The sequence below is a fragment of the Microbacterium sp. SA156 genome, assembly GCF_049065455.1.
GTDB classification, from domain to species: domain Bacteria; phylum Actinomycetota; class Actinomycetes; order Actinomycetales; family Microbacteriaceae; genus Microbacterium; species Microbacterium barkeri.
Window position 1 is genome coordinate 55442 of the sequence record NZ_JBAKGU010000006.1, and the last position, 114608, is coordinate 170049.

Genomic DNA, 114608 nt, shown 5'->3' on the forward strand with positions numbered 1-114608 from the left:
GGCCGATCGTCGTGCTGGACACCGGATGGGCGGAGCGCTTCGGGTCGGCGGACGCGACCGCGCATCCGCACCTCGACCCGGCGGCGGCCGCCTGGCTCGTCGCGCACGGCATGCGCGTGCTCGCGGTCGACCTGCTGAGCCCCGACCCGACGGGCGGGGAGGGCTTCCCCGTGCACGAGATCGTGCTCGGCGCCGACGCGCTCATCGTCGAGAACCTGCGCGGCCTGGCGGGCCTCGAGCGGCATCCGCGGATCGGCGTCTTCCCCCTCGCGATCGATGCCGATGGAGCGCCGGCGCGCGTCGTCGCCCTCTGATCTCCCCGCGGTTCCAGTGTACGGCCGGGGTGGGGGCTTGCCGCAAGGCCCCCGGTACGGGGCAGAATCGTCTCCTTCCCTCCGGCCGGCACCCGCGCGCAGCGGGTGTCCGCCGTGCCGTCGCGATTGTCGGAGCCGCCCGCATGACCACCGCCCTCAGCCCGTTCGCCCTTCCCGACAGCCGCGCCGCCAAGGCCGACGCCGCGCTCATCGCACGCGACGAGGCGCAGTTCGCCGCGATCGCCGCGAGCCTCGCTCGCCAGATCGCCGACGCATCCGACCGCCTCGAGGCGCAGCGCCGCGCGCCGGCCGGCCAGGGGCAGAAGGCCCTCGACCGCGACCTCGAGATCCACCGCCTGACGGCCCGCCTGCGCCTGCTGCGGCGCTTCGGCCTCGATCTCTGCCTCGGCCGCATGGTGCCCGCCGAGGGCGGCGACCCCGTCTACATCGGCCGCATCGGCCTCTCCGATGCCGATGGCGAGCCGCTCCTCGTCGACTGGAGGGCGCGCGCGGCCGAGCCCTTCTTCGGCGCGACGCACGCCGATCCGATGGGGCTGAGCAGCCGACGGCGCTACCGGTGGAGCGGCGGCCGCATCGTGGACTACTGGGACGAGGTGTTCACGGCCGACGCCCTCGAGAGCGGCGCGGCGCTCGACGACCAGTCCGCCTTCATCGCGAGTCTCGGCGCGAGCCGCTCTCCGCACATGCGCGATGTGCTCGCGACCATCCAGGCCGATCAGGACGCGATCATCCGCGCGCCCTCGGCCGGCGCGCTCGTCGTCGACGGCGGCCCGGGAACGGGCAAGACGGTCGTCGCGCTCCATCGCGCGGCGTACCTGCTGCACGCCGAGCCGCGGATGGCACGCGGTGGCGGCGGCGTGCTCGTCGTCGGGCCGTCGCGCGCGTATCTCGACTACGTGTCGGATGTGCTGCCGAGTCTCGGAGAGGAGGGCGTGCGCGTGTGCACGGTCGACGACCTCGTCGTCGAGGGCGCCATCGCCCGCGCGGAACCCGACCCTCGGGTCGCGTCTCTCAAGGCGGACGGGCGGATGGTGCAGGCGATCGAGCCGGCCGTGCGCCTCTACGAGGAGCCGCCCGTCGACGAGGTGCTCGTCGAGACGCCATGGACGGACGTCGTCGTGACGGCGGATGACTGGGCCGACGCGTTCGCGTCTCCCGAGCCGGGGACGCCGCACAACGAGGCGCGCGACCAGGTCTGGGAGACGCTGCTCGAGCTCATCGCCGACCGGCACGACGACGAGGAGGCGCCGGCGGACCTCCTGCGCCGCGCGCTCGCGCAGGACAGGGACCTCGCGACGGCCTTCACGCGCGCGTGGCCGCGGCTCGAGGCAGCGGATCTCGTGAGCGACCTGTGGACCGTGCCGGCGTACCTGCGGCGCTGCGCGCCGTGGCTCGCGGACGACGAGGTGCGGCTGCTGACGCGGGCGGATGGCGCGGCGTGGACGAGCGCGGATCTCCCGCTTCTCGATGCAGCCCGGATGCGACTGGGCGATCCCGGGACGGCGCGCCGCGCGCGGGAGCGCGAGGCGGCGCTGTCCGCGCAGCGGGCCTACCGGGAGGACATCGCCGACTATCTCATCGCGAACGACGACAGCGAGATGGGCGTCGCGATGATCCTGCGCGGGGACGACGCGCGGGAGAGCCTCGTCGACGAGGCGGGCGTTCCGGCGCCCGAGCCCGACGCGCTGATCGGGCCCTTCGCCCACATCGTCGTCGACGAGGCGCAGGAGCTCACCGACGCGCAGTGGCAGATGCTGCTGCGCCGCTGTCCCTCCCGCAGCCTGACGGTCGTCGGCGACCGAGCGCAGGCACGGCACGGCTTCCTCGGCTCGTGGGAGGAGCGGCTCGCGCGCGCGGGTCTGCGCGACGTGCGCGTCGCCTCGCTCACGGTCAACTACCGGACGCCGTCGGAGATCATGGCGGTCGCCGAGCCGGTCATCCGCGCCGCCCTGCCCGACGCGAACGTCCCGGTGTCCGTACGCAGCTCGGGCATCCCCGTGCGGAGGGCGCGGGCGGGTGAGCGCGACGCGATTCTCGAGCGGTGGCTCGCCGAGCACGTCGAGGGCACGGCATGCGTGATCGGTGACCCGGACTTCCGCCCGCACGGGCGCGTCCGCTCGGCGACGCCGGAGGACGCGAAGGGGCTCGAGTTCGACCTCGTGCTCCTCGCCGGCGCAGACGCGCCGGGCGGCGGGATCGAGGCCGCGGTCGACCGCTACGTCGCGATGACGCGTGCGACGCGCGAGCTCGTCCTCCTCGATGCGGAGCCGGGGGAGACGGATGTCCGACGACCTCGCTAGCGTGTGGGTCATGTCCGCTCTCGATGCGCTCCGCGGCCGCCTCTCCGGCTCCCTCCGCCTGCCCGACGACGCCGCCTTCGACGAGGCGCGCCGACCGTGGAATCTCTCCGTCGAGCAGCGGCCCGCGGCGGTCGCTGAGCCGGCCGGTGTCGACGACCTCGTCGCCCTCGTCGCCTTCGCGCGCGAGGAGGGCGTCGTGCTCGCCGTCCAGCCGTGCGGGCACGGCGCGGCCTCGGATCTCGAGGGCGCCGTGCTCGTTCGACCCCGCGCCTTCGATGCGCTCGAGATCGACCAGGAGGCCCGCATCGCGCGCATCGGCGCCGGCGTCGCCTGGGGCGCGGTCATCGACGCCCTCGACGGCACGGGACTGGTCGCGCCCGCCGGCACGAGCCGCGTCGTGAGCGCGACGGGCTACACCCTCGGCGGGGGACACTCGTGGTTCAGCCGATCGGCGGGCCTCGGGTCCGACGCGCTGCGCGCGGCCTGGATCGTCCGACCCGACGGGACGCACGAGCGTGTGGATGACGCGAGCGACCCCGAGACCATGTGGGCGCTGCGCGGCGCGGGCGGCATCGCGGGGATCGTGACCGAGATCGAGATCGACCTCGTCGCGGCCCCCGTGCTCGTGGGCGGCAGCATCGTCTTCGACTCGGCGCACTCGGCCGACGCGCTGCGAGCCGTGCGCGACCTCGCCGCGGTCGCCCCGCCGTCGCTCAATCTCTTCGCGACGTCGATGCGCATGCCCGACGTCCCTCAGCTGCCCGAGGCGATCAGGGCGCGCAGCTTCCTCACGGTCGATGTCCTCGCGATCGACGAGGCCGCGGCGGAGTTCCTCGAGCCGATCCGCGCGGCGGCCCCCGTCGAGCGCGAGGACTTCGGTCACACGACACCGGCGCTCATGGCCTCCCGATCGGCGGAGCCCACCGATCCCACGCCCACACGCGGTGTGTCCTCGGCACTGCGGTCTCTCGACGACGCCCTGCTCGACGACCTCCTCACGTTCCGCGCGCTTCCCGAGCAGGCGCCCCTCGTCGGACTCGGGCTCCGCATGCTCGGCGGCGCACTCGACTCGCCACGGCGCGAGGGGTTCGCGTCGCTGTCCGACGCCGCGTGGCTCGTGCACGGGCTCGCCCCGGTCGCGCCCGGTGCGCCGCGCGAGCCGGGTGACGCGAGCCTCGCTGGCCTGCGCGAGATCCTCGGTCGCGCGGACGAGGCGCCGCTCGTGCCGACGTTCCTCGCGCCCGAGGAGACGCTCGAGCGCGCGGGGACCCGCGCCGATCTCGATCGACTCCGCGCCATCCGCCAGCTGGTCGATCCCGACGCCGTCCTGCACGAGGGGCGCCTGCCGCGATGACGGCGGCCGGGCGGACCAAGGAGCGCGCCGGATGACGACGCGCCTGGTTCTGCTCGCCGACACCCATGTGCCTGCGCGCGCCCGGCGGCTGCCGGATGACGTGTGGCGCGCGATCGACGCCGCCGACGTGGTCGTGCACGCGGGCGACTGGGTCGACGTCGAGACGCTCGACGCTCTCGAGATGCGCTCCCGGCGCCTCATCGGCGTGCACGGCAACAACGACGGGCCCGCGCTGCGTGCGCGTCTGCCCGAGCTCGCACGGGTGCGCATCGAGGGCATCGACCTCGCCGTGATCCACGAGACAGGGGCGGCCCGAGGTCGCGAGGAGCGTGTCGACGGTCTGCTGGCCGAGGAGCGGCCCGACGTGCTCGTCTTCGGGCACAGCCACATCCCCTGGGACTCGACGACGCCCGCGGGCACCCGGCTGCTGAACCCGGGCTCGCCCACCGACCGTCGACGCCAGCCCGCGTGCACGCTCATGACGTGTGCCATCGACGGCGACGTGCTCCGCGACGTCGCGCTCGTGCCGGTCGTCCGCAGCTGACGACGCCGAACGGCCCGGCCGCGCGAACGCAGCCGGGCCGTCGGGGATCTCGCGTCAGCTCGAGCGGTGCGCGCGGTAGTACGCGAGCAGCGCCTTCGTCGACGGGTCCTGCGCCTCGAGCGCGGCCTCGTCGCCCTCGATGGCGGGCGCGATCTGGAGGGCGAGCTGCTTGCCGAGCTCGACGCCCCACTGGTCGAAGGAGTTGATGCCCCACACGACGCCCTGCGTGAACACGATGTGCTCGTACAGCGCGATCAGCTGGCCGAGCACCGCCGGCGTGAGCGCGGGAGCGAAGATCGACGTCGTCGGGCGGTTGCCCGCGAACGTGCGCGCCGCGACGAGCGGACCCGTCGTGCCCTCGGCCTCCACCTCATCCGCGGTCTTGCCGAACGCGAGCGCCTTCGTCTGCGCGAGGAAGTTCGCGAGGAACAGCCCGTGCACGTCCCGGCCGCCGTCCTGGAGGGGGTATGCGGGGTTCGCGAACGCGATGAAGTCGGCGGGGATGAGCCGCGTGCCCTGGTGGATCAGCTGGTAGAACGCATGCTGGCCGTTCGTGCCCGGCTCGCCCCAGAACACCTCGCCCGTGTCGGTCGTCACCGGCGTGCCGTCCCAGCGCACCGACTTGCCGTTGGACTCCATGGTGAGCTGCTGGAGGTAGGCCGCGAAGCGGTGCAGCTGCTGCGCGTAGGGGAGCACCGCGTGCGACTGGGCGCCGAGGAAGTTCGTGTACCAGACGTTGAGGAGCCCCATGAGCACGGGCACGTTGCGCGCGAGCGGCGTCGTGCGCACGTGCTCGTCCACCGCGTGGAATCCCTCGAGCAGCTCGCGGAAGACCGCCGGTCCGAGCACGATCGCGAGCGACGTGCCGATCGCCGAGTCCACCGAGTAGCGGCCGCCGACCCAGTCCCAGAACCCGAAGGCGTTCTCGGGGTCGATGCCGAAGTCGGCGACCTTGTCGAGAGCCGTCGACACGGCGACGAAGTGGTGCGCGACGGCGTCGGTGCGCGCCGCGTCGTCGTCAGCGATCGCGCCCTTGCCGGCGAGCTGCGACCACAGCCAGTCGCGTGCGAGGCGCGCGTTCGTGAGCGTCTCGAGCGTCGTGAACGTCTTCGACGCGACGATGAAAAGGGTCGTCTCGGCATCGAGGTCGGCGACCTTCTGCGCGAGGTCCGTGGGGTCGATGTTCGAGATGAAGCGCGCCTCGATGCCCGCGTCCGCGTAGGGCTTGAGCGCCTCGTACACCATCACCGGCCCGAGGTCGGATCCGCCGATGCCGATGTTCACGACGTGCGTCACGCGCTTGCCGGTGACGCCCCGCCAGTCGCCGCCGCGCACGCGCTCCGCGAAGGCGGAGACCTTGGCCAGCACGGCGTGCACGTCGGCGTCGACATCCTGCCCGTCGACCGTGAGCGCGGGCGTCGCGCCGGCCGGGCGACGCAGCGCCGTGTGCAGGACCGCGCGGTCCTCGGTCGTGTTGATGTGCGTGCCCTCGAGCATCGCCGCGAAGCGCTCGGCGACGCCGGTCTGCTCGGCGAGTCGCACGAGCGAGGCGAGGATGTCGTCGGTCACGAGGTTCTTCGAGAGGTCCACGTGGAGGTCGGCGAGCGGAAGGCTGAGACGCTCGGCCCGATCGGGGTCGGCGGCGAACCAGCCGCGCAGGTCGGGGGAGAAGCTCGCGCGGTGCGCCTCGAGCTCCGCCCAGGCCGAGGTGGACGTGGGGTCGACGGGAGCGGTCATGCTGCAACCGTACCGAGTGCCGCCCTCACGCGCCCACCGGGCGTCATGTGAGGGCAGGCTCCGCGTGTCAAGCCCGTGCCGCGGTCAGGGGCTGCGTCTAGCGTGAGCACCAGGCACCGAGAGCCGGAGGCGACCATGTCGATCAACGTCCGCGAGATCCGCTGCACCCCCGAGGAGATCTTCCGCGTCCTCGGCGACGGATGGCTCTACCCGGTCTGGGTCGTGGGGGCGTCGCGCATGCGCAAGGTCGACGACGACTGGCCGCGCCCCGGCGCCGAGCTCCACCACTCGGTGGGCAGCTGGCCGCTGCTCCTCGACGACACGACCGAGTGCGTCGAATGGGATCCGCCGCGCCGGATGGTGCTGCAGGCGCGCGGATGGCCGATCGGCGAGGCGCGCGTGACGATCGAGGTCAAGCCGCGCGGCGCCGGATCGCTCGTGAGGATCTCGGAGGCGGCCGTCGAGGGTCCCGGGTCGCTCGTTCCCCGGTTCCTCGTCGATCCGCCGCTGCATGCGCGCAACGCCGAGACGCTGCGGCGTCTGGCGTTCCTCGCCGAGGGACACGCGGCCCGCGACCGCGCGGCGGGCTCCTGAGCGTCAGTCCGTCGGCTCGCCCGATGCGACGCGCTCTCGCGGCATCGCGATCGCGGCCACGAGCATGAGCGCCGCCGTGACGGCGACGCCGACGAAGACCCAGGTGGAGGCCGCGACGATCGTGTCGTAGTCGTGCTCGCCCTCGCCTGCGGCGATGATGCCGTTCGCGACGGCGCCGAAGATCGCGACGCCGACGGCGGATCCCACCGAGCGGGAGAAGGCGTTGAGTCCCGTGACGACGCCGCGCTCGCCCCACCCGACCGACGCCTGCGCGGCGATCACGGTCGGCGCGGCCGTCCAGCCGAGGCCGAAGCCGACGACGAACGCGGTGAGGGCGACGAGGAACGGGTTGGGCCAGGGCGCGACGGCCACGAGCCCGGCAGCACCCGCGAGCGAGATCGCCGCGCCGATCACGGTCGTCGTGCGGAAGCCCCAGCGCAGGTACAGGCGCCCCGAGTTCGACGCCGCGAGCGGCCATCCGAGCGTGAGCGCGGCCACCGCGAGCCCCGAGAGGAGCGGCACGGTGCCGATCGAGTTCTCGAGGTAGGTGGGCGCGAAGCTCGTGATGCCCGTCAGCAGCGCGCCGACCGCCAGCGCCACGAGGGTGGTCGTGAGGATGAGCCGGCGCCCGAGCAGCGACAGGTCGATGATCGGCTCGGCTGCGCGCCGCTCGACGATGGCGAACGCGACGAGCGCGGCCCCGGCGATCGAGAAGGCCGCGATGCTCTGCGGAGCCGTCCATGCCCAGGCGCTGCCGCCCTCGAGCACCGCGAGGATGAGCGCCGACATCCCGATGGTGAGGAGCACGGCTCCCGCGTAGTCGATGCGGTGGCGGCGCCGCTCGACCTGCTCGTGATATGCGCGCACGAGCATCCAGCCCGCGGCGATGCAGAGCGGGATGTTGATGAGGAAGATGCCGCGCCACGACGCGAACTGCGAGAAGAGCCCGCCGAGCGCGGGGCCGAGCACCGACGAGACCGCCCAGACGCTCGCGATGTAGCCCTGCACCTTCGCGCGCTCCTCGACCGTGTAGATGTCGCCGACGATGGTCATCGCCATGGGCGTCGCCGCGCCCGCGCCGAGACCCTGGACGAGGCGGAAGAGGATGAGCGACGTCATGCTCCAGGCCACGCCGCACAGAAGGGAGCCGAGGAGGAACAGCCCGATGCCGACGAGGATGATCGGCTTGCGCCCGATCGTGTCCGAGAGCTTCGAGTAGATCGGGACGCTCACGGCCTGCGCGAGCAGGTAGACCGAGAACAGCCAGGGGAACTGATCGAACTGCCCGAGATCGGCCACGACGCTCGGGACGGCCGTCGCGAGGATGGTCGCGTCGATCGCGATGAGCCCGGTCGCCAGCATGAGAGCCCCGAGCACAGGCCCGCGCTCGGATCGAAGGCCGACGGTCCTGCTGCGACTGCTCGTGGTGCTCACCTCACAACCAAGTCGCGGGGCGCCCCGGGCATTCCCGTTCAGGCGAGACGACGGACGAGGGTCCAGACGTTCCCGTGGTCGACACGGTGATCGAGCACGTCGAGCGCGTCTCGGGCGAGCGCGAGACCGCGCCCCGATTCCGCTTCCGGGTCGGGCATCGACGCGTCCGCCCACGCGATGTCGACCGGCCACGCGGTGTCGCGGATGATCGCCGTGAGCGCGGTCCGCCCCACCTCCAGGTCGGCCGTGACACGGACCTCCGTGTCGTCGGGGGAGTGCGTCACGACGTTGGTCGCGATCTCGGACACCGCGAGCCCGAAGAGCACCCGGTCCGCGTCGGCGACGACGGCCCGGGACCAGATGCTCTCCAGCGCGTCCAGCACGGCGTCGACGAAGGCGATCTCCGCGCGTCCCTCGACACGTGCACGCAGGACGGGCTCGTCACCGTCCATCGAACGCGGTCTCCGGCGACGCGTGCTCGCGCAGCACGCGATCGAGGTTCGTCAGGCGCATCACCGTCCGCACGGCATCCGGGACGGCGGCGATGCGCAGGTCCCCGCCAGCCACGCGCGCGGCCTTGAGGCCGCCGATGAGGGCGCCGAGGCCCGACGAGTCCACGAACTCGGTGCCGCCGAGGTCCACGACGATCCGCGTGCGGCCGGCCTCGACGAGATCCTTCACCGCGTCGCGCAGGCGCGGTGCGCCCGAGGCGGTCAGGCGTCCGTCGATCGTGATGACGGAGAACCCGTCGCGGTGAGTGCTCGTGAGGTTCATGCGGTTGCCTCTCTGTCGGCGGCCGCCGGCCCTCGATAGAGGGCGGCCTGGATGATCACGCTGAGGACGACGATGTCGTAGGCGACCCAGAGGGTGTTCACGAGGGTCCCCGTGCCGTCCGCCGTTCCGACCGCGACGCGGACGACGCCGATCGCGAGCGACGCGACGAGCACCGCCATCGCGGTGAGCTGCGGCCAGATCTCGCGCCAGGGCACTCCTCCGGGTGCTCGCCCGTCCTTCCTGGTCACCGCGAAGCCGAGGGGGCGGCCCAGCACCACATTGGCGAAGGCCGTCCAGCACGCCCGGATCCAGACCGGGAAGAGCGCGAGCGAGTACTGCTGCCCGCGCCACGTGCGCACGCCCTTGGCGACGACGAGGAAGAGCAGCTGGTTCACCGCGAAGGCGGGGAGGAAGCGCGCGAAGAAGTCCACGGACCACGCTGTGACCGGCATGACGCCGAAGACGAGGTAGAACACGGGAGCGGCGAGGTACACGATCGCGGCGAAGCCCGACAGGTACGTCCACATCGTCGCGAAGTACATGAGCCGCTGGCCGGCGGAGAGCCCGCGCTTCACGAGCGGGTTGTCGCGCAGCATGACCTGCAGCGTGCCCTGCGCCCACCGCAGGCGCTGCGTGAGCATCGTGCGGAGATCCTCCGGGGCGAGTCCGCGGGCGAGGATCTCGTGGTGGTAGACGCTGCGCCACCCGAGGGCGTGCAGCTGCATCGCGGTGGCCATGTCCTCGGTGACCGAGATCGTCGCGAGCGGCAGGAGCGGCTGGGCCTCACCCGGCCGGTCCACGCGCAGCGCGTCGAGCAGCGATCGGACGGCCTCGATCGCGCCGAGCGGGGAGAGGTCGCGGGTCGCCAGCTCGTCGAGCGCGACCTCGTCGACGACCATGACGTCGAGCTGCGCGTCGTGCGCGATGGGCAGCTCGCCGATCTCCTCGAGGTCGGCGCGGATGGCGGCGAGGTCGTTCTCGACGAGACGCCGCCCTGCGTCGTCGACCAGCGCACGCACGCGGTACGTCGTCTCGGCCACCGGCTCGCCAGCGGCGATCTCGGAGCGCGCGGCGGCGACCTCGGCGCGCAGGGCCATCAGCTCCTCGCGGAGCGCTCCGTCGGCGCGCTTCGCCTCGCGCGCGAGCAGCGACTCCGACGCGCGGAGCGCGCGCTGCGTCGATTCGGCGAGGTCGCGCACGTAGCCGACGATGCCGAGCTGCATGAGTGCCTCGCGGCGCAGCACCGCGTTCGACCCGCAGAAGAACGCGGCGTTCCAGCCGTCCTTGCCCTGCTGGATCGGGCCGTAGAACAGCGGCGCCTGGCTCCCGAGCGGGTCGGCCTCGTCGACGTTCGAGAACCACTGCGGCGTCTGGACGAGCGCGACCTGCGGGTCGTCGGCGAAGTAGCCGAGCGTGCGGTGGAGGATCAGGGGATCCGGCACCTGGTCGGCGTCGAGGATGAGCAGGAACTCGCCGTCGGTCTGGAACAGGGCGTTGTTGAGGTTCCCCGCCTTGGCGTGGCGCGGTTTGCCGTCCCAGTCGTCCGAGCGCCGGATGTAGCCGATCCCGGCCTCGGCGGCGGCGAGCTCGAGATCCGCGCGTGCACCGTCGTCGAGGATCCAGGTCGAGTGCGGATAGGCGATCCGCTTCGCGGCCCGTGCGGTGCCCATCACGAGGTCGAGCGGCTCGTCGTACGTCGTGATGAGCACGTCGACCGTGCCCTGCGGCTCCGAGCGCGGGCCGGGGCGGTCTCGTGCGCGCCACATCGTGAGGCAGAAGAGGATCGTGTCGATGAGGCTGTACGTCTCCGCGAGCACGAGCGGCACGGCGATCCACCACGCCGACCAGTTGACGGACTCGAGCCAGCGCCAGGCGACGTAGTTCACGCCGAGGATCACCGACAGGACGGCGAGGATGCGGATCGCTGCGAAGCGCGCGCTCATCTGCGGACCATCCCGTCGTCGCTCGTGCCCATCCGCGCCATCCTATGGCCGCGGTGGATCCACGCGGTCGGCGTTGACATCCGCCCTGCCGGCCGGTACGCCGATCAGGCGCGTGGGCGCGACAGGACGGCGTTCGCGACCGCCGCGATGAGGACGAGGGCGGCCGCCGCGATCGGCAGCAGGAGCGCAGCCGACGTGCCGAACCTCTCGGACACGGACCCGGTGAGGGCCGAGGCCATCGCCTGCCCGACGACGACGGCCGAGCCGACCATCGTCATGACCGTGGCAGAGCGGCCCTCGGGGCTGCGGGCCGCGGCGAGGCTGTACTGCGTCACGAGGGTCGGCCCGATGCCGATGCCGATGACCGCGAGCGAGCACGCCATGGCCGCAGGGCTGGCGGCGAGCAGGAGCGAGAGGGAGCCCGCGAGGAGCACCGAGGCGAACGCGATCCATCGTGCGGCGAGCGAGAACCGGGCCGGAAGATATGCGATGCCGAGCGCGAACAGGGCCGAGCCGATGCCCATCACGCCGTACATGAGCCCCGCCTCGTCGGCGCGGCCCCGGTCGGCCATGAACGAGGTCAGGGAGGTGAGCATCGAGCCGAAGAAGAGGCCCACGCCGAGCGTGCCTCCCACGACCACGAGGACGCGCGGCCGGAAGAGATCGCGCACGTCGGAGGAGGGTGCCGCTCCGTCCTCGCGACCGGGCGCGACCAGGCGTCCCGTGGGATGCAGTGCGAAGGCGCCGACGAAGACCGCGGTCAGCACGGCGGCGCCGACGAGCGGCGCCCACGGCGCGATCGCCGCAGCGAGCAGGCCCACGATGAAGGGGCCGATCACGAAGACGGTCTCGTCGGCCGCGGACTCGTACGCCATCGTCGACGAGAGGGTGCGCGGTGCGCGCTCGGGGGCGACCCGGCGTCGGATCAGGGTCACGAGCCGGGCGCGCGAGAGCGGCGCGACCTGGGGAGCCGTCGCGCCGATCCCGAAGGCCGCCGCGAGCACGAGTCCGTCGGGGGTGTCGCCGTAGACGACCGCGGCGAACAGCGCGAGCGCCACCGCGTTCGCCGACGCGAGCACGAGGAGCACGCGGCGCTGCCCGAACGCATCGGCGGCGGCGCCGAGCAGCGCGCCGAAGCACGCCGTGCCGAGGCCGACGGCCGCGGACGTGAGCCCGCCGAGCGCGAGCGAGCCCCGGACGGACACGACCGCCGTGAGCACGCCGACCACCATCATGGCGAACGGCAGCCGCGCCACGAGCGCGATGAGGAAGTAGGGGAGTCCTGCGATGCGCAGCAGGCTGCGGCTCTCTCGGACGTCGCTGATCGTCATGGGCACCTCCGGTTCGCGGGGTTCGGGTGCCGCCGCTGTCCGCCGGAGTCTCCGGCGGCCGGTAGATGCACTGCTCTCGGACGACGAGCGTCCGACAGAGGAGACTCTACCGAGCCGACCTCGGCGTCAGCTGACCACGTCGTCGGAGGCGATCTCGCTCCACACCGTCATCATGTGCGACCGCGAGTGCCGTTCGGCGGCGTCCCGGTCGCCCTCGGCGATCGCGCGGGCGGTGAGCAGATGATCCTCGAGCGTGCCCTCGGCGGGGATGCCCGGAGTGAGGCCGAGCTTCGCGCGTCCGCTCAGGACCTCGTGGACGGGCGTCTCGAGCGCCGTGAGGAGCGGGTTCCCGGAGGCCGCGAGGAGCGTGCCGTGGAAGGCGAGGTCGGCCGCGAGGTACTCCTCCGAGTCGCCCTTGCCGGTCTGCCCGAGCGTGTTGAGCCGCTCGGCGAGCCGCAGGAGCTCGGCGCGCTGAGCCGAGGTCGCCCGGGCGGCGGCGAGGCGCGCGGCCATGGGCTCGACCGTGACGCGCAGCTCCATGAGGGCCTCGAGCTGCTGCTGGCGGAAGCGGCCGCGCAGGTTCCACTGGATGAGGTGCGGATCGAAGGCGTCCCACTGCTCGCGGGGGAGGACCGTGATGCCGACCTTGCGGCGGGACGCGACCATGCGGATGCTCTCGAGCACGCGCACCGCCTCGCGGACGACCGTGCGGGAGGCGCCGTAGTCGCGCTCCAGCTGGGCGAGCGTGAAGACGGCTCCCGGCTGGGGGTCGCCCGACGCGATCCGGCTCCCGAGATCGTCGAGCACATCGCCGTGGACTCCGATGGCCATGTCGCTCCCTTGCTCGCGGTTACGTAGTATCTTATCCGTTGTTTAAGTAGTACCTTTGATGCACGGCACGCGACAGTGCGCGCCCTCGATTTCAATGGAGAAACCATGGAAGACTGGACCCAGACGATGGGCACCGGGCCTCTGCTCGGCATCGCGGCCGTCGCCGTCGCGCTCATCCTCTTCCTCGTGATCAAGGTGAGGCTGCACGCCTTCCTCGTCCTCATCGTCGTCTCGCTGCTCACCGCGATCGCGACCGGCCTGCCGCTGAACGCGCTCGTCAACGAGGTGCTCGTGTCGAGCTTCGGCGGGACGCTCGGCTCCGTCGCCCTGCTCATCGGGCTCGGCGCGATCATCGGCCGCCTCATCGAGTCGTCGGGCGGAGCCCGCGTCATCGCGGAGAAGATGGTCGCCATCTTCGGCGAGAAGCGCGCCGCCTTCGCACTCGGCCTCACCTCGCTCATCCTCGGCTTCCCGATCTTCTTCGACGCGGGCCTCATCGTCATGCTGCCGATCATCTTCGCGGTCGCGCGCCGCATCGGCGGCCGGAACCTCCTGCTCTACGGCTTCAGCGGAGCCGCGGCCTTCTCGGTCATGCACGTCTTCCTGCCCCCGCACCCGGGGCCTGTCGCCGCATCGGACTTCTTCGGCGCGAACCTCGGCGTGGTCATGCTGCTCGGCCTCGTCATCGCGTTCCCGGCCTGGTACCTCTCGGGCTACCTGTGGGGCAAGTTCGTCAACTCGCGCTACCCGATGATCGTGCCCGAGCTCTTCGGCGCGCAGGACGACGACCAGCCGGCCAACCCGCCGAAGGCGAGCACGGTCATCATGATCCTCCTGCTCCCGCTCGTGCTCATCTTCCTCAACACCGGCCTCAGCACCCTGTCGACCGCGGGCGTCGTCGACGGCGACGCCGCGTGGGTCCAGGCGCTCATCCTCATCGGCACGTCGCCGGTCGCCCTCCTCATCACGGCGCTCGTCGCCCTGCTCGTCCTCGGCAAGTTCCGCGGCGAGAACGGGTCGGCGCTCGAGAAGCTCGTCGAGGGCACGCTCGGCACGGTGGCCTCCGTGATCCTCATCACGGGCGCCGGCGGCATGTTCGGCGGCGTCCTGCGCGCATCCGGCATCGGCGACGCCCTCTCCGGCACCCTCGCCGACCTCGGCATGCCCGTGATCTTCGCCGCGTACGTCATCGCCGTCGCGCTGCGCGTCGCGCAGGGCTCGGCGACGGTCGCCCTCGTCACGACCGCGGGCCTTCTCGCGCCGGCCGTCACATCGGGCGGCTACAGCGTCATCGACACGGCCGCCATCACGCTCGCCGCGGCGGCGGGCTCGGTGTTCGCCAGCCACGTGAACGACTCGGGCTTCTGGCTGGTCGGCCGGCTCATGGGCATGGACGTCAAGACCACCCTCAAGACCTGGACCGTGCAGCAGGCGATCGAGTCGGTCGTCGGCTTCGCGATCGTGCTCATCGTCTTCGCGATCTTCTGAGCATGGCGGGGATCTTCGACATCACGGGCCGGCTCGCGCTCGTCACCGGCTCCTCTCGCGGTCTCGGCGCGTCTCTCGCCCTCGCGCTCGCGGAGGCGGGGGCCGAGGTCGTCCTGCACGGACGCGACGCCGCGGCGCTCGCGTCCGCGCAGGACGCGATCGCCGAGGCGACCGGCCGCCGACCGCACGCGGCGACGTTCGACGTCACCGACGCCGAGGCCGTCGAGCGCGGCGTGGCCGACATCGTCGCCGCGCACGGCGTTCCCGACATCCTCGTGAACAACGCGGGCGTGCAGCGGCGCGCTCCGTTCACCGAGTTCGCGGTCGCAGACTGGGATGCCGTCGTGAGCGCGAACCTCTCGAGCGTGTTCTACGTGTCGCGGTTCGTCACCCCGGGGATGGCCGAGCGCCGCTCCGGCAAGGTGATCAACATCGGATCGGTCCAGTCGCAGCTGGCACGGCAGACGATCGCGCCGTACTCGGCATCGAAGGGCGGCGTCGCGATGCTCACGAAGGGGATGGCCGCCGACCTCGCACGCTACGACGTGCAGGTCAACGCGATCTCGCCCGGGTACTTCGCGACCGAGATGAACCGGGCCCTCGTCGAGGACGAGGCGTTCAACTCCTGGCTCGTGAACCGGACGCCCGCGCAGCGCTGGGGGGACTTCCGCGAGCTGTGGGGCACGCTGCTCTACCTCGCGTCCGATGCGTCGAGCTTCGTCTCGGGGCAGAACATCTTCGTCGACGGCGGCATGACCGCCGTCGTGTGAGCGAGAGGGAGAAGAGCATGCGCGCCGCATTCATCGACGGCAAGGAGCGGATCGAGGTCCGCGAGGCCCCGACGCCCGAGCCGGGGGAGGGCGAGGTGCGGATCCGCGTCGACAGCGTCGGCATCTGCGGCTCCGACCTGCACTACTACTTCGAGGGCGCGAACGGCGAGTACGTGGTGCGGGAGCCCCTCGTCCCGGGGCACGAGCTGTCCGGACGGGTCGATCTCGACCCGTCGGGCCGGCTCGCCCCCGGGACGCCGGTGACGGTCCATCCCGCGCGCTTCGGGACCCCGGAGCGCGGCATCGAGGACGACCCGCACCTGTGGCCGGGCGGGTCGTACCTCGGCAGCGCGTCTACGTGGCCGCACACCCAGGGCGGCATGAGCGAGCAGCTCGTCGTGCGGGCCGACATGATCCGCGTCCTGCCCGACGCGCTGCCCGTGCGCCGCGCCGTGCTCGCCGAGCCGCTGGGCGTCGCGCTGCATGCCGCCACCCGGGCCGGCGACCTCGCCGGCGCCCGGGTGCTCGTGTCGGGTGCCGGGCCGATCGGCCTGCTCGCGGTCGCCGCGGCCCGCGCACGGGGTGCCGCGCACATCACCGTCAGCGACGTGCTCGAGGCCCCGCTCGCGCGGGCCGAGGAACTCGGGGCCGACGCGCTCGTTCGCGTGGGCACCGAGGAGCTCCCGCAGAGCGCGTTCGACGTCGTCTTCGAGTGCTCGGGGGCGCCCGTCGCGATCTCGTCGGCCGGCACGGCGGTGCGCCGCAAGGGCGTCGTCGTGCAGGTCGGGATGGTCCCGAACGAGCCGCGGCCGGTGAACCTCGCGCCGTACATCTCGAAGGAGGTGCACCTCGTGGGCACCTTCCGGTTCCATGACGAGATCGACGAGGCCGTCGCGCTGCTGGCGGCCGACCCCGGCATCGAGAGGGTCGTCACGCACGCGCTTCCGCTCGCCGAGGTCGCCGAGGCCTTCCGGATCGCGCGCGATGCGCAGGTTTCCGGCAAGGTGGTCGTGACGCTGCAGAGCGACGCTGGCTGACGAGGAGGTCGGAGCATGACGAACCCGCGCGACATCGTGATCGGCGTCGACATGGGGACGACCGCCACGAAGGCGGTCGCCTACACGGTCGACGGCGAGCTCGTCGCCTCGGCATCGCAGGGCTACCCGCTCGAGGAGCCGCATCCCGGTCACGCCGTGCAGGACCCCGAGCTCATCCTGGGCGCGGTCTACGCATCGGTGCGCGAAGTCGTCGCCGAGATCGGCGCGGAGCGCGTCGCGGGGCTGTCGTTCTCGTCGGCGATGCACTCGCTGCTGGCGCTCGACGCGCAGCTGCAGCCGATCACGCCCGTCGTCACGTGGGCCGACACGCGCGCGGCGGTGCAGGCGGAGCGGCTGCGCGCGTCCGCGAGCGGGCTCGCCCTCCATCGGCGCACGGGAACGCCCATCCACCCCATGTCGCCGCTCACCAAGCTCATCTGGTTCCGCGAGCAGGAGCCTCGGATCCGCCAGCAGGCGGCCATCTGGGCGGGGATCAAGGACTGGGCGCTGCTGCGGATGTGCGGTGCGCTCGTCATCGACCACTCGCTCGCGTCGTGCTCGGGGCTCATGGACATCCACCGCCTCGACTGGGACGAGGAGGCGCTCTCGCTCGCGGGCATCCGCGCCGAGCAGCTCCCCGAGCTCGTCCCGACGACCACGGTGCTCGACGCGCTCACGGAGGAGGGGGCGTCCGCCACGGGCCTCCCGCTCGCGACCCCCGTGGTCGTCGGCGCCGGAGACGGCCCCCTCGCCAATCTCGGCGTGGGAGCTGTGCGGCCCGGGGTCGCGGCCTGCTCGATCGGCACGAGCGGGGCGCTGCGCGTCGCCGTCCGCCGACCCGCGGTCGATCCGCGCGGCGGCGTCTTCTGCTACGCCCTCACGGAGGATCGCTGGGTCATCGGCGGGGCGATCAACAACGGCGGCGTGACCCTCGAGTGGGTGCGATCCGAGATCGCCGCCGGCCACGAGCTGTCCACGGCAGAGCTGCTCGATGCGGCGGCGACCGTGCCGGCCGGCTCGGGCGGCCTGATCATGCTGCCCTACCTCCTCAGCGAGCGCGCACCGCACTGGAGCAGCATCGCGCGCGGCGCCTACATCGGGCTCACCCGCGCACATCGCACGGAGCACCTCGTGCGCGCGGCGGTCGAGGGCGTCGCCCTGCAGCTGGCCCTCGTCCTGCAGTCGATGCGCGCGGCCGACCTCGAGGTCGAGGAGATCCGCGCGACGGGCGGCGTCATGAAGCACCCGCTGTGGCAGCAGACCCTCGCCGACGCGTTCGGCGCGCCGGTCGGCCTGCTCGAGGGGCAGGAGGGCTCCGGCTACGGCGCGGCCCTCCTCGGCATGCAGGCGCTCGGGCTCATCGAGTCGATCGACGTCGCGGCCGAGCGCCTGCCCGTGCACGAGACCATCCGCCCGCACCCCGGCGACGCCGCCGTCTACGGAGCGCTCCTGCCCGTCTTCGACGAGCTGTACGACGCCCTCCTGCCGACGTACACGCGGCTTCGGCGGCTCGCGCCCTCGCTTCCGATCGCGTTCTGAGGCGGATGGCCGGGGAGCGTCCCCGGGTGCTTCCGGCCGTTCACCTCGGCGTCGCCGCGCAGCCGCATGCGCGACACCGTCGTGCTCGCGCGGTTCGGTTCGCTGGCGGCATGAAGCGAATCCTCTCCCGGAGGCCCCAGCGCCTGGCCGCGGTCGCCGCGGCGGCCGCCGTGGCTGTCTCCCTCGTCCCCGCTCCGGCCCTGGCCGCGAACGAGAAGGGCGGCGCGCCCGTCGCCGAGCCCACGCTCGTCGCGCGCGCGACCCTCTCCGCCGACCACCTCGAGGAGGGGCCGCCGTCGGGCGCCCTCGCGACCCCCGCGAACGGCCGCACGGGCCCGTGGGAGGGCCAGGTCATCCCCGGGTTCTCCGCCATGATCGACAACGGCGACGGCACGTTCTGGGCTCAGCCCGACAACGGGTTCGGCTCCAAGGGGAACTCCGCCGACTTCCTCCTGCGCAGCTACCTCGTCCGTCCCGACTGGGAGACGGCGGAGGGCGGCTCCGGCGAGATCGCTGTCGAGCGGTTCATCTCGTACAACGACCGCGACAACCTCCTGGACTTCCCGATCGTGAACGAGGGCACGGAGGAGCGGCTGCTCACGGGCGCCGACTTCGACATCGAGTCGGTCGTGCGCGCGAAGGACGGCACGTTCTGGGTCGGCGAGGAGTTCGGGCCGTTCCTGCTCCACTTCGACGCGGAGGGCACGCTCCTCGAGAAGCCCTACGCGCTCGAGGGCGCGAAGTCGCCGCAGAACCCCTACCTCTCGGCCGGAGAGACGCCGCGCGTGCGCTCGAGCCGCGGCTTCGAGGCGCTCGCGATCTCGACGAACGGCCACTACCTGTACCCCGTGGTCGAGGGCGCGTACGCCGACGACGCCGACCAGCGTCGCCGGGAGATCCTGGAGTTCGACATCCGCGCCGGCGCGTACACGGGGCGCACCTGGAGCTACCAGGCCGACCAGGAGGCCAACGTCATCGGCGACGCCTTCGCCGTCCGCGGCGGCGATCTGCTGCTCGTCGAGCGCGACGACTTCGAGGGCGAGCAGGCCGTGACCAAGCGCGTGTACCGCGTCGCCCTGGACAGCGTGGACGACGACGGATACGTCGAGAAGACCCTCGCGCTCGACGCGCTGCGCATCGCGAACCCGAGCGGGATCGGCGCGGGCGACGGCTACGGGACGGGCGAGGTCTTCTCCCTCCCCGTCCAGTCGTTCGAGACGGTCGTGCAACTGCGCGGCGGCGACCTTCTCATCGGGAACGACAACAACTACCCCGGCAACGACGCGCGCGTGCCGGGCACGCCCGACGACACCGAGTTCGCGGTCGTGTCGTTCGAGAAGATGCGCCCGCAGGTCTCGGCGGTCGACGTCATCGGCCACCGCGGCGCGAGCGGGTACCGTCCCGAGCACACGCTCGCGGCGTACGAGACGGCCATCCTGCAGTGCGCCGACTACATCGAGCCGGATGTCGTGTCGACGAAGGACGGCGTCCTCGTGGCCCGGCATGAGAACGAGATCGGCGGGACGACCGACGTCGCCGCCCATCCGGAGTTCGCCGATCGCCGGACGACGAAGATCATCGACGGCGTGAGCGTGACGGGCTGGTTCACGGAGGACTTCACGCTCGCCGAGCTGCGCACGCTGCGCGCCAAGGAGCGCGTCCCGCACGTCCGCCCCGGCAGCGCGGCCTACGACGGGCTGTACCTGATCCCCACCCTCGACGAGGTGATCGACCTCGCCCGCCACTCCACGACGTGCGACGGGGAGCCCGTCGGGATCGCGCCCGAGACGAAGCACCCCACCTACTTCGACGGGATCGGCCTCTCACTCGAGGAGCCGCTGGTCGCGGCGCTCGAGGCCGACGGGATGAATCGCGCGGACGCGCCCGTCGTCATCCAGAGCTTCGAGACCGGCAACCTGCGTCATCTCGACGCGATGACGGATGTCCGGATCGCCCAGCTCGCGAACTCGTCGGGCGCACCGTTCGACCTGCGCGCCGCGGGCGACCCGCGCACGTACGCCGACCTCGTCACGCCCGAGGGGCTCGCGGAGATCGCGACGTACGCCGACATCCTCGGCGCCGAGAAGTCGGTCGTCATCCCGCGCGCGGCCGACGGCACGCTCGCCGAGCCGACCGCGGTCGTCGCCGACGCGCACGCCGCCGGACTCGAGGTGCACGGGTGGACGTTCCGGCTCGAGAACCAGTTCCTGCCCGCCGAGTTCCGGTCGAGCGCCGACCCGAATGCGGCCGGCGATCTCGCCGGGGAGCTGCGCGCGTTCGTCGATGCCGGCCTCGACGGCGTCTTCAGCGACCATCCCGACGTCGCCGTCGCGGCCGTGGCCGACGCGCGCTGACCGGCTGGCGCCATCCGCTCGGCCGCCGCGTGACACGCGGCGTCATCCGCCCGGCTCCCCTCTTCGCGCGGGGAGCCGGGCAGCATACCATGTCGGGATGTCCTCCGGGAAGAAGAAGAGCAAGCGGGTCAAGCCGAAGAAGTCCTGCTGCAAGTCGAAGCCACGCTGCAAGCGGTGCCCCATCCGCCTGCTCGCCGAGGGCAGACTGGACCCAGCGGACGCGAAGAAGATCTTCGCGAAGGACCGCAACCGCAAGCAGGCGAAGAAGGCCAAGCTCGCACTCCCCGAGGGCTGAGGAGGCGAGTCGGCCGCAGGACACAGGGGGAAGCATGGCACTCGAGCGGATCGCGATCGTCTGGAACCCGTCGAAGACCGAGCGCGAGGTGCTCGAGACCGGGCTCGCCGCCGCGCTCGGCGATGACGAGCGGGAGATCTCGTGGTGGGAGACCACGCTCGAGGATCCCGGTCAGAAGGCGACGGAGGATGCGCTCGAGTGGGGCGCCGACGTGATCGTCGCGGCGGGCGGCGACGGCACGGTGCGCGCGGTCGCTGAGCGCCTCGCGGAGCCGGGCGCGGGCGCGGAGCTCGCGATCGTGCCCCTGGGAACCGGCAACCTGCTCGCGCGCAACCTCGACATCCCGCTCAACAACCCGCAGGCGGCGTTCGCTCGCGCGCTCGCCGACGAAGCGCGCGTGATCGACATCGGATGGATCGAGACGGCCGTCGACGGGGCGCCCACTCGACAGGCCTTCGCCGTCATGGCCGGCTTCGGCATCGACGCCCACATGATCGTGGAGACCGACGACGACCTCAAGAGCAAGGTCGGATGGCTCGCCTACGTGGAATCCCTCGGGCGCGCGGTCAACGCGAGCGAGGTCATCGAGCTGCGGATCGCGGTCGACGGGGGAGAGGCCGTGACGGCGGCGGGCCACACCCTGATGGTCGGCAACTGCGGCATGCTGCAGGGCGGCATCACGCTCCTGCCCGACGCGGATCCGTCGGACGGCGAGCTCGACCTGCTGCTGCTGAGCGCGGAGGGCATCGCCGGCTGGCTGGACACCCTGCGCTCGTTCGTGTGGGACAACGGCATCCGCCGTCTCATGGGTGCGACCGACCGCGCCGAGAGCGGCGACACGGCGGCCCACGCGCGGGCGACGTCGGTCGCGGTCGAGCTGCCGGAGCCGCGTGTGCTCGAGGTCGACGGCGACGACCTCGGCGAGGTGACGCAGTTCACGGTCGAGATCCAGCCCGGCGCGCTGCGCGTGCGCTGACGGCGGGCGGTGCGCGTCCTCTGCAGCTTCGTCGGCGGCGCGGGGCATCTTCTCCCGCAGCTGCCGCTCCTGCGCGCCTTCGCGGCCGCGGGTGGCGAACTCACCCTCGTCGGGCGGGTCTCCGCAACCCGCGCCGCCCCCGACGGCGTCTTCGAGAAGGTGGTCTCCACCCAGGACCGACGCGCGCGCAGGGCGACCGAGATCGCGCCGCTCGGCCGCGTCGACAGGGATGCGGAGATCGCTGTCGTCGCGGACCATTTCGCGGGCGCCGCGGCACGTCGATCGGCCGAACGCGTCGCACCGCTTCTGCCGGGCACCGATCTGCTCGTCTGCGACGAACTCGACTTCGGTGCGATGGCGGCGGCACAGGGCGCGGGGATCCCCGTGGTCGTCGTGGCCGTGCTGGCGTCCGGTGCGCTCGTGCGCGGCGACCGTATCCGGGCGCAGCTCGATGCGCTCGGCGGAGCGCTGGGACTGTCCGATGCCATCCGATGGCAGGGTGATGCCTTCGTCGTGCCGTTCGCTCCTTCGCTGCGCGACCCCGGGCATCCCGCCCCGCCGCACACGCTCTGGCTGAGCCCCGATGCCGGCGCATCGCCCGACCCCGACGGATCCGTGGTCGCGACGCTGGGGACCGAGTTCAACACCGAGTGCGGCGATCTGTTCGAGCGCATCCTGGCGGCGCTCGCCGATCTCGGCCGACCGAGCGTGCTTGCGATCGGCAGCGACCTCGATCCCGCGCGCTTCGGTCCGCAGCCCGGCCATGTGCAGGTGCGGCGGTATGTCGACCTTCCCGCGCTCGCTGCGCGCGCGAGCGCGGTGATCCATCACGGCGGCAGCGGCATGCTCGTCGCAAGCGTGCTGGGCGGCGCGCCGCAGGTGGTTCTCCCGATGGGCGCTGACCAGCCCTTCAACGCCGACCGGGTCTCCGCGCTGGGGCTCGGAACGGTGCTCGACGTGCACAGCGCGACTCCGTCCGCCATCCGTGACAGCGCGGCGACGCTTCTCGCCGACAGCGATGCCCGGATGCGGGTCGGAGCCGTCCGCGAGGAGCTCCTCGGCCTGCCCTCGCCGGCCGACGTCGCCGAGGAGATCCTGCGCGGCCTGCTCTGAGCCTCCGAGCCGGGCCCGCCGCGTCGGCGGCTATGCCTGCGGCAGGCGGATGGTCCCGGTCGCGGAGTGCTCGGTCGGCATGCGATCGCGCTGGTAGGTGATCGAGTCGTAGCCGTGCGGGGCGGGGTTGCCGTCCTCGCCGAGGTTCACGAAGACGATCTTCTCGATCGTGAGGATCGTCCGCCGCGTGATCATGTTGCGCACGACAGCGCGCATCGTGAGCGACGTGCGGCCGAAGTGCGTCGCGATGAGGCCCATCTCGATGAGATCGCCCTGCACAGCCGACGCCTCGAAGTTGATCTCCGAGATGAACTTGGTCACGACGCGGTAGTTGCCGAGCTGGATGATCGCGTAGATCGCGGCTTCCTCGTCGATCCACTTGAGCAGGCTCCCGCCGAACAGGGTGCCGTTCGCGTTGAGGTCCTCGGGGCGGACCCACTTGCGCGTGTGGAAGTTCATGCGGCCGTCGTCTGCGGAAGTGCTCATCGCGGCCAGCCTACGCGCGGGGCCGCTCCGCGGCGACGGCTCCGCGCCGTGAAAGCATGGACCGGTGAACAGCGCCAACCTCAGCCGTGAAGCAGCGGCCGCGCGATCCGCGGCCATCACCGTCCACGCCATCCGCGTCGAGCTCGATCTCACGGGAGCACCCGATCCGCAGCGCAGCGGCTTCCCGACGACGAGCGTCCTCGAGTTCGACGCGACGGCCGAGGAGACGTGGATCGACTTCATCGGAGAGGCCGTCGAGTCCGTCGAGGTGAACGGCGTCGCGCACGATGTCGAGTGGGATGGCGCGCGCATCCGCGTCTCGGGCCTCGCCGACCGCAACACCGTGCGCATCGCGGCACGCGGCGCGTACAGCCGATCGGGCGAGGGCCTGCACCGGTTCGTCGACCCCGTCGACGGCGAGACCTATCTGTACACGCAGTACGAGCCCGCCGACTCCCGCCGGGTGATGGCCTGCTTCGAGCAGCCCGACATGAAGGCGCGGTACACGTTCCGCGTCTCCGCGCCGAGCGGATGGCACGTGCTCTCGAATCAGAGCGCGGTCGCGTCGGAGGAGGCGGATGGCGCGCAGCACATCGAGTTCGCGCCGACTCTGCCGATCTCGAGCTACATCACGTCGGTCGCCGCGGGCCCGTACCACCGCGTCGACGGCGTCTGGCGCCGCGACGAGCAGAAGGTCGCTCTCGGCGTCCTCTGCCGCGCGTCGCTCGCGGAGCACCTCGACGCGGACGAGGTGCTCGAGATCACGCGCCAGGGCCTCGACTTCTTCACGGACGCGTTCGCGTTCCCTTACCCGTGGGGCAAGTACGACCAGGTGTTCGTTCCCGAGTACAACCTCGGGGCGATGGAGAATCCCGGTCTCGTGACCTTCACGGAGGCCTACGTGTACCGCGGCGCGTCGACGACGGCGCAGCACGAGGCGCGCGCCAACACGATCCTCCACGAGATGGCGCACATGTGGTTCGGCGATCTCGTCACGATGCGCTGGTGGGACGACCTCTGGCTCAAGGAGTCCTTCGCCGACTACATGGGCTCGCACGCGGCCGCCGCGGCGACCCGGTTCACAGACGCCTGGGTGACGTTCGCGAATCGACGCAAGGCGTGGGCGTATCAGCAGGACCAGCTGCCGACGACTCATCCGATCGTCGCCGACATCCCCGATCTCGAGGCAGCCAAGCTCAACTTCGACGGGATCACCTACGCGAAGGGCGCATCGGTCCTCAAGCAGCTCGTCGCGTTCGTCGGCGAGGAGGCGTTCTTCGAGGGGTCCCGACGCTACTTCGCCGCGCACGCGTACGGGAACACGACCCTCGAGGATCTGCTCGCGCAGCTCGAGGCCGTGTCCGGCCGCGACGTCCGCGCGTGGTCGCGCGCGTGGCTCGAGACGACCGGCATGTCGACGATCTCGGTCGAGCGCGGGCAGGGCCTCACCGTCGTGCAGACCGATCCGCGTCCGCACCGGCTCTCGCTCGGCCTGTACGCGCTCGACGCGGGCCGCCTCGTCCGCCGCGCATCGCTCGACCTCGACATCCGCGCGGAGCGCACGACCGTGGATCTCCCGGTCGCCCCCGACGTCGATCTGATCCTCCCGAACGACGGCGACCGCACATACGCCAAGGTCCGCCTCGACGCGCGCTCGCTCGACGCCGTGCACGAGGCGCTCTCGACTATCGACGATGCGCTCGCGCGCGGGCTCGTGTGGTCGGCGCTCTGGAACGCGGCCCGCGACGGGGAGCTCCCCACGGGGCGGTACCTCGAGATCGTCCGGCGTCACGCACCGGCCGAGTCGAACGTCGCGCTGCTCGGCGGCGTGCTCGCGAACTCCGCCTACGCGGTCGGGCACTACACGCCGGAGTCGTCGCGCGCGGCCGAGCGTGCGGCATGGCTCGAGACGACGTGGCAGGGGATGACCGCGGCGGCACCGGGGTCGGACGGCCAGCTCGCCTGGGCGCGTGCGGTCGCGTCGGCGGCGGCCTTCCACGACGGGCGCGCCGCCGACCTCCGTGCGATCCTCGCGGGCGAGCGGCCAGCGCCGGATGGTCTCGCTCTCGACCCCGACCTCCGCTGGGCGTGGCTCGCGGCGCTCGCCGCAACCGGGCATGCGACGACTGCCGACGCCGACGCCGAGCTCGCGCGCGACGACACCGCGAGCGGCCGGACGGAGCACCTCCGGGTGCTCGCGTCGCGCCCGGACGCCGCGGTCCGCCGGGACGCGTGGAACGCCGCGTGGGAGGACCGGACGCTCACGAACGACCATCTCTCGGCGACCATCTCGGGCTTCCGTGCCGGCGGCCGGCGCGACCTCGTGGCCGAGTTCGACGGCGCCTACTTCGCGCGGATCCGCGCCGCGTGGGAGGAGCGCAGCATCGAGATCGCGGGGCGCCTCGTGCGCGGGCTGTTCCCCGAGGCCGATTCGCTCGATCGCGTCGACGCGTGGCTCGCCGCGAACGGCGACGCCCCGGCCGCACTGCGCCGGATCGTCATCGAGGAGCGCGACCACCTCGCGCGCGCCCTGCGGGTCCGCGGGGCTCAGCCGGCCTGATCGCCGTCGTCCGCCTCGCGGCCGAGCATGCGCGCGTGCAGGGCGCGGATCTCGGCCGCGAGCTCGGGCGCTGGGCCGGCGACGCGGACGCCGGGCGCGACCGCCGTGATCGGCAGCGCGGCGACAGGGCCAGGGGCGACGCCCCACGCGCGATGCCACGCGCCCAGCTGCTCGGTGCTCGACGCGTACACGATGCGCCCGAGTCCGACCCACGCGTGCGCAGCGGCGCACATCGGGCAGTGCTCACCCGAGGTGTACACGGTGCACGTCCGCCGCTCGGCGGGCGACAGGTGCGCGGCTGCCCAGCGTGCGATCTCGAACTCCGGGTGGCGGGTGGCGTCGCCGTCCTTCACGCGGTTGCGGTCCTCGAAGCGCACGAGGCCCTCGGCGTCGACGAGGACGGAGCCGAACGGCTCATCCCCGTCGTCGAGGGCCTCGCGCGCGAGGTCGACGCAGCGGCGCAGGTGCGCCAGATCGGTGTCGCTCAGGGTGGTGCTCATGTCGCGACGATAGCGCGGCCCTGGCCTCAGATCCGGACGAGCATCTTCCCGGTGTTCGCGCCGCGCATCATGTCGAGGAACGCGTCGACCGCGTGGTCGATGCCGTCGACGATCGTCTCGTCGTAGGCGATGCGTCCCTCCGCGAGCCAGCCGCCCATCCGCTCCTGGAACTCCGGCGCCGCCGACAGATGCTTGCCGACCGTGAAGCCCTCGAGGCGCAGACCGCGCGTGACGAGGTTCGACAGGTTGTCGGGGCCCGGCACGGGGCCGTCGGCGTTGTACGTGGCGATCGCCCCGCACAGGGCCGCGCGGCCGCCGTCGTTGAAGGCGTCGAGGGCGGCCTCGAGGTGGTCGCCGCCCACGTTGTCGAAGTAGACGTCGATGCCCTCGGGCGCGACGTCGGCCAGCTGCTGACGGATGGGGGCGACCTTGTAGTCCACCGCCGCGTCGTAGCCGTACTTCTCGGTGATCAGGGCGACCTTCTCGGGCGAGCCCGCCGAGCCGATCACGCGCTTCGCGCCGAGGAGCCGCGCGATCTGGCCCGCGGCCGTGCCCACGGCTCCGGCCGCGCCCGAGATGAAGACCGTGTCGCCCTCCTTCATCTCCGCGATGCGGGTGAGCCCGACGTACGCCGTGAGCCCGGTCATCCCGAGGATGTGGAGCCGCAGCGAGAGGGGCACGCCGGGCAGGTCGGGGACGACTCGGAACGCCGACGCGTCAGCCTGCGCGATGTCGCGCCATCCGAGCTGGTGCACGACGACGCTGCCCACCGGCACGTCGTCCGACGCCGACGCCACGACCCGTCCGACCGCTCCGCCCTCCATGGTCTCGCCGAGCGCGTACGGCGCGACGTAGCTGCGCGCGTCGTTCATGCGCCCGCGCATGTACGGGTCCACGGAGACGAACGCGTTCTCCACACGGACCTCCCCGGGAGCGAGGTCGCCGTAGGTCACCTGGACCGTGCGGAAGTCCTCGTGGGTCGGCCAGCCCTGAGGGCGGGACACGAGCTGGATCTGAGTGCTGACGGCGGATGGCATGGGCCGGGTTCTCTCCTTCGCTGCGGTTTCGCGGGGTGCGTCGATCACAGGGCGAGGCCGATCGCGAGCGCGATCACAGACAGGGCAGGGACCAGGCCCTGCTTCAGCGCGGCCGCGGCCTTGTCGGGGCTCGAGATCAGGAGCACGAGGCTCGCGGCCAGCATCGAGCCCACTCCGGTGAAGACGAGGGTCGCCCCGACGACGGCCGCGCCCGTGGCGAACAGCACGACGCCGAGTGCCGCGACGATCGCGAGGAACAGGTTGTAGAAGCCCTGGTTGAAGGCGAGCTCCCTCTGCGCCTCGGCCGCCTCGCGCGTCTGGCCGAACGTCCTGAGGGCGCGCGGGCTTGTCCAGGCGATCGACTCGAGGAAGAAGATGTAGACGTGGACGAGTGCCGCGACGGCGGCGAGCACGAGACCTGCGACGATCATGATCGACCTTTCTGTAATGACCGTTACAATATAGTCCGGGGAACGGGTGACGGGAGCGGACATGGGGCGGATTCCGAGCTTCGACCGCGCGGAGGTCGTGCGCGCGGCGCGCGGCGTGTTCTGGCACGAGGGCTATGAGGGCGCGTCGGTGCCGGCGCTCGAGGAGGCGACGGGGCTGCGGCGGTCGAGCCTCTATCACGCGTTCGGATCCAAGCGCGGTCTCTTCGACGCCGCCGTCGAGAGCTACCTCGACGAGGTCGTGCGCCCGCGCCTGCGGCCGCTGCAGGGCGCGGACGTGGCGGTGACCGCGGCACGCGACTACCTCGTGGGCCTGCGCGATGCGCTCGCGCGGGCGCGCACGCTCCCGGCCACGAGCGGGTGCCTCCTCATCAACGCCGCGTCGGCGCCGATCGGCGACGACCACGCGGTCGCCGAGACGGTCGCGGCCTACCGTGCCGAGCTGCGCGACGCGCTCGCCGCAGGCGTCGCGGCACGGCATCCGGAGCGGTCGGAGGGCGAGCGGCTGCGACTCGCGGAAGCGCTCACGGGGCTCGTCGTCGCGGCGCTCGCCACCGTGCGGGTCGACGCGCAGGCGGCGGCGCGCACGCTCGACACCGCGGTCGACCTGCTGGAGGGCTGAGCTCCGCGGGATCAGCGCGCGTCCGCGGCGTCGCGGTACGCGACGGCGTACCGGATGTGGGTCACGCCCGTGCCCTCGACGACCTGGAGCTGCGTGAGCTCGATGTCCCGGCGGGCGATCCCGTCGAGGTACCGCGTGCCGGCGTGCAGCAGCACGGGCGCGAGGTCGATGCGGATCTCCTCGAGGACGCCGCGGTCGAGGCACTGGCGCACGATGTCGGCGCCCGCGACGTTGATGTCGCCGTCGCCGGCGAGCTCGCGCGCGATCCGCAGTCCCTCGTCGAGGTCGCCGACGAAGGTGAAGGGCGCGTCCGGCACGGGCGGCCAGCCTTCCGGAGGCGGTCGATGCGTGACCACGACGGTCGGCGAGTCGCCGGGCGGCCTCCCGCCCCAGCCCCGCGCGTCGTCGAAGATCCCGCGTCCGGCCACGAACGCGCCCTCGGTGTCGTTCTGCCGCCAGTAGTCGGCGCTCGCCTGCGACATGTGGAACACGAGGCCGTAGCCGCGCAGCGGCACCTCGACGTCGCCGTTCTCGTACCAGTCGAAGAGCGCGCCGACCCGGCCGTGCTCGTCGGCGATGAATCCGTCGAGAGACGTCGTGAAGCTCGAGAACACCACTCCCATGCGCCTGCCTCCTCGGGGCCGCCTGCGACTGACGCTAGGCACCCGCGGCGGCGCCGTCAACGCCGGTCGTCGTGTCAGCGCCGTTCATGTCGCGTTCACGGCCGGGGAGAACGATCGAGCGTCACCGTTCCCCGAACCGAGGAGAGACCTTGCTGCCCCGACTGCTCACCGTCACCGCGATCGGCACGGCCGCCGTGCTCGTCGGCGCCTCCGCCGCGCAGGCGCGCCCTCACCACGACGAGCCCGATGAGCTCACGGCCGTGCTCGAGACCCCCGCGCTGTGGGACGAGGACGACGCCGACGCCGATGACCCCGCGATCTGGATCGACGAGGACGACCCAGAGGACAGCGTGGTCATCGCGACCGCGAAGGAGGCCGGCATCTACGTGTACGAGCTCGACGGCGAGGAGCTCCAGCACATCGCCCCGAAGCCGGCACCCGGCGACGACCACGCGCCCGGCCGCTACAACAACGTCGACATCGTCGAGGACTTCGAGCTCGACGGCGACGAGGTCGACCTCGCGGTCGCGTCCGACAAGGGCATGGACGACTTGGGCATCTTCGTCATCGACGACGGCGAGCTGACCGAGGTCACCGACCCCGACGCCGGCTGGATCTTCAGCGCCTCTCAGGAGGAGATCGACGGCGAGCACACCGCGTACGGCCTCACGACGTGGCAGGACGACGACGGCGCGTACGCGCTCGTCAGCCGCAACTCCGAGACGGAGGTGGCCCTCCTCGAGCTGAAGGCGCGCGAGGACGGCACCGTCGGGTGGGAGCGCATCCGCGAGCTCGCCCTGCCGGCCGCGTTCACGCTGCCCGACGGCTCCACCTGGACGACGTGCGACGACCCCGGCGAGTACGCGCAGGTCGAGGGGATGGTCGTGGATGAGCGGACAGGGACGGCCTACCTCGGCCAGGAGCTCGTGGGCATCTGGAAGGTCGATGCCGACCTCACCGGAGAGCCCGAGCTCGTCGACACCGCGGTCGAGTTCGGCCAGCCCGCCGTGTACGACCGGGAGACCGACGAGTGCGTCGCGGGGGAGAACCCCGGCTTCGGCGGCGATGCGCTGCGCACCGACATCGAGGGGCTCACGATCTACCGCACGAAGGGGAAGAAGGGCTACCTCCTCGCCTCGAGCCAGGGCGACGACACCTTCGCCGTCTACGAGCTGCAGGGCGGGAACGACTACGTCGGCTCCTTCGCGATCGGCGACGGCGCGGTCGACGGCACGCAGCACAGCGACGCGGCGCGGACGCGGTGAGCGCGAGCCTGCCCGGGTTCGACGGGGGACTGCTCGTCGTGCAGGACGGCGACAACACGCCGGAGGGCTCCGACGAGGCGAGCACGAACTTCAAGTTCCTCGCCTGGGAGGACGTCGCGGAGCGCAGCGGCCTCGACCTCGACGTCGCACGTCGGTGACGGGTCGGAGGGGAGCCTCCGGCGGGGCGGCTCCCCTCCGCGACCGAGACGGGATACATCGCGAGGATGACCGGATGGGGCCGCCCGGCGGACGACGCAGCGGGAGGCCATCCGATGTCATGGAGGCATGCACACTCCAGACCCTCGACCCGATGCCTCCGCCCATGCCCCGTCCGCCCCGCTGCTCAGCGGACGCGGCCTGACGAAGGCCTACGGGCCGACCTACGCGCTCGCGGGCGTCGACATCGACGTGCGCCCGGGCGAGGCCGTCGCGATCATGGGCGCCTCGGGGTCGGGCAAGACCACCCTGCTGCACGTGCTCGCGGGCATCATCACCCCCGATGCCGGGACGGTGACGCTCCAGACACGCACGGGCGCCAGGCTCGTGAACGACCTGCGCGAGTCCGAGCGCTCGAAGCTGCGTCGAGAGGAGCTCGGCTTCGTGTTCCAGCAGGGCCTCCTCCTGCCTGAGCTCACGGCCGTCGAGAACGTCGCGCTCCCGCTCATGCTCGCCGGCCATCCGCGGGAGGCGGCGCAGGCGCACGCCGGGCAGTGGCTCGCGGCGCTGGGCCTCGCCGGCATGGAGGACCGTCGCATCGGCCAGCTCTCCGGCGGCCAGGCCCAGCGCGTCGCGATCGCGCGCTCCCAGGCGACCGGAGCGCGCGTCGTGTTCGCCGACGAGCCGACCGGCGCGCTCGACTCGGCCACGTCGGCCGACGTGATGACCGCCCTGCTCGACGCGACCCTGCGTCAGGGGCACGCGCTCGTCGTGGTCACGCACGATCCGCAGGTCGCGGCGCGCTGCACGCGGACCATCCGCCTGAGCGACGGACGGATCGTCCAGGGCGAGCGGACGACGGCGGTGGCGCGATGACCGCGCTGGCGGCCGAGCGCACGGCGCCTCCCGCGCCGCTCGGGCAGGGGAGCGGCCGTGCTCCGGTGCTGCGCCTGACCTGGCACCTCTCGCGACCGAGCGCGCAGAGCGCGGCCGCGCTCGCGCTGCCCGCCGTCGCGTTCGCCGTGACGACCGCTCTCCTCCTCACCGTGCTCGGGGGTGTGCTCATGTTCTGGGCCTGGCCGGTCGACGACGCCGGCATCGTCCCGCTCTACCAGGTGCTGAGCATCGTGGCGCTCGCGATCCTCGCGGTGCCGCTCATGGCTCTCGGCGGCGCTGCTGCCCGGCTCTCGGCGCGCCGTCGCGACGACCGGCTCGCGACGCTCCGCCTCCTCGGGGCGACGCCCCGCCTCGTCACGATCATGACCGTGCTCGAGTCGACGGCGGTCGCCGTGGCCGGGGCGCTCGTCGGCATCGTGCTCTACCTCGGGCTCATGCCGTTCGTCGGCCTCATCCCGTTCCTCGGACGGCCGATCGGCGCGGCATCGCTCTGGGTCGGACCCGGGCCGCTTCTCGGCGTCGTCGCCGCGGTCGGCGCGGTCGCCGCCCTCAGCGCGGGGCTCGGGCTGCGCCGCGTCAACATCTCGCCGCTGGGTGTGCGGACGAGGCAGGAGGCGCCGCGGCTGCACTGGCTGCGGGCGGTCATCGCCGTCGCGGTCGTCGCGGGTGCGTATGCGGTGCTCAGCGCCCTGGGCGCGCTGCCGGGATACGCCGCCGTCGTCATCGCGGTCGGCGGCTGCTTCGCCGCGGGCGTGGGGGTGCTCGGGCTCATCGGGCCGTGGGCGATCGGCGTGCACGCGCGGCTCCGCGTGAAGCGCGCGACGACCCCCGAGCGGCTCATCGCGGCGCGCGCCGTCCTCGAATCCCCCAAGGCCGCATGGCGGCAGGTCGGCGGGATGGCCATGACGACGTTCGTCGCGGTGGTCGGCGGCTCGGGCATGGCCTTCGCAGAAGCGGCCCCGGCAGGCGAGGGAGCGGAGGCCTACCTCATGGTCGACGTGCGCACGGGCATCCTCATCACGCTCGTCGTCTCGTTCCTCATGGTCGCGTGCTCGGTGGGCGTCAATCAGGCGGCGGCCATCCTCGACCGGCGCGGGCTCTACGTCGCGCTCGATCGCATCGGCATGCCGCGGGCGACGATGGAGGCCGCGCGCACGCGCGCGACGATGGGTCCGCTGCTCTTCACGGTCATCGTCTCGGCGCTCGCCGGGGGCGCGCTCGTCTTCCCGCTCCTCGGCATGTCGCTCATCCTCGCGCCCATCTCGATCCTCGTCATGGTCGCGTGCTTCGCGCTCGGCATCCTGCTCGTGTGGCTCGCCCTGCGCGCGACCCGCCCCGTGCTCACCCGCGTGCTGCGGGACCCCGAGCGGACCGAGTAGCCGTCAGCCGCGCGCCGCGATGAGCGCTGCCGCCTCGTCGACGTCGTCCACGAGGTGCACGTGCCCCGCCATGGACCGCCCCTCCGCGAGAGCGCGCAGGAGCGGCCAGGCGGGGTACGTCTCCGTCCAGTGCCGCCGGCCGACGAGCACCATCTCGCCCACCGTCTCCGGTGTTGCGTAGTAGTTCTCGCACGCGTCCTGGAAGATCTCCTGCACAGTTCCGCCGGCGCCGGGCAGGAAGACGATGCCGCGGTCGCACAGCTGCAGGAGGATCGACTCGCGCAGCGCGTTCCGGAAGTACTTCGCGATGGCCGTCGCGAAGAGGTTCGGCGGCTCGTGCCCGTAGTGCCAGGTGGGCACGCCGAGCGTGTCGACGGGCGACGCGAGGTCGGCGAGGACGGCGCGCGCCGATGAGGCCCATCTGTCGACCGACGGATGGAAGGACGGATGCACGGCGAGGGTCGCGAGCGCCGCATCGAGCGCGTCCTCGGGGAGATCGGCGAAGCGCGCGCCCAGATTCGCGGCCTCCATCGCGCCGGGACCCCCTCCGGTCGCGACGACGAGGCGCCCGTCGGGGCGCTGCGCCGCGAGGAGGCGCCCCAGGCGCGCGGCGTCGCGGTAGTCGGGCTCGCCGCGCCGGAGGGCGTGGCCGCCCATCACGCCGACGAGGTGCCGCCCCGCGACCCAGCGCTCGAGCGCCGCGTCGACCCCCGCGTCGTGCAGCACGCGGGCGAGGACGGCGTCGGGGTCGCGCGCTTCCTGCGACCAGGCGTACGCGCGTCCGTCGAGGGATGCGCCCCACGCCGGCGCGTCGTAGAGCTCGTCGGCCGTGTAGAGCGCGTCGCGATGAGGGTCGACGGGGGCGAAGGCGACGTCGGGGAGCACGAGCGCGCCCCGACCGGCGTGGAGCTCGGCGTCCCCCGGGGCGAGCGCGCATCCCGCGAAGGTCGCGCGCGACGTGTCGCAGTCCGCGAGCTGCCCGGACCGCTCGCGGAGGTCGAGGCCGAGCAGGCGCCATCCGCGCAGGCTCCGCGCGCCCTGCGCGAGCCGGGCGTCGAACTCGGCCAGGGACTCCACCACGACGATCCGCCCGCGCCTGTGCCTCATCCGTCCGAGGTTAGCGCGGTGCCGTGCAGCGTCAGGCCGGGCGGGGCCACCATGCGGGAAGGTGCTGGAAGATCGCGCGCGTGTACGACTCCTCGTCGGCGTCGTCGCTCGTCGCCCAGCGCAGGGCGGCGCCCACGAACCCGCCTGCGACATACGCGGCAGCGACCGCGTCGTCGAAGACCACATCGAAGCCGCGTTCGCGGAACCGCGACAGCGCCGTGGCGCAGCGCTCGTCGAAGAGGGCCTGCAGCCGTCGGCGGAAGTCGAGGGAGAACTCCGAGGCGAGGAGCGCGCGCAGGGCGGGGCGCTCCTCGGTGATGCCGCGCAGGACGGCCGTGGTCGCCTCCTCGTACCGCGCGGCGAGGTCGTCGAGCGAGTCTCCCGGCTGCACGGAGATCTCGGCGGCGGCGTCGAGCCAGCTCGCGTGCATGTCGGACGCGACGTCGCCCACGTTCGTGTAGTGCCCGTAGAACGTCGTCCGGTGCACACCGGCCGCGCGGCACAGCTCGGCGACGCCGATGTCGGTCAGTGCCTCGCGCGTGAGCAGGTCGTGCAGCGCCTCCTGCAGCCGCCTGCGGCTGCGCAGCGCTCGGGGGTCCTCCGCCATCCCTCCAGTGTGCCCGATCGCGGCATCCCGCACATCCCACCCTGCAAGCGCTTGCGCGGAAGGGGCTGAGTTGGCGGTGACGCTTCATGTTTCTCGCTGCAAGCGCTTGCAGAATCGCCGCCGGGGTTGCTACCTTCGGCGGGACGCCTGGCGTCATCACCCGAGCACCCCCGGAGAAGACGTGTCGAAGACGACCGCTGCGCGACGTCGCGCGCTTGCCCTCATGACCATCCCCGCCCTCGCGCTCTCGGGCACGGTCGGCTCCGCCGTGTCCGCGAGCGCCGCCGATCGGTCGCCTGCGCTCGTGGGCAGCCTGCAGAGCGAGCTCGGCTGCGCCGACGACTGGCTGCCCGACTGCTCGGAGACCGAGCTCGCGCCGACCGACGTCGAGGGCGTGTACGCCGCCGAATTCGAGGTGCCGGCGGGCAGCTACCACTACAAGGTCGCGCTGAACGACACATGGGACGAGGCGTACGGGCTCGACGGGGGAGCCGACGACATCCCGCTCGCCGTCGCGGGGCCTGCGACGCTGCGGTTCGTCTTCGACGACAACCTCAAGCGCGTCGGCGTCGAGGTCGTGGATCTCACGGGCGGGTACACCGCGGAGGACGACGCGCTCGTCGCGGCGCCCGTGCGGCAGCCCGGCTCCGACGAGCGGTTCTACTTCGTGATGACCGACCGGTTCGCCAATGGCGACCCCGCGAACGACACGGGCGGCATCGAGGGCGACCGGCTCGCGCACGGCTTCGATCCGACCGACCGCGGGTTCTACCAGGGCGGCGACATCGCGGGCCTGCGCGACAGCCTCGACTACATCGAGGGTCTGGGCACGACGGCGATCTGGCTGACGCCGAGCTTCGCCAACAAGCCCGTGCAGGGCGAGGGCGCGAATGCGAGCGCCGGGTACCACGGGTACTGGGTCACCGACTTCACCCGCATCGATCCGCACCTCGGCACGAACGCCGAGCTCGAGGCGCTCATCGCGGACGCCCACGCGCGCGGCATCAAGGTGTACTTCGACATCATCACGAACCACACCGCCGACGTCATCGACTACGCCGAGGGCCAGTACGGGTACATCGACCAGGCGACGAGCCCGTATCGCGACGCGGACGGCAGCGCCTTCGATCCGGCGGACTACTCCGGAACGGGATCGTTCCCGGCTCTCGACGCGGAGACCTCGTTCCCGTACACGCCCGTGACGAGCGACCCCGAGGCCAAGACTCCCGCGTGGCTCAACGACCCGACGCTGTACCACAACCGCGGCAACTCGACCTGGTCGGGGGAGTCGGTGACCTACGGCGACTTCGACGGCCTCGACGACCTCATGACCGAGCACCCGACCGTCGTGAACGGCTTCGTCGAGGTGTACCGCGACTGGGTCGACCTCGGCATCGACGGCTTCCGCATCGACACCGTCAAGCACGTCGACTTCCCGTTCTGGGAGACCTGGACGAAGGAGGTCCTCGACTACGCGCACGCGCAGGGCAAGGACGACTTCTTCATGTTCGGCGAGGTCTACGACGCCGACCCGGTCAAGCTCGCGCCGTACGTGCGCGACACCGACATGAACTCGGTCCTCGACTTCGCCTTCCAGTCCTCGGCGGCGGGCTTCGCGGCGGGCAACTCCGCGAAGGGCCTCCAGGGCCTCTTCGACGGCGACGACCGCTACACGACGCCCGACTCGTCGGCGACGGCGCTCCCGACGTTCCTCGGGAACCACGACATGGGGCGCATCGGCTACCTCCTCCAGAACACGGGCGAGGCCCTCGAACGGGATGAGCTCGCACACGAGCTGCTGTTCCTCACGCGCGGGCAGCCGGTCGTCTACTACGGCGACGAGCAGGGCTTCGCGGGCACGGGCGGCGACAAGGGCGCACGCCAGACGCTCTTCGCCTCGCAGGTCGCGGAGTACGTCGAGCAGCCCCTCGTGACGGGGGAGACCGCGGGATCGGTCGACCGCTACGACACGTCGGCGCCGCTCTACACGCACATCGCCGAGCTCGCCGCGCTGCGCGAGGCGCACCCCGCGCTGTCGACCGGCGCCCAGATCGAGCTCTACGCCGAGAACGGCGCGGGCGTGTACGCCTTCTCGCGCGTCGATCGCGATGAGAAGGTCGAGTACGTCGTCGCCCTCAACAACGCCGAAGAGGCGCGCACGGTCGAGCTCACCACGCTCACCTCGGATGTGTCCTACGCTCCCGTGTACGGCGCGGACGCGCCCATCGCGAGCGACGCGTCCGGCACCGCAGCGGTCACCGTCCCCGCACTCGGCGCGGTCGTCTACCGCGCCGACGCCACGGTGTCGGCGGGCGACGCCGCGCCCGCCGTGCAGATCGCGGCCCCGACACCCGGCGCAGGCCTCGAGGGCCTCGCACCGGTCTCGGCGGAGGTCGAGGGCGACGGATGGATCGAGACGAGCTTCTCGTGGCGCACCGTCGGAGAGGATGCCTGGCACGCGCTCGGCACCGCCGAGGACACCGAGCCGCGCGTGTTCCACGACGTCTCGGAGCTGCCAGCGGGAACGCTCGTCGAGTACCGCGCCGTGGTGACCGATGCCGCGGGCAACCGCTCGGCGGCCTCGACCTACGCATCGGCCGGCAATGCGGTCGACCTCGTCGAGAGGGAGGAGCCGGAGACGCCGATCGAGCTCGTCACGGTGCCTGGAAGCCACAACTCCGAGCTCGGCTGCGCGGGGGACTGGGACCCGGCGTGCGAGGCGGCGAAGCTCGAGCTGCAGGCGGGCGGTGTCTACGCCGGCACGTTCGACCTGCCCGCGGGCGACTACGAGTACAAGGTGGCGCTGAACGGCAGCTGGACCGTGAACTACGGCCAGGGCGGCGTTCAGGACGGCGCGAACTTCTCGTTCTCGCACGACGGCGGCCCGATCACGTTCCTCTTCGACCCGCGCTCGAACGTGGTGCAGTCGACGGCGGAGGGCCCCATCGTGACGGTGCCAGGGAGCTTCCAGAGCGAGCTCGGGTGCGCGGGCGACTGGGCCCCCGACTGCCTCGGCTCACTGCTCTCCGACGGCGATCGCGACGGGGTGTACGAGCTCACGACCGACGCCATCCCCGACGGCGGCTACGAGGCCAAGGTCGCGCACGGGCGCAGCTGGGACGAGAACTACGGCGTCGACGGCGTGCGCGACGGAGCGAACTACTCCTTCAGCGTGGCCGACGGCACGCCCGTGACCTTCCGCTACTCGATCGCCGACCACCGGCTCGAGATCGCCGCCGCCGAGCCGCCGCTCGCCGGGACGGGGGAGCAGCGCGCGCACTGGATCGATGAGGAGACGCTCGTCTGGCCCGCCGACCTCGGGCAGCCCGACGGGGCGTCGTATGAGCTCTACGCCTCGCCAAACGCGAGCCTCGAGCTCGTCGACGGCGCCGTCGAAGGCGCCGACCCCATCGCTCTGACGGTCGTCGACGGCGGCCTCACCGAGGAGCAGCGCGAGCGCTTCCCGGCGCTCGCGGACGGGATCGCGCTCCGGGTCGAAGGGCAGGACGCCGCGGACCTCGCGCGCGGCGAGCTGGCCGTCGCGCAGCGCGGCGGAGACGGCGTCATCACGGGCTACACCGGCGTCCAGATCCCCGGGCTGCTCGACGCGCTCTACGCGGACGCGCTCGAGCGGGTCGAGCTCGGCGTCACGTTCCAGGGGAGCAAGCCGACCTTCCGCCTGTGGGCCCCCACGGCGCAGTCGGCGACCCTGCTGACGTGGGACGAGGGCGCCGACGGCGATCCGCTCCGCCACGAGGCGCGCTACGACGAGGCCTCCGGAGTGTGGGAGGTCCGCGGGAAGAAGGATCTCAAGGGCGATGAGTTCGCCTGGGAGGTGACCGTCTTCGCGCCGACGACGGGCGCCATCGAGACGAACGTCGTCACGGACCCGTACTCCGTCGCGCTCACGCCGAACTCCGAGCGCTCGGTCGCGATCGATCTCGACGACAGGGCCTGGCAGCCGAAGCAGTGGACGAAGGCGAAGGCGCCCGAGGTCGAGCAGGACGTGGACCGTGCGATCTACGAGCTGCACATCCGCGACTTCTCGATCACGGATGAGTCCGTGCCCGCGGAGGAGCGGGGCACGTACCGCGCGTTCACGCGGGACAGCGACGGCACGCGGCAGCTGCGTCAGCTCGCCGACGCCGGCATCACGACCGTGCACCTCCTGCCGTCCTTCGACATCGCCACGATCGAGGAGGACCGGGCCGCGCAGCTCGAGCCCGACTGCGACCTCGCCTCCATGGGGCCGGCGTCGCCCGACCAGCAGGAGTGCGTGTCGGCGGTCGCCGCTCAGGACGGCTTCAACTGGGGGTACGACCCGTACCACTACTCGGTGCCCGAGGGCTCCTACGCGGTCGACGCCCACGGAGGGGCTCGCGTCGCGGAGTTCCGCTCGATGGTGGGAGCGCTGCACGGCATGGGGCTCGAGGTGGTGCTCGACGAGGTGTTCAACCACACCGCGGAGTCCGGTCAGGGGGAGCGCTCGGTGCTCGACCGCGTCGTGCCCGGCTACTACCACCGCCTCGACGCCGCGGGAGATGTGGAGACGTCGACGTGCTGCCAGAACGTCGCGACCGAGCACGCCGCGGCGCAGAAGCTCATGGTCGACTCGGTGGTGACCTGGGCGCGGGACTACCACGTCGACGGATTCCGCTTCGACCTCATGGGCCACCACTCCGTCGAGAACATGACCGCCATCCGCGCGGCGCTCGACGAGCTCACCCTGCGCCGCGACGGCGTCGACGGATCGTCCATCTACCTCTACGGCGAGGGCTGGGACTTCGGCGAGGTCGCGGGGAACCGGCTCTTCACCCAGGCGAAGCAGGGCCAGCTCGGCGGCACCGGGATCGGCACGTTCAACGACCGGCTCCGCGACGCCGTGCACGGCGGCAGCCCGGTCGACGGATCGTCGACGTTCCGCCAGGGCTTCGGCACGGGCCTCGGCACCGACCCGAACGGCGACCCGATCAACGGCACCGACGAGCAGGCGCTCGCAGACCTCGGCCACGAGACCGACCTCGTGAAGCTCGGCCTCGCGGGCAACCTCCGCGACTACGAGCTGCTCACGTCGGACGGCGAGATCCGCCGGGGCGACGAGATCGACTATCGCGGCGCGCCCGCCGGCTACGCCGACGAGCCATCCGAGGTCGTGAACTACGTCGATGCGCACGACAACGAGACACTCTACGACCTCTCGGTGTTCAAGCTCCCGGCCGACACCCCGATGGCCGAGCGCGTGCGCATGAACACGCTGTCCCTCGCGACCGCCACGCTGTCGCAGGCGGTGTCGTTCTGGCACGCGGGCACCGAACTGCTCCGCTCGAAGTCGCTCGACCGCAACAGCTACGACTCGGGCGACTGGTTCAACCGGATCGACTGGTCGGGGCAGGAGTCCACCTTCGGGTCGGGTCTGCCTCCCGAGGCCGACAACGGCGGCAAGTGGAGCATCATGGCGCCCCTCCTCGAGGACCCTGCGCTGAAGCCGACGGCCGACGACATCGCGACGGCCGAGGCCGCGGCGCTCGACCTGCTCGAGGTGCGCTCGGAGGTGGGCCTGCTCACGCTCGGCTCGTCGGAGCTCATCCACGAGAAGGTGTCGTTCCCCGCGACCGACGCGCCGGGCACGATCGCGATGTGGATCGACGATCTGCGCGGCGCCGACGCCGACCCCGAGCTCGACGGCGCGCTCGTGTTCTTCAACGCCTCGGATGAGCCGGTCACGCAATCGCTCGCGGGGCTCGAGGGACGCGCCCTTGCGCTCACGCCCGCGCAGGCCGACGGCTCCGACCCGGTCGTCCAGGAGACCTCCTGGAGCGCGGACACGGCGACCATCGAGATCCCGGCGCGGACGGTCGCGGTGCTCGTCGACTGAGCTCGGACCACGCGGGAGAGGAGGGCGCGATGCGCCCCTCCTCTCCCGCGTTTCCTAGGATGGATCGAGTCCCTCGACCCCGAAGGCCTCATCTCCCATGCGCACCACCCCTCGGCGCCCGCTCGGCGTGCTCGCGGACGTCCCGCCCGCCGGCTGGGCCGTGGTCGCGCTCGGGGTCCTGAGAGCGGTCGCCCTCACGGGGGCCGCGCTCGCCGCGGGCGCGGGCGTCGACGCGCTCCTCCAGGGCGCGAGCGCCGCCCCCGCACTCGGCATCGCGCTCGCCGCCACGGCGGCCGCGGCGCTTCTCGCAGGAGTCGAGGCGCTCCTTCCTCCGCTCGCGCAGGCCGGTGAGGAGCGCGCCTGGCGTCGCGCCGTCGTCGCGGCGCAGCTGACGGCGCCGCTCGATGACGGCACGCCGTCGGGCGACCGCGTCGCGCGCGCGACCGACGACGTCGAGCGGGCCGCGCACTACCGCAGCGTCTTCCTCGGGCCGCTCATCGCCGCGTTCACCGTGCCCGTGGTCGTGATCGTCGCGATCGCGGTGCTCGTCTCGACCGGCATCGCGCTGCCGATCGCGGTCTGCGCGGCGGCGATCCCGCCCGTGATCGCCTGGTTCCTGTCGCGCTTCCGCGCGGGGTCCGGCCGCTTCCGAATGATCTCCGCGCGTCTGGCCGCGTCCTTCCTCGAGACGCTGCGCGCTCTCGGCACGATCCGCCTGCTGGGTGCCGAGGGGCAGCGCCGCGCGCAGCTCGCCGCCCAGGCCGAGAGGATGCGCGTGGAGGCCATGCGCCTTCTCCGGCGCAATCAGGTCGTGCTGCTCGTCACCGATGCGATCTTCGGGGTCGTGATGCTGTCGCTCGTCGGCGCGCTCGCGGTGTCCGGCGTCGCGGACGGCTCCGTCTCGCCGGGGGCCGCATTCGCCCTGCTCCTCCTGACCGTGCCTCTGCGCGAGCCGGTCGACCGCCTCGGCCGCTCGTTCTACGTCGGGCTCGCCGGACGCGCCGCGGCCGAGCGCGTGCGCGCCGCCATCGCGTCCGCTCCGTCGCCCGCATCCGCAACGCCGGCCGTCGCGCCGGGCGGCCGCATCCGCGGAGACGGCATCCGCGTCGATCGAGGCGGCGTCCGTGTGGTCGACGAGGTCGATCTCGAGCTCGCCCCCGGGCTCACCGCGATCGTCGGACCCTCGGGATCCGGCAAGTCGTCGCTGGCGCTCGCGGTCGCCGGGCTCCTGCCCGCGACGGGACTGCGCATCGACGGGCGCGAGGCGTCCGCCGAGGCCCTCCGCGCGGCGGTCGCCTACGTCCCGCAGCGCAGCGTGCTGCTGACCGGCACGGTGCGCGACAACCTCCTTCTGGCCGCGCCCGGCGCGTCCGACGACGACCTGGTCGCGGCGCTCCGCGCCGCAGGTCTCGCGGCACCGGAGGCCGAGCTGCCGGCCGGACTCGAGACGAGGGTCGGCGAGGGCGCGCGAGGCGTCTCGGGCGGTCAGGCGCAGCGCATCGCGATCGCGCGTGCCCTGCTCGGCGGCCGGGGTGCGCTCGTCGCCGACGAGCCGACGGCGAGCCTCGACCGCGACACGGCCGACCGGGTCCTCGCGACGCTCCGAGACCTCGCGCGCACACGCGCCGTCCTCCTCGTCACACACCGTCTGCCCGAGGCGCACGCCGCCGATCGCGTCGTGGTGATCGAGGGCGGAAGAGCCACCGCCGCGGGCGCTCCTGCCGAGCTCGCGCTGTCGAGCGGCTACCTCGCGGCCGCCACCTCGGCGGAGGAGGCATCGTGATCGCACGGCTCGCTCGCATCGCCGCACCGGCCTGGCCCTGGCTGCTCGCGTCCCTGCTCGCGCGGCTCGCGGGGCTCGCCGCGGGCGTCGCGCTGCTCGCCGTGCCGGCAGGGGCCATCGTGTCCGTCGCCGCAGGCGCCTCCGTCGACATCCTGCCGCTGGTCGTCCTGCTCGTGGCCCTCGCCGTCGCGAAGGGCGGGCTGCGGTATCTCGAGCAGTTCCTCGGCCATCGTGCCGCGTTCGATCTCATCGCCGACATGCGGCTGCGGTTCTACGACGCGGTCGTCCCGCTCGCGCCCGCCGAGATCGCGGAGGGGTCGGGCGAGCTCACCTCGATCGCCGCACGCGACATCGACCGCGTCGAGGTCTTCTTCGCGCACACCCTCGTTCCGGCGCTCGCGGCGGTCATCGTGCCCGGCGGTCTGGTCGCGGCGGGCTTCGCGGTCGGACCGGCCGAGGGAGCTGTCGTCCTCGCGGCCTTCATCATCGGAGGAGTGCTCGCGCCGCTCGTGGGCCGCGCGCGCGGAGCCTCCGCAGCGCGCGGGCTCCTCGTCGAACGCGCCGCGATCGCCCAGCACGTCGCGGAGGACGCGGCCGCCGCGGTCGAGATCCGGACCCTCGGCGCCGAGGAGCGGCGCCTCGCCGCTCTCGATGCGCTCGGGGCGCGAGTCGGGGCGCACCTGCGAGCGGAGGGGCGCGCGCTCGGCGCACGGACGGCGATCGGCGCCGCCTGGCCGTTCGCGGCCGTCATCGCCCTGCTCGCGCTCGCGGGCGGCGAGCCGGCGGCGCACGTCGTGCTCGCGGCCGCGGTCGTGGGCGCGGCGCCCGCCATCACCGCGGTCGAGGCGTTCGCGCGCAGCCTCCCGCTCGCGCTCGCGGCGGCCCGGCGCTACCTCGACGTGCTCGATCGCAGCCCGCGCGTCGCCGACCCCGAGCGACCCGTGAGGCTGCCGGACGGCCCGCTCGACGTCCGGGGCGAGAACGTGAGCGCGGCATATTCGGAGGCCGCTCTTCCGGTCCTCGATGCACTGTCGTTCGCAGTGCCGGCGGGCGGGAGCCTCGCCGTCGTGGGGCCGAGCGGAAGCGGCAAGTCCACGCTCGCGTCGCTCCTCGTCCGGGCACGGGATCCCCGATCGGGGCGCATCCTGCTGGGCGGCGTGGATCTCCGCGACATCGCGCTCTCCGAGCTGCGTGCCGCGGTCGCGCTCGTCGAGCAGCGGGTCGTGCTCGTGAGCGGCACGGTCCTCGAGAACCTGCGCCTCGGACATCCGCGGCTCTCGGAGGATGACGCGTGGCGAGCGCTCGAGCAGGCGGCACTCGCCGACGACGTGCGCGCGCACCCCGACGGTCTCGCCGCGCGCGTCGGCGAGGACGGTCTCGCGCTCTCGGGCGGCCAGCGCCAGCGGCTGAGCCTCGCGCGCGCCCTCGCGCGGCGCCCGCGCCTCCTCATCCTCGACGAGGCGACATCCCATCAGGACCCGATCACCCAGGAGGCCATCCGTCGCAGCGTCGCGGCGCGCCCCGAGCTCACGACGATCGTCATCGCGCACCGTGCGGACGCCGTGGCCGGCATCTCCGAGATCCTCGCCCTCGAGGCCTCCGACGCGGGAGCCCTTGACACGGAGCGAGCACGCACGGGAGGCTCACGAGGCCTCGAACGTCCGCAGGCAGAACGAGGAGGACTCTGATGGAGAGACAGCACACGAGGACCAGCGGCCGGGTGATCGGCATCGCGATCGCCGCGGCGCTCGGAGGATTCCTCTTCGGATTCGACACCGCCGTCATCAACGGCGCCGTCGACGCGCTCGCGGCGGACTTCGAGCTCGAGGCCGCGCTCAAGGGCTTCGCGGTGTCGTCCGCGCTGCTCGGCTGCGTGGCCGGCGCGTGGTTCGCCGGGTCGATCGCCAACCGCTGGGGGCGCGTCCCCGTCATGCTCGTCGCGGCCATCCTCTTCCTCGTCTCCGCGATCGGGTCGGGTCTCGCGTTCGGCGTGATCGACCTCATCGTGTGGCGCGTCGTGGGCGGTCTCGGCGTCGGCGCGGCCTCGGTCATCGCGCCCGCGTACATCGCGGAGGTGTCGCCCGCGCGGATCCGCGGCCGGCTCGGCTCGCTGCAGCAGCTCGCGATCGTGCTCGGCATCTTCGCGGCTCTGCTCTCGAACGCGCTGCTTGCCGGCATCGCGGGCGGCTCGAACGCCGTGCTCTGGTGGGGCATCGACGCGTGGCGGTGGATGTTCATGGCCGAGGCGATCCCGGCGATCGTGTACGGCGTCATGTCGCTGCGTCTGCCTGAGTCGCCGCGCTTCCTCGTCCGCAAGGGCGACTACGACCGCGCGTCGCAGGTGCTGCTCGACTTCACGGGCGAGCCCGACGTCAACCTCAAGATCCAGCAGATCCGGGACTCGCTCGACAGCGAGAAGCGCGAATCGCTCCGCGACCTCGCCGGGCCCGTGCTCGGTCTCAAGCCCATCGTGTGGGTGGGACTGCTCCTGTCGGTGTTCCAGCAGTTCGTCGGGATCAACGTCATCTTCTACTACTCGACGACGCTGTGGCGATCGGTCGGCTTCGACGAGTCGAGCGCCCTCACGACGTCGGTCATCACGTCGATCACGAACATCGCGGTCACGATCGTCGCGATCATCCTCGTCGACCGCGTCGGCCGCCGCGCGCTTCTCCTGTCCGGCTCGGTGCTGATGACCCTCTCGCTCGGGACGATGGCCCTCGCGTTCTCGTTCGCCGAGCTCGTCACGGCGGCCGACGGCACGACGAGCGCCGAGCTCGCGGCACCGTGGTCGATCATCGCCCTCATCGCCGCGAACCTGTTCGTCGTCGGCTTCGGCGCGACCTGGGGCCCCGTCGTGTGGGTGCTCCTCGGGGAGATGTTCCCCAACCGGATCCGCGCGAGCGCGCTCGCGGTCGCCGCGGCGGCTCAGTGGGTCGCGAACTTCTTCATCTCGACGACCTTCCCGGTGTTCAGCGACATCAGCCTGACCTTCGCGTACGGGTTCTACGCGTTCTTCTCGCTGCTGTCGTTCTTCTTCGTGCTCTGGAAGGTGCGCGAGACGAAGGGCCGAGAGCTCGAGGACATGGAGGGCTGACCTCCGCTCAGCCCTGCTGCGCGGGCTCCGCGTCGAGGAGCCCGCGCAGCACGGCCACGACGCCCTCCTCATCGCTCGCGGGCGCCGTGAAGCGGGCGCGCGCGAGGATGTCCGGGTGGGCGTTCGCCATCGCGTACGACTGCCCCGACGCGTCGAGCATCTCGAGGTCGTTGAGGTAGTCGCCGAAGGCGACCGTCTCGTCCCGCGTCACGCCGAGCTCGCGCTGCAGGCTCTCGACCGCAGCGCCCTTGTTCGCCGCGGGCGGCATGACGTCGATCCAGTGCCGTCCCGAGACGACGACCTGGTGCGTCTCGCGCAGCCGGTCGAGTTCGGCGCCCGTCCCGGTGGCGGCGTCGACGAAGTCGTACACCGCGATCTTCAGGACGTCGTCATCGGCGGCGAGGATGTCGTCCACCCGCTCGAGCGCGGCGTAGTACCGGCTCGCCTCGGCGACGAAGGGCGCGTTGACGCGCTCGATGTACGCCGAGCGCTTTCCGCAGAGGACGACGCCGATGTCGCGCCCGGCGGGCGCGAGGGAGCGCAGGAGCCGGACCGCCTCGACGACGAACGCCCGATCGAGGACGAGCGACGAGATCTCCACGCCGTCGCGCACGACATAGGCGCCGTTCTCGGCGATGAAGGGCATGCCGTCGGAGGCGCGCGCGAAGAGCCGGGCGAGCGTGGCGTACTGCCGCCCGCTCGCCGGCGCGAAGACGATGCCGCGCTCGCGCATGAGGCCGAGCAGCGGCCAGAACGCCTCGGGAACCTCGCCGGCCGCGTCGAGGAGCGTTCCGTCCATGTCGCTCACGACGAGTCGGGGAGCGGGCAGGTCCGTCGTCGCGGAGGCGGACGGCAGGGGAGAGGTGCGGGGCACGGCGAGGCCTTTCGTCGGAGAGCACCATGACACCACACGCGCCTCGGAGGGCACTCACCTCCGAACCGCCTGGCAACGCGTCGGGCGGGGGTGTCGCTCGGGGTACCCGGGGCGTCGCGACTTAGGCTCGGTACGCCATGATCCGGTTCGAACACGTCACCAAGCGCTTCAAGGGCACGGCGAAGCCGGCCCTCAGCGACATCGACTTCGAGGTGCAGCGCGGCGAGTTCGTCTTCCTCGTCGGAGCCTCCGGCTCGGGGAAGTCGTCCTGCCTCCGCCTCATCCTCCGCGAGGACCTTCCGTCCTCGGGCCGCGTCGTCGCGCTCGGTCGCGACACGAAGACCCTCAGCTCACGGCGCACGCCGTACTTCCGCCGCAACATCGGGGCGGTGTTCCAGGACTTCCGCCTCCTGCAGTCGAAGACCGTCGCGCAGAACGTCGCGTTCACGCTCCAGGTGATCGGACGGTCGCGCGCCTTCATCAAGGAGGCCGTGCCCGAGGCGCTCGAGCGCGTGGGCCTGGCCGACATGGGCCGCCGCATGCCGCACGAGCTGTCCGGCGGCGAGCAGCAGCGCGTCGCGATCGCCCGGGCGCTCGTCAACCGGCCGCAGCTGCTCCTCGCCGACGAGCCCACCGGCAACCTCGACCCGACGACGTCCGTCGACATCATGCGCATTCTCGCGCAGGTCAACGCGACCGGGACGACGGTCGTGATGGCCACCCACGAGGCGACCTTCGTCGACCAGATGCGGCGCCGCGTCATCGAGCTCCGCGAGGGCGAGCTCGTCCGCGACGACCGCCACGGCGGCTACGGAGACACCTCTGTCATCCGCACGCTGCAGCCGGAGACCGAGCGCGGTGCGGCCGCGATCGCGGCCCTGACCGCCGTCCTCGAGGTCCAGCGCGAGGTGTCCGAGACCCCGGGCGAGACGGCCGAGAGCGCCACGCAGCGCGCAGTCGACGCCGTCGAGGAGGTCGTGGAGACCACCGCCGAGCCGACGCCCGCGCCCGCCGTGCGGCCGATGCCGGCGCCCGCCGCGCAGCCGTCCGAGCCCGCCGACGCGGCCATCCCGCCCGTCGAGCGCGCCGCCGAGACATCCGCGGCACCCGGCGTCGACCCGGAGTCGGAGGACGCCGCGAACCGCACCTCGTCCATCCCGCGCGTCGACGTCGACGTGGACGCGCTCGGCATGGCCGACCGCCTGGGGCTCACCTCCCGCGACGACGAAGTGGGGCCGACCTCATGAGATTCGGACTCGTCCTCGGCGAGGCCCTGCAGGGCCTGCGCCGCAATGCCTCGATGGTCGTCTCGGTCATCCTCGTGACCTTCGTCTCGCTCACCTTCGTGGGCGCGGCCGTGCTCATGCAGGCCCAGATCGCCAAGACCAACGCGTACTTCCAGGACCGCGCGCTCGTCGACATCTACATGTGCTCGCCCCTGTCGACCGGCGACACGTGCGTCGACGGCGCCGCGTCGGAGGAGCAGATCGCCGCCGTGCAGGAGGAGCTCGAGGGCCCGACGCTGTCGCCGCTCATCCAGGACTACACCTACCTCAGCCCCGAGGAGGCGTTCGACTCGATCGTCGAGAACCTCGGCGAGGACTACGCGAGCCTCCTCACCGCCGAGCAGACGAGCGCGGAGTTCCACGTCAACCTCGTCGACCCGAGCCAGTCCGACGTCATCGTCGAGGCGTTCACGGGCATCCAGGGCGTCGAGGAGATCACCGACCAGCTCGAGTACCTCGATCCGCTCTTCGCGACCCTCACGATCGCGACGTACATCGCGATCGGCATCGCGGCCCTCATGCTCGTGTCGGCCGTGCTCCTCATCGCCACGACCATCCGCCTCTCGGCCTATGCCCGCCGCCGCGAGGTCGGCATCATGCGCCTCGTGGGCGCGTCCAACCGGTTCATCCAGACGCCGTTCGTCCTCGAGGGCGTGTTCGCGGCGTTCATCGGCGCGGCCCTCGCCGGCGCGGCCGTGCTCGCGGGCGTGCACTTCGGCGTCGAGCGGTACCTCGTGAACGAGATGTACGCCATCCCGTGGGTGGGGATGGCCGAGGCGTGGGCCGTCGTGCCGGTGCTCGTCGTGGTCGGCGTCGTGCTCGCGGCTCTGTCGGCGGGCTTCGCGATCCGGCGCTGGCTCCGGGCATAGCCCGACCCTTGCTAGGGTGGAAGGCTGCGCCGTGAGAGCGAGGAGGTGAGCGCATGCCCCGGGAACAGGGTGAGAAGGTGGTGGCGACGAATCGTCGCGCCCGCCACGAGTACACCATCGAGAAGACCTATGAGGCGGGCCTCGTGCTCACCGGAACCGAGGTGAAGTCGCTGCGCCAGGGGCGCGCGAACCTCAGCGACGGCTACGCGTACATCGATCGCGGCGAGGCATGGCTCGACGCCGTGCACATCCCGGAGTACTCGCAGGGCACCTGGACGAACCACGCGTCCAAGCGCACCCGCAAGCTGCTCCTGCACCGCGACGAGATCGTGAAGCTCAGCCACCAGGTCTCGGCGGGCGGGTACACGCTCGTGCCGCTGCGCCTCTACTTCCTCGACGGCCGCGCGAAGGTCGAGATCGGCGTCGCGAAGGGCAAGCGCGAGTTCGACAAGCGCCAGACCCTCCGCGAGCGGCAGGACAAGCGCGAGGCCGAGCGCGCGATGCGCATGCGCAACCGCATGGGGGAGTGACTCTCCACAGGCATCCGCGCCACCCCCGCAGGCGTCCCTAGCCTGACGGGATGCCGCTGCCCGAGGTCCTCGCCGCCGTCGCGTACGGCGGCTTCCTCGTCGTCGGCGTGGTCCTCATGCGCGTCGACATCCATGAGCATCGGCTCCCCGACCGGATCGTCCTGCCCTCGACGGCCGCTCTCCTCGCCGTCGTCGCCGTGCACGCCGCATCGCTCGGAGATGCGGCGCCCCTGGCCCGTGCCGTCCTCGGCGGACTCGCGCTCGGCGCCTTCTACCTCGCTCTGCGGGTCGCGAACCCCGAGGGGATGGGCGGCGGTGACGTCAAGCTCGCGGCGCTCGTGGGCGTCTTCCTCGCGTGGCACGGATGGGCCGTGCTCGCGGTCGGCGCGGCGGCGGCCTTCGTCGGCGGGGCCGCCTGGGCGCTCGCGCTCCTGGCCGCGCGGCGCGCCGACCGCGATGCGCGGATCCCGTTCGGCCCGTGGATGATCCTCGGCGCCTGGGCGGGGCTGCTCGTCGCCTGAGCGCGGCGGGGCGCTCGCGCTGGGCGGCGCTCGGTAACGTGGCAGGCATGTCGTCGATCGAGAGATGGGTGCGCTCGGCCATCGCCCGGATGCTGCGCGTGCGCATCGTGCGCGCCGTGCTCCTCTTCACCGAGCACCAGGGCGGGCTGCTCGCAGCGGCCGTGACCTTCCGGGCGCTGTTCTCGGTGTTCGCGGCCGTCGCGCTCGGCTTCGCGGTCGCGGCGCTCTGGCTCAACGCGCGCAGCGACCTCTGGCAGGCCCTCATCGACGCCGTGAGCGCGGCCATCCCGGGTCTCGTGCGCACCGGCAGCGGCGACGGCATCATCGACGCCGACAGCCTCGGCGCCGCGCTCGGCGGCAGCGTCTGGCTGAGTGTCGTCTCGGCGCTCGCCCTCGTCTGGGCGGCGATCGGCGCGATCGGCAACATGCGCACGGCCATCCGGATGATCGCGGGCACCGCCCACGAGGAGGTCCTCGTCGTGTGGCTGCTGCTGCGCGACCTGCTCTTCGCGGTGTCGGTGGGCGTGCTGTTCCTCGCGGCGGCCGTGCTCACGTTCCTCGGCTCGACGTTCATCGAGACGGTGCTCGGATGGCTGGGGCTCTCCGGCGGCGGATGGGCCGAGATCCTCACGCGCGTCGCGACGGTCGCCACGACGTTCGCGCTGGACGCGGTGATCATCGCCTGGCTCTTCCGCCTGCTGTCGGGCGTCCGTGCTCCGGCGCGTGCGCTGTGGACGGGCGCGCTCCTGGGCGGCGCGGGCCTCACCGTCCTGCAGCAGCTGTCCGGTCTGTTCGCCGGCGGGGCGGACCGCAATCCGTTCCTGGCGTCGTTCGGGTCTCTCATCGCCCTGCTGCTGTGGTTCAACCTCTCGGCGCAGGTGATCCTCATCGCGTGCACGTACATCGTCGTCCGTGTCGAGGAGCAGGAGGCGCGGGTGAGCGCCCGGTTCGGCGCCGAGACGTTCGCCCAGCGGCGCGTGCGGATGGCCGAGCGCGACGTCCGGCTCGCCGTAGACGCTCTCGAGCTCGCGCGCAAGGCCGAGCGCGAAGAGCGCGAGCACGTCACGGCGCGGCTATCGTGAGGGCATGGCCATCGCACGACTGCACGGAGGACCCCTCGACGGACAGGTCCTGCCCCTGGACAGCCCCGATCTCGAGCAGCTGATCGTCCCGTATTCGGAGACGCAGGTCGTCTACCACCGCTCGGGCGCGGCTCAGCACACGGGGGAGGGCGACGGCCCGACCGAGGTCGCGTTCCTCTTCGTCGAGGAGGAGGACAGCCTCGTCCAGGACGGCCAGGACGACGAGGACGAGGGCGGTTCGCGCTGACATGACCGAGCCCACGCGCTTCGTCGAGGTCGAGCGGAAGTTCGACGTCGACCCTGGAACGCCCCTGCCCGACTGGACGGCCGTCCCTGGCGTCGCATCGGCCACGGAGGGCGAGGAGCGGCATCTCGACGCCCTCTACCTCGACACCGACGACCTCGCGCTCGCGCGCGCCGGCGTCGCGCTGCGGCGCCGCACCGGCGGCCCCGACGCGGGCTGGCACATCAAGGGCCCGCTCGTCGACGGCGCGCGCACGGAGCTCGGATGGCCGCTGGGCGACACCGAGGAGATCCCGGATGCGGTCGCCGCGGAGATCGCCGCCTGGACGACCGGGCCCCTGCGCCCGCTCGCGCGCATCGTCAACGACCGCACGGCGTACGAGCTGCTCGACGCCGACGGCGGCGTCGTCGCGGAGTTCGTGGACGACCACGTGCGCACGGCGGACCTCCGCGCGGGGGTCGACCGCGAATGGCACGAGTGGGAGATCGAGCTCGGACCGGCCGCCCCGGCCGACCGCGACGCGTTCTTCGACGCGGTGGCACGCGCGGCGACCGCAGCGGGCGCGCGTTCGGCCTCGAGCGCGTCCAAGCTCGCTCGCGCACTCGGGCACTGAGGGCGTCGCCACCCACCCCGGTCATTGAGCGAGCGGAGCGAGTCGAAATGACGTGAGCCGGCCCCGGGATCGTCCCGGGGCCGGCTCACGTCGTTTCGTCTCCTCGCTGGCGCTCGTCGCTCAACGACCGGAGGCGGCGCGCTGCGCGCGCTCAGTCCTACATGTTGATGAAGTGACCGAGGAGGCCGTGGAAGCCCTCCTGCAGTGTCTCCGAGAGGGTCGGGTGCGTGTGCACGTTGCGGGCCGCCTCGAGCGCCGTGATGTCCCACTTCTGCGCGAGCGTGAGCTCGGGGAGGAGCTCCGAGACGTCGGGGCCGATGAGGTGGGCGCCGATGAGCTCGAGGTGCTCGGCATCCGCGATGAGCTTGACGAAGCCGACGGGCTCGCCGAGGCCGTTCGCCTTGCCGTTCGCGCTGAACGGGAACTTCGCGACCTTGATCTCGCGGCCCTCGGCGCGCGCCTGCTCCTCCGTGAGGCCGAAGCTGGCGACCTGCGGCGAGCAGAAGGTGGCGCGCGGCATCATGCGGTAGTCGCCGAGCGGCATCGTCTCGGCCTTGCCGATCGTCTCGGCCGCGACGACGGCCTGAGCCTCGGCGACGTGCGCGAGCTGGAGCTTGGCGGTGACGTCGCCGATCGCGTAGATGCCCTCGACGTTCGTGCGCATGAACTCGTCGATCTCGATCGCGCCGCGGTCGGTGAGCTGGACGCCCGTGTTCTCGAGGCCGAAGCCCGAGACGTTCGGCGCGAAGCCGACCGACATGAGCACCTTGCCGGCCGTGATCTCGCCGGCCACGCCGTCACGCGACTCGTACGTGACGTGCACGGACGAGCCGTTGTCGGTGACGGTCTTGACGGCGGTCGAGGTGAGGATGTCGATGCCGTACTTCTTGTACTGCTTCTGGATCTCCTTCGAGACCTCCGCGTCCTCGTTCGGGAGCGCGCGGTCGAGGAACTCGATGATCGTGACCTTGACGCCGTAGTTCGACAGGACGTAGGCGAACTCCATGCCGATGGCGCCGGCGCCGACGATGACGATCGACTCGGGCAGCTCGCGCGTGAGGATCTGCTCCTCGTACGTCACGACGTTGTCGCTCAGCTGGACGCCGGGGAGGAGGCGCACGGTCGAGCCGGTGGCGATGATCACGTTGTCGAACGTGACCTCCTCGGTCGAGCCATCCGACTTGGCGACCGAGATCGCCTTGGGTCCCGTGAAGGTGCCGCGGCCCTCGTACTCGGTGACCTTGTTCTTCTTCATGAGGAAGTGGATGCCCTTGACGTGCGTCTCCGCGACCTTGCGGCTGCGGTCGAACGCCGCGCCGAAGTCGAAGTGCACGTCGCCCGAGATGCCGAACAGGTCGGCCTTGTGGGTGAAGGTGTGGGCGATCTCGGCGTTCTTCAGGAGCGCCTTCGAGGGGATGCAGCCGACGTTGAGGCAGACACCGCCCCAGTACTTCTCTTCGATGATGGCGGTCGTGAGACCGAGCTGGGCGCTGCGGACGGCGGCGACGTAGCCGCCGGGGCCCGCGCCGAGGATGACGACGTCGTAGTGAGCCATGGGATCAAGCCTATCTGTGCGGGAGGGGACCTGAGCGCGCGGGCGGGCGGATGCCCGGGGCGGCTCAGGAGGACCGGCGTGCGCGGCCGACGAGGACGGCGACGAGCGACAGGGCGACCACCGCGCCGATGCCCCCGAGGATCCAGGGGAGGGGAGACGCGGCATCCTCCGACGCCTCGGTCGGGGCGGCCGTGTCCTCCGCTGCGGGCGTCTCCGCCGGTTCGGCGCTCGGCGCCTCGGATGCCCCGCCCGGCGCGGCCTCGGTCGTCGTGAACCGGAAGATCTTGTCCTCGCTGTGCGAGTCGCCGTAGGTGACGCTCGCGATGACCGTGTACTCGCCGGCGGGTGCCCCGGCGACGTCGAGCTGCTGCGTGAGGAGCGGGCCGTCCGCCACGGCGTCGCCGGCCGCGTAGTCCCGGCACGACGCGCGGTCGATCGCGATGCTGCCCGGCTCGGCCTCGGCGATCCCGGGGCACGACGCGTCCGTGACGAACACCGCCTGCGGCGCGCCCTCGAGGAGAGCGCCACTGAAGGTGAGGGTGATCGCGTCGGGGAGGGTCTGCACGGTCTCGCCGTCGGCGGGCGACGTGCTGACAAGCGCGTCGTGCGCCGACGCGGCGGATGGCATCAGCTGCGGCGCGAGGATCGCGGCCGCGACGAGCGCTGCGGCGGCAAGACGGCGGGACGGACGGCGGGTGCGTGCGGAGGCGTGGAGAGCAGTCATGGCACGTCGACGCTATCGGCCGATTCTGAACGGATCTTCCGCTCGCGTCGTGCACAGGGCAGACTTTCGCGAGTGCCCTCACAGGCCCCTGGGAGGGGCCGATCCGATCGACGGCGATCGGATAGGGTGGAGCGAAAGGGAGGTCGAGCGTGACAGAAGCGCAGTACCGGCCGGCGGGCGGCCACGACGGAGCAGGTGACGTCACCCAGACGTTCGGGCATGACGCCGACCTGTCGTTCGTGCCGTTCGCGGGCGAGCTGTCGAACGCCGAGCTCGAGGCGGTGGGGGCGCTCCCGTCGGGAGCCGCGCTGCTCCTCGTGCGCTCCGGCCCGACCGCGGGCGCGCGCTACCTCCTCGACGCCGACGTGACGACCGCGGGTCGGCATCCCGAGGCCGACATCTTCCTCGACGACGTCACGGTCTCCCGTCGTCACGCCGAGATCACCCGCGACCGGACGGTGTTCGAGATCATCGACCAGCGCTCGCTCAACGGAACCTACGTCGACGGAGAGCGTGTCGACCGCGCGGTGCTCCGCAACGGCGCCGAGGTGCGCATCGGCAAGTTCCGCTTCAACTTCTTCGCCTCCCCCCGAGACATCGCGGGGGCCGGCGCCTGATGGCAGCCGCTGCCGCAGAGCGAAGCGCGTCAGCGGCGCTGCTGAGCATCGGACAGGTGCTCGCGAAGCTCACTCCCGAGTTCCCCAATCTCACCTCGAGCAAGCTCCGCTACCTCGAGGAGCAGGGGATCGTCTCGCCGCAGCGGACGCCGTCGGGGTACCGCAAGTTCTCGCCGCAGGATGTCGAACGGCTGCGTCTGGGTCTCGTGCTGCAGCGCGACCACTACCTCCCGCTCAGCGTGATCCGCGATCACCTCGACGAGGTCGATGCGAACGGAGGCGAGAGGCTCGCGCTGCCGACCTCGATCCATCCGACGACCCGCACCTACACGCGCGCCGACCTGCTCGCCGAAGCGGGTGCGGCCCCGCAGCTGCTCAACGACGCGATCAGCATCGGGCTCATCCAGGCATCCGACGTCTACGACGAGCACGCCGTCGCGCTGCTGCGTGCGTTCGTCGCGCTCGACCGGCACGGCATCGAGCCGCGTCACCTCCGCGCCGTGAAGCAGAGCGCGGACAAGGACGCCGACCTCGTCGACCAGGCGCTCACCCCGCTCCTGCGGCGCACGGATGCGCGCTCGCGCGCGAGGGCCGGCGAGCTCGGCCCCGAGCTCGCGCGGCGTCTCGACGAGGTGCGCGGCATCTTCGTGCGGCAGGCGCTCGAGCGCGTCCTCCCGTGACCCGCGGCGTCGTTCTATAACGTTCATAACGCTTCGCTCGACACGCCGCCGCCTCGACGCGGATGTCGTTGCCGGGGCCCCATCCCTGCCATACGGTGGACAGGAATCGAACGTGAGGAGTAAGGATCACGATGGCTGAGGATCCCGCAGCGGACGGCTTCACCGCCGACCTTCTCTTCACCGACGGCCTGCCGCAGCTCGACCCCGAAGCCGGCTACCGCGGTGCGGTCGCGGCGCGCGCGGCGGGCATCACGTACCGGCAGCTCGACTACTGGGCGCGCACCGAGCTCGTCGTGCCGACCATCCGCAGCGCCTCGGGATCGGGCTCGCAGCGGCTGTACGGCTTCCGCGACATCCTCGTCCTCAAGCTCGTGAAGCGCCTGCTCGACACGGGCATCTCGCTTCAGCAGATCCGGGTCGCCGTCGACCAGCTGCGCGCGTCGGGCATTCGCGATCTCGCCGGGACCACGCTCATGAGCGATGGCGCCTCGGTCTACCTCTGCACCTCGAACGACGAGGTCATCGACCTCGTGAGCCGAGGCCAGGGCGTGTTCGGCATCGCCGTCGGGCGCGTGCTGCGCGAGGTCGAGTCGACGCTCGTCGACTTCGACCCGACCGCTCCGGACCCGGTCGACGAGCTGGCTGCGCGCCGCTCGAAGCGCACCGCCTGACGCTCCTCCCCGGGTCGCGTCGACACATCCGTCGGCGGTGACGGGGCTTTCGCACGCCGTGTCTCGTTTCGGGTGGGTATGGCGGGTGCTTTCCCGCGCCGGGTGAGACACGCGTCGAGTCAGCGCGGCGTACCTGCCTCACCAAGGTGAGTGCGTGTCTCACTGAAGGTGAGAATGGCGAGCGTCAACCCAACGCAGGTGAGACATGCGAACGGGGCCGGATGGTCCGGGCGGATGGTCCGGGGGCTCACTCCGCGGCGGTGGGGCCCGTCTCGGGGACGGGGATGCGGCCGGCGCGCACGATGCGGTCGAGCAGCTGGTCGAAGTCCTGCGCCAGCTCCTGCGCCGATTCGCCGGGCCACACATGCAGCGGCTTCGCGGCGCCCTGCGCCTGCTGGAGCGAGGTGCGCTCGGGCAGCTGCGGCGACAGCACGAGGGGGCCGAACATGTCGCGGAGCTCCTTGATGCGGAACTGGTGCTCGATCGACTGGGGGCGCACGCGGTTCACGACGATGCCGAGCGGCTGGAGACGCGGCGAGAGGCCACGGCGGATCTCCTCGATCGCACGCAGCGCGCGGTCGGCGGCCGCGACGGAGAAGAGCCCCGGCTCGGTGATGACGGCCACGCGGTCGCTCGCGGCCCACGCCGTGCGCGTGAGCGCGTTGAGCGAGGGAGCGCAGTCGATGAGCACGAGGTCGTAGTCGGCCTCGACTGAGGCGAGCGCCTCCTCGAGCTTCCACACGTCGCGCACCGTCGGGTGCGGTCCGTCGTAGTTGATCGCCGACGGGCTCCCGATGAGCACGTCGATGACGCCGGGGTGCACCTTCGTCCATCCGCTCGCCGTGATGGCCTGGCGGACGACCTTCTCCTTCGGGTTCTCGAGAACATCGGCCACGTTCAGGTGGCCGGCGATCTGGATGTCGAGTCCCGTCGACACGTCGGACTGGGGGTCGAGGTCGACGACGAGCGTCCGGATGCCCCGCGAGAATGCCGCTGAGGCGAGCCCGAGGGTCACGGTCGTCTTGCCGACGCCTCCCTTGAGAGAGCTGACGCTGAGTACGTGCACGTGGTCTAACCTACCCTCCCCTAAGCTGGGGGCGAGCTCAGCGATGTCGGTGTGCCGGGCTCCGCCGTGCCAGCTGTCGCCGAGGAGGCGTATGTTCTCGAAGGTTCTCGTGGCCAACCGTGGCGAGATCGCCATCCGCGCGTTTCGCGCGGCGTACGAGCTGGGGGCGCGCACGGTCGCGGTCTTCCCGTACGAGGATCGCAACTCGCTCCATCGCCTGAAGGCGGATGAGGCGTACCAGATCGGCGTGGAGGGCCATCCGGTCCGCGCCTACCTCGACGTCGACGAGATCGTCCGCGTGGCGGTCGAGGCGGGCGCAGACGCGATCTATCCCGGCTACGGCTTCCTCTCCGAGAACCCCGACCTCGCGGCGAAGGCCGCCGCGCACGGCATCGCGTTCATCGGCCCGCCGGCCGAGGTGCTCGAGATGGCCGGCAACAAGGTCACCGCCAAGGAGCACGCGATCCGGGCGGGCGTTCCCGTGCTCCGGTCGACGCCAGCATCCGACGACGTGGACGAGCTCGTCGCCCAGTCCGACGAGATCGGATTCCCCCTCTTCGCGAAGGCCGTCGCGGGCGGCGGCGGCCGCGGCATGCGCCGCGTGGAGTCGAAGGAGGAGCTCGCCCCCGCGCTCGCCGAGGCGATGCGCGAGGCCGACAGCGCCTTCGGCGATCCGCGCATGTTCCTCGAGCAGGCCGTGCTCCGGCCGCGTCACGTCGAGGTGCAGGTCCTCGCCGACGCATCGGGAGAGACCGTCCACCTGTTCGAGCGGGACTGCTCGGTGCAGCGCCGCCATCAGAAGGTGATCGAGATCGCGCCCGCGCCGAACCTCGACGACACCGTGCGCGCCGACCTCCACCGCCACGCGGTCGCGTTCGCGCGGTCGATCGGCTACGTCAACGCCGGCACCGTCGAGTTCCTCCTCGAGACCGCGGGCCCGCGCGCGGGCGAGGTCGTCTTCATCGAGATGAACCCGCGCATCCAGGTCGAGCACACCGTGACCGAGGAGGTGACGGATGTCGACCTCGTCCAGGCGCAGATGCGCATCGCGTCGGGCGAGACGCTCGCCGACATCGGGCTCCTGCAGGACGACATCCGCCTGCACGGGGCTGCTCTCCAGTGCCGCATCACGACCGAGGACCCGGCACAGGGATTCCGGCCCGACACCGGCAAGATCACGACCTACCGGTCGCCGGGCGGCGCGGGCATCCGCCTCGACGGCGGCACGACGGCCGCCGGCGCCCAGGTGAGCCCGCACTTCGACTCGATGCTCGCGAAGCTCACGTGCCGCGGACGCGACTACACCGCGGCCGTCCGCCGCGCGCGCCGCGCGCTCGCGGAGTTCCGCATCCGCGGCGTCTCGACGAACATCCCGTTCCTTCAGGCCGTCCTCGACGACCCGTCGTTCATCGAGGGCGACCTCTCGACGTCGTTCATCGACGAGCGCCCCGAGCTCGTCCGGGGGCGGCCCTCGAAGGACCGCGGCTCGAAGATCCTCAACTGGCTGGTCGACGTCACCGTCAACAAGCCCCACGGGGAGAACCCGCTCTCGATCGATCCGCGCTCGAAGCTGCCGGCCGTGGACCTGTCGGCCGCACCGGCCGCGGGCTCGCGCCAGCGGCTCCTCGAGCTCGGCCCTGCGGGCTTCGCCCAGGCGCTGCGCGAGCAGAAGGCCCTGGCTGTCACGGAGACGACCTTCCGCGACGCGCACCAGTCGCTGCTCGCGACGCGCGTCCGCACCAAGGACCTCCTCAACGTGGCGCCGCACGTCGCGCGTCTGACTCCGCAGCTGCTCTCCGTCGAGGCGTGGGGCGGTGCGACCTACGATGTCGCGCTGCGCTTCCTCGCCGAGGACCCGTGGGAGCGTCTCGCACGGCTGCGCGAGGCGCTGCCGAACGTCGCCATCCAGATGCTGCTGCGCGGTCGCAACACGGTCGGGTACACGCCGTATCCGACGGAGGTGACCGATGCCTTCGTGCGCGAGGCCGCGGCGACCGGGATCGACATCTTCCGCATCTTCGACGCGCTCAACGACGTGTCCCAGATGCGCCCCGCGATCGATGCGGTGCTCGAGACCGGCACGACGGTCGCCGAGGTCGCCGTCTGCTACACGGGCGACCTGCTGAACCCCGCCGAGGATCTCTACACGCTCGACTACTACCTCCGACTCGCCGAGCAGATCGCGGACGCGGGCGCGCATGTGCTCGCGATCAAGGACATGGCGGGCCTCCTGCGACCCGCCGCCGCGGCGAAGCTCGTCTCGGCGTTCCGCGAGCGCTTCGACCTGCCCGTGCACGTGCACACGCACGACACCCCCGGCGGCCAGCTCGCGACGCTGCTCGCGGCGAGTGCGGCGGGCGCCGATGCGGTCGACGCCGCGGCGGCGACCATGGCGGGCACGACGAGCCAGCCGTCGCTGTCGTCGCTCGTCGCCGCCCTCGCGCACACCGAGCGCGACACGGGGCTCGACCTGCAGGCCGTGTCCGACCTCGAGCCGTACTGGGAGGCCGTCCGCCACCTGTACAAGCCGTTCGAATCGGGCCTCGCCGGGCCCACCGGGCGCGTCTACGCGCACGAGATCCCGGGCGGACAGCTGTCGAACCTGCGTCAGCAGGCGATCGCGCTCGGCCTCGCCGACGACTTCGAGCTCATCGAGGACATGTACGCCGCGGCGAACGAGATCCTCGGGCGCGTTCCCAAGGTGACCCCGTCGTCGAAGGTCGTGGGCGACCTCGCGCTCCACCTCGCGGCGGTCCGCGCCGATCCCGCCGACTTCGCCGAGAACCCCGGCAAGTACGACGTGCCCGACTCGGTCGTCGGGTTCATGGCCGGTGAGCTCGGCGACCTGCCGGGCGGATGGCCCGAGCCGTTCCGCACGAAGGTGCTCGCCGGGCGCGAGGTGAAGACCGGCGTCACGCCGATCAGCGCCGATGACCAGGCGGCGCTGGACGGCGACTCGGCCACGCGACGCGCGACGCTGAACCGCCTGCTCTTCCCGCAGCCGACGAAGGTCTTCCAGGAGATGCGCGAGACCTACGGCGACCTGTCGGTCCTCGACACGGCCGACTACCTCTACGGGCTGACCCCGGGTCGCGAGCACGTCATCACGCTCGAGAAGGGCGTGCAGCTCTACGCGGGGCTCGAGTCGATCGGCGCGGCCGACGACAAGGGCATCCGGTCGGTCATGACGACCCTGAACGGCCAGCTCCGCCCGGTCTCGGCGCGCGACCGCAGCATCCAGGTCGAGGCGCACGAGGCCGAGAAGGCCGACACGAGCAGGCCGGGGCAGGTGGCCGCGCCGTTCTCCGGCGTGGTCACGGTCAAGGTGGAGCCGGGCGACCGCGTGGCCGCGGGGCAGCCGGTCGCCTCGATCGAGGCGATGAAGATGGAGGCGGCCATCACGGCGCCCGTCGACGGCGTCGTCGAGCGGATCGCGATCGCGCCCACCCAGCAGGTGGAGGCGGGCGACCTTTTGGTCGTCGTCACGCCCGCCCAGTAACCTTGAGCGGGGCGCGACGTGTGTCGCGCCCCGCTTGGGGAGACATGACAGTGAGTTCGGATCGCAGCGGACGGCCAGAGGAAGAGCCCGAGGACCACGGAGTCCTCGAGGACACCGGCATCGACACGACGGCGATCGGCATCCTCGGCACGCACACGGCTCAGGTGCGCGTCGTGCTGCCGCAGACCATCGAAGACCCGGATGACGACGTCGTCGACGATGACATCCCGGGCGGCGACGTGCGCCGCGGCGGGATCGTCATCGAGCTCCCGGCCGACGAGCCCGACGACGACCTCGAGGTCATCACGGGCGAGCTCGACGAGGAGACCGTCGCCGCCGCCCGTGAGTCCACGCCCGCAGAGACCGTCGAGGACGACGCCGAGGCGGATGGCGCGGAGCCGGACGGCGCGCACGCCGACGAGGCGGATGGCGCGGAGGAGCTCGACGCGGAAGGCGCGGCTGCGCTCGATGCGGACGGTGCCGAAGCGGACGACGTCGAGGCGCTCGAGCCCGAGGCCGAGGAGCCCGACGCGCAGGAGCCCGAGGTCCACGAGCCTGAAGCCCAGGAGCCCGACGCCCAGGTGGACGAGCTCGCGCCGGACGACGACCTCACCGTTGCTGCAGCCGCGGCAGAGGAAACGGGCCTCGACGCGGAAGACGTCGAGCCTGACGACCAGCCCACCGCGGCGGACGACATCGAGCCCGACGACCAGCCGGACGACCGGGCCGACGAGCCGACCGAGGTCGAAGCCGACACAGCCATCGAGGCCGACGAAGCAGAGGCCGACACCGCCGCGGCGTCGGACGACGCGCAGGGCGCCCCGGACACCGAGCCGCGCGAGCGCCGTCCCGTCGTGCGCGAGGAGACGCTCCCGCCGGGCTACGACTCGTTCCTGCGCCCCGCGGCTGCTTCCGCCCGAGACCAGGAAGAGCCGGCCGAGCACGTCGGAGAGACCGCCCCCGATGGCGCCGTCTCCGATGCGAGAGAAGAGGACATGTCCGAATCCACCGAGAACGCGAAGCCCGCGCCGCCGATCACGCGTCCGTCGTTCATCGAGCAGGCGAAGGCCGCGCCCGAGTCGTCGCCCGCGCCCGCGCGCAAGCCGCGTGAGACGGCGTCCCGTCGAGCGGGGGAGGTGAGCGAGAACGCCGCGCGCGAGAGCGCGGACGTGCTCACGGCCGACCGGCTGCTCGATACGGGCGCCATCCACCGTCCCGAGCCCGAGGGGCCGTGGCGGCAGCTCGTCTACCGCCTGTCGGGACACCTCATCAACCTCGGCGACAGCAGGCGGACGCGCGAGCGCAAGGAGCTCTCGCGGCGCATCGCCGCTCCGCTGAGCGGCGCGGCGCGCTTCGTCCCCGTGCTCAGCCGCAAGGGCGGCGTCGGCAAGACGACCGTCACGGCGCTCCTCGGCATGGCACTCGCCGACGCCCGCGACGACCGCGTGATCGCCGTCGACGCGAACCCCGACCGCGGCACGCTCGCCGAGCGCATCGCGCGGGCGACCGGGAAGACCGTGCGCGATCTCGTCCGCAACCGCGACGCCGTGCACGGCTACGCCGACATGTCGAGTCACGTCGTCCGCGACGAGACCCGCCTCGACGTGCTCGCGTCGGACACCGATCCGCACGTGTCGGAGGCGTTCAGCGATCAGGACTACCGCGACGTCGCCGACGTCGCCGCGCACTACTACTCGATCGTGCTCACCGACACGGGCACCGGCATCGTGCACTCCGTCATGGGCGCGACGCTCGACCTCGCCGACCAGATCGTCGTGGTCGCGGGGCTCAGCGTCGACGAGGCGCGCCTCGCGAGCGAGACGCTCACGTGGCTCGAGTCGAACGGCTTCGCCGATCAGGTGCGCTCTGCGGTCGTCGTGCTGAACCAGTCGACTCCGGGTGCTCCGCTCGTGCGCCTCGACGAGCTCGACGCGCATTTCCGCAGCCGTGTGCGCGCCGTCGTCCGCATCCCATACGACCCGCAGCTCGCGACGGGCAGCGCCATCGCGTACGGCGAGCTCGCCCCTGCCACGCGCGACGCCGCGCGCGAGCTCGCCGCGCGCGTCGTCGAGGGACTGCGGCAGCCGGCGCAGGAGGAGAAGTGACCGTCCGCGACATCCGGATCATCGGCGACCCCGTCCTCGCTCAGCGGTGCGCCGAGATCGAGCACATCGACGACGGCGTCCGCGCGCTCGTCGACGATCTCATCGAGACGGTGAAGCTGCCGGGCAGGGCCGGTGTCGCGGCGCCGCAGATCGGCGTCGGGCTCCGTGCGTTCAGCTACAACATCGACGGCGACATCGGGTACATCCTCAACCCGCGGATCGTCGAGGTGCGCGGCGAGCCCGTCCCGACCGGAGAGGGATGCCTGTCGGTGCCTGGCCTCTGGCACGACGCCCTGCGCCACCCGTACGCACGGGCGGAGGGCATCGACCTCGACGGTGCGCGCGTCGTGCTCGAGGGGGAGGGGCTCTTCGCGCAGATGCTGCAGCACGAGACGGACCACCTCGATGGCACGCTCTACCTCAAGCGCCTCTCGGCGGACGACCGCAAGGCCGCCATGCGCGAGGTGCGGGAGAAGATCTGGCTCACCTAGGCAGGGCATGAGTGAGGGGGACGGCCGGGGGCCGTCCCCCTCACTCATGCCTGCTCACCCCATCGGGATGTTCGTCGTCTGGATGGGCGCCTCGTAGATCGCCTCGATGTCCTTCGCGAAGTCGCGCAGGATCTCCGCGCGCTTGATCGACATCTTGGGCGTCAGGTGGCCGGTCGCCTCCGTCCACTCCGTGCCGAGCACGGTGAACTTGCGGATGGACTCGGCGCGAGAGACGCGCGTGTTCGCCTCGTCGATCGCCCGCTGGATCTCGGCGCGCACCGTCGCATTCTGCGCCGCCTGCTCGAGCGTGAGGTCGGACGACTCGCCGTGCGTCGCGAGCCAGGCCGGCAGCATCTCGGGGTCGAGCGTGACGAGCGCCGCGATGAACGGCTTCTGGTCGCCTACCACGACGACCTGGCTGACGATCGGGTTCGCGCGGATCGGATCCTCGAGCGCGGCCGGGGCGACGTTCTTGCCGCCCGCGGTCACGATGATCTCCTTCTTGCGCCCCGTGATCGTGAGATAGCCGTCGTCGTCGAGCGCGCCGATGTCGCCGGTGCGGAACCACTCGCCGTCGAAGGCGGCCTCGGTCGCCTCGGGGTTCCGCCAGTACTCGCGGAAGACGTTGATCCCGCGCACCTGCACCTCGCCGTCGTCCGCGATGCGCACGCCGACGCCGGGGAGCGCAGGGCCGACCGAGCCGATCTTCGACTTGGACGGGAGGTTCACGGTCGCAGGGGCGGTCGTCTCGGTGAGACCGTACCCCTCGAGGATGGTGATGCCGAGGCTGTGGAAGAAGTGCCCGAGCCGGGCGCCGAGGGGCGCCGAGCCGGAGATCGCGTAGCGGACGTTCCCGCCCATGAGCGCGCGCAGCTTCGCGTAGACGAGGCGGTCGAAGAGCGCGAACTGCACGTGCAGCCCGAGCCCGATCTTCTCGCCGTCCTGCACGCGACGGGAGTGCTCGACGGCGACCTTCGCCGCGGCGCGGAAGATCCGGCCCTTGCCCTCGGACTCGGTCTTCTGCTCGGCCGAGTTGTAGACCTTCTCGAAGACGCGGGGCACCGCGAGGAGGAACGTCGGCTTGAAGGAGCCGAGCGCCGCGACGAGCTGCTTCGTGTCGGGCTGGTGGCCGGTCTTGACGCCCGAGTGGATGCACAGCAGCGAGATGAACCGGGCGAACACGTGCGCGGTCGTGATGAAGAGCACCGTCGAGGCGCCGGGCTGGTGCACGATCTCGGTCATCGCCTTAGCCGCGTTGCGGCAGAGCTCGACGAAGTTCGCGTGCGTGATCACGCATCCCTTGGGGCGCCCGGTCGACCCGGACGTGTAGATGAGGGTGGCGATGTCGTCGCCGTTCGCGAGCTGACGTCGCCGCTCGATCTCGGCATCCTCGACGGACGCGCCCGCCGCCGTGAGCGTCGCGATGGCGTCCTGATCCATCCGCCACAGCTCGCGCACGAGCGGGAGCTCGCCGCGGACCTCCTCGAAGCGCGCTGCGTGGTCGGCGCTCTCGACCATGAGGGCGGTCGCACCCGAGTCGGAGAGGATCCACTGGATCTGGGCGGGCGAGCTCGTCTCGTAGACCGGCACCATGACGGCGCCCGCGAAGAAGAGAGCGAAGTCGACGACCGACCACTCGTAGGTCGTGCGCGCGAGGAAGGCGACCTTGTCGCCGGGCTGCACGCCCGCGGCGACGAAGCCCTTCGCGAGGGCGACCACCTGCTCGTGGAACGTGCGGGCCGAGATGTCGCGCCATCCGCCTGAGCCGTCGGGGACCGCGAACAGCGCCCGATCGGGGGTCTCCGACACCCGCTCGACGAGGAGGTCGGCGACGTTCGCCGACGGATCGGCGGGGACGATTGCGGGCGTCGATGTCTCGATCACGGCATCTCCTTCGGTACCGGCTGCGGATGCTGCGAGTATATGCCGGGGCATGCGCCCGACCCTCGCGCGTGCACGGTTCCTACAAGGCTAGACTTCCAGGCGACCGATTCCGACAGTGGGAGCTGACCTTGTTCTACTGGCTCATGAAGTACGTCTTCGTCGGTCCGATCGTGAAGGCCATCTACCGCCCGTGGGTCACCGGACGCGAGAACGTCCCGACGACGGGCGCGGCCATCCTCGCGAGCAACCACCTGTCGGTCATCGACTCGGTCTTCCTTCCGCTCATGCTCGACCGTCCCGTGTCCTTCCTCGCGAAGGCGGAGTACTTCACGGGTCGCGGCCTCAAGGGCTGGGCCACGAAGTGGTTCATGAAGGGCACAGGGCAGATCGCCCTCGACCGCTCGGGCGGGCCCGCCTCGGAGGCGGCGCTCAACACGGCTCTCCAGGTCATCGGCCGAGGCGACCTGCTCGGCATCTACCCCGAGGGCACACGCAGCCCCGACGGCAAGCTCTACCGGGGCCGCACGGGCATCGCGCGGATGGCGCTCGAGGCGAAGGTGCCGGTCATCCCCGTCATCATGGTCGACACCGGCACGATGATGCCGATCGGGCAGACCCTCCCGCGCGTCATGCGCGTGGGCGTCGTGATCGGCGAGCCGCTCGACTTCTCGCGCTACGCGGGCATGGAGGGCGACCGCTACGTGCTGCGCTCCGTGACCGACGAGATCATGGTCGCGCTTCAGCGGCTCGGCGGCCAGGAGTACAGCGACGAGTACGCGTCGACGGTCAAGAACCGCCTCGCCGCCAGCTGACATCCGCCGGCCATCCGCCGTGAACGGAGGGGCCGCCGTCCCGCGATAACATCGGACAATGCCCCGAACGCTGGATGCACTCGACGCCTGGAAGTCCCTGCCGATCAAGCAGCAGCCGGTGTATCCCGACGCGGCGGCGGTCGCCGAGGTCGCCGCCGAGCTCAGCACCCTCCCGCCGCTCGTCTTCGCCGGCGAGGTCGACACCCTCAAGGCGCGTCTGGCCGACGCGGCCGCGGGCCGGGCGTTCCTCCTCCAGGGCGGCGACTGCGCCGAGACGTTCGCCGGTGCCACGGCCGACAAGATCCGCAACCGCGTCAAGACCGTGCTGCAGATGGCCGTCGTCCTCACGTACGGCGCCTCGATGCCCGTCGTCAAGATGGGGCGGATGGCCGGCCAGTTCGCCAAGCCCCGCTCGAGCGACACCGAGACGCGCGGCGACATCACCCTCCCCGCGTTCCGCGGCGAGATCGTCAACGGCTACGACTTCACCGCGGCGTCGCGTGAGGCCGACCCGCAGCGCCTCCTGCAGGCGTACCACACGTCTGCTTCGACGCTGAACCTCATCCGCGCGTTCACGCAGGGCGGCTTCGCCGACCTCCGCGAGGTGCACTCGTGGAACAAGGGCTTCGCGGAGAACCCCGCCAACAAGCGATACGAGCGTCTCGCCGCCGAGATCGACCGCGCCATCCGCTTCATGGACGCGTGTGGCGCGGACTTCGACGAGCTGCGCCGCGTCGAGTTCTACACGGGGCACGAGGGCCTGCTCATGGACTACGAGCGCCCGCTCACGCGCATCGACTCGCGCACGGGGGAGATCTACAACACGTCGAGCCACTTCCAGTGGATCGGCGAGCGCACGCGCGAGCTCGACGGCGCGCACGTCGAGTACTTCTCGCACATCCGCAACCCCATCGGCGTGAAGCTCGGTCCGACGACGTCGACCGACACCGCGCTCGCGCTCATCGACAAGCTCGACCCCGAGCGGGAGCCCGGTCGCCTCACCTTCATCACCCGGATGGGCGCCGGCAAGATCCGCGACGCGCTGCCCCCGCTGCTCGAGGCCGTCAAGGCCTCCGGCGCGCAGCCGCTCTGGGTCACCGACCCGATGCACGGCAACGGCATCACGACCCCGACCGGCTACAAGACGCGTCGCTTCGACGACGTCGTCGACGAGGTCCGCGGCTTCTTCGAGGCGCACCGCGCGGCGGGCACGTTCCCGGGCGGCATCCACGTCGAGCTCACGGGCGACGACGTCACCGAGTGCCTCGGCGGATCCGAGCAGATCGACGAGGCGACCCTCGCGACCCGCTACGAGTCCCTGTGCGACCCGCGCCTCAACCACATGCAGTCGCTCGAGCTCGCCTTCCTCGTGGCCGAGGAGCTCGAGAAGCGCTGACCTGCGCGGCATCCGCGCACACCGGCCCCGGGCATCCGATTCGAGTGACGGCGGATGGCGCCGCACCGGTTCCGGGAATCGGATCGGTGGGGCGGGTGTGTGCGGGTGAGGTCGACACGCGCACACCAGGCCCGGGCATCCGATTCCGGTGACGGCGGATGGCGCAGCACGGCGGATGGCCGCGGGAGCGCGGATTCCGGTGACGGCGGATGGCGCCGCGGAACGAACGCGCGCGGCTAGAACGAGCCGGTGATCGTCAGCGTGATCGTCGTGCCGGCACGCTGCTGCGAGCCGCCCTCGGGGCTCATCGACACGACCTCGGTGAACTCGTCGACCACGGCATCCCACAGTCCGTTGTACGAGTAGGCGAAGCCGGCGGCCTCGAGCTCGGCCTTCGCCTCGTCGCGCGTCATGCCGACGACGTCGGGAACCTCGAACAGCTGCGGGCCGAGCGAGGTGACGAGACGCACCGTGTCGCCGGGGCGCCAGCTGCCCGGCTCGGACCGCTCGAGGAAGTAGATCACGTGCCCTTCGGGCACCGTGTCGTGGTACTCCTGTGACACGACCTCGGTCTTCACGCCGACGGCGTCGAGGGTCGCCGCGGCCTCCTCGGAGCTCATCCCGACGACGTTCGGCAGCTCCCCGAGGGAGACGGTCAGCTGCGCCGCGTCGCCCTGGTGCACCGAGCAGCCGGCGGCGCAGTCGACCGGGTCGCCCCCGGCCGCCGGCGTGATGCTCACCGCGAGGACCGTCCCCTCCGCCTCCTCGGCGAAGAGCGGCACGTCGTCCTCGGCCACCGAGATCCGACTGTCCTCGAGCAGTCCGCGCACCTCGTCGGCGCTCAGACCCGCGAGCTGGCCGAGCTCGGCGCTGGCGGGACCCGCCGACGTCACCACCGTGACGACCGTGTCCCTGTCGACGCGCGCGCCCTCTGAGGGATCGGTGCGGATGACCTCGCCGGCGGGCACGTCGAGCGTGTTCTCCGTGCGCTCCTGCGCGTCGAGCTCGAGCCCGGCGAGCGTGCTCTCCGCCTCGGCGTAGGTGAGCCCGTCGAGTTCCGGAACCGCGACGTACGATCCCGGACCCGAGCCCCACCACCATCCGGCGCCCGCCGCGCCTCCCGCGAGCAGGAGCGTCAGCACGATCAGCCACACGCCGCGCGCGCGTCGGCGCTTCGCCCGTCGGCGGAGGACCGCGGCGTTGTCGGCGTCCTCCTGCGGGCCCGCGCTCGTCAGCGACGGCGGGAGCACCGAGGTCGCCGCCTCGGGCATGACCTTCGTCTGGCCGCCCGTCTGCTCGCCCTCGTCAGGAAGCTCCTCGGGGAACCTGCTGGCCGCGGCCGTGCGCGTCGGCAGGGGAGTGACGCCGAGCTCGCGCTCGATCTCGCGCAGCCGTTCGAGCATCTGCTGCGCGTCGGACGGACGCTCGTCCGGCTCCTTCTCGGTCGCCCACAGCACGAGCTCGTCGAGCTGCTCGGGCACGCCGGGGTTCTTCACGCTCGGTCGCGGCACCGACTCCGTCGCGTGCTGGTACGCGATCTGCATGGGCTGCTCGCCCTTGTACGGCTGCTCGCCTGCGAGCATCTCGTACAGCATGATGCCGAGGGCGTAGATGTCGCTGCGGGTGTCGGCGGTCCCGCGCGTCACGAGCTCGGGTGCGAGATAGGCGATCGTGCCCAGAAGCTGCTGGCCGGTCGCGGTGTTCGCGGACGTCGCGCGCGCCAGGCCGAAGTCGCCGATCTTGATGCGGCCGTCCTCCGCGAGGAGCACGTTCTCGGGCTTGACGTCGCGGTGGATGAGCCCCGCGCGATGCGCGGCGGACAGCCCGGCGAGCACGGCGTCCATGATCGTGATCGTCTGCGTCACCGTGAGCCGGCGCTGCTCCTTGAGCAGCTCGCGCAGCGTGATCCCGGGCAGGTACTCCATCACGAGGTACGCGAGCTCGCCATCCTGGCCCTGGTCGAAGACGTTGACCACATGCGGGTCGGACAGGCGGGCCGCGGTGCGCGCCTCCTGGATGAAGCGGCTCTGGAAGACGCTGTCGTCGCTCAGGTGGCTGTGCATCACCTTGAGCGCGACGCGGCGCTCAAGTCGGAGGTCCGTGGCCACGTAGACGGTGGCCATCCCACCGCGCGCGATGCGGGCGCGGACCCGGTATCTGTCGTCGACAAGCCGCCCGATGAGGGGATCGACCTGCTGACTCATGGACACCGTTGAATTCTACGAAAGGGCCCCTGAGACGCCTGTGACCGGCGCGCCCGGCGCCGGTCACAGGTCGATGACGATCCCGCGCGCCTCCGCGCGGATCAGCCGAGCTGGGCCAGCCAGCTGTAGGCCTGCTGCTCCCAGCGGCGGTACCGGTCGGGGAACGCCGAGATCTGGACGGTCTGGGCCGCCTCGCCGAACTCCATGCTCTCCCAGCCGGGGATGTCGCGCAGGCCGCGCGTCGTGTGCCCGTTCGGGTCGCCCGCGCCGCCGTAGAAGACCCGGATGGAGTAGTCGCGGTCGAGGATCTGCTCCTCGGTGCCCCAGCCCGTGCTCGGGCGCTGCTGGAACAGGCCCAGCGAATCGCGGTCGCCCCAGCTGACGTTGCGCAGCGAGGACTCGACCATCGCGGTCGCCAGCGCGATCGCGATGCCCTTGTCCGGGATGCCGAGCTCGCGTCCGATGCGGATGATCATCTGCGCGTTCTCGGTCTGCGGCGCGTTGAGCGACGAGGTGAGCTGATCCTGCGGCGAGTCGTAGATCGACGGGGGAGCGGACTCCTCCTTCTTCTCCTCGCCCTGCGGCGCCGGCTTCGCGTCGGCACGCGGGATGACGATCTTCTGCCCGGGGTAGATGATGCTCGACCCGTTGAGACCGTTCTCCGCGAGGAGCTCGCTCACGCTCACACCGTGCTCCTGCGCGATGCTCCAGAGGGTGTCGCCGGCCTGGACGATGTAGGTCTCGTCGGCGGGGGATTCGGGGACGGCGGGCGCCTGGGGTGCCTCGGGCGCCGACTCCTGCTGCTTCGCCTCGGCCTGGGGCGCGACGGCGTTGCTCGCGACGAGGAGCTTCTGCCCGGGGAAGATCATCGCGTCCGCGCCGAGCTTGTTGAGCGAGATGATGCGGTCGACCGACGTGCCGTGCTTCTGCGCGATCGACCAGACCGTGTCGCCCGCCGCGACCGTGTGGCTCTTCGTCGTGGCGGACGCCTCGATCGAGGGCTTCGCCTCGGTCTGCGCAGGCGCCGCGGCGCGCGCGGCCAGCGTGAGCTTCTGTCCCGGGTAGATCGTGCTCGACCAGCTGAGGCCGTTCCACGTCAGCAGGTCGACGGTGCGCAGGCCGTGGCGGATGGCGATCCCGGTGATCGTGTCTCCCGACTCGACCGTGTAGCTCGTCGCGACAGCGGCGGCAGCGCGCACCGTGATCTGCGCGGCGGCGGCCATCGGCTGCTTCGGGGCCGTGCCGGCGGCGACCGCGAGGCTGCCCTGCACGTGGCCGAACGCCGACGGCAGATGGCGCATGCCGTCACGCGGCTTCGGCTCCGCGGCGACGGCAGCGGCAGGAGCTCCCAGGGTCACGGCGATGGCGCCGGTGACAGCCATGGGAACGGTGGTGAACAGGTCGCGCCTGCGGCGCGGAGTCGGTCGATGCACGTTGAACCCCCAACGATCGGACTCGAGAAACGTTGTCACGGAAGTGTTACGAAGTCAATTGGTGTCACCGGAAGTGACCGGTGGTGCCCGGGGTGTCAACGGGGCGGATGTGACTGATGTGATTTGTGCCGCGGTGCCGCCCGAGCGGCGTCGCCCGTCGAGGAGATGAGAAACTGATGACGTGACTGCGGAGACCTCCTCGACCGTTCCCACCGACTGGCTGACCATTCCCGAGCTCGTCGAGATCCTCGGCGAGCCGCAGGGGCGCATCCGCCGGCTGCTCGATGAGCGCGCGCTCATCGGCTCGCGGCGCGAGGGGCCGCTCAAGGTGCCCTCCGTCTTCATCGTGGACGGCCATCCGCTGTCCTCGCTCCGGGGCACCGTGATCGTCCTCGCGGACGCCGGCTTCACCGACGACGAGGCGATCGACTGGCTGCTCACGACGGATGACACGATCGGCGTCGCGCCGATCACGGCGCTGCTCGCGGGGCGCAAGAGCGAGGTGCGCCGGGTCGCTCAGACGCTCGCGTGACTCACGCGGTGCGCTGGGTGGCCGCGTCGAGCAGCTGACGCAGCTCGACGACCGCATCGGCGTCGATGGGCGCGGATGCCAGCGCCGCGACGGCCTCATCGGCGTACGCGGCGATGCGCTCCTCGACGCGCTCGAGCGCTCCGCTGCCGACGATCTGCTCGCGCAGGAAGGCGATCTCGGCGTCGCCGAGATCGGGGTCGCCGACGAGCGCGTCGATCCGCGCGCGGATGTCCGCGGTCGCGCGCTCGCGCGCGTACGCGATGAGCAGGGTGCGCTTCCCCTCGCGGAGGTCGTCGCCGGCGGGCTTGCCGGTCTCGTCCGCGTCGCCGAACACGCCGAGCACGTCATCGCGCAGCTGGAACGCGAGCCCGAGCGGATGGCCGAAGGCCGCGAGCGCCGCGAGCTGCGCGTCCGAGCCGCCCGCGAGGGCCGCGCCGATGACGAGGGGCTGCTGCACGCTGTATCGGGCCGACTTCAGGGAGGCGATGCGGAGGGCGCGATCGGCGTGCTGCGCGTCGGGTGTGCGCGGCCAGGCCGACTCCTCGGCGACATCGAGGAACTGCCCGATCATCACCTCGCGGCGCATCCGCGCATACTCGGACCGCGCGCGGCCTGGGGCCGTGTCGAGCCCCTCCAGCGCGGCGTCGAAGAGGTCGGCGCTCCATGACAGGAGCAGGTCTCCCAGCAGGACCGAGCCGGATCGCCCGAACGCGGCCGCATCCCCGGCCCAGCCGGCGTCGCGGTGCCACGACTCGAGCGCGCGGTGGGCGGAGGGCCGCCCTCGGCGCGTGTCGGAGTTGTCGATGAGGTCGTCGTGCACGAGCGCGGCGGCCTGGAACACCTCGAGCGCCGCGCACGCATCGACGATGCTGCTCGGGAGTGCGGCGTCCGCCCCGCGCACCGCGCGCCATCCCGTCGCGCAGAACCGTCCGCGGAGGCGCTTCCCGCCGACGAGCGCGGCCGTCGCGCTGGCGACGAATCCCTCGGCCTCGGGGCCGTGCTCGCGAGCGGCCTGGTGCTGCACTGTCGAGAAGCTCTCCAGTCGCTGGGAGATCGTCTCGATCAGGGGGAGAGGAGGCGCCACAGGCCTAGCCTAGTGAGGACACGCGGCGATAGAATGATCGTCAGTTTCACCCGAGGGGGACACCATGCCACTCTCCGAACAGGAGCAGCGCCTGCTGGACGAGATGGAACGCCATCTCATGCAGAACGACGCCGACGTCGTGAGCGCTTCGGCGAGCCGTGCGCTCAGCTATCGCAATCTCATCTACGGGGCCATCCTCGTGCTCGTCGGCCTCGCCGCCGTGATCGCGGGCATCGCCCTGTGGAACAGCATCCTGGCTCTCGGCATAGGACTCGGGGTCGCGGGCTTCGCCGCGATGGTCGGCGGGGTCGTGCTCGCCACGACGCCGGCCAAGGGCGACGACGCGCAGGGTCTCCCGCGCACGGGCACCGTGCCCGGCAAGCCGATGCAGGGTGCCTCCTTCATGGACCGCATGAACGATCGATGGGACCGCCGCCAGCAGGGCCGCTGAGCCCCACCGTCCTCCACACGAGAAGCGCCGACCTTCGGGTCGGCGCTTTTTCTGTGCCCGGCGATCGCCATCCGCTCCACTGGCCCTCCACTCGGCCTCCACTCTCCTCCACCGCGTTCTCCCTTGAGATCACGCGGCACGCCGACGCGCCGCATTCCTGAGAATGCGCAGATCTCCCTGGACAGTGGAGGGAAGTGGAGTAAAGTGGGGCGCACCTGAGTTGGCCGGAACGAAGGGGGGTGTGATGGCCGATGCTGTTGGGCACGCATACCCCCAAGCTCGACGACAAGGGCCGCGTCATCCTCCCCGCGAAGTTCCGCGAGGAGCTCGCCGGCGGGATCGTCGTGACGCGCGGACAGGAGCGCTGCCTGTACGTGTTCAGCACGGCGGAGTTCGAGCGGGTGCACGAGCGGATCCGCGAGGCTCCGCTCACGAACAAGCAGGCGCGCGATTTCATGCGCATGTTCCTGTCCGGTGCGAGTGCCGAGACCCCCGACGGTCAGAACCGGATCACCATCCCGTCCCACCTGCGCACCTACGCGGGCCTGGAGAAGGAGCTCGTCGTCACGGGCGTCGGGTCGCACGCCGAGATCTGGGACGCGGGCGCATGGAACGCGTACCTCGAGAGCAATGAAGAGAGCTACTCCGAACTGGAGGAGGAGGTGATCCCCGGACTGTTCTGACCCCGGTTGTGATCCCCACCCGCAGCCCTGAAGCCACTTCCCCGGCGGCAGGTCGAGCGGTTGGGAATCAGAGCCGGGGACGGATGAGGGAGACGACATGGGCATCCGCGACATCCACACCCCGGTGCTGCTGGAGCGCTGCGTCGAGCTGCTCGGCCCCGCGCTCGAGCACGACGGCGCCGTGTACGTCGACGGCACCCTCGGCATGGGCGGCCACTCGGAGGCGTTCCTCGAGCGTTTCCCGGGGATCCGCCTCGTCGGCCTCGACCGCGACCCCGATGCGCTGCGCATCGCGGGGGAGCGGCTCGCGCGCTTCGCCGACCGGACGACGCTCGTCCACACGGTGTACGACGGCATCCGGGCGGCGCTCGACTCCGCCGGCTTCCCCCGCGCCGACGGCATCCTCTACGACCTCGGCGTCTCGTCGCTCCAGCTCGACGAGGCCGAGCGCGGCTTCGCCTACGCCCAGGACGCTCCGCTCGACATGCGGATGGATCCCACGGGCGGCATGACGGCAGCGGACGTCATCGCGACGTACGGCGAGGGCGACCTGCGCCGCATCTTCGAGCGGTACGGCGAGGAGAAGCTCGCCGGGCGCTACGCCCGCGCGATCATCGCGGCGCGGGCAGAGGCTCCCATCGAGCGCTCGGGACGGCTGGTCGACATCCTCCAGGACGCGACGCCCTCGGCGCTCAAGAACGCCGGGCACCCCGCGAAGCGCGTCTTCCAGGCGCTGCGGATCGAGGTGAACGGCGAGCTCGCCGCGCTCGAGCGGGCGATCCCGGCCGCGCTCGCGTCGCTCGCGGTGGGCGGACGGATGGTCGTGCTGTCGTACCAGTCGCTCGAGGACCGCTTCGTCAAGCGGCTGTTCGCGGAGGCCGTCAAGTCGAAGGCGCCGGCCGGACTCCCGATGGAGATGCCCGAGCACGCCGCCGAGTTCCGCCTCCTCGTCCGCGGCGCCGAGCTCGCGAGCGACGCCGAGGCGGAGTCGAACCCCCGTGCCAAGCCGGTGCGCCTGCGCGCCATCGAACGAGTGAGGGATGTGCCATGAGCCTTGCCACCCAGAGCTCCGTGCTCGCGCCGCCCGCCCGGCGGCCCGTCGAGAAGCGCCGCCCCGACCTGCGCCCGGTCGAGGCCCCTGCCCGCCGCAGACGTCCGAAGCTGGCCTACGCCGTCGTCGCGGTGGTCGGCGCCGTGCTCATCGCGGTCGCGCAGATGGCGCTGTCGGTCATGACGACGCAGAGCACCTTCGAGATCGCGGCGCTCGACGCGCAGCAGCGCGAGCTGACGCTCGAGACGCAGGCGCTCTACGACGAGGTCGCGGGTCTCAGCTCGCCGCAGCACCTGGCCGAGCAGGCCGCGTCGCTCGGCATGGTCATCGACGCGGCTCCCAGCTACCTGCGTCTCAGCGACGGAGCCGTGATCGGCGGCGGCGCCGCGGCGGGCTCCGCCTCGGCCGTCGATGCGGCGGGCCGCGGAGCGGTCGGCAACGCGTTCCTCGCCGACACGCAGTCGGGCTCCGCCGAGGAGTCGGCGGATGAGGCACCCTCGAGCCAGACGGAGAAGAGCGACGAGAGGGCTCAGGAGGAGCAGCCGCAGCTGCCGCCCGCCGTGACCGACGGCCTGCCGAGCCCCACGACCCACTGATCCGACCCGCCGAAGCACGCGACACCAGGAGGCGAGATGCACGCGAAGGCCCGTCGAAGCGCGAGGCGCCGCACCGCCGTCGCCGGAGCCCTCGTCGCCGTCGTCGTGGCCGGCTTCGCCGTGCGCCTGGTCGACATCCAGGTGGTCAACGCGCAGGAGCACCTCGACAACCGCGCGGCCTACAGCGGCATCGCCTCGACGCAGACGCTGTACGGGACGCGGGGGTCGATCGTCGACGCGAACGGAGCCGTGCTCGCGAGCAGCACGATGCAGTACGCCGCGCAGTTCAACCCGCAGAACGTGAAGGACCTCACGCGCGAGGACGAGGACGGCGAGGAGCACGTCGTCAGGTGGGAGGAGAGCGCCGCCGCGATCGGCGAGATCGTCGGGATGAGCGGCGAGGACATCGAGAAGATCGTCTCGGACGCCCTCGCGGCGAACCCGGACTCGGAGTACGCGCCGCTCGGCAAGAAGCTGTCGACCGAGCAGTACCGGAAGATCCTCGCGCTCGGCCTGCCGTACATCCACTTCGAGCCGGTGCAGTCGCGTGCCTACCCGTACGGCGCCGTGGCGGGGAACCTCCTCGGGTTCGTCGGCACCGACGGCGAGCCCCTCGCGGGCTACGAGTCCGCGCAGAACGCGTGTCTCCAGGCGGAGAACGGCTCGCTGAGCTACCAGCAGGGATCGGACGGGCTCATCATCCCCGGCACGGAGACGACGAAGGCGCCCGTCGACGGCGGCACCCTGCAGCTCACGATCGACGCCGACCTCCAGTGGTACATGCAGCAGATGATCGCGGAGGAGACCCAGAACCAGGGTGCGCAGTCGGGCGCGGTCATGGTCGTCGAGGTGGCGACCGGCGCGGTCCGCGCGGCTGCGGAGTACCCCACGGTCGACCCCAATGACTTCGGCGCGAGCAAGGAGGACGACCGCTACTCGCGCATCTTCTCCCGCACGTTCGAGCCGGGTTCGACGTTCAAGGCCATCACCGCGGCGACGCTGCTCGACCAGGGCGCCGTGACCCCCTCCAGCTCGGTGACCGCCTCGGGGTTCGAGACCTTCCCGAACGGCGCGCGCGTCGGCGACTCGTTCTCGCACGGCACGTTCAACTACACCCTCACCGGCGCCCTCATCGACTCGTCGAACGTCGCGCTGTCGAAGTTCGGCGAGCTCGTCCCCGACGAGACGCGCTACGAGTACCTGCAGAAGTTCGGCGTCGGCACCCCCACCGACATCGGCTTCCCCGGGGAGGAGTCCGGGCTGATCTACCCGCCCGACCAGTGGGGCCCGCAGGGCCACTACGCCACGACGTTCGGGCAGGCGTTCACGACGACGATGCCGCAGGTCGTCAACGCCTACCAGACCATCGCCAACGGCGGCGTGCGCGAGCCCCTCCACATCGTGGAGTCGTGCACGACGGCCGACGGCGAGGTCGAGAAGCCCGAGCTGAGCGACCCCGAGCGCGTGGTCAGCGAGGACGCGGCCGACACGACCATCCGCCTGCTCGAGAACGTCGCGACGCAGGGCACCCTCGCCGACCAGGTGGCCGTCGACGGCTACCGCATCGGCATCAAGACGGGCACCGCGCAGAAGAGCGACGGCAAGGGCGGATACAAGGCCGGCGTCTACTTCACGAGCATCGTCGGGGTGGTCCCCGCCGACGACCCCGAGTACATCGTGATGGTCACGCTCGACGAGCCGACGCGGGTAACATCGTCTGCGGCCACGGCTCCCGCCCTGCAGAAGGCGATGACGCAGGTCGTGAAGAACTACCGTGTGATGCCGTCTGAGACGACAGAAGAGCCGCTTCCCAAGTTCGCCGAATGACGCGCACCGCGCGGAGGATCTCCATTCCATGATCGCTTTGTCCCTTGCCGAGATCGCTGCCGCCGTCGGCGGAGAGCTGCGCCTGCACGGCGCCGACACTCCCGAGACGACGGTCGACGGGGTCGTCGACACCGACTCGCGGAACATCCGCGAGGGCGGCGTCTTCGTCGCCAAGCCCGGCGAGGCGACCGACGGGCACCTCTTCGTCGGGAAGGCGCTCGAGCAGGGCGCGGCACTCGCCCTCGTCGAGCGCGTCGTCGACGAGCCGATCACGCAGATCGTCGTGCCCGATGTCGTGGTCGCGATCGGCGAGCTCGCTCGCGAGGTCGTCGCCCGCGTGCGCGCCGCCGGCCGCCTCCAGGTCGTCGGGATCACCGGCTCGAACGGCAAGACGACGACCAAGAACATGCTCGCGACGATCCTCCGCGCAGAGGGCGAGACGGTCGCGCCCGTCGGCTCGTTCAACAACGCGGTCGGAGCCCCGCTCACCATGCTCCGCGTCACGCATGACACCCGCTTCCTCGTGTGCGAGTTCGGCGCCGACGCCTCGGGGCAGATCGCGCGCCTCGCGGGGCTCGTGACGCCCGACGTGGGCGTCGTGCTCATGGTCGGGATGGCCCACGCGGGCGGATTCGGCGGAATCGAGGCGACGGTGAAGGCCAAGTCGGAGCTCGTCTCGGCCATCCGCGACGGCGGCACGGCCGTCCTGAACATCGACGACGCGCGTGTGGCGAGCATGGCCGGCATCGCGCGCGAGCGGGGCCTCGGCCTCCTCTGGTTCGGCGAGGGCGAGGGCGCCGACGTCCGCGCCTCCGACCTCCGTGTCACGGCGTCGGGCACGGATGCCGTGATCTCGGCGGGGGAGACCGCGCTTCCGCTCCACCTGCAGGTGCTCGGCAGCCACCATGTCAAGAACGCCCTCGCCGCCGCGACCGCGGCGACCGCGCTCGGGGTCTCGCTCGACGACGCGATCGCGCGCCTCGAGACCGTCGAGCTCGCCGAGCGCTGGCGCATGCAGGTCATGGGATCCGAGCGCGTGCGCATCATCAACGACGCCTACAACGCGAGTCCCGACTCGATGCAGGCCGCGCTGCGCACGCTCGCGCAGATCACGGGACCGGACGAGCGGATGGTCGCGGTGCTCGGCGCGATGAGCGAGCTGGGCGAGTACGCCGTCGAGGAGCACAGCAAGATCGGCCTCCTCGCCGTGCGCCTGCGCATCCCGCGCATCGTCGTCGTCGGCCAGGACGCCCGGCCGCTCTATCTCGCGGCCGTGGCCGAGGGGTCGTGGAACGACGAGGCGGTCTTCTTCGAGGACGCCGAGGCGGCGTTCGCGTACCTCCAGGGCGAGCTGCGCGACGGCGATCGGGTGCTCGTGAAGTCGTCCAACTCGGCGGGACTCAGGTTCCTCGGCGATCGTCTGGGAGAATCGTTCTCGTGAGATCACTTCTGACGGCCGCGGCGATCTCACTGGCGTTCACGCTCTTCCTCACGCCCCTCTTCCTCCGCGCGTTCCGCCGCTGGGGCTGGGGACAGGTCATCCGCACCGACGGCGAGAACTTCAACGCGCCCAAGCACGAGCTGAAGCGCGGCACGCCCACGATGGGCGGCGTCGTCTTCATCGTCGGCACGATCGTCGGCTATCTCATCGGTGCGTACACGGGCTACAACCCGCCCACCGTCTCCGGCTGGCTCGTGCTCTGGATGATGGTCGGCTTCGGCGCCGTCGGGTTCATCGACGACTTCCTCAAGGTGCGCATGCAGCACTACGCGGGGCTGTCGGGCTGGAAGAAGATCGTCGGCCAGGTGCTCGTCGTCATCCCGTTCGGCATCGTGTCGCTGAACTTCGCCGACACCTACAACCTCACGCCGGGCAGCGCCTACGTGTCGTTCTTCCGCGACATCTCGGTGCTCTCCTTCATGGCGCTCGGCCCCGTGCTCGGATGGATGCTGTACCTCGCCTGGCTCGCGCTGCTCGGCGTGGGCTTCTCGAACAGCGTCAACCTGACCGACGGCCTCGACGGCCTCGCGGCGGGGGCGGGAATCTTCGTCGTCGGGTCGTACAGCCTCATCGCGTTCTGGCAGTTCAATCAGTCGTGCTCGACGACGCAGCTGGCCGACGAGTACCTGCAGGCCTGCTACCAGGCGCGCGATCCGCTCGACCTCGCCATCGTCTCGGCCGCCTTCGTCGGCTCGCTCGTCGGATTCCTCTGGTGGAATGCGCCCAAGGCGAAGGTCTTCATGGGCGACGTCGGGTCGATGGCGATCGGCGGCGTCGTCGCGGCGCTCGCCATCCTCACCCGCACGGAGCTGCTGGGCGTGCTCATCGCCGGCCTCTTCGTTCTGTCGTCGGGCTCGGTCATCCTGCAGCGCCTGTACTTCAAGGCCACCAAGGGCAAGCGCCTCTTCCTCATGAGCCCGCTCCACCACCACTTCGAGCTGCGCGGATGGCCCGAGGTGACGATCGTGGTGCGGTTCTGGATCATCGCCGGCATGCTCGCCGTGAGCGGCGTCGGCCTCTTCTACGTCGAATGGCTCTCGAAGGTATGACGAACGAGCAGGACGCTCCGACCACCCGACTCGACGCTCTGACGAGCTGGCACGCGGACTGGAAGGGGCTGCGCGTCGCGGTGCTCGGCCTCTCGGTGACCGGCTTCTCCGTCGCCGACACCCTGGCCGAGCTGGGTGCCGAGGTGCTCGTCGTCACGGAGAGCGCGGCGGAGGAGTACGCGCGCCTGCTGCCGGTGATCGGCGCGCGCCTGTGGGAGGGGCCGCTCGACGTCGTCCCCGATGAGCTCGTCTCGTTCGCTCCCGAGGTCGTCGTCGCCTCACCCGGCTTCCCGCCGTCGCACCCCGTCATCCGGTGGGCCGACGAGGCGGGCGTCCCGCTCTGGGGCGACATCGAGCTCGCATGGCGCGTGCGAGACAAGGTCGTGCGCCCCGACGGCAGCCCCGCAGCCTGGGTGCTCATCACGGGCACGAACGGCAAGACGACGACCACGCGACTCGCGGCCACGATGCTGGTCGAGGGCGGGCTGCGCGCCGCGCCCTGCGGCAACATCGGGGTGCCGGTGCTCGACGCCGTGCGCGACCCCGCGGGATTCGACGTGCTCGTCGTCGAGCTCTCGAGCCACCAGCTCTGGTACCTCGGCCGCAGCGCGGAGGCGGGCGCTCCCGTCCCGCACGCGTCGGTGTGCCTGAACCTCGCCGACGATCACCTCGAGTGGCACGGGTCGTTCGAGGCGTACCGTGACGCGAAGGCGGTCGTGTACCGCAACACGCGCGTCGCGTGCGTCTACAACAAGTCGGACGCGGCGACGCAGCGGATGGTCGAGGACGCGGATGTCGTGGAGGGAGCGCGCGCGATCGGCTTCGATCTCGGCGTCCCTAGCCCGAGCGACTTCGGCGTCGTGGACGGCATCCTCGTCGACCGCGCGTTCCTCGACGACCGGCGGACGTCGGCGCTCGAGCTCACGACCGTGGCCGACCTCGCGGAGGCCGGGCTCGCCGCGCCGCACGTCGTGGCGAACATCCTCGCCGCGTCGGCTCTCGCGCGCTCCCTGGATGTGCCGCCTGCGGCCATCCGCTCGTCGCTCGCGTCGTTCCGCCTCGACCCGCACCGGATCGAGGTCGTCGGCGTCGCCGACGGCGTGACGTGGGTGGACGACTCGAAGGCGACCAACCCGCACGCCGCTGCCTCGTCGCTTGCGGCCTACCCGGGAGCCGTGTGGGTCGTCGGCGGGCTCCTCAAGGGCGTCGACATCTCCGACCTCGTCGCCCAGCACGGCGCCCGCGTGCGCGCCGCGATCGTCATCGGCGTCGACCGCTCGGCGGTGCGCGACGCGTTCGAGCGACACGCGCCGGCGGTGCCGCTCTTGGAGGTCGACGACGCGGACACTGAAGACGTCATGGCGCGGGTCGTGGAGCTCGCCGCAGGGGTCGCCGTCGCAGGCGACACGGTGCTCCTGGCACCGGCGGCGGCGTCGTTCGACCAGTTCCGCAGCTATGGCGACCGCGGGGAGCGCTTCGCCGCCGCGGTGAGGGAGCGTCTGGGGAAGGGGACCGAGGATGGCCCGCACGACGACGATCCCGAAGGCCGCTGAGTCCGAGCGCCGCGCGCTCTCGGCACGGGTCTCGCTCGGCGCGGCCTTCAAGCCGGTTCCGCTGGAGTTCCTCCTCATCCTGTCGACCGTCGTGCTGCTCACAGCATTCGGCATCGTCATGATCACGTCAGCGACCACAGTGACCTCACTGCAGCAGGGTGAGAACGCGCTCGAGGGTGGTCTGTCGCAACTCATCTTCGCGGCCGTCGGCGTGCCGCTGATGCTCGTCGTGAGCCGCTTCCCCGTCCGGACGATCGGCCGTCTTGCCTGGCCTGCGCTCATCGGCGCGCTCGCGCTCCAGCTTCTCGTCATCCTGTTCGGCCGTGCCGCGGGCGGCAATCGGAACTGGATCGACATCGCCGGCGTGAGTCTTCAGCCGTCGGAGTTCATCAAGCTCAGTCTTGTGCTCTGGATCGCCACTGTCCTGTACACGAAGCGCCACCTCCTGAGGTCGTGGAAGCACGTGCTCATACCAGTGATCCCCGTTGCCGGGATTGCCGCAGGCATGATCCTCGTCGGCCACGACCTCGGCACGGCCATGATCGTCGTCCTGATCGTGCTCGGCGCCGTCTTCTTCTCCGGTGCCTCACTCCGGATGTTCATTCTTCCTGCCATCGTCGGTGCGATCGCGGTCGTCATCCTCGCGGTGACCAGCGAGAATCGTCTCGGCCGGATCCTCTCCTTCCTCAACCCGGATGACCTTTCGTGCTATCTGAAGGACTGCTACCAGCCGCTGCACGGCATCTGGGGTATCGCAAGCGGGGGGCTGGTCGGGCTCGGCCTCGGCAACTCGAAGGAGAAGTACGACTGGCTGCCTGCGGCGGCTGACGACTACATCTTCGCGATCGTCGGCGAGGAGCTGGGGCTGATCGGCTGCATCGTGGTGCTCGGCCTGTTCGGCATTCTCGCGTGGGCAGCACTCCGGGTCGTGCGGAAGAGCGACGACCTCTTCGTGCAGATCGCGGCCGGCGGCATCACGGTTTGGATCATCGGCCAGGCGCTCATCAACATCGGTGTCGTGCTCCGTGTGTTCCCCGTACTCGGCGTTCCTCTGCCGTTCATGTCGGCGGGCGGCTCCTCGCTCATCGCGTTGCTCCTCGCATCCGGGGTGCTCCTCGCGTGCGCGCGCACCCTGCCCGACCGGCCAGCGCGCCGCGCCTGACCCGCGCCTTCCGGGCTCGGGTTCCGTGAACGTCCGGGACATGCCCGTCCGTGCGGTCGTGCCCGGGCGCGCGCTGCGCGCATGGGAGGATCGAGGGGTGACGACGTACCTCCTCGCCGGCGGTGGGACCGCCGGCCATGTGAACCCGCTTCTCGCTGTCGCCGACGGGCTCCGCGCTCGCAGCGCGTCCGACGAGGTCCTCGTCCTCGGCACGCGCGAGGGGCTCGAGTCGCGACTCGTGCCGGAGCGCGGCTACGAGCTGCTCGTCGTCGACAAGGTTCCCTTCCCGCGTCGGCCGAACGGGTACGCGCTCCGCTTCCCGGCGAAGTGGCGGAAGGCCGTCGCCGACGTGCGCCGTCACATCCGCGAGCGCGGTGTCGACGTCGTCCTCGGCGTCGGGGGGTATGCGGCAGCGCCCGCGTACGTCGCCGCCCGGAAGGAGGGCGTGCCCTACGTCGTCCACGAGGCCAACGCCCGTCCGGGTCTCGCGAACGTCCTCGGAGCCCGCGGCGCCGCGCACGTCGGCGTCGCATTCGAGGGCACGCCGCTCAAGCGCGGCGAGGTCGTGGGCATGCCGCTGCGCCCCGAGATCGTGAACCTCGACCGGGCTGCCGCGCGCGAGGAGGCCGCAGCGCACTTCGGCCTCGACCCCGACCGGCCCACCCTGCTCGTCTTCGGCGGGTCGCTCGGCGCGCGCCGCCTCAACGAGGCGATCGGCGCGTCGTGGCAGGAGATCCTCGACACCGGATGGCAGCTGCTGCACGTCACGGGGGAGAAGTCCGACCTGGTCGACCCCGGCGTCGCCGGATACGCGGTCCGCCGCTACGTGGACCGGATGGACCTCGCGTTCGCCCTCGCCGACCTCATCGTGTCGCGCTCCGGCGCCTCGACGGTGAGCGAGGTCAGCGCGCTCGGCATCCCCGCGGTCTACGTGCCGTATGCCGTGGGCAACGGCGAGCAGCGGCTCAACGCGGCATCCGCGGTCGACGCGGGCGCCGCCATCCTCATCGACGACGCCGATTTCACTCCCGAGAAGGTGCGCACCGACATCCTGCCGCTCCTGCAGCGCTCGGACCTCCTCGAGCGGATGGCCGCGGCGGCCGACGGGGCCGGCACGCGTCGCGGGACCGAGAACGTCATCGCGCACCTCGACCGGGCCCTCGCGGAGCGGCCCCGGGCATGACAGCGCGCCGTGAGCCCGATGCCAGGCGCGCGGCTTAGACTCGACGGGCCATGATCAAGCCCGACCTCTCCGTCCCCATCCCCGAGCGCATCGGCGCCGTGCACTTCATCGGCATCGGCGGCTCGGGCATCTCGGGCCTCGCCCGCATGTTCCTCGCCGCCGGCATCCCCGTCTCGGGCTCCGATCGGTCGGAGAGCCAGAACACGCGCGATCTCGCCGAGCTCGGCGCCACGGTGCACATCGGCCACGACGCCGCGAACCTCGGCGACGTCGACACCGTGGTCTACACGGGCGCGATCTGGCCCGAGAACCCCGAGTTCCTCGCGGCGAAGGAGCGCGGCCTCGCCGTCATCCACCGCTCGCAGGCTCTCCACTACCTCATCGGCGGGCGTCGCCTCGTGTCCGTCGCGGGCGCGCACGGCAAGACGACCTCGACGGGCATGATCGTGACCGCCCTGCGCGCGCTCGACGCCGACCCGAGCTACGTCAACGGCGGCGTCATCCAGCAGGTCGGCGCGTCGAGCGGCGTCGGCTCCGATGACCTCTTCGTGATCGAGGCCGACGAGTCGGACGGGACGTTCCTCCTCTACGACACCTCGGTCGCGCTCATCACCAACGTCGACGCCGACCACCTCGACCACTACGGCTCGCACGAGGCCTTCGACGACGCGTTCGTGCGCTTCGCGGACGAGGCGCGCGAGGCCGTCGTCATCTCGTCCGACGACCCGGGCGCCCAGCGCGTCGCGGCGCGACTGCGCCACGAGAACGTCGTGACGTTCGGCGAGGCCGAGTCGGCCGGCGTGCGCGTCGTCGACATCGAGACCGACGGACCCGTCGGGTTCACGCTCGTCCACGGCGAGGAGCGTGTCTCGGGCCGCCTCGGCGTGCCCGGCCGCCACAACGCGATCAACGCGGCCGGAGCCGTCGCGGTCCTCCTCACGCTCGGATACGACCTCGAACCCGCGGTGCGCGCGGTCGAGACGTTCGGCGGCACCGTGCGCCGATTCGAGCTGCACGGCGTCGAGCGCGGGGTGAGCGTGTACGACGACTACGCGCATCACCCGACCGAGGTCGCCGCCGCGCTGTCGGCCGCGCGCACCGTGGTGGGCGAGGGGCGGATCATCGCGCTCCACCAGCCGCACACCTACTCGCGCACGAAGCTCATGGCGGGCGAGTTCGCCAGAGTCCTCGAGGAGCTCGCCGATCACACCGTCGTGCTCGACGTGTACGGCGCCCGCGAAGATCCGATCCCCGGCGTCACGGGCGAGCTCGTGAGCGGGGCGTTCGACGACCCGTCGCGCGTGCACTTCGTCGCGGACTGGCAGCAGGCGGCCGACTACACGGCGTCCGTGGCCCGCGAGGGCGACTACGTCATCACCCTCGGCTGCGGTGACGTGTACCGGATCATCCCGCAGGTGCTCGACTCCCTCGCGAGCTCGGACGCCCGCGCAGCAGGCTAGGCGCCATGCGGCGACCGGGACCCCTCCCACCCTCCTCCGGCACGGAGGAGGACGCGTCGGCTCACGACGAGGAGCGCCGGCTCGCCGAACGGCGTTCGGCGATGCAGCGGCTCGGCATCGGCGAGCCCGTCTCCGAGAACCGCGCGTCGAGCGCACCGGCCGGCGATCACGTCGACACGGCCCCGATCGTGCAGATCCGCTCCGGCGGTTCGGCCGAGCCGGGTGACGGCGGTCGTGCGGAAGAGCGGTCTCGGCCGGGCGCACGCGGCGCCGACGACGAGGCGAAGGGCCGGGTGTCGGGCCGCGCGGACGACGACCGGGTCGGATGGCGCGGCGTCTGGCGCGCCGCGCGCGCACGCCGGAAGGCCCTCCGCGCGGAGGTGCGCCGGTTCACGGTGCGCGCGCGGCGGCGCCGTCTCGCGTGGCTGATCGGGATCGGCTCGGTGCTGCTCCTCGTCGTCGGGAGCGTCGGAGCGGCGTACAGCCCGCTCTTCGCGGTCGAGGAGATCTCGATCGAGGGTGCCGAGCAGCTCGAAGCCGCGGCGGTCGAGTCCGCGCTGGCCGACCAGCTCGGCAAGCCGCTGCCCCTCGTCGACGCGAGCGCGGTCAAGGCCGCGCTCGTGGCGTTCCCGCTCATCGAGACCTACACCCTCGAGGCGCGCCCGCCGCACGATCTCGTCATCCGCGTCGTCGAGCGCACGCCGGTCGGCGTGGTCGAGTCGGAGGCCGGCTTCACGACGGTCGACGCCGCGGGCGTCGTGCTCGCCACGGCGGGGGAGCGACCGGCCGGGCTGCCCCTCATCCAGGTGGAGGGCGGGACAGGCGCCGACGCGTTCCGCGCGGTCGGCCAGGTGCTCCGCTCCCTGCCGGAGGACCTCCGCGCGCGCGTCACGGGCGCGGGGGCGACGTCGCCCGAGGACGTGACCCTCACGCTCGGCGATGGCGGCCCGCAGGTCATCTGGGGGAGCGTCGACGACACGTCCGAGAAGGTCTCGACCCTCCAGGGAGCGCTCAAGGGCGCCCTGGCCGAGGGGGCGACCGTCTACGACGTCTCCGCACCCGGCACCATCATCGTGCGCTGACAACCTTGGACCGTGTCTCACGACGGGCGGTTTTGGGCGTCGAAATCCGTGCCGAAGTGAGACATGCGAGCAGGGGGCGGGGCAATCCGGGAATTTCTCCCGACACGCCCGCATCCATTGCGCGCGTGGCGCCCGCGCCGCACGTAGCGTCGAGCACGAAAGAAATACATACCGGGCAATACTTTAACCCTCTACTTGAACGTGAAGGTTGAGGCCCGGTGAAGCCTGGGGTCGATACGGAGGCCGGCATGAGCCAGAACCAGAACTACCTCGCCGTGATCAAGGTCGTCGGCGTCGGCGGCGGTGGCGTCAACGCGGTGAACCGCATGATCGAACTCGGGCTTCGCGGCGTCGAGTTCATCGCGGTCAACACGGATGCGCAGGCGCTGCTCATGAGCGACGCCGACGTCAAGCTCGACGTCGGCCGCGAGCTGACGCGAGGGCTCGGCGCGGGCGCCGATCCCGAGGTCGGGCGCCGCGCGGCGGAGGACCACGCGGAGGAGATCGAGCAGGCGCTCGCGGGCGCCGACATGGTGTTCGTCACGGCAGGCGAGGGCGGCGGCACCGGCACGGGCGGCGCGCCCGTCGTCGCGCGCATCGCGAAGTCGATCGGCGCGCTCACGATCGGCGTCGTCACGAAGCCCTTCTCCTTCGAGGGCCGCCGCCGCCAGAACCAGGCGGAGCTCGGCGTCGCGACCCTGAAGGAAGAGGTCGACACGCTCATCGTCGTGCCGAACGACCGCCTCCTCGAGATCAGCGACCGCGGCATCTCCATGGTCGAGGCGTTCGCGACGGCCGACCAGGTGCTCCTCGCGGGTGTTCAGGGCATCACCGACCTCATCACGACGCCGGGTCTCATCAACCTCGACTTCGCCGACGTCAAGTCGGTCATGCAGGGGGCGGGTTCCGCCCTCATGGGCATCGGCTCCGCGCGCGGAGCCGACCGGGCGATCAAGGCGGCGGAGCTCGCCGTCGAATCGCCCCTGCTCGAGGCGTCGATCGAGGGTGCGCACGGCGTGCTGCTGTCGATCCAGGGCGGGTCGAACCTCGGCATCTTCGAGATCAACGACGCCGCGCAGCTCGTCAAGGAGGCCGCGCACCCCGAGGCCAACATCATCTTCGGAACGGTCATCGACGACACCCTCGGCGACGAGGTGCGCGTCACGGTCATCGCGGCCGGGTTCGACAGCGGCGAGCCTCAGCCGCGCGTCGAGGTGCCCGCGTTCGGCGGGCGCGTCGAGCCGCAGAAGCCCGCGTCGCTCCCGACCGTCGTGAAGACCGAGGAGAAGCCCGCGGCCGAGACGTCGCGCGCCGAGCGCGAGCCCGTCAGCGTCGGCGCGACGAACCCGGTCCTGCCCGACTCGAGCGGGTTCGACTCGGCGTTCGGCGACGACGACCTCGACATCCCCGACTTCCTGAAGTAGGCCGTGTCGGGCCTCGCCGAGCGTCTGGCGGCCGTCGACGCTCAGATCGCTGATGCCGCACGCGCGGCGGGGCGCGACGCCGGGGAGATCACCCGGATCGTCGTGACGAAGTTCCACCCCGCCGCGCTCGTGCGCGACCTGCACGGGCTCGGGGTCGTCGACGTCGGCGAGAACCGCCAGCAGGAGCTCGTCGCGAAGGCGGAGGAGCTCGCGCCCCTCGGCCTGCGCTGGCACTTCATCGGCCAGCTGCAGACGAAGAAGGCGCGAGCGGTTCGCCGGGTCGCCTCGGCCGTGCACTCGGTCGACCGGGATCGGCTCGTCGACGCGCTCGAGGCTGCGGCCGAGCCGGGGGAGAGCCCGCTCGACGTCCTCGTGCAGATCAACCTCACCGACGACCCCGCCCGCGGGGGCGTCGCGCCGGATGGCATCGAGGCGCTCGCCGAGCGGATCGCCGCGGCGCCGTCGCTCGCCCTCAGGGGCGTCATGGCCGTCGCGCCGCTCGGAGAGGCCCCTGCTGCCGCGTTCGAGCGACTCGCAGGCTACGCCGCGCGCGTGCGCTCGGTGGAGCCGCACGCGACCTGGATCTCCGCCGGCATGTCGGCGGATCTCGTCGAGGCGATCGCCTGCGGCGCGACACACCTGCGGATCGGATCCGCAATCACGGGCCCGCGCGACGCGCGGGGTTAGCCTCGGACAAGACGCGAACACAACGGAGGACGCCATGGCGAACCCGCTCAAGAAGACGATGGTCTACCTCGGCCTCGCCGACGAGGAAGAGTACGAGGAAGAGGCCGCGGCGCAGTCCCGCACGCCGCGCGAAGAGCGCATCGTGCGCGAAGAGCGTCCGCACCGAGAGGAGAAGCTCATCGAAGAGGCAGCTCCCGCGCCCGTCACGCCGCTGCGTCGCCCCGCCGTGGTGCGCCAGCCCGCGTCCGGCGCGGTCAACGAGATCGTCACGGTCCACCCCAAGCAGTACCGCGACGCTCAGACGATCGCCGAGCACTTCCGCGACGGCATCCCCGTGATCATCAACCTCTCGCAGATGAGCGACGCCGACGCGCGCCGCCTCATCGACTTCGCGAGCGGCCTCTCGCTCGGCCTGTACGGCCGCATCGAGCGCGTCACGAGCAAGGTCTTCCTGCTGTCGCCGGAGAACATCGCCGTCTCGGGCGACGGGGCGATCGCGCACGCCGACATCGAGTCGGCGCCGTTCGCGCAGTCGTGACGGCCCCGCACAGCCGAATCGGGCAGAATCGTACGCTGTGAGCGCACTCGGACTCATCGCGTCGATCCTGAACTTCGCACTGCTGCTGTACATCTTCGTGCTCTTCGGGCGCCTCATCCTGGAGTACATCCCGATGTTCAACCGCGAGTGGCGTCCCAAGGGAGCGGTGCTCGTGCTCGCGGAGATCGCGTACACGCTCACCGACCCTCCGATCAAGATGTTCCGGCGAGTCATCCCCCCGCTTCGCGTCGGCGGGATCGCGATCGACTTCGCGTTCGCGCTCACGATGCTGCTCTGCTTCATCCTGCTGTCGGTGACGCGGACCCTCACCTATCTCTGACCCCTCCCCGGGTCGCGGCTCGGCAACGCCCATGAGCGGCGGTTATGCTGTCAGACACGGACACGTGCCAGGTTCGTTCCCGGCCGCCGACCGAGTACTCATCGAAAGAGGAGCCAAAACCATGGCATTGACCCCGGATGACGTCGTCACCAAGCAGTTCCAGCACGTCCGGTTCAAGGAGGGCTTCGACCCGGACGAGGTCGACGACTTCCTGGATGAGATCGTCGTCGAGTGGCGCAAGACCATCGAGGAGAACGAGCAGCTGAAGGCGAAGCTCGCTCAGTACGAGTCGGGCGAGGCCGCTCCGGCTCCTGCCGCCGCCGAGGCTCCCGCCGCCGAGGCCGCTCCGGCCCCTGCCGCCGAGGCGCCCGCCGCTCCGGCCCCCGCGCAGGAGGCTCCGGCCGCTGCTCCCGCCGTGTCCTCGACCGCCACGAGCGCCGCGAGCATCATCGAGCGCGCGCAGCGCCTGCACGACGAGCACGTCGCCGAGGGCCAGGCCACGGCCGAGCAGATCGTCAGCGAGGCGAACACCAAGGCGAGCCAGATCGTCTCGGAGGCCGAGGCCAAGCAGCGCGAGATCCACGCGAAGCTCGAGAGCGAGCGCAAGACGCTCGAGGGCCGCATCACGGAGCTCCGCCAGTTCGAGCGCGACTACCGTCAGCAGCTGCGCACGTACTTCGAGACCAAGCTCAAGGACCTCGACTCGTCGGCCACGCCCGCGAGCTCGACCCCGGTCTCGGCAATCGGTCTGTAAAGCCCGTCTTGTCGGGCCGACCCCCTCTGCGTGCGGCGGCGGCCGGTACGACGATCGCGATCCTCGCGATCGTCGTGCTGGCCGCCGACCAGTTCAGCAAGCAGCTCGCCATCCAGAGCCTCGACCCCGGGCGCACGGTTCCCGTCGTCGGCGACGCTCTGCAGTGGCACCTCGTCTACAACCCGGGTGCGGCGTTCTCCCTCGGTGAGGGCGTGACCTGGGTCTTCACCCTCGCCATGGCGCTCGTCGCGTCGGCGATCGTCTGGCTCGCGATCACGCGCATCCGCTCGCGGCTCTGGGCGGTCGTGCTCGGCCTGCTGCTCGGCGGCGTGCTCGGCAACCTCGTCGACCGGGTGTTCCGGGAGCCCGGGTTCGCTGTGGGCCACGTGGTCGACTTCATCCTGACGCCCTGGATGTGGTTCTGGACCACTCCCGCGATCTACAACGTCGCCGACATCTTCATCGTGTCGATGATGATCTCGGTCGCGCTGCTCACTCTCGTCGGCATCCGCTTCGACGGCTCGCGCGAGAAGGACCGCGCCGTCGCCGAGGGCGCGCATCCGGATGACGAGGGCGCCGACGCAGGACGGCGCGCGTGAGCCAGTCCCGGCGGCTGCCGATCCCCGACGGGCTCGAGGGGACGCGCGTGGACGCGGCTCTCGCGAAGATGCTCGGCTTCTCGCGGACCTTCGCCGCCGAGGTCGCCGAGTCCGGCGGCGTGCAGGTCGACGGCGTCACGGTCGGCAAGTCCGACCGCGTCTCGGCCGGCTCCTGGATCGACGTCGAGTGGCAGCCGAAGGAGGAGCCGCGGGTCGTGCCGGTCGAGGTGCCCGAGCTGGGCATCGTCCACCAGGACGACGACATCGTCGTCGTCGACAAGCCCTCGGGAGTGGCGGCGCATCCCTCCCTCGGCTGGGAGGGGCCGACCGTGCTGGGCGCCCTTCTGGCCGCGGGCGTGCGCGTCGCGACGACGGGCGCCGCGGAGCGCCAGGGCATCGTGCATCGCCTCGACGTCGGCACGAGCGGGCTCATGGTCGTGGCGAAGACCGAGCGCGCCTACACGCTGCTCAAGCGCGCGTTCAAGGAGCGCACGGTCGACAAGATCTACCACGCGGTCGTGCAGGGCCACCCCGACCCGCTGACCGGGACGATCGACGCGCCGATCGGCCGCCATCCGAGCCATTCGTGGAAGTTCGCCGTCACTCCGGACGGCAAGGACTCCATCACGCACTACGAGACCATCGAGGCGTTCCCCGGCGCCTCGCTTCTCGAGATCCACCTCGAGACGGGCCGCACGCACCAGATCCGCGTGCACATGGCGGCGCACCGCCATCCCTGCGTCGGCGACCCCCTCTACGGCGCGGATCCGACGCTCTCGGCGCGCCTCGGTCTCACGCGCCAGTGGCTGCACGCGCATGAGCTCGCGTTCGCGCATCCCGGATCGGGGGAGTGGGTGCAGTTCACCTCGGAGTACCCCGCGGATCTCGCCCACGCGCTCGCGGTCCTCCGCGGCGAATAGCGCCGTCGCCCGCCCTCGGGCGGCGCGCGCCCGACACGCCCCCGGCTCCGTGTCGGACGCCGAACGTAGACTCGAGGCATGGCGTCTGATTCCTTCGTCCACCTCCACGTGCACAGCGAGTACTCGATGCTCGACGGGGCGGCGAAGCTCTCGGCGATGACGCAGGCGGCGGCCGACTACGGCATGCCGGCGATCGCGGTCACCGACCACGGCAACACGTTCGCGGCGTTCGAGTTCTACAAGGCCGCCAAGGCCTCGGGCGTGAAGCCGATCATCGGACTCGAGGCCTACGTCACGCCCGGAACGCACCGCAGCGACAAGTCGCGCGTGCAGTGGGGCTCGCCCGATCAGAAGAGCGACGACGTGTCGGGCTCCGGCGCGTACACGCACATGACGCTGTTCAGCGAGACGACGCAGGGCATGCACAACCTGTTCCGTCTCAGCTCGCTGTCGAGCATCGAGGGCTACTACTTCAAGCCCCGCATGGACCGCGAGCTGCTGCAGACGTACGGCAAGGGCCTCATCGCCACGACCGGATGTCCGTCGGGCGAGATCCAGACGCGCCTGCGCCTCGGGCAGTACGACGCCGCGCGCGCGGCCGCCGCCGAGTTCCAGGACATCTTCGGCAAGGAGAACTACTTCGCCGAGATCATGGATCACGGCCTCTCCATCGAGCGCCGGATCATGAGCGACCTCCTGCGTCTCGCGAAGGACCTCGGCATCCCGCTCGTCGCGACGAACGACTCGCACTACACGCACCAGCACGAGGCCGATGCGCACGCGGCGCTCCTCTGCGTGCAGTCCGGCTCGACGCTCGACGACCCCAACCGCTTCAAGTTCGACGGCGACGGCTACTACGTCAAGACCGCGCAGGAGATGCGCCAGCTCTTCCGCGACCATCCGGAGGCGTGCGACAACACGCTGCTCATCGCCGAGCGCTGCAACGTCGAGTTCAACACGTCGGCGAACTACATGCCGCGCTTCCCGGTGCCCGAGGGAGAGACCGAGGAGAGCTGGTTCGTGAAGGAGGTCGAGAAGGGCCTCCACTACCGGTACCCGAACGGCGTCCCGGAGGCGTCGCGCAAGCAGGCCGAGTACGAGATCGGCATCATCACCCAGATGGGGTTCCCCGGCTACTTCCTCGTCGTCGCCGACTTCATCAACTGGGCGAAGGACAACGGCATCCGCGTCGGTCCGGGCCGCGGCTCGGGCGCCGGCTCGATGGCCGCCTACGCGATGCGCATCACCGACCTCGACCCGCTCGAGCACGGACTCATCTTCGAGCGCTTCCTCAACCCCGACCGCGTCTCGATGCCCGACTTCGACGTCGACTTCGACGACCGCCGCCGTGGCGAGGTGATCGACTACGTCACCGAGAAGTACGGCTCCGAGCGCGTCGCGCAGATCGTCACGTACGGCACGATCAAGTCCAAGCAGGCGCTGAAGGACGCCGGCCGCGTGCTCGGCTTCCCGTTCAGCATGGGCGAGAAGCTCACGAAGGCCATGCCTCCGGCCGTGATGGGCAAGGACATGCCGCTCGACGGGATGTTCAACCCCGAGCACCCGCGCTACAAGGAGGCGAGCGAGTTCCGGACGGTCATCGAGACCGATCCCGAGGCGCGCACGGTCTTCGACCGCGCGGTCGGCCTCGAGGGCCTGAAGCGCCAGTGGGGCGTGCACGCGGCCGGCGTCATCATGTCGAGCGAGCCGCTCATCGACATCATCCCGATCATGCGCCGCGAGCAGGACGGGCAGATCGTCACGCAGTTCGACTACCCCGCGTGCGAGTCGCTGGGCCTCATCAAGATGGACTTCCTGGGGCTGCGGAACCTCACGATCCTCTCGGACGCGCTCGACAACATCCGCACCAACCGCGGCGAGGAGGTCGACCTCGAGCACCTGCCGCTCGACGACCGCGGTGCCTACGATCTGCTCTCCCGGGGCGACACGCTCGGCGTCTTCCAGCTCGACGGCGGCCCCATGCGCTCCCTTCTGCGGCTCATGAAACCCGACAACTTCGAGGACATCTCGGCCGTCATCGCCCTGTACCGACCGGGCCCCATGGGCGCGAACTCGCACACGAACTACGCGCTCCGCAAGAACGGGCAGCAGGAGATCACGCCGATCCACCCCGAGCTCGAGGAGCCGCTGCGCGAGATCCTCGACACGACCTACGGCCTCATCATCTACCAGGAGCAGGTGATGGCCATCGCCCAGAAGGTCGCGGGCTTCAGCCTCGGCCAGGCCGACATCCTCCGGCGCGCGATGGGCAAGAAGAAGAAGTCCGAGCTCGACAAGCAGTACGAGGGCTTCTCGAACGGCATGAAGGAGCGCGGGTTCGGCGAGGGCGCGATCAAGGCCCTCTGGGACATCCTGCTGCCCTTCTCGGACTACGCGTTCAACAAGGCGCACTCGGCCGCGTACGGCGTCGTCTCGTACTGGACCGCGTATCTCAAGGCGCACTATCCCGCCGAGTACATGGCGGCGGTCCTCACGAGCGTCGGCGACTCGCGCGACAAGCTCGCGATGTACCTCAACGAGTGCCGTCGGATGGGAATCCACGTGCTGCCGCCGGATGTCTCCGAGTCGATCGGCTTCTTCGCGGCCGTCGGCGACGACATCCGCTTCGGCCTCGGCGCGATCCGCAACGTCGGGTCGAACGTCGTGGACGGCATCATCGCCGCGCGCGAGGAGGGCCCCTACACCGACTTCCACGACTTCCTCCGCCGGGTGCCGATGCACGTCGCGAACAAGCGCACGGTCGAGTCGCTCATCAAGGCGGGCGCCTTCGACACGATGGGCTCGACGCGGCGCGCGCTGCTCGAGATCCACGAGCAGGCGGTCGAGTCCGCGGTCACCGACAAGCGCAATGCGGCGGGCGGCGCGATCGGATTCGACTTCGACAGCCTGTGGGATGAGCCAGAGGCCGTGCAGAAGGTGCCGGACCGCCCCGAGTGGACGAAGAAGGACAAGCTCGCCTTCGAGCGCGAGATGCTCGGGCTCTACGTGTCCGACCATCCGCTCGCGGGCCTCGAGGTGCCGCTCGCGAAGCACCGGTCGATCACGATCAGCGACCTGCTCGCCTCCGAGGACCTGCAGGATGGCGACCAGGTGACCGTCGCGGGGCTCGTCACGAGTGCGCAGCACCGCGTCGCGAAGTCGAGCGGAAACCCCTACGGCATGATCACCGTCGAGGACTTCGACGGCGAGGTCACGGTCATGTTCATGGGCAAGACGTACACCGAGTTCCAGCCGATCCTGCAGCAGGACTCGGTGCTGGCCGTGCGGGGCCGCGTGTCGCGACGCGACGACGGGCTGAACATCCACGCGCAGATGGCCTTCGTGCCCGACGTGGGCGCGCTCGAGGTGTCGGGGCCGCTCACGCTGCTCCTTCCCGAGCAGCGTGCAACCGAGCGCGTCGCGCAGGACCTCGCGGAGGTCCTGCGGCGCCACCGCGGCGAGACCGAGGTGCGCCTGAAGATGCACCGCGGGCGCACGGCGAAGGTGTTCGAGATCCCGATGCCCGTCTCGATCACGGCCGAGCTCTTCGGCGACCTCAAGGCGCTCCTCGGGCCGCAGTGCATCGCGTGAGCGACCGCCCGGCGGGCAGGGGAGTCGTGCCCGCGGCCGCGCTGAACCACGGCAAGTAGGATCGACCCGCACCTCGACGGAAGGACACAGGGTGAGCGACCAGTACCCCGGCTACACGCCCCAGCCCGAACCGGCGGCGCACGCGCCGCGGGAGACGAACAGCGGGCGCCCGCAGAAGGGCGTCGGGCCGTTCACGGCGCGTGAGCTCATCCTCGTCATCGTCGGCGGCCTCGCGCTGCTGTTCTCGTTCTTCTCCATCGTGCGGTTCTCGTTCGTGCCGATCTGGGCATCGGGCCTCGACTGGATCCTCGGCGCCCTCCTCCCCGCGGCCGGCGCGTTCCTCATCCTGCTCCGCCGTCTCGCACCCACGGCCATCACCCGCGTCGGGTCGCTCGGCGTCGACCAGTTCGCCTCGGTCGCGTTCTCGGTGGGCGCGGTGCTGTGGGTGAGCCGCCTCGCGTGGGGTGCGCAGGGCGGCGAGTGGTTCCTCACGTGGGTGCCCTGGCTCGAGGCGCTCCTCATGCTCGCCGGGGTGTTCTTCACGGTGGTCGCGCCGTTCGTCCCGCCCTTCCGCGAGGACTTCGACGGCCGTGAGGAGAGCACCGCGCACCCCGCGGCGCGGAAGGCGCGTCCTGTCGCACGCGCGCCGCGTCCGCAGCCGGCAGCGCAGGGCGGGTGGCCGCACGCGCCGGCCGGGCAGGGCGGATGGTCGCAGGCGCCGGGAGCGCAGCAGGGTCAGCACCCCTACGGTCAGCAGTACGCGCAGTCGCCGTACGGGCAGCAGCCCTATGGTCAGCAGGCGTACGGTCAGCAGCCCTACGGCCAGCAGCCTTACGGTCAGCCGGGCTACGGCCAGCCCTACGGTCAGCAGCCGTACGGACAGGCGGGCTACGGCCAGCAGCCCTACGGCCAGCAGGCCGGTCAGCCGGGTCAGGCCGCATACGGCCAGCAGCACGGTGCCGCGCAGGACGCCTGGGTCGCTCCGGGCGCGAATCCCTACGTGACTCCGGCGGCAGCCGCTCCGGAGGACCCGTCGGCGCCCGAGTCCGCCGCGGCGGCCGAGGAGCAGCCGGCGCCCGAGGAGCAGTCGGCGCCCGAGCAGGCGTCGGCCGCGCAGCCTGCCGATGAGGGTCTCTACGACACGATCCTCAGCGACGACGAGCCGCGCGGCGCCGAGCACGGTGTGGAGGAGACCGAGGTCTTCTCCGACGTCCAGGTCACCGAGCCCGATGCCGAGCAGCCGGCGCCCGCGCCCCATGACGGTGCCGACGAGCTGTCGCGCCTCGTCGAAGGATCCGAGGGCGCCCCGGCGGCCGATGCTCAGACGACGCAGGCCGACGAGCGTCCGACCTCCGCCCAGCCCTTCTGGGCTCTCGTCCCGGTCGAGCGCGACGTCGTGGATGAGAGCGGCGATCCGCTGTTCCGCATCGGTCCCACCGCGTGGGCCCTCGTCCTGGAGGACCGCGGCGACGTCTTCGTCGTGCGCGACGACGACGGCCGCATCGGCTACCTGCACGACGTGTCCGGCGTGACGCGCGGCTGATCGCCCTCACCGACGGCCTCTCCTCGCTGCGAGGGGAGGCCGTCTGTCATGAGCACCTCGCCGCCGCGGGATAATCGATGCATGCGCACCATCGACCTCCGCGGCCGCTCGCTCACTCCCGCCGAGCTGCTGGCCGTCGTCCCCCGTGCCGCCGAGGCGCTGCAGACGGCGGCGTCGGTCGCCGTCGAGATCGTCGCCGACGTCCGCGCCCGTGGCGAGGCGTCCCTGCGGGAGCAGGCCGAGAGGTTCGACCGCGTCTCGGGGCACGAGATCCGCGTGCCGGCCGAGCACATCGCCGAGGCGGTGGCGGGGCTCGAGCCCGAGGTGCGGTCGGCGCTCGAGCAGGCCATCGACCGCGTGCGCGCGGCATCCGCCGCACAGGTGCCCGAGGCGCGTGAGACGCGCATCGGGCAGGGAGCCCGCATCATCCAGCGCTGGCAGCCCGTCGCCCGTGCGGGCGTCTACATCCCGGGCGGGAAGGCCGTCTACCCGTCGAGCGTCGTGATGAACGTCGTGCCCGCCCAGGTTGCGGGCGTCGAGAGCATCGCGCTCGCGTCGCCTCCGCAGGCCGACCAGGGCGGCCGCGTGCACCCGACGATCCTCGCGGTGGCGGGCCTGCTCGGCGTCGACGAGGTCTACGCCATGGGCGGGGCCGGCGCGATCGGCGCGCTCGCAGCTGGCGTGCCCTCGCTTGGCCTCGATCCGGTCGACGTCGTGTCGGGGCCGGGGAACAACTTCGTCGCGGCGGCCAAGCGCGCCGTCGCGGGCTTCGTCGGCACGGACGCCGAGGCCGGCGCGACCGAGATCCTCGTCGTGGCCGATGACGCCGCCGATCCGCGCCTCATCGCCTACGACCTGGTGAGCCAGGCCGAGCACGACGAGCAGGCCTCGGCCGTGCTCGTCACGACGTCGGCTGCGCTCGCCGACGCGGTCGCGGCCGAGCTCGCGCGCATCGCGCCGCTCACCCGTCACGCCGAGCGCGTTGCGACCGCCCTTGCGGGGGAGCAGTCGGCGATCGTCCTCGTCGACGATGAGGCGACCGCTGAGGCGTTCAGCAACGCCTATGCGCCCGAGCACCTCGAGCTGCACCTCGAGGACGCATCTCGCGCGGCGGCGCGGTACACGAGTGCGGGCGCCGTCTTCGTCGGCGGCTTCGCTCCGGTGAGCCTCGGCGACTACCTCGCGGGGTCGAACCACGTGCTGCCGACGGGCGGGCAGGCGCGCTACGCCGCAGGACTCGGCGCGCACACGTTCTTGCGACCGCAGCAGGTCATCGAGTACGACCGGGATGGCCTCGCCGAGGTCGCCGACGCGATCGTCGCGCTCGCGAACGCCGAAGCGCTCCCGGCGCACGGCGAGGCGATCACGGCCCGATTCGCAGGAACCGCCGAGTAGGCTGACGCGCTATGCACTGCCCGTTCTGCCGCCACGGCGACTCCCGCGTCATCGACTCGCGCACGAGCGACGACGGCCTCTCGATCCGGCGTCGACGGCAGTGCCCGCAGTGCGGGGGCCGCTTCTCGACCATCGAGACCGCGAGTCTCAACGTCATCAAGCGGTCGGGCGCCGCTGAGCCGTTCAGCCGGGAGAAGGTCGTCGCCGGTGTGCGCAAGGCCTGCCAGGGGCGCCCGGTCACGGACGCCGACCTCGCGATCCTCGCGCAGCGCGTGGAGGAGTCGCTGCGGCAGACCGGGCTGAGCCAGATCGACGCGAACGACATCGGCCTGGCCATCCTCGGCCCGCTCCGCGAGCTCGACGAGGTCGCGTATCTGCGGTTCGCGAGTGTTTACCAGGCGTTCGACTCGCTCGAGGACTTCGAGGCGTCGATCGCCGACCTGCGCGCGGACCACGCGCGGCGCCGCAGCGCAGAGGCTCCGTCGGCGAACTGACGGCGGCACCCGATACCCTGGCGGGGATGTATCCCCTCCTCTTCACGCACGTCCTCTCGCGCTTCGACCCCGAGGTCGCGCACCACCTCGCCATGCCCGTGATCCGGGCCATGGGCATCCGCCCGCTCTCCTGGGTGGCGCGGGCTCTCACGCGCCCGGCCCCGGAGCTGCGCGTGAAGGTGCTCGGGCACGAGTTCCCGACGCCGTTCGGCGTCGCCGCGGGATTCGACAAGAACGCCGTGGCCGTGCGTGGTCTCGACGCCCTCGGGTTCGGGCATGTCGAGGTCGGCACCCTCACCGCGATCCCGCAGCCGGGCAACCCCCGCCCGCGCCTGTTCCGGCTCGTGGCCGACCGGGCGCTCATCAACCGGATGGGCTTCAACAACGCGGGCGCGGAGGCGGCCGCGCGGCGACTCGCCCGACTGCGCCGCGGAGGCGCCGTCGTGGGGGTGAACATCGGCAAGAGCCGGGTGGTCGCCGTCGAGGACGCCACGGCCGACTACGTCGCGAGCGCCCGCATGCTCAGCCCGCTCGCCGACTACCTGGCGGTGAACGTGTCATCGCCGAACACGCCGGGCCTGCGCGGGCTGCAGGCCGTCGAGACGCTGCGCCCCCTGCTCACCGCGGTCAAGGACGCGGCGGGGGAGACGCCCCTGCTCGTCAAGATCGCGCCCGACCTGCCCGACGACGAGGTCGAGGGCGTGACGCGTCTTGCCCTCGAGCTCGGGCTCGCGGGCCTCATCGCCACGAACACGACGATCTCGCGCGAGGGCCTCACCGCCGACCCCGCGACGATCATCGCGGCGGGCGAGGGCGGCCTCTCCGGCGCTCCGCTCAAGGCGCGCTCGCTCGAGGTGCTGCGGATCGTCCGGTCGGTCGCGACCGATCCCGGCTTCTGTGTCATCTCGGTCGGCGGCGTCGAGACGGCCGAAGAGGTGCAGGAGCGCCTCGACCTGGGCGCGACGCTCGTGCAGGGGTACAGTGCGTTCATCTACGAGGGCCCGCTCTGGGCCCGCAGGATCAACCGCGACCTCGCGGCTCTTCGCGCCCCCGGTCGCTGAGCTCCCGGCGCTCCGCGCCCGGAATCGCAGAAGCCCCGGAGCCGACGGCTCCGGGGCTTCTGCGATGCGTCTCAGACCGCGGGGTACTGGCCCCGTTTGACCTGCGCCTTGGGGAGGCGCATGAAGCGCATCTGCACCGAGCGCATCGCGGCGTACCAGCCGAGGCCCTTCTCGAGCTTGTCCTTGCCGCCGAACTTCTCTGCCGCCTTCGTCTTCACGCGCCGCGACAGGATGATCATGTCGCCCACGGCGAAGAGGATGAAGACCCAGAGCACGATGAACGACCAGTACTGGGTCGCCGGCGACGGGATGAACGTGGCGACGATGACGAGCACCATCATCGGCATGAGGAACTCGCCGAGGTGCCAGCCTGCGTCGGTCCAGTCACGGGCGAACCGCTTCTGCGGGCCCTTGTCGCGCAGGGGGAGGTACTTCTCCTCGCCGTTCGCCATGCCGATGCGGGCACGCTCCTGGCGCGCGCGCAGCTCGGCCTTCGCGGCCTGGCGGGCCTCCTTGGTGTCGGGCACGAGGGGTCGACGGCGAGCCGCCTCGCGCTCAGCGCGGGTCGGGGTGGGGCGCCCCTTCCCGACGGGGGGAGTCGCCTCGGACGCGTCGTTCTCGGCGGGTGGTGTCTTGGCCATGAGGGAACCTCGGAAGTCTCGTCGCGGGATGTACCTAAGATTACCGGCATGACCTCCCAGCTCCCTGCGGAACCCCAGCTCATCGACGCCGCGGAGGGCGGCATCCCCTCGGCGCTCGCCGATCTCGGGCGCCTCGTGCGCATTCCCGGGATCGCATGGCCGGCGTTCGACCAGGAGCAGCTGCAGCGCAGCGCGCAGGCGATCGCGCAGCTCGCGGAGGACACCGGCGTGTTCGACGAGGTCCGCGTCCGCACCGCGGCGATCCCGGAGACGGGGGAGCAGGGGCAGCCGGCCGTGCTCGCGACGCGCGCGGCGCGCAACGGCCGCCCGACGGTCATGCTCTACGCCCACCACGACGTGCAGCCCCCGGGCGATGAGGCGCTCTGGGAGACGCCGCCGTTCGAGCCGACGGTGCGCGACGGGCGCCTCTACGGGCGCGGTGCGGCGGACGACAAGGCCGGCGTCATGGCGCACATCGCCGCCCTGCGCGCCCTGCGCGAGACGTACGGCGATGATCTCGACCTCGGCATCGTCCTCTTCGTCGAGGGCGAGGAGGAGTACGGCTCGCGGTCGTTCACGTCGTTCCTCGCCGATCACGCCGAGGAGATGCGCTCGGACGTCATCGTCGTCGCCGACTCGGGCAACTGGGACGCGGAGACCCCGGCCGTGACGGTATCCCTCCGCGGGAATGCGAAGTTTCACCTCACCGTCCGCACCCTCGACCACGCGTCGCACTCCGGGATGTTCGGAGGGGCCGTGCCCGACGCGATGATGGCGACCATCCGCCTCCTCTCCACGCTGTGGAACGACGACGGCTCGGTCGCCGTCGACGGGCTCGCCGTACGCGAGGCGGAGACGCCCGCCTACGACGAGGACACCCTGCGCAGCGAGACCGGTCTCCTGCCGGGCGTCCAGCCCGTCGGGAACGGCAGTATCCTCTCGCGGATCTGGAACAAGCCGTCGATCACCGTGACCGGCATCGACTTCACGAGCGTCGCGGCAGCGTCGAACACCCTGTCGCCCGAGGTCACGGTCGTCGTGAGCGCCCGTGTGGCACCGGGGCAGAGCGCGCAGGACGCGTACGACGCGATCGAGAGGCATCTCCGCGCCCACGCGCCCTTCGGCGCCGAGCTGACCTTCAGCGAGATCGACCTCGGGAACGGCTTCCTCGTGGACACGAGCGGATGGGCCGTGGAGACCGCGCGCGGGGCGATGCGCGACGGCTACGGCAAGGATCCGGTCGACCTGGGGGTGGGCGGGTCCATCCCGTTCATCGCCGACCTCGTCGAGCGGTACCCCGGCGCGCAGATCCTCGTGACCGGCGTGGAAGACCCGCATTCGCGCGCGCACAGCCCGAACGAGTCGCTCCATCTCGACACGTTCCGCCACGCCGTGCTCGCCGAGACCCTCCTCCTCGCACGCGCGAACGCGCGCACCGTCTGATCGCGTCGCGCTGAGCCCGCACCCGGCGGGCGGCGGTACCATGGATCGACCCCGCCGCCTGCGCGGCCGTCCCCGAAGGAGCGTCATGACAGACACGACACTTGCGGCCGATGCCGCGACGCGCGCTCACGGCGTGAGCCTCACCGACGCCGCAGCCGCGAAGGTCAAGAGCCTGCTCGAGCAGGAGGGTCGCGACGACCTGCGCCTGCGCGTCGCCGTGCAGCCCGGCGGCTGCTCGGGCCTCATCTACCAGCTGTACTTCGACGAGCGCTACCTCGAGGGCGACGAGACCGTCGACTTCGACGGCGTCGAGGTCATCGTCGACAACATGAGCATCCCGTACCTCGACGGCGCTCAGATCGACTTCAAGGACACGATCTCGGAGCAGGGCTTCACGATCGACAACCCGAACGCATCGGGTTCCTGCGCCTGCGGCGACAGCTTCCACTGACCCCGCCCCGCGAAAAGCCCCGCGCCACGCCGGAGCGGGGCTTTCGTGTGCCCAGACGGGCCCTGCGAACCGGGGCACGCGCTGGAAGGTTGGCCAGAATCGCATGTGCGGTTGCCCTAGACTTGAAGACGCCCTATCCACGTTCGAAAGGTGAATTCGTGCCGTCGAAACGCCATCTCCGCTGGGCTGCGATCCCCGCGATCGCTGCGGCAGCCGTCGCTCTCGCAGGGTGCACGCCCACGGAACTGCACGGATACCTCCCCGGGTTCGATGAGTCCGGGACGCCCACCACCGACCAGGCGCCCATCATCGCGTCGCTCTGGGTGGGCTCGTGGGTCGCGGCGCTCGTCGTCGGCATCATCACCTGGGGCCTCATGCTCTGGGCGATGGTCGTGTACCGCCGCCGCAAGGGCCAGACGGGGCTGCCCGTGCAGCTCCGCTACAACATGCCCATCGAGATCTTCTTCACCTCGGTGCCGCTCATCCTCGTGCTCGGCCTCTTCGCCTTCACGGCGCGCGACCAGGCGATCATCGAGACGCCGCACGAGGACCCCGACGTGACGATCACGGCGATCGCCAAGCAGTGGGCCTGGGACTTCCAGTACAACGGCGAGGCCGAGGACGGCTCGGACACCGTCTGGACGATGGGCGTCCAGGCGCAGCCCGAGGCCAACGGCGACATCGACCAGGACGAGCTGCCCACGCTCGTGCTCCCGGTCGACAAGCGCGTCACGATCGACCTGCAGTCGCGCGACGTCATCCACTCGTTCTGGATCATCGACTTCCTCTACAAGAAGGACATGTACCAGGGACACGAGAACTCGTGGTCGTTCATCCCGACCCGCGAGGGCGAGTACCAGGGCAAGTGCGCCGAGCTCTGCGGCGAGTACCACTCGATGATGCTCTTCAACGTGAAGGTCGTCAGCGAGGCCGAGTACGAGGCGTACCTCGACGAGCTCGAGGCCAAGGGCCAGACGGGCGACATCACCGACGCCTACGACCGTCTCGCCAACAACCCCGGCACCGGGGCTGCCAGCACCACGGAAGAGGAGCACTGATCATGGCGACCGTCACGGAGCGCCCGACCACGCTGCCTCCCCGCCAGGCCGCGCTCCTGAGCGGCTCGCGCGTGGAGCAGAAGGGCAACATCGTGGTCAAGTGGATCACCTCCACCGACCACAAGACCATCGGGTACATGTACCTGATCGTGTCGCTGCTGTTCTTCGCGCTCGGCGGCGTCATGGCCCTCGTCATCCGCGCGGAGCTCTTCGCGCCGGGCATGCAGATCATCCCGACGAAGGAGCAGTACAACCAGCTCTTCACGATGCACGGCACCGTGATGCTGCTGATGTTCGCGACACCGCTCTTCGCGGGCTTCGCGAACGCGCTCCTGCCCCTGCAGATCGGTGCGCCTGACGTCGCGTTCCCGCGTCTGAACGCCTTCGCCTTCTGGCTGTTCACGTTCGGATCGCTCATCGCGGTCGCGGGCTTCCTCACGCCGCAGGGTGCGGCCTCGTTCGGATGGTTCGCCTACCAGCCGCTCGCCAACGCGTCGTTCACGCCCGGCATCGGCGGCAACCTCTGGATGCTCGGCCTCGGCATCTCGGGCTTCGGCACGATCTTCGGCGGTGTGAACTTCATCACGACGATCATCACCATGCGCGCACCCGGCATGACGATGTGGCGCATGCCGATCTTCACGTGGAACACGCTCATCACGAGCCTGCTCATCCTGATCGCGTTCCCCGTGCTCGCGGCCGCCATGTTCGCCGCCGCCTCCGACCGCATCTTCGGCTCGCACATCTACGACCCGGCGAACGGCGGCGTGCTCCTCTGGCAGCACCTGTTCTGGTTCTTCGGCCACCCCGAGGTGTACATCATCGCTCTGCCGTTCTTCGGCATCGTGTCGGAGATCTTCCCGGTCTTCAGCCGCAAGCCGATCTTCGGCTACAAGACGCTCGTCTACGCGACGATCGCGATCGCCGCGCTGTCCGTCTCGGTGTGGGCGCACCACATGTACGTCACGGGCGCCGTCCTGCTGCCGTTCTTCGCCCTCATGACGATGCTCATCGCCGTCCCGACCGGCGTGAAGATCTTCAACTGGATCGGCACGCTCTGGCGCGGCTCGGTGACGTTCGAGACGCCCATGGTCTTCGCCCTCGGCTTCCTCGTGTCGTTCGTCTTCGGCGGCCTGACCGGCGTCATCCTCTCGTCGCCGCCGCTCGACTTCCACCTGAGCGACTCGTACTTCGTCGTGGCGCACTTCCACTACGTCGTGTTCGGCACGGTCGTGTTCGCGATGTTCGCCGGCTTCTACTTCTGGTGGCCGAAGTGGACGGGGCGGATGCTCAACGAGCGCCTCGGCTATGTGCACTTCTGGATGCTGTTCATCGGCTTCCACATGACGTTCCTCATCCAGCACTGGCTGGGCGTCGACGGCATGGTCCGCCGCTACGCGGACTACTCGGAGGCCGACGGATGGACCTGGGGCAACCAGCTCTCCACGGTGGGCGCGGTCATCCTCGGCGCCTCGATGCTGCCGTTCCTCCTCAACGTGTGGATCACGGCGCGCACCGCGCCGCGCATCACGGTCAACGACCCGTGGGGCTACGGCGCCTCGCTCGAGTGGGCCACCTCGTGCCCGCCGCCGCGCCATAACTTCACGTCGATCCCGCGCATCCGCAGCGAGCGCCCGGCGTTCGACCTCAACCACCCCGAGGCCGGCGTGCCCGTGGGTGTCGGACCGGCCAAGGACGCGCCTGACGCGCCCGCGGTGGACCTCGCCGATGGGAAGGTGAAGTAATGCGCTCCAACGTCGTCATCTGGTGGCTGCTCAGCGGGTTCTTCCTGCTCTGCGCGGTCATCTACGTCGGGTGGGGGCTCGCCTACTACGGCGGCCACATCGAGTGGGTCGGCGCTGTGGCGCTCCTCTTCACGGCCTTCATGGCCGCTCTGATCGCCTTCTACGTGCAGCTGGTCCACAAGGGCCAGCACGGTGTGGAGCTCCCCGAGGATCGTCTCGACGCCGACATCGACGATGGCGAGACCGAGCAGGGCGAGTTCAGCCCGTGGTCGTGGTGGCCGCTCGTGCTCGGCAGCGCCGTGGCGGTGGGCGCCGTCTCGCTCGCGACCGCGCACTTCCTGATCCCCGTCGCGGCCGGCCTGCTGATCGTCGCCCTCTTCGGGTGGGTCTACGAGTACTACCGCGGCAACTTCGCGCGCTGAGCAGCGCACGCGCCGCAGAGGCCCCGATCCGGTTCGTCCGGGTCGGGGCCTCTTCCGTTCATGCTCGTATCGCCCGAGGCCGATACCGGACGGCGACGGCTCCTGAACCGAACTCCCGTCGGGCCACGGGCTCGAGCTCGATGCGCGCGCGCAGACCGGAGAGCAGGGTCGGTCCGCGCCCGGCGAGCACCGGGTGGACGACGAACTCGTACTCGTCGATGAGCCCCCGATCGGCAAGGGCGAGGGGAAGCCGCACACCGCCGACCCACAGGTCCTCGCCCGGCTCCTCTTTCAGGCGTTGGACCGCGGTGCCGACGTCGCCTTCGAGGATCTCGGCGTTCCAGTCCACCTTGTCGAGGGTGGTGGACGCGATGTACTTCCGAGCGCCCTCGATGGCCTCGGCGAACGCGACCTCGGCGCCGCCCATCCATCCCGGCCATTCACCGGAGGCCGGTCGTCGCCAGGCGGACTCCATCATCTCGTACGTCACGCGGCCGAAGACGAGGGCATCGGCCCGCTCCATCTCCTCCGTCCAGTACCGCATGGACTCGTCGTCGGGCGGGAGTCCTGCCTCGTGATGGCAGCACCCGTCGAGGGTGACGTTGATCGAGTAGCGAAGCGTTCTCATCTCGGCGCTCTCTCTGCTGCATGGCACGCGCCGGGCCGGGGCGCCCGACGCCGCTCACTCTACTGGCGCCGCTAGGTTCGGAGCATGGGATCTCTTCGCCGACTGGCCGTGCTCGACGACTACCAGCGCGTGGCGGCGTCCTACGCCGACTGGGATGCGCTCCGCGCGCGAGGCGTCGACGTGGTCTTCTTCCACGAGCACCTCGGGGATGACGCGGCTCGCGCCCTGCAGGGCTTCGACGCGATCGCGGCGATGCGCGAGCGCACGGTCTTCGACCGGGCCGCTCTCGAGCGCCTGCCCGCTCTGCGCCTTCTCGTCACGACAGGGACGGCCAACGCGTCCATCGACCTCGCGGCTGCTGGCGAGCGAGGCATCGTCGTCGCCGGGACGCCCGGCTCCGCGGCCGGTGCTCCTGAGCTCACCTGGGCGCTCCTGCTGGCCGCCCTCCGGAACCTCCCCGTCGAGGACGGGAACGCGCGCAGCGGGGCCTGGCAGCAGACCGTCGGGCGCGAGGCGGAGGGGATGACGCTCGGCATCGTCGGGCTCGGACGCATCGGCTCGCGCATCGCGCGGTACGCGCACGCGTTCGGGATGTCGGTGGCCGCGTGGAGCCCGCATCTCACGGAGGAGCGCGCCGCTGCCGCCGGCGCCGAGCGCGTGTCGACGCTGCTCGAGCTCGCCGAACGAGCGGACATCCTCTCGCTCCACCTGCGGCTGTCCGACAGCACGCGTCTCGTCGTGGGGGAGAGGGAGCTGCGCGCGCTCGGCCCGGATGGACTGCTCGTGAACACGGCGCGCGCGGGCCTGGTCGACACGGACGCTCTCGTCCGCGGGCTGACGGAGGGATGGCTCGGCGGCGCCGCGCTCGACGTGTTCGATACCGAGCCGCTTCCGCACGACCATCCGCTCGCGTCCGCGCCGCGGACTGTCCTCACGCCCCACCTCGGCTACGTGACGAGCGCGTCGTACGAGGTCTTCTATCCCGCGATCGTCGAGAACGTGCAGGCGTTCCTGGACGGCGCGCCCATCCGCGTGCTCGGCTGACGGATCCGGTGACAGCAGAAGGGCCCCGGATCCGAGGATCCGGGGCCCTTCTGCTGAAGCCGTTGGCTCAGTGCTTGTCGTGGCCCGACTCGAGCTCGCCGTGGGCGTGCCCGTCGCCGTACTCGTGAAGCACGTGCTGCTGGTGCTCGAGCGCCGCGCGGTACTCCGTCTCGGTGACCGGAGCGAGGCGGTCCTCGAAGAACCAGCGCGAGAGGCCCGCGCGGAGCTTCTGGCCAGCCGTGATGCGGCCACGGTCGTCAGGACGGACGACGAGAGGCTCGTACGTCTCCTCCGCGACGAGCTTCCAGCGCTCGTACTCGTTCACGGGCTTGTGCACCTCGCGGTACTCGCCGCCGGGGAGGCGGACGATGCGGCCCGACTCGTAGCCGTGGAGGACGATCTCGCGGTCCTTCTTCTGCAGCGCGATGCAGACGCGCTTCGTGATGAAGTACACGACCACCGGGGCGAGGATCAGCGAGATCTGGAGGAAGAGGATGACCCCCTCCATCGTCAGGCGGAAGTGCGTCGCGATGATGTCCGACGAGGCAGCGGCCCACAGCGTCGCGTAGAAGACCACGCCGGCGGCGCCGATCGCGGTGCGCGTCGCGGCGTTGCGCGGGCGCTGGGCGATGTGGTGCTCGCGCTTGTCGCCCGTGATCCACGCCTCGATGAAGGGGTAGAACATGACGACCACGATGAAGAGGCCGAGGACGACGAGCGGGATGAGGATGCCGAACGACAGCGTGTAGTTGCCGATGACGACGTCGAGGTGCGACGGGGCGAGACGCAGCGCGCCGTCCGCGAAGCCGATGTACCAGTCGGGCTGGGTTCCGGCCGAGACGGGGGACGGGTCGTAGGGACCGTAGTTCCAGATCGGGTTGATCTGCACGAGCGACGCGATGAGCACGATCGCGCCGAACACGATGAAGAAGAAGCCGCCCATCTTGGACATGTAGACCGGCATCATCGGGTAGCCCACGACGTTCTCGTTCGTGCGGCCGGGGCCGGCGAACTGCGTGTGCTTGTTGACGATCATGAGCAGGAGGTGCACCGCGATCAGGCCGATGACGAGCAGCGGCAGGATCAGGATGTGCAGCGTGTACAGGCGGCCCACGATGTCGGTGCCGGGGAACTCGCCGCCGAAGAGGAGGTACGAGGTCCACGTGCCGATGAGCGGGATGCCCTTGATCATGCCGTCGATGATGCGGAGGCCGTTGCCCGAGAGGAGGTCGTCGGGGAGCGAGTAGCCCGTGAAGCCCTCGGCCATCGCGAGGATGAAGAGGACGAAGCCGATGACCCAGTTCAGCTCACGCGGCTTGCGGAACGCGCCCGTGAAGAACACGCGGAGCATGTGGATGCCGATGCCCGCCACGAAGACGAGCGCCGCCCAGTGGTGGATCTGGCGGACGAGCAGGCCGCCGCGGATGTCGAAGCTGATGTGCAGCGTCGACTCCATGGCCGCGGACATCGGGATGCCGCGCATCGGCAGCCAGGCGCCGTCGTAGTGCGTCTCGACCATCGACGCCTGGAAGAAGAACGTGAGGTACGTGCCCGAGAGCAGGACCACGACGAACGACCACAGCGCGATCTCGCCGAGCATGAACGACCAGTGGTCGGGGAAGACCTTGCGTCCGAGGGCCTTGACGAAGCCGGACATGCTCGTCCGCTCGTCGATGTAGTTCGCCGTCGCGCCGACGAAGCGTCCGCCGAGGGGCTTCTCCTGCGGCTTGTCAGTGACGGTTGCGGTGCTCAATGACGCTCCCAGAAGCTCGGGCCGACGGGTTCGGTGAAGCCGCTCTTGGCGACGAGGTAGCCCTCGTCGTCGACGGTGATGGGCAGCTGCGGCAGCGGACGCGCGGCGGGGCCGAAGACGACCTTCGCGTGGTCGGACACGTCGAACTGCGACTGGTGGCAGGGGCACAGGAGGTGGTGCGTCTGCTGCTCGTACAGGGCGACGGGGCAGCCGACGTGCGTGCACACCTTCGAGTACGCGACGATGCCGTCGTACGACCAGTCCTTGCGCTCCTCGCTCTCCGTGAGCTGCTCGGGGAGCAGGCGGACGAGGAGCACGATGGCCTTCGCCTTCTCCTCGAGGTAGCCGTCGGAGTGCGACAGCGACGCGAGCGACTCGGGGATGATGTGGAACGCCGACCCGAGCGTGACATCCGACGCCTTGACGGGCGTGCCCTCGGGGTCGAGCACGAGGCGCTCGCCCTTCTCCCACATCGTCTCGTTGAGCAGCTGGACCGGGTCCTTGCCGTCGTTCGGGGCGAGGTTGCGGAAGAGCGTGATGCCCGGGATGATGCTGGCCGCGAGAGCCGCGAACAGCGAGTTCCGGATCATCTTGCGGCGTCCGAAGCCGGACTCCTCGTTCGCGTCGGCGAAGGCCTTGACGGCGGCCGCGCGCGTCGGCTCGGAGCCGCGGGTCGTGTGGCGCTCCTCGACGAACTCCTTGTCGCTCATGATCGCCTTGGACCAGTGGATGGCCCCGATGCCGATCGCGAGCAGCGCGAACGCGATGCCGAGTCCGATGAACAGGTTGTTGTTCCGGATGGCCGACATCGTGGCGTTGTCGCCCTCGATGGGGAACAGCATGTAGGCGGCGACCGCCCAGATGCTCGCCGCCACCGAGACGTAGAACAGCGTGTAGATCGTGCGGACCGCACGGCGGTTGGCCTGCGGGTCCTTGTCCGTGATGCGCGCCCGGTGCGGGGGGAGCCCCGGGTTCTTCACGGGGTCGTCGACCGCGACGGCGAGGCCGGGAGAAGGCCGGTAGGCCTTCTCGACCGCCTGCGTGTCGTGCTCGTGTGCCATGTCGCTCTTGTCCTCTTCGTTCGCCATGCTCAGTTCGACTTCGCCGTGATCCACACCGTGATGGCCACGAGGCCGCCGATGCCGAAGATCCACACGAAGAGACCCTCCGCGACGGGGCCGAGCGAGCCGATCGTGAAGCCGCCGGGCGCCTGCTGCTCCTGCTGGTAGAGGAGAGCGGAGATGATGTCGCGCTTGTCCTCGGGCGTGAGGTTCATGTTGTTGAAGACGGGCATGTTCTGCGGGCCGGTGACCATGGCCGCGTAGATGTGCAGGGCGCTCGTGTCCTGGATGTCCGGGGCCCACTTGCCCTGGGTGAGTGCGCCGCCGGCTGCGGCGACGTTGTGGCACATGGCGCAGTTGATGCGGAACAGCTCAGCGCCGCGCGCGAGGTCGCCCTCGCCGTCGAGCACGTGGTCCGACGGGAAGTCGGGGCCGGGGGCGACCGACTGCACGTACTCGGCCATCGCGAGGATCTGCTCCTCGGTGAACTGGACCGGCTTCTGGTCGGCCTGCGGGCCCTGGGCGGCCATCGGCATGCGGCCGGTGGAGACCTGGAACTCGACCGCGAGCGCACCGACGCCGTACAGCGAGGGGCCGTCGTCCGTGCCCTGCAGGTCGAGGCCGTGGCAGGTGGCGCAGTTCGCCTGGAACAGCTTCTCGCCGTCCTCGGCGGTCAGGCTCGTCTCGGCCGCGGTGGGCTGGCTCGTCGCGGCGACGGCCGCGGATGCACCGGCGTAGATGCCGCCGGACAGGACGAGGCCGATGCCGATGAGGGCTGCTGCGGCGAGGGGGCTGCGACGGCCGTGGGAGCGGCGCTTCTTCTCTCGTGCCATGGGGATGTTGTTGCTCCGCTCTTACTTCAGGAAGTAGATGACCGCGAACAGGGCGATCCAGACGACGTCGACGAAGTGCCAGTAGTACGACACGACGATCGCCGTGGTGGCTTCCTTGTGCGTGAACTTCTTGACCGCGAACGCGCGGCCGATGGTGAACAGGAACGCGACGAGGCCGCCGGTCACGTGCATGGCGTGGAAGCCGGTCGTGAGGTAGAAGGCCGACGAGTACGAGTCGGCGCCGTACGGCATGCCCTCGCTGACGAGCTGCGCGTACTCCCAGACCTGGCCGGAGACGAAGATCGCGCCCAGCGCGAAGGTCACCCAGAACCACGGGACCATGCCCCAGCTCTTCCACCCGTTGCCCTTGACGGTGTAGGGCTGCATGCGCTCCGCGGCGAACACGCCCATCTGGCACGTGACACTCGAGAGCACGAGGATGATCGTGTTCACGAGCGCGAACGGCACGTTGAGGAGCTCGGTGCGGCTCTCCCAGAGCTCAGGGGAGGTGCTGCGGAGGGTGAAGTAGATCGCGAACAGACCCGCGAAGAACATGACCTCGCTGCCGAGCCAGACGATCGTGCCGACGGCGACGGGATCGGGGCGCTTCACGGTTCTCGGCGCAGGGGCATACGTAGCTGAGGTCGTCACCCGTCCATTATGGCCGATATCGGGGAGTGATTTTGGCACCGGAGGGTGTGCGTCGCACCCTCCTGCGACTTAGGTTCGCCTTACAACCTGCTGGGAGACCGCCCCGCATGCGCCCTAAGATCGAGGCATGATCGATGAGCTCAGCTGGCCGTCCGTTCTGACCACGGTGCTGTCCCGTCAGGACCTCAGCGTGTCGGAGGCGACCTGGGCCATGCGGCAGGTCATGCAGGGTCAGGCGACGCCCGCTCAGCTCGGCGGATTCCTGCTCGCCCTGCGCGCCAAGGGGGAGTCGGTCGAGGAGATCATCGGCTTCCGAGACGCGATCCTCGAGGCCGCCGTGCCGCTGCCTGTCGATCCGCGCGTGCTCGACATCGTCGGGACCGGGGGCGATCGCTTCGGCACCGTCAACATCTCCTCGACGGCATCGATCATCGTGGCGGCCACGGGCATCCCCGTCGTGAAGCACGGCAACAAGGCCGCGAGCTCCAAGTCGGGCGCATCGGATGTCCTGAGCGCGCTGGGCATCGATCTGCGCCTCCCGGCCGAGGCCGTCGCGCAGGTGCTCGACGCGGCCGGCATCACGTTCGCCTGGGCCGCCGCGTTCCATCCGGGCTTCAAGCACGCGGGCCCGACGCGCGCCGAGCTGGGCGTCCCGACGGTCTTCAACTACCTCGGGCCGCTCGTGAACCCGGCGCGCGCCGAGGCGAACGCGGTGGGCGTCGCGCAGATCGAGAGCGTTCCGCTCATCACCGGCGTGTTCCGCACGCGCGGCGCGACGGCCCTCGTGTTCCGCGGTGAGGACGGGCTCGACGAGCTCACCACGACGGGGTACAGCCGCATCTGGGAGATCTCGAACGGCGACATGCACGAGTTCGACATCCATCCGCGCGACATCGGCATCCCGACGGCGCAGATGGAGGATCTCCTCGGCGGCACCCCCGAGCACAACGCCGATGTGCTGCGTCGCACCCTCGCGGGCGAGGAGGGAGCTGTCCGGGACATCGTCCTGCTCAACGCCGCGGCGGGGATCGTGGCCTACCGGCTGTCGCAGGACCCGACGCAGGCCCAGCGCAACATGATCCAGCGGCTCACCGAGGCGCGCGACGAGGCGGCGGCCGCGGTCGACGACGGGCGGGCGACCGCGAAGCTCGAGGAGTGGATCGCGGCGACGCAGCGGTTCAGCGCCGCCTGATCGTCAGCGGTCGAGCGCGTCGATCGCGCGGGCCATCGACGTGCCGAGGTTCCATCGCTCGGCGAGCTCGAGGGCGGCGGTGCGGCGCGCCTCGTCGAGCGGGCGCAGCTCTCCGTCGACGTCGCCGAGCGCGAGGTCTCTGACGACCGCGACGACCCGAGGCGCCACGTCGAGGTACGGCGCGGCGGCGAGGACCTTCGCGGCCTGACCCTTCGTCATGCCCACGCCCTCGGCGGCAGCAGAGCGGATGGCCGCGAGATCGCCATGCGCGGCGAGGAGCGTCGCCGCCGTCTTCTCGCCGACACCCGCGACGCCCGGCAGCCCGTCGGAGGCGTCGCCGCGGAGCGTCGCGAAATCGGCGTACTGGTCGGCGCGGATGCCGTATCGCTCGAGGATGACGCCCTCCGTCATCACCTCGAGCTTGCTCATGCCCTTCACGGTGGAGATGACGCGCACGTCGCGGGCGTCGTCGACGAGCTGGAAGAGGTCGCGATCGCCCGTGACGATGTCGACGGGCATGGCGGACTGCGTCGCGAGCGACCCGATGACGTCGTCGGCCTCGTGCTCCGCCGCCCCCACGATCGGGATGCCGAGCGCGCTGAGCTCCTCGCGGATGACCGGCACCTGCGCCTCGAGGGGATCGGGCACCTCCTCCACGTCGGGGCCGGCGGCGACGACCTCGACGACGCGGTGCGCCTTGTACGACGGGATGAGGTCGACGCGCCACTGCGGGCGCCAGTCGTCGTCCCAGCAAGCGACGAGGTGCGTCGGCTCGTAGGTCGTGACGAGCTTCGCGATCATGTCGAGGAGGCCGCGGGCCGCGTTGACGGGCGTGCCGTCGGCGGCGCGCACCGTGTCGGGGACGCCGTAGAACGCGCGGAAGTAGAGCGAGGCGGTGTCGAGCAGCATGAGGCGGGGCACGTGCCCATCCTGCCAGTGCCGCCGCGTCACCATCCGTTCATGTGCGCGTCGTCCGCGGCTCACCCGCGGACCGGGGCCCGTTCACGCCCTCGGCTCACCCTGGTCGTCAAGGTGGGACACCCGCGTCTCGCCGCGCGGGGCATCCCGCAGAGCCAGGAGGTCACGTGGAGCGCGAGCCGGTCGCATGGATCGAGTCGCCCCTGCAGCTGCTCGGGGCGGCCGAGTGGGCGCACGCTCACGGCACCGTGATCGATGTCGCGTGCCGCCTCACGACGCAGGTTCCCGAGACCGCGGCAGAGCTCTCGGCCCGGCGCGCGCCGCTCGGAGACATGCTCCCGTACTTCGGCATCCCGTGGCGGCTGCTCGCGCGCCACCGACACTGGATCGTCGGCGACGGCTTCTCGGGGCAGTTCCGTCTCGCCGCGAGCGTGCTGCGCCCCGACCGCGTGACGTTCCTCGACGACGGCGCGAACACGCTCGCCCTCGCCGACGCGCTCACGGGGAGGCGCCCCTACGCGCGACCGGGGCAGACCGAGCGCGGGCTCACGGCGAGATTCGGCCCCTCGGCCCTCGAGCACCTGCGCCGACGCGCACACGCCGGCGGCGTCGACCTCTTCACGGCGTTCGCACTGGGCGACGAGCGCACCGCGGCGCTGGGCACGCTAGGGGTCGGCGTCGGCGCCCACGGATTCGGATGGCTGCGCGACAGCGCGCACAGCGACCGGATGAGGCGGGCCGTGGGCGGAGATCGACTTCTGCTCGGCAGCGCGCGCCCGGTGGACGGGCATATGCCGCTGCCGGACTACATCGCGTGGGTCGCCGACGAGGCGGCCGCTGAGCCGGTGACGTACCTGCCGCACCGCCGTGAGACCGATGAGCAGCTCGACCTCGTCTCGGCGCTGCCGGGTGTGACGGTCGCACGCCTCGGGCTTCCGGTGGAGCTGGTGCTGGCGGGGGCCGGGCGGCCGCTCGAGGTCCTGTCGCTCGCGACGAGCGCGACGACGACGCTGTCGCTGCTGCTCGAGGGCACGGGAAGCGTGCTGCGCGAGAAGGACGGCATCGTGCGACGCACGGGCGAGCCGTTCGCGGACGAGCTCCCGGGGCGGACAGCCTCGGATGAGACTGCGGCGGTCGGCGCGAGGGAGCTGGGGGGCTCCGGGGGCGCGCCGACCGCTGCGATCGACGACGCGGCGACGGCGCCCGCCGACGTCGTCGCGGTGATCCCCGCTCGCGGCGGGTCGGTGGGGGTGCCGGGCAAGAACCTCCGCCGCATCTCGGGGGTCCCGCTTGTGGGCCGCGCGGTGCGCTCGGCGCTCGACGCGGGCATCGACCAGGTGTTCGTGTCGACCGACGATGCGGAGATCGCGGCGACCGCGACGGTCCACGGGGCGGCGGTGATCGAGCGTCCGGCGGAGATCGCCGGTTCGACCGCGAGCTCGGAGTCGGCGCTCCTGCACGCGCTCGACGCCCTCGCGGCCCAGGGCGTGCGCCCGCGCGTGCTCGTCTTCCTGCAGGCGACGTCGCCGTTCATCGACGCCGAGTCGCTCCGGATAGCGGTGGCCGGGGTCCGAGAGGGGAATGCCGACTGCGCGTTCTCGGCGGTCGAGTCCTACGGCTTCCTGTGGCGGCGGGGTGAGCGCGGGGCCGAGGCGGTCAACCACGAGGTCGGGTACCGGCCGCGGCGGCAGGACCGCGAGCCGCACTTCCTCGAGACGGGCGCGTTCTACGTGCTGGATGTCGAGGGCTTCCTCCGCGCCCGCCATCGGTTCTTCGGCCGTATCGAGATCGTCGAGGTTTCCGAGCGCACGGCCATCGAGATCGACTCCGAGGAGCAGCTCGAGATCGCCCGGGCGATGG

The 114608-nt window shown here is 71.3% G+C and carries 100 protein-coding genes (2 of these 100 running past the window's edge); 71 read left to right on the plus strand and 29 right to left on the minus strand.

What is annotated here, in order from left to right; genetic code table 11:
* The 4 genes from ACOWU6_RS07350 to ACOWU6_RS07365 form a co-directional block, all read left to right on the plus strand.
* Positions 1–314 carry the 3' end of a cyclase family protein gene (locus ACOWU6_RS07350; RefSeq protein ID WP_421075263.1) on the plus strand. Its footprint begins 352 nt before the window's first position, so only the last 314 of its 666 coding nucleotides appear in the window; the start codon falls outside the window, past its left edge; its stop codon occupies positions 312–314.
* A 143-nt stretch (positions 315–457) separates the two neighbouring features.
* Positions 458–2635 (plus strand): RNA polymerase recycling motor ATPase HelR, encoded by a 2178-nt coding sequence (gene helR / locus ACOWU6_RS07355; RefSeq protein WP_421075264.1) that lies wholly within the window; start codon positions 458–460, stop codon positions 2633–2635.
* Between the two features lie 10 nt (positions 2636–2645).
* Positions 2646–3989: an FAD-binding oxidoreductase gene (locus tag ACOWU6_RS07360; RefSeq protein ID WP_421075265.1), complete on the plus strand. Its 1344-nt coding sequence runs from the start codon at positions 2646–2648 to the stop codon at positions 3987–3989.
* A 31-nt stretch (positions 3990–4020) separates the two neighbouring features.
* On the plus strand, positions 4021–4533 hold the full coding sequence (locus tag ACOWU6_RS07365) for a metallophosphoesterase family protein (protein WP_421075266.1): 513 nt from the start codon (positions 4021–4023) through the stop codon (positions 4531–4533).
* A 54-nt stretch (positions 4534–4587) separates the two neighbouring features.
* On the opposite strand, the gene pgi is transcribed toward ACOWU6_RS07365, so the two are convergent.
* Entirely contained in the window at positions 4588–6270 is a 1683-nt protein-coding gene (pgi, locus tag ACOWU6_RS07370) for a glucose-6-phosphate isomerase (RefSeq protein WP_421075267.1), read from the minus strand.
* 135 nt (positions 6271–6405) lie between these two features.
* On the opposite strand from pgi, the gene ACOWU6_RS07375 reads away from it, so the two are divergent.
* A complete protein-coding gene (locus ACOWU6_RS07375; RefSeq protein WP_421075268.1) occupies positions 6406–6864 on the plus strand; it encodes an SRPBCC family protein in 459 nt (152 codons plus the stop codon).
* A gap of 3 nt (positions 6865–6867) precedes the next feature.
* On the opposite strand, the gene ACOWU6_RS07380 is transcribed toward ACOWU6_RS07375, so the two are convergent.
* The 6 genes from ACOWU6_RS07380 to ACOWU6_RS07405 all read right to left on the minus strand — a co-directional run bounded on the left by ACOWU6_RS07380 (position 6868) and on the right by ACOWU6_RS07405 (position 13177).
* A complete protein-coding gene (locus ACOWU6_RS07380) occupies positions 6868–8226 on the minus strand; it encodes an MFS transporter (protein WP_421075269.1) in 1359 nt (452 codons plus the stop codon).
* Between the two features lie 110 nt (positions 8227–8336).
* Positions 8337–8750 (minus strand): ATP-binding protein, encoded by a 414-nt coding sequence (locus tag ACOWU6_RS07385; protein WP_421075270.1) that lies wholly within the window; start codon positions 8748–8750, stop codon positions 8337–8339.
* Entirely contained in the window at positions 8740–9072 is a 333-nt protein-coding gene (locus ACOWU6_RS07390) for an STAS domain-containing protein (RefSeq protein ID WP_421075271.1), read from the minus strand. Before ACOWU6_RS07390 ends, ACOWU6_RS07385 begins: the two co-directional genes overlap by 11 nt.
* On the minus strand, positions 9069–11015 hold the full coding sequence (locus tag ACOWU6_RS07395; protein ID WP_421075272.1) for a glycosyltransferase family 2 protein: 1947 nt from the start codon (positions 11013–11015) through the stop codon (positions 9069–9071). Before ACOWU6_RS07395 ends, ACOWU6_RS07390 begins: the two co-directional genes overlap by 4 nt.
* A 104-nt stretch (positions 11016–11119) precedes the next feature.
* Positions 11120–12346: an MFS transporter gene (locus tag ACOWU6_RS07400; protein ID WP_421075273.1), complete on the minus strand. Its 1227-nt coding sequence runs from the start codon at positions 12344–12346 to the stop codon at positions 11120–11122.
* 126 nt (positions 12347–12472) lie between these two features.
* Positions 12473–13177 (minus strand): FadR/GntR family transcriptional regulator, encoded by a 705-nt coding sequence (locus ACOWU6_RS07405; protein WP_271173322.1) that lies wholly within the window; start codon positions 13175–13177, stop codon positions 12473–12475.
* Between the two features lie 105 nt (positions 13178–13282).
* Here ACOWU6_RS07405 and ACOWU6_RS07410 point away from each other — a divergent pair, with 105 nt between their 5' ends.
* The 8 genes from ACOWU6_RS07410 (at position 13283) to ACOWU6_RS07445 (ending at position 22749) form a co-directional block, all read left to right on the plus strand.
* Entirely contained in the window at positions 13283–14665 is a 1383-nt protein-coding gene (locus tag ACOWU6_RS07410; protein ID WP_282979174.1) for a GntP family permease, read from the plus strand.
* Between the two features lie 2 nt (positions 14666–14667).
* Positions 14668–15435, plus strand: a complete 768-nt coding sequence (locus ACOWU6_RS07415; RefSeq protein WP_421075274.1) for an SDR family oxidoreductase — start codon at positions 14668–14670, stop codon at positions 15433–15435.
* A gap of 17 nt (positions 15436–15452) precedes the next feature.
* Entirely contained in the window at positions 15453–16472 is a 1020-nt protein-coding gene (locus ACOWU6_RS07420) for a zinc-binding dehydrogenase (protein WP_421075275.1), read from the plus strand.
* Positions 16473–16487: 15 nt separating this feature from the next.
* Positions 16488–18011: a gluconokinase gene (locus tag ACOWU6_RS07425; protein ID WP_421075276.1), complete on the plus strand. Its 1524-nt coding sequence runs from the start codon at positions 16488–16490 to the stop codon at positions 18009–18011.
* Positions 18012–18121: 110 nt separating this feature from the next.
* Positions 18122–20365, plus strand: coding sequence for an esterase-like activity of phytase family protein (locus ACOWU6_RS07430; protein ID WP_421075277.1), 2244 nt, complete (start codon positions 18122–18124; stop codon positions 20363–20365).
* A gap of 97 nt (positions 20366–20462) precedes the next feature.
* On the plus strand, positions 20463–20660 hold the full coding sequence (locus ACOWU6_RS07435) for a hypothetical protein (protein ID WP_271173316.1): 198 nt from the start codon (positions 20463–20465) through the stop codon (positions 20658–20660).
* A 34-nt stretch (positions 20661–20694) separates the two neighbouring features.
* Entirely contained in the window at positions 20695–21636 is a 942-nt protein-coding gene (locus ACOWU6_RS07440; protein WP_421075278.1) for a diacylglycerol/lipid kinase family protein, read from the plus strand.
* Between the two features lie 9 nt (positions 21637–21645).
* Entirely contained in the window at positions 21646–22749 is a 1104-nt protein-coding gene (locus tag ACOWU6_RS07445) for a nucleotide disphospho-sugar-binding domain-containing protein (protein WP_421075279.1), read from the plus strand.
* 30 nt (positions 22750–22779) lie between these two features.
* Here ACOWU6_RS07445 and ACOWU6_RS07450 read toward each other — a convergent pair whose 3' ends face one another.
* Positions 22780–23235 (minus strand): acyl-CoA thioesterase, encoded by a 456-nt coding sequence (locus tag ACOWU6_RS07450; RefSeq protein ID WP_271173313.1) that lies wholly within the window; start codon positions 23233–23235, stop codon positions 22780–22782.
* 64 nt (positions 23236–23299) lie between these two features.
* Here ACOWU6_RS07450 and pepN point away from each other — a divergent pair, with 64 nt between their 5' ends.
* The gene (gene pepN / locus ACOWU6_RS07455; RefSeq protein ID WP_421075280.1) at positions 23300–25795 is read left to right on the plus strand and encodes an aminopeptidase N; all 2496 of its coding nucleotides are present in this window, start codon (positions 23300–23302) and stop codon (positions 25793–25795) included.
* Here pepN and ACOWU6_RS07460 read toward each other — a convergent pair.
* Genes ACOWU6_RS07460 through ACOWU6_RS07470 form a run of 3 tightly spaced genes read right to left on the minus strand, consistent with a single transcriptional unit; the run spans position 25783 to position 27763 of the window.
* Positions 25783–26295, minus strand: coding sequence for a nucleoside deaminase (locus tag ACOWU6_RS07460; protein WP_271173311.1), 513 nt, complete (start codon positions 26293–26295; stop codon positions 25783–25785). The genes pepN and ACOWU6_RS07460 overlap by 13 nt on opposite strands.
* Positions 26296–26321: 26 nt before the next feature.
* Positions 26322–27332, minus strand: coding sequence for an NADP-dependent oxidoreductase (locus ACOWU6_RS07465; protein ID WP_421075281.1), 1011 nt, complete (start codon positions 27330–27332; stop codon positions 26322–26324).
* Positions 27333–27376: 44 nt separating this feature from the next.
* Positions 27377–27763, minus strand: coding sequence for a DUF1304 domain-containing protein (locus ACOWU6_RS07470; RefSeq protein WP_324011807.1), 387 nt, complete (start codon positions 27761–27763; stop codon positions 27377–27379).
* A gap of 61 nt (positions 27764–27824) precedes the next feature.
* On the opposite strand from ACOWU6_RS07470, the gene ACOWU6_RS07475 reads away from it, so the two are divergent.
* A complete protein-coding gene (locus ACOWU6_RS07475; protein WP_282979160.1) occupies positions 27825–28403 on the plus strand; it encodes a TetR/AcrR family transcriptional regulator in 579 nt (192 codons plus the stop codon).
* A gap of 11 nt (positions 28404–28414) precedes the next feature.
* Here ACOWU6_RS07475 and ACOWU6_RS07480 read toward each other — a convergent pair whose 3' ends face one another.
* Positions 28415–29026 carry a dihydrofolate reductase family protein gene (locus ACOWU6_RS07480; protein WP_421075282.1) on the minus strand — a complete coding sequence of 204 codons (612 nt, stop codon included), beginning with the start codon at positions 29024–29026 and terminating at the stop codon, positions 28415–28417.
* A gap of 149 nt (positions 29027–29175) precedes the next feature.
* On the opposite strand from ACOWU6_RS07480, the gene ACOWU6_RS07485 reads away from it, so the two are divergent.
* The 4 genes from ACOWU6_RS07485 to ACOWU6_RS07500 all read left to right on the plus strand — a co-directional run bounded on the left by ACOWU6_RS07485 (position 29176) and on the right by ACOWU6_RS07500 (position 32723).
* Positions 29176–30291: a phytase gene (locus tag ACOWU6_RS07485; RefSeq protein ID WP_421075283.1), complete on the plus strand. Its 1116-nt coding sequence runs from the start codon at positions 29176–29178 to the stop codon at positions 30289–30291.
* Positions 30288–30449, plus strand: coding sequence for a phytase (locus ACOWU6_RS07490; protein WP_421075284.1), 162 nt, complete (start codon positions 30288–30290; stop codon positions 30447–30449). The genes ACOWU6_RS07485 and ACOWU6_RS07490 overlap by 4 nt, the downstream gene beginning before the upstream one ends.
* A 127-nt stretch (positions 30450–30576) precedes the next feature.
* Entirely contained in the window at positions 30577–31323 is a 747-nt protein-coding gene (locus ACOWU6_RS07495) for an ABC transporter ATP-binding protein (protein WP_421075285.1), read from the plus strand.
* Positions 31320–32723 carry a permease gene (locus ACOWU6_RS07500; protein WP_421075286.1) on the plus strand — a complete coding sequence of 468 codons (1404 nt, stop codon included), beginning with the start codon at positions 31320–31322 and terminating at the stop codon, positions 32721–32723. The genes ACOWU6_RS07495 and ACOWU6_RS07500 overlap by 4 nt, the downstream gene beginning before the upstream one ends.
* 3 nt (positions 32724–32726) lie before the next feature.
* Here ACOWU6_RS07500 and ACOWU6_RS07505 read toward each other — a convergent pair whose 3' ends face one another.
* A complete protein-coding gene (locus ACOWU6_RS07505) occupies positions 32727–33830 on the minus strand; it encodes an LOG family protein (RefSeq protein WP_421075287.1) in 1104 nt (367 codons plus the stop codon).
* 31 nt (positions 33831–33861) lie between these two features.
* A complete protein-coding gene (locus ACOWU6_RS07510; RefSeq protein WP_421075288.1) occupies positions 33862–34437 on the minus strand; it encodes a TetR/AcrR family transcriptional regulator in 576 nt (191 codons plus the stop codon).
* A gap of 223 nt (positions 34438–34660) precedes the next feature.
* On the opposite strand from ACOWU6_RS07510, the gene pulA reads away from it, so the two are divergent.
* The 4 genes from pulA (at position 34661) to ACOWU6_RS07530 (ending at position 45192) form a co-directional block, all read left to right on the plus strand.
* A complete protein-coding gene (pulA, locus tag ACOWU6_RS07515) occupies positions 34661–40312 on the plus strand; it encodes a pullulanase-type alpha-1,6-glucosidase (RefSeq protein ID WP_421075377.1) in 5652 nt (1883 codons plus the stop codon).
* A gap of 97 nt (positions 40313–40409) precedes the next feature.
* Positions 40410–42095 (plus strand): ATP-binding cassette domain-containing protein, encoded by a 1686-nt coding sequence (locus ACOWU6_RS07520; RefSeq protein WP_421075289.1) that lies wholly within the window; start codon positions 40410–40412, stop codon positions 42093–42095.
* Positions 42092–43783, plus strand: a complete 1692-nt coding sequence (locus ACOWU6_RS07525; protein WP_421075290.1) for an amino acid ABC transporter ATP-binding/permease protein — start codon at positions 42092–42094, stop codon at positions 43781–43783. Before ACOWU6_RS07520 ends, ACOWU6_RS07525 begins: the two co-directional genes overlap by 4 nt.
* The gene (locus ACOWU6_RS07530) at positions 43783–45192 is read left to right on the plus strand and encodes a sugar porter family MFS transporter (RefSeq protein ID WP_271173299.1); all 1410 of its coding nucleotides are present in this window, start codon (positions 43783–43785) and stop codon (positions 45190–45192) included. The genes ACOWU6_RS07525 and ACOWU6_RS07530 overlap by 1 nt, the downstream gene beginning before the upstream one ends.
* 7 nt (positions 45193–45199) lie before the next feature.
* Here the strand turns inward: ACOWU6_RS07530 and ACOWU6_RS07535 are convergent, their stop codons facing one another.
* Positions 45200–46066 carry a Cof-type HAD-IIB family hydrolase gene (locus ACOWU6_RS07535; RefSeq protein WP_421075291.1) on the minus strand — a complete coding sequence of 289 codons (867 nt, stop codon included), beginning with the start codon at positions 46064–46066 and terminating at the stop codon, positions 45200–45202.
* Positions 46067–46203: 137 nt separating this feature from the next.
* Here ACOWU6_RS07535 and ftsE point away from each other — a divergent pair, with 137 nt between their 5' ends.
* Genes ftsE through ACOWU6_RS07570 form a run of 7 tightly spaced genes read left to right on the plus strand, consistent with a single transcriptional unit; the run spans position 46204 to position 51211 of the window.
* The gene (gene ftsE / locus ACOWU6_RS07540) at positions 46204–47313 is read left to right on the plus strand and encodes a cell division ATP-binding protein FtsE (RefSeq protein ID WP_421075292.1); all 1110 of its coding nucleotides are present in this window, start codon (positions 46204–46206) and stop codon (positions 47311–47313) included.
* Positions 47310–48221: a permease-like cell division protein FtsX gene (ftsX, locus tag ACOWU6_RS07545; protein ID WP_324011791.1), complete on the plus strand. Its 912-nt coding sequence runs from the start codon at positions 47310–47312 to the stop codon at positions 48219–48221. The genes ftsE and ftsX overlap by 4 nt, the downstream gene beginning before the upstream one ends.
* A 53-nt stretch (positions 48222–48274) precedes the next feature.
* Positions 48275–48751, plus strand: a complete 477-nt coding sequence (smpB, locus tag ACOWU6_RS07550) for an SsrA-binding protein SmpB (RefSeq protein WP_271173295.1) — start codon at positions 48275–48277, stop codon at positions 48749–48751.
* Between the two features lie 50 nt (positions 48752–48801).
* Positions 48802–49272, plus strand: a complete 471-nt coding sequence (locus ACOWU6_RS07555; RefSeq protein WP_421075293.1) for a prepilin peptidase — start codon at positions 48802–48804, stop codon at positions 49270–49272.
* Positions 49273–49319: 47 nt separating this feature from the next.
* Positions 49320–50354, plus strand: a complete 1035-nt coding sequence (locus ACOWU6_RS07560) for a YihY/virulence factor BrkB family protein (protein ID WP_421075294.1) — start codon at positions 49320–49322, stop codon at positions 50352–50354.
* A 4-nt stretch (positions 50355–50358) separates the two neighbouring features.
* Complete coding sequence (locus tag ACOWU6_RS07565; protein ID WP_421075295.1) at positions 50359–50601, plus strand: response regulator; 243 nt, start codon at positions 50359–50361, stop codon at positions 50599–50601.
* Position 50602: 1 nt separating this feature from the next.
* Complete coding sequence (locus ACOWU6_RS07570; RefSeq protein WP_421075296.1) at positions 50603–51211, plus strand: CYTH domain-containing protein; 609 nt, start codon at positions 50603–50605, stop codon at positions 51209–51211.
* Positions 51212–51368: 157 nt separating this feature from the next.
* Here ACOWU6_RS07570 and lpdA read toward each other — a convergent pair whose 3' ends face one another.
* Positions 51369–52766 carry a dihydrolipoyl dehydrogenase gene (gene lpdA / locus ACOWU6_RS07575; RefSeq protein ID WP_282979141.1) on the minus strand — a complete coding sequence of 466 codons (1398 nt, stop codon included), beginning with the start codon at positions 52764–52766 and terminating at the stop codon, positions 51369–51371.
* A 64-nt stretch (positions 52767–52830) separates the two neighbouring features.
* Positions 52831–53490: a copper resistance CopC family protein gene (locus ACOWU6_RS07580; RefSeq protein WP_282979140.1), complete on the minus strand. Its 660-nt coding sequence runs from the start codon at positions 53488–53490 to the stop codon at positions 52831–52833.
* A gap of 149 nt (positions 53491–53639) precedes the next feature.
* On the opposite strand from ACOWU6_RS07580, the gene ACOWU6_RS07585 reads away from it, so the two are divergent.
* The 3 genes from ACOWU6_RS07585 to ACOWU6_RS07595 all read left to right on the plus strand — a co-directional run bounded on the left by ACOWU6_RS07585 (position 53640) and on the right by ACOWU6_RS07595 (position 55458).
* On the plus strand, positions 53640–54107 hold the full coding sequence (locus tag ACOWU6_RS07585; RefSeq protein WP_282979139.1) for an FHA domain-containing protein: 468 nt from the start codon (positions 53640–53642) through the stop codon (positions 54105–54107).
* Positions 54107–54787, plus strand: coding sequence for a MerR family transcriptional regulator (locus ACOWU6_RS07590; RefSeq protein WP_271173287.1), 681 nt, complete (start codon positions 54107–54109; stop codon positions 54785–54787). The genes ACOWU6_RS07585 and ACOWU6_RS07590 overlap by 1 nt, the downstream gene beginning before the upstream one ends.
* Before the next feature lie 131 nt (positions 54788–54918).
* A complete protein-coding gene (locus tag ACOWU6_RS07595; RefSeq protein ID WP_271173286.1) occupies positions 54919–55458 on the plus strand; it encodes a MerR family transcriptional regulator in 540 nt (179 codons plus the stop codon).
* A gap of 247 nt (positions 55459–55705) precedes the next feature.
* Here ACOWU6_RS07595 and ACOWU6_RS07600 read toward each other — a convergent pair whose 3' ends face one another.
* Entirely contained in the window at positions 55706–56524 is an 819-nt protein-coding gene (locus ACOWU6_RS07600) for a ParA family protein (RefSeq protein WP_271173285.1), read from the minus strand.
* Between the two features lie 91 nt (positions 56525–56615).
* Between ACOWU6_RS07600 and ACOWU6_RS07605 the strand changes: the two genes are divergently transcribed.
* Genes ACOWU6_RS07605 through ACOWU6_RS07615 form a run of 3 tightly spaced genes read left to right on the plus strand, consistent with a single transcriptional unit; the run spans position 56616 to position 62619 of the window.
* A complete protein-coding gene (locus tag ACOWU6_RS07605) occupies positions 56616–60023 on the plus strand; it encodes a pyruvate carboxylase (protein WP_421075297.1) in 3408 nt (1135 codons plus the stop codon).
* A 44-nt stretch (positions 60024–60067) separates the two neighbouring features.
* Positions 60068–62128, plus strand: coding sequence for a MinD/ParA family ATP-binding protein (locus tag ACOWU6_RS07610; protein WP_421075298.1), 2061 nt, complete (start codon positions 60068–60070; stop codon positions 62126–62128).
* Positions 62125–62619 (plus strand): peptide deformylase, encoded by a 495-nt coding sequence (locus ACOWU6_RS07615; RefSeq protein WP_421075299.1) that lies wholly within the window; start codon positions 62125–62127, stop codon positions 62617–62619. The genes ACOWU6_RS07610 and ACOWU6_RS07615 overlap by 4 nt, the downstream gene beginning before the upstream one ends.
* 54 nt (positions 62620–62673) lie before the next feature.
* Here the strand turns inward: ACOWU6_RS07615 and ACOWU6_RS07620 are convergent, their stop codons facing one another.
* On the minus strand, positions 62674–64503 hold the full coding sequence (locus ACOWU6_RS07620) for an AMP-dependent synthetase/ligase (protein ID WP_421075300.1): 1830 nt from the start codon (positions 64501–64503) through the stop codon (positions 62674–62676).
* 128 nt (positions 64504–64631) lie between these two features.
* On the opposite strand from ACOWU6_RS07620, the gene ACOWU6_RS07625 reads away from it, so the two are divergent.
* Together ACOWU6_RS07625 and ACOWU6_RS07630 are read left to right on the plus strand one after the other, a co-directional pair.
* A complete protein-coding gene (locus tag ACOWU6_RS07625; RefSeq protein ID WP_324011774.1) occupies positions 64632–65315 on the plus strand; it encodes a lysophospholipid acyltransferase family protein in 684 nt (227 codons plus the stop codon).
* Between the two features lie 58 nt (positions 65316–65373).
* A complete protein-coding gene (locus tag ACOWU6_RS07630) occupies positions 65374–66711 on the plus strand; it encodes a class II 3-deoxy-7-phosphoheptulonate synthase (protein ID WP_271173279.1) in 1338 nt (445 codons plus the stop codon).
* 236 nt (positions 66712–66947) lie between these two features.
* Here ACOWU6_RS07630 and pknB read toward each other — a convergent pair whose 3' ends face one another.
* The gene (gene pknB / locus ACOWU6_RS07635) at positions 66948–68921 is read right to left on the minus strand and encodes a Stk1 family PASTA domain-containing Ser/Thr kinase (RefSeq protein WP_421075301.1); all 1974 of its coding nucleotides are present in this window, start codon (positions 68919–68921) and stop codon (positions 66948–66950) included.
* Positions 68922–69016: 95 nt separating this feature from the next.
* The gene (locus ACOWU6_RS07640; RefSeq protein ID WP_282979130.1) at positions 69017–70297 is read right to left on the minus strand and encodes a LysM peptidoglycan-binding domain-containing protein; all 1281 of its coding nucleotides are present in this window, start codon (positions 70295–70297) and stop codon (positions 69017–69019) included.
* Positions 70298–70529: 232 nt separating this feature from the next.
* On the opposite strand from ACOWU6_RS07640, the gene ACOWU6_RS07645 reads away from it, so the two are divergent.
* Entirely contained in the window at positions 70530–70880 is a 351-nt protein-coding gene (locus ACOWU6_RS07645) for an Rv2175c family DNA-binding protein (protein ID WP_271173276.1), read from the plus strand.
* Between the two features lies 1 nt (position 70881).
* Here ACOWU6_RS07645 and ACOWU6_RS07650 read toward each other — a convergent pair whose 3' ends face one another.
* On the minus strand, positions 70882–71964 hold the full coding sequence (locus tag ACOWU6_RS07650) for a polyprenyl synthetase family protein (RefSeq protein WP_421075302.1): 1083 nt from the start codon (positions 71962–71964) through the stop codon (positions 70882–70884).
* A 64-nt stretch (positions 71965–72028) separates the two neighbouring features.
* Here ACOWU6_RS07650 and ACOWU6_RS07655 point away from each other — a divergent pair, with 64 nt between their 5' ends.
* From ACOWU6_RS07655 to ACOWU6_RS07770, 24 genes are all read left to right on the plus strand, one after another.
* Positions 72029–72415, plus strand: coding sequence for a DUF3040 domain-containing protein (locus tag ACOWU6_RS07655; protein ID WP_271173274.1), 387 nt, complete (start codon positions 72029–72031; stop codon positions 72413–72415).
* 251 nt (positions 72416–72666) lie between these two features.
* The gene (mraZ, locus tag ACOWU6_RS07660; protein WP_271173273.1) at positions 72667–73098 is read left to right on the plus strand and encodes a division/cell wall cluster transcriptional repressor MraZ; all 432 of its coding nucleotides are present in this window, start codon (positions 72667–72669) and stop codon (positions 73096–73098) included.
* A 97-nt stretch (positions 73099–73195) separates the two neighbouring features.
* Positions 73196–74149 (plus strand): 16S rRNA (cytosine(1402)-N(4))-methyltransferase RsmH, encoded by a 954-nt coding sequence (gene rsmH, locus ACOWU6_RS07665; RefSeq protein WP_271173272.1) that lies wholly within the window; start codon positions 73196–73198, stop codon positions 74147–74149.
* The gene (locus ACOWU6_RS07670) at positions 74146–74745 is read left to right on the plus strand and encodes a hypothetical protein (protein ID WP_271173271.1); all 600 of its coding nucleotides are present in this window, start codon (positions 74146–74148) and stop codon (positions 74743–74745) included. Before rsmH ends, ACOWU6_RS07670 begins: the two co-directional genes overlap by 4 nt.
* A gap of 36 nt (positions 74746–74781) precedes the next feature.
* Positions 74782–76572: a peptidoglycan D,D-transpeptidase FtsI family protein gene (locus ACOWU6_RS07675; protein ID WP_421075303.1), complete on the plus strand. Its 1791-nt coding sequence runs from the start codon at positions 74782–74784 to the stop codon at positions 76570–76572.
* 28 nt (positions 76573–76600) lie between these two features.
* On the plus strand, positions 76601–78013 hold the full coding sequence (locus tag ACOWU6_RS07680) for a UDP-N-acetylmuramoyl-tripeptide--D-alanyl-D-alanine ligase (RefSeq protein ID WP_324011767.1): 1413 nt from the start codon (positions 76601–76603) through the stop codon (positions 78011–78013).
* On the plus strand, positions 78010–79122 hold the full coding sequence (gene mraY, locus ACOWU6_RS07685; protein ID WP_271173268.1) for a phospho-N-acetylmuramoyl-pentapeptide-transferase: 1113 nt from the start codon (positions 78010–78012) through the stop codon (positions 79120–79122). The genes ACOWU6_RS07680 and mraY overlap by 4 nt, the downstream gene beginning before the upstream one ends.
* Positions 79104–80675: a UDP-N-acetylmuramoyl-L-alanine--D-glutamate ligase gene (gene murD / locus ACOWU6_RS07690; protein ID WP_421075304.1), complete on the plus strand. Its 1572-nt coding sequence runs from the start codon at positions 79104–79106 to the stop codon at positions 80673–80675. Before mraY ends, murD begins: the two co-directional genes overlap by 19 nt.
* Positions 80641–81837, plus strand: coding sequence for a putative lipid II flippase FtsW (gene ftsW / locus ACOWU6_RS07695; protein ID WP_421075305.1), 1197 nt, complete (start codon positions 80641–80643; stop codon positions 81835–81837). Before murD ends, ftsW begins: the two co-directional genes overlap by 35 nt.
* A 97-nt stretch (positions 81838–81934) precedes the next feature.
* Positions 81935–83020: a UDP-N-acetylglucosamine--N-acetylmuramyl-(pentapeptide) pyrophosphoryl-undecaprenol N-acetylglucosamine transferase gene (locus tag ACOWU6_RS07700; RefSeq protein WP_282979236.1), complete on the plus strand. Its 1086-nt coding sequence runs from the start codon at positions 81935–81937 to the stop codon at positions 83018–83020.
* A 50-nt stretch (positions 83021–83070) separates the two neighbouring features.
* Positions 83071–84480, plus strand: a complete 1410-nt coding sequence (gene murC / locus ACOWU6_RS07705) for a UDP-N-acetylmuramate--L-alanine ligase (RefSeq protein WP_271173264.1) — start codon at positions 83071–83073, stop codon at positions 84478–84480.
* Positions 84481–84485: 5 nt separating this feature from the next.
* A complete protein-coding gene (locus ACOWU6_RS07710; RefSeq protein WP_421075306.1) occupies positions 84486–85562 on the plus strand; it encodes an FtsQ-type POTRA domain-containing protein in 1077 nt (358 codons plus the stop codon).
* A 248-nt stretch (positions 85563–85810) separates the two neighbouring features.
* Entirely contained in the window at positions 85811–86986 is a 1176-nt protein-coding gene (gene ftsZ, locus ACOWU6_RS07715; protein ID WP_271173262.1) for a cell division protein FtsZ, read from the plus strand.
* A gap of 3 nt (positions 86987–86989) precedes the next feature.
* Positions 86990–87673: a YggS family pyridoxal phosphate-dependent enzyme gene (locus ACOWU6_RS07720; protein WP_421075307.1), complete on the plus strand. Its 684-nt coding sequence runs from the start codon at positions 86990–86992 to the stop codon at positions 87671–87673.
* A 34-nt stretch (positions 87674–87707) separates the two neighbouring features.
* Positions 87708–88211 carry a cell division protein SepF gene (locus ACOWU6_RS07725; RefSeq protein WP_271173260.1) on the plus strand — a complete coding sequence of 168 codons (504 nt, stop codon included), beginning with the start codon at positions 87708–87710 and terminating at the stop codon, positions 88209–88211.
* Between the two features lie 37 nt (positions 88212–88248).
* Complete coding sequence (locus ACOWU6_RS07730) at positions 88249–88551, plus strand: YggT family protein (protein WP_271173259.1); 303 nt, start codon at positions 88249–88251, stop codon at positions 88549–88551.
* Positions 88552–88672: 121 nt separating this feature from the next.
* Positions 88673–89305 carry a DivIVA domain-containing protein gene (locus ACOWU6_RS07735; protein WP_282979114.1) on the plus strand — a complete coding sequence of 211 codons (633 nt, stop codon included), beginning with the start codon at positions 88673–88675 and terminating at the stop codon, positions 89303–89305.
* 8 nt (positions 89306–89313) lie between these two features.
* Positions 89314–89904, plus strand: coding sequence for a signal peptidase II (lspA, locus tag ACOWU6_RS07740; RefSeq protein WP_282979112.1), 591 nt, complete (start codon positions 89314–89316; stop codon positions 89902–89904).
* Positions 89901–90824: an RluA family pseudouridine synthase gene (locus tag ACOWU6_RS07745; RefSeq protein ID WP_421075308.1), complete on the plus strand. Its 924-nt coding sequence runs from the start codon at positions 89901–89903 to the stop codon at positions 90822–90824. Before lspA ends, ACOWU6_RS07745 begins: the two co-directional genes overlap by 4 nt.
* A 78-nt stretch (positions 90825–90902) precedes the next feature.
* Positions 90903–94415, plus strand: coding sequence for a DNA polymerase III subunit alpha (gene dnaE / locus ACOWU6_RS07750; protein ID WP_271173255.1), 3513 nt, complete (start codon positions 90903–90905; stop codon positions 94413–94415).
* A gap of 91 nt (positions 94416–94506) precedes the next feature.
* Positions 94507–95958, plus strand: coding sequence for a hypothetical protein (locus ACOWU6_RS07755; protein WP_421075309.1), 1452 nt, complete (start codon positions 94507–94509; stop codon positions 95956–95958).
* A gap of 81 nt (positions 95959–96039) precedes the next feature.
* Complete coding sequence (gene hisD, locus ACOWU6_RS07760) at positions 96040–97353, plus strand: histidinol dehydrogenase (RefSeq protein WP_421075310.1); 1314 nt, start codon at positions 96040–96042, stop codon at positions 97351–97353.
* An 11-nt stretch (positions 97354–97364) separates the two neighbouring features.
* A complete protein-coding gene (gene nrdR, locus ACOWU6_RS07765; protein WP_271173252.1) occupies positions 97365–97847 on the plus strand; it encodes a transcriptional regulator NrdR in 483 nt (160 codons plus the stop codon).
* Between the two features lie 26 nt (positions 97848–97873).
* A complete protein-coding gene (locus tag ACOWU6_RS07770) occupies positions 97874–98908 on the plus strand; it encodes a quinone-dependent dihydroorotate dehydrogenase (RefSeq protein WP_421075311.1) in 1035 nt (344 codons plus the stop codon).
* A gap of 71 nt (positions 98909–98979) precedes the next feature.
* On the opposite strand, the gene ACOWU6_RS07775 is transcribed toward ACOWU6_RS07770, so the two are convergent.
* Positions 98980–99549 (minus strand): DUF3043 domain-containing protein, encoded by a 570-nt coding sequence (locus tag ACOWU6_RS07775; protein WP_271173250.1) that lies wholly within the window; start codon positions 99547–99549, stop codon positions 98980–98982.
* Positions 99550–99597: 48 nt separating this feature from the next.
* On the opposite strand from ACOWU6_RS07775, the gene ACOWU6_RS07780 reads away from it, so the two are divergent.
* The 5 genes from ACOWU6_RS07780 (at position 99598) to ACOWU6_RS07800 (ending at position 104668) form a co-directional block, all read left to right on the plus strand.
* Positions 99598–100992 (plus strand): dipeptidase, encoded by a 1395-nt coding sequence (locus tag ACOWU6_RS07780; protein WP_421075312.1) that lies wholly within the window; start codon positions 99598–99600, stop codon positions 100990–100992.
* An 85-nt stretch (positions 100993–101077) separates the two neighbouring features.
* Positions 101078–101443 (plus strand): iron-sulfur cluster insertion protein ErpA, encoded by a 366-nt coding sequence (erpA, locus tag ACOWU6_RS07785; protein ID WP_271173248.1) that lies wholly within the window; start codon positions 101078–101080, stop codon positions 101441–101443.
* A gap of 158 nt (positions 101444–101601) precedes the next feature.
* Complete coding sequence (coxB, locus tag ACOWU6_RS07790) at positions 101602–102501, plus strand: cytochrome c oxidase subunit II (RefSeq protein WP_271173247.1); 900 nt, start codon at positions 101602–101604, stop codon at positions 102499–102501.
* A 2-nt stretch (positions 102502–102503) separates the two neighbouring features.
* A complete protein-coding gene (gene ctaD / locus ACOWU6_RS07795) occupies positions 102504–104246 on the plus strand; it encodes a cytochrome c oxidase subunit I (RefSeq protein ID WP_271173246.1) in 1743 nt (580 codons plus the stop codon).
* Positions 104246–104668 (plus strand): cytochrome c oxidase subunit 4, encoded by a 423-nt coding sequence (locus ACOWU6_RS07800; RefSeq protein WP_271173245.1) that lies wholly within the window; start codon positions 104246–104248, stop codon positions 104666–104668. Before ctaD ends, ACOWU6_RS07800 begins: the two co-directional genes overlap by 1 nt.
* A gap of 58 nt (positions 104669–104726) precedes the next feature.
* Here the strand turns inward: ACOWU6_RS07800 and ACOWU6_RS07805 are convergent, their stop codons facing one another.
* The gene (locus tag ACOWU6_RS07805) at positions 104727–105296 is read right to left on the minus strand and encodes a dihydrofolate reductase family protein (RefSeq protein WP_421075313.1); all 570 of its coding nucleotides are present in this window, start codon (positions 105294–105296) and stop codon (positions 104727–104729) included.
* An 84-nt stretch (positions 105297–105380) separates the two neighbouring features.
* On the opposite strand from ACOWU6_RS07805, the gene ACOWU6_RS07810 reads away from it, so the two are divergent.
* Positions 105381–106340 carry a D-2-hydroxyacid dehydrogenase family protein gene (locus tag ACOWU6_RS07810; protein WP_421075314.1) on the plus strand — a complete coding sequence of 320 codons (960 nt, stop codon included), beginning with the start codon at positions 105381–105383 and terminating at the stop codon, positions 106338–106340.
* 67 nt (positions 106341–106407) lie between these two features.
* Here the strand turns inward: ACOWU6_RS07810 and ACOWU6_RS07815 are convergent, their stop codons facing one another.
* The 4 genes from ACOWU6_RS07815 to ACOWU6_RS07830 are packed head-to-tail and all read right to left on the minus strand — an operon-like array spanning position 106408 to position 110638.
* Positions 106408–108093 (minus strand): cytochrome b, encoded by a 1686-nt coding sequence (locus ACOWU6_RS07815; protein ID WP_271173242.1) that lies wholly within the window; start codon positions 108091–108093, stop codon positions 106408–106410.
* A complete protein-coding gene (locus ACOWU6_RS07820; protein WP_271173241.1) occupies positions 108090–109154 on the minus strand; it encodes a ubiquinol-cytochrome c reductase iron-sulfur subunit in 1065 nt (354 codons plus the stop codon). The genes ACOWU6_RS07815 and ACOWU6_RS07820 overlap by 4 nt, the downstream gene beginning before the upstream one ends.
* 29 nt (positions 109155–109183) lie before the next feature.
* Complete coding sequence (locus ACOWU6_RS07825; protein ID WP_271173240.1) at positions 109184–109987, minus strand: cytochrome c; 804 nt, start codon at positions 109985–109987, stop codon at positions 109184–109186.
* A 21-nt stretch (positions 109988–110008) separates the two neighbouring features.
* Complete coding sequence (locus tag ACOWU6_RS07830) at positions 110009–110638, minus strand: cytochrome c oxidase subunit 3 (protein WP_421075315.1); 630 nt, start codon at positions 110636–110638, stop codon at positions 110009–110011.
* A gap of 127 nt (positions 110639–110765) precedes the next feature.
* Between ACOWU6_RS07830 and trpD the strand changes: the two genes are divergently transcribed.
* Positions 110766–111830 carry an anthranilate phosphoribosyltransferase gene (gene trpD / locus ACOWU6_RS07835; RefSeq protein ID WP_421075316.1) on the plus strand — a complete coding sequence of 355 codons (1065 nt, stop codon included), beginning with the start codon at positions 110766–110768 and terminating at the stop codon, positions 111828–111830.
* 3 nt (positions 111831–111833) lie between these two features.
* Here trpD and ACOWU6_RS07840 read toward each other — a convergent pair whose 3' ends face one another.
* The gene (locus ACOWU6_RS07840) at positions 111834–112739 is read right to left on the minus strand and encodes a 5'-3' exonuclease (RefSeq protein ID WP_282979235.1); all 906 of its coding nucleotides are present in this window, start codon (positions 112737–112739) and stop codon (positions 111834–111836) included.
* Positions 112740–112915: 176 nt separating this feature from the next.
* Between ACOWU6_RS07840 and ACOWU6_RS07845 the strand changes: the two genes are divergently transcribed.
* A protein-coding gene (locus ACOWU6_RS07845; RefSeq protein WP_421075317.1) for a cytidylyltransferase domain-containing protein crosses the window boundary here: on the plus strand, positions 112916–114608 show its 5' portion. Its footprint extends 71 nt past the window's final position; only the first 1693 of its 1764 coding nucleotides appear in the window; its start codon is at positions 112916–112918; its stop codon lies beyond the right edge, outside the window.

Bases quoted from the DNA above. Each gene is read 5' to 3' on its own strand.
- ACOWU6_RS07640 (WP_282979130.1), bottom strand. From the start codon at position 70,297: ATGGCTGTCACCGGCGCCATCGCCGTGACCCTGGGAGCTCCTGCCGCT.
- ACOWU6_RS07435 (WP_271173316.1), top strand. From the start codon at position 20,463: ATGTCCTCCGGGAAGAAGAAGAGCAAGCGGGTCAAGCCGAAGAAGTCC.
- ACOWU6_RS07410 (WP_282979174.1), top strand. From the start codon at position 13,283: ATGGAAGACTGGACCCAGACGATGGGCACCGGGCCTCTGCTCGGCATC.
- ACOWU6_RS07675 (WP_421075303.1), top strand. From the start codon at position 74,782: ATGCACGCGAAGGCCCGTCGAAGCGCGAGGCGCCGCACCGCCGTCGCC.
- rsmH (WP_271173272.1), top strand. From the start codon at position 73,196: ATGGGCATCCGCGACATCCACACCCCGGTGCTGCTGGAGCGCTGCGTC.
- ACOWU6_RS07630 (WP_271173279.1), top strand. From the start codon at position 65,374: ATGCCCCGAACGCTGGATGCACTCGACGCCTGGAAGTCCCTGCCGATC.
- nrdR (WP_271173252.1), top strand. From the start codon at position 97,365: ATGCACTGCCCGTTCTGCCGCCACGGCGACTCCCGCGTCATCGACTCG.
- ACOWU6_RS07510 (WP_421075288.1), bottom strand. From the start codon at position 34,437: ATGGCGGAGGACCCCCGAGCGCTGCGCAGCCGCAGGCGGCTGCAGGAG.
- ACOWU6_RS07770 (WP_421075311.1), top strand. From the start codon at position 97,874: ATGTATCCCCTCCTCTTCACGCACGTCCTCTCGCGCTTCGACCCCGAG.
- ACOWU6_RS07560 (WP_421075294.1), top strand. From the start codon at position 49,320: ATGTCGTCGATCGAGAGATGGGTGCGCTCGGCCATCGCCCGGATGCTG.
- hisD (WP_421075310.1), top strand. From the start codon at position 96,040: ATGCGCACCATCGACCTCCGCGGCCGCTCGCTCACTCCCGCCGAGCTG.
- pulA (WP_421075377.1), top strand. From the start codon at position 34,661: ATGACCATCCCCGCCCTCGCGCTCTCGGGCACGGTCGGCTCCGCCGTG.
- murC (WP_271173264.1), top strand. From the start codon at position 83,071: ATGATCAAGCCCGACCTCTCCGTCCCCATCCCCGAGCGCATCGGCGCC.
- ACOWU6_RS07390 (WP_421075271.1), bottom strand. From the start codon at position 9,072: ATGAACCTCACGAGCACTCACCGCGACGGGTTCTCCGTCATCACGATC.
- ACOWU6_RS07580 (WP_282979140.1), bottom strand. From the start codon at position 53,490: ATGACTGCTCTCCACGCCTCCGCACGCACCCGCCGTCCGTCCCGCCGT.
- ACOWU6_RS07380 (WP_421075269.1), bottom strand. From the start codon at position 8,226: ATGCTGGCGACCGGGCTCATCGCGATCGACGCGACCATCCTCGCGACG.
- ACOWU6_RS07825 (WP_271173240.1), bottom strand. From the start codon at position 109,987: ATGGCACGAGAGAAGAAGCGCCGCTCCCACGGCCGTCGCAGCCCCCTC.
- ACOWU6_RS07725 (WP_271173260.1), top strand. From the start codon at position 87,708: ATGGCGAACCCGCTCAAGAAGACGATGGTCTACCTCGGCCTCGCCGAC.
- ACOWU6_RS07475 (WP_282979160.1), top strand. From the start codon at position 27,825: ATGGGGCGGATTCCGAGCTTCGACCGCGCGGAGGTCGTGCGCGCGGCG.
- ACOWU6_RS07800 (WP_271173245.1), top strand. From the start codon at position 104,246: ATGCGCTCCAACGTCGTCATCTGGTGGCTGCTCAGCGGGTTCTTCCTG.
- ACOWU6_RS07710 (WP_421075306.1), top strand. From the start codon at position 84,486: ATGCGGCGACCGGGACCCCTCCCACCCTCCTCCGGCACGGAGGAGGAC.
- ACOWU6_RS07670 (WP_271173271.1), top strand. From the start codon at position 74,146: ATGAGCCTTGCCACCCAGAGCTCCGTGCTCGCGCCGCCCGCCCGGCGG.
- erpA (WP_271173248.1), top strand. From the start codon at position 101,078: ATGACAGACACGACACTTGCGGCCGATGCCGCGACGCGCGCTCACGGC.
- ACOWU6_RS07420 (WP_421075275.1), top strand. From the start codon at position 15,453: ATGCGCGCCGCATTCATCGACGGCAAGGAGCGGATCGAGGTCCGCGAG.
- ACOWU6_RS07840 (WP_282979235.1), bottom strand. From the start codon at position 112,739: ATGCTGCTCGACACCGCCTCGCTCTACTTCCGCGCGTTCTACGGCGTC.
- ACOWU6_RS07570 (WP_421075296.1), top strand. From the start codon at position 50,603: ATGACCGAGCCCACGCGCTTCGTCGAGGTCGAGCGGAAGTTCGACGTC.
- ACOWU6_RS07590 (WP_271173287.1), top strand. From the start codon at position 54,107: ATGGCAGCCGCTGCCGCAGAGCGAAGCGCGTCAGCGGCGCTGCTGAGC.
- ACOWU6_RS07555 (WP_421075293.1), top strand. From the start codon at position 48,802: ATGCCGCTGCCCGAGGTCCTCGCCGCCGTCGCGTACGGCGGCTTCCTC.
- ACOWU6_RS07460 (WP_271173311.1), bottom strand. From the start codon at position 26,295: ATGAGCACCACCCTGAGCGACACCGATCTGGCGCACCTGCGCCGCTGC.
- ACOWU6_RS07395 (WP_421075272.1), bottom strand. From the start codon at position 11,015: ATGAGCGCGCGCTTCGCAGCGATCCGCATCCTCGCCGTCCTGTCGGTG.
- ACOWU6_RS07365 (WP_421075266.1), top strand. From the start codon at position 4,021: ATGACGACGCGCCTGGTTCTGCTCGCCGACACCCATGTGCCTGCGCGC.
- ACOWU6_RS07425 (WP_421075276.1), top strand. From the start codon at position 16,488: ATGACGAACCCGCGCGACATCGTGATCGGCGTCGACATGGGGACGACC.
- ACOWU6_RS07470 (WP_324011807.1), bottom strand. From the start codon at position 27,763: ATGATCGTCGCAGGTCTCGTGCTCGCCGCCGTCGCGGCACTCGTCCAC.
- ACOWU6_RS07500 (WP_421075286.1), top strand. From the start codon at position 31,320: ATGACCGCGCTGGCGGCCGAGCGCACGGCGCCTCCCGCGCCGCTCGGG.
- ACOWU6_RS07440 (WP_421075278.1), top strand. From the start codon at position 20,695: ATGGCACTCGAGCGGATCGCGATCGTCTGGAACCCGTCGAAGACCGAG.
- ACOWU6_RS07605 (WP_421075297.1), top strand. From the start codon at position 56,616: ATGTTCTCGAAGGTTCTCGTGGCCAACCGTGGCGAGATCGCCATCCGC.
- ACOWU6_RS07495 (WP_421075285.1), top strand. From the start codon at position 30,577: ATGCACACTCCAGACCCTCGACCCGATGCCTCCGCCCATGCCCCGTCC.
- ACOWU6_RS07480 (WP_421075282.1), bottom strand. From the start codon at position 29,026: ATGGGAGTGGTGTTCTCGAGCTTCACGACGTCTCTCGACGGATTCATC.
- murD (WP_421075304.1), top strand. From the start codon at position 79,104: ATGGCTCTCGAAGGTATGACGAACGAGCAGGACGCTCCGACCACCCGA.
- ACOWU6_RS07780 (WP_421075312.1), top strand. From the start codon at position 99,598: ATGACCTCCCAGCTCCCTGCGGAACCCCAGCTCATCGACGCCGCGGAG.
- ACOWU6_RS07520 (WP_421075289.1), top strand. From the start codon at position 40,410: ATGCGCACCACCCCTCGGCGCCCGCTCGGCGTGCTCGCGGACGTCCCG.
- ACOWU6_RS07465 (WP_421075281.1), bottom strand. From the start codon at position 27,332: ATGCCATCCGCCGTCAGCACTCAGATCCAGCTCGTGTCCCGCCCTCAG.
- ACOWU6_RS07415 (WP_421075274.1), top strand. From the start codon at position 14,668: ATGGCGGGGATCTTCGACATCACGGGCCGGCTCGCGCTCGTCACCGGC.
- ACOWU6_RS07820 (WP_271173241.1), bottom strand. From the start codon at position 109,154: ATGGCACACGAGCACGACACGCAGGCGGTCGAGAAGGCCTACCGGCCT.
- ACOWU6_RS07375 (WP_421075268.1), top strand. From the start codon at position 6,406: ATGTCGATCAACGTCCGCGAGATCCGCTGCACCCCCGAGGAGATCTTC.
- ftsX (WP_324011791.1), top strand. From the start codon at position 47,310: ATGAGATTCGGACTCGTCCTCGGCGAGGCCCTGCAGGGCCTGCGCCGC.
- ACOWU6_RS07400 (WP_421075273.1), bottom strand. From the start codon at position 12,346: ATGACGATCAGCGACGTCCGAGAGAGCCGCAGCCTGCTGCGCATCGCA.
- ACOWU6_RS07680 (WP_324011767.1), top strand. From the start codon at position 76,601: ATGATCGCTTTGTCCCTTGCCGAGATCGCTGCCGCCGTCGGCGGAGAG.
- ftsZ (WP_271173262.1), top strand. From the start codon at position 85,811: ATGAGCCAGAACCAGAACTACCTCGCCGTGATCAAGGTCGTCGGCGTC.
- smpB (WP_271173295.1), top strand. From the start codon at position 48,275: ATGCCCCGGGAACAGGGTGAGAAGGTGGTGGCGACGAATCGTCGCGCC.
- ACOWU6_RS07775 (WP_271173250.1), bottom strand. From the start codon at position 99,549: ATGGCCAAGACACCACCCGCCGAGAACGACGCGTCCGAGGCGACTCCC.
- ACOWU6_RS07450 (WP_271173313.1), bottom strand. From the start codon at position 23,235: ATGAGCACTTCCGCAGACGACGGCCGCATGAACTTCCACACGCGCAAG.
- ACOWU6_RS07385 (WP_421075270.1), bottom strand. From the start codon at position 8,750: ATGGACGGTGACGAGCCCGTCCTGCGTGCACGTGTCGAGGGACGCGCG.
- ACOWU6_RS07430 (WP_421075277.1), top strand. From the start codon at position 18,122: ATGAAGCGAATCCTCTCCCGGAGGCCCCAGCGCCTGGCCGCGGTCGCC.
- pgi (WP_421075267.1), bottom strand. From the start codon at position 6,270: ATGACCGCTCCCGTCGACCCCACGTCCACCTCGGCCTGGGCGGAGCTC.
- ACOWU6_RS07505 (WP_421075287.1), bottom strand. From the start codon at position 33,830: ATGAGGCACAGGCGCGGGCGGATCGTCGTGGTGGAGTCCCTGGCCGAG.
- ctaD (WP_271173246.1), top strand. From the start codon at position 102,504: ATGGCGACCGTCACGGAGCGCCCGACCACGCTGCCTCCCCGCCAGGCC.
- helR (WP_421075264.1), top strand. From the start codon at position 458: ATGACCACCGCCCTCAGCCCGTTCGCCCTTCCCGACAGCCGCGCCGCC.
- ACOWU6_RS07810 (WP_421075314.1), top strand. From the start codon at position 105,381: ATGGGATCTCTTCGCCGACTGGCCGTGCTCGACGACTACCAGCGCGTG.
- dnaE (WP_271173255.1), top strand. From the start codon at position 90,903: ATGGCGTCTGATTCCTTCGTCCACCTCCACGTGCACAGCGAGTACTCG.
- ftsE (WP_421075292.1), top strand. From the start codon at position 46,204: ATGATCCGGTTCGAACACGTCACCAAGCGCTTCAAGGGCACGGCGAAG.
- ACOWU6_RS07595 (WP_271173286.1), top strand. From the start codon at position 54,919: ATGGCTGAGGATCCCGCAGCGGACGGCTTCACCGCCGACCTTCTCTTC.
- ACOWU6_RS07735 (WP_282979114.1), top strand. From the start codon at position 88,673: ATGGCATTGACCCCGGATGACGTCGTCACCAAGCAGTTCCAGCACGTC.
- ACOWU6_RS07655 (WP_271173274.1), top strand. From the start codon at position 72,029: ATGCCACTCTCCGAACAGGAGCAGCGCCTGCTGGACGAGATGGAACGC.
- trpD (WP_421075316.1), top strand. From the start codon at position 110,766: ATGATCGATGAGCTCAGCTGGCCGTCCGTTCTGACCACGGTGCTGTCC.
- mraZ (WP_271173273.1), top strand. From the start codon at position 72,667: ATGCTGTTGGGCACGCATACCCCCAAGCTCGACGACAAGGGCCGCGTC.
- ACOWU6_RS07360 (WP_421075265.1), top strand. From the start codon at position 2,646: ATGTCCGCTCTCGATGCGCTCCGCGGCCGCCTCTCCGGCTCCCTCCGC.
- ACOWU6_RS07805 (WP_421075313.1), bottom strand. From the start codon at position 105,296: ATGAGAACGCTTCGCTACTCGATCAACGTCACCCTCGACGGGTGCTGC.
- ACOWU6_RS07610 (WP_421075298.1), top strand. From the start codon at position 60,068: ATGACAGTGAGTTCGGATCGCAGCGGACGGCCAGAGGAAGAGCCCGAG.
- lpdA (WP_282979141.1), bottom strand. From the start codon at position 52,766: ATGGCTCACTACGACGTCGTCATCCTCGGCGCGGGCCCCGGCGGCTAC.
- ACOWU6_RS07405 (WP_271173322.1), bottom strand. From the start codon at position 13,177: ATGGCCATCGGAGTCCACGGCGATGTGCTCGACGATCTCGGGAGCCGG.
- ACOWU6_RS07530 (WP_271173299.1), top strand. From the start codon at position 43,783: ATGGAGAGACAGCACACGAGGACCAGCGGCCGGGTGATCGGCATCGCG.
- ftsW (WP_421075305.1), top strand. From the start codon at position 80,641: ATGGCCCGCACGACGACGATCCCGAAGGCCGCTGAGTCCGAGCGCCGC.
- ACOWU6_RS07565 (WP_421075295.1), top strand. From the start codon at position 50,359: ATGGCCATCGCACGACTGCACGGAGGACCCCTCGACGGACAGGTCCTG.